Raw genomic sequence first — 115343 nt, forward strand, 5'->3', positions numbered from 1 at the left:
TACTGCGGCAAAAGCGAAAAGGACAGTCCAAATTAAGGCTGTCCTTATTAGAAAAAGAAAGATTATTAACAATAAAAACAAAACATACAAGTAATAACATAAAAAAAACAATTTCCTTCATACTTTAATAATTCTCATGCTATCTGGATGTAGTAATGAATATATCAGGTTATCTGGGGAAAGCAAGAACTGGGGGGAATATATAGAAAATAAAGATGCTACAAGTAAAGACGGAACTTATATTTTTCATTATAAAGAAGGAGATAGCAATACGGTTTTAGAAAATCTTTAAATCGAGATAAATGATGGAGAAATTAATAGGAAAGACGAAAGTCATAAAGGAGCAACTATTCAATTTAGTTCGTCTTGTCAAGGCTGTGCAGTATCGAATAGTGAACCTGAACCATAAAAGTTAAAATTAGCTGGGGTGAAAATGAAGAAACCATTATTAAGTTAGTTATGATAAAAAATTAACTTAAAAATGTAAAGAATTCTTTACATTTCGTTCCTAATATAGTATATTATATATACATAAATTTTTTTCATTTTATTCCATAGTTAATAAATAAAGGGGCAGGAGGTATAAGATGGTCATTAATAATATCCGAGATCTTAGGCGTAGTAAGAAATGGTCACAGGCAGATTTAGCCGAAAGATTAGATGTAACAAGACAAACCATCATTGCAATCGAAAATCACAAATATTGTCCCAGCTTGGAGTTAGCTTTGAAAATAGCAATGGTATTCGAAACACCTGTGGAGACTATTTTTCATTTAGAGGAAAGGAGAAACGAGAAATGATCAAAAGGTATGTAGGATATGTAGTTGGTTTAGTAATTGCTAGTATAATTATCTATTTTGATGCGGGAATAAAACAAGCAGTTATGAGCGGAGGAATTCTATTAGTTTCCTTAATATTTTGGTGGCTCTTGTCCATAATGAGAAAGCAAAAAGAAAATAATAAAGTAGATGAGTACATTAAGTTGAAAATAGATCGTTTTGTTTCTAGGACATTCATGTTTTCTATTATATTATTATTGGTTATTTTACTAATATCGAACTTTTTTCACCTATATGCCATTCGTATGGATATATTAGTTTTTTATGTTGTGGCGACTATTTTTATTGCCTTTACTGGTGCAGGAAATATTATAAAGAAAAGTCAATGAAGAGGACTGGGGGTGTAAAAAACTTCGGTCTTCTTTGTTCCTTTTAAACGTTCCTTTTAAACTAAAGCACAAACTAATAAAATTAAAGAAAGGGAAGTTAAGTAGCCAATAACTGCTTTATATTTTTTAAATTTTAGTTGACATAATATAAATTATAGGCAGTTATAAAATGATTTGTTTCAAATCCAAGTAAACTAGTTATATTGAGACGAAACGAAAAATAATGGTTCGGCCTAAACATTTTACGTCATACACATTCATTACCATAACCATATAAAAACCATATAAAAAAACATATATAAAAATTGTCAAACAAACAAAGGAGTGTAATTCATTTGAAGATACGCCCGTATTTAATTACGAGAAGTCTGGTACCGGAAAATTAAGAAATACCGATTCACTTTTTACGTCATGTGTTATTTGAAGATCGGTATTTTTTTCGCCGCAACCATTTTCCATATCCATCTTCAGCCCATCAGCCCCTAATGATCGGTCGTTTGGTATAATCTTCCTTTTTTCTTTCTCTTGATCAGCTAAAAAGAATGCCTTCAACAACGTTGATCGTCCCTTTGGAATGTGCTGGAAATCAACGGGCGAAGTTCACCCCTCCTACCTTCGGCGAACAGTGGAAATCGGGGGCGATAAGTCAAGGAAAATGGACTGGAATTCCGCTAAAAGACATATTAACATTAGCGAAAATCCACAGGAAGGCAAAGGAAGTAATATTTATCGGGGCAGATGCCGGAACAAGGGATGATATGAACGGTCTTTTTTACTATGCAAGAAGCTTGCCGCTTCATAAAGCAATGCACCCAGATACGATCATCGCTTATGAGTATAATGGCTCCCCCTTCCTTTAAAACGCGGATTCCCGTTTCGCCTCGTTGTTCCGCAATGGTATGCGATGGCATCGGTAAAATGGCTAAAATTACATCATCGTAACGGATCAACCTTTTACAGGGCCATTTCAATCCATTGATTATGTTTATTATCCCCATCCAAACAATGATGAAGGAAAAATGCCTATAACAACAATGAACGTAAACTCATTAGCGGCCGTACACAGCCTTTCACACCGATGTGGAACCGCAAAGGATATGGGTATAATGCGATCCAAAAGGTGCACATAAAAATCGAATAAATAAAACATGCAGCGGTTACTTTTTGATTGATTAATGACCGCTGCATGTTACCCCTTACCATATTTGGAGAAAGACATGGTACCATCCTTCCATGTTAGTTACGTCAGTTATGCGATATCGATGTGGCGATAGCGTACGCCTTTGTATTGAACACGGATCGGTACTCCTTTTTCTCTCTTATATTTCTCCATTAACATTTTCACTTTTGAAAAGGCTTCCATCATCCCGGACGCCAAAATCGTTTCTTCCCACAGCACTGGTTTTGCCTGTTCCGTATGATCTGTATAAAAAGAAAAGATGTACTGTTTCATACTTTTCACCTCCCTGATTATAAATTATAATCAAAATCTGTCCTAGTTAAACATTTAAACTGTTACAATTATGTTAACATTTTATAAAGATTACGAAAGCATTTTTCCCAAAGGTGATTGCGGATCAACGAGTTTTTCTACATCGTATACGGAAATCGGAAAATATGGAAACCCGAATGCGTAAGCCGTTAATTCATACAATTGATAAAATAGCACAAGCGCTTTATCAGCAATGTAGAAATCTTGTTCCGGTGAGATGCTTTTGAAAGAAGGATTTAAAAGAAGAATGCCTCTCTCTTTAATTTGAGTCGACACCATCGTAGACAGTACTTTCACGTAATCGCTGTTGTCTAAAAATAATTCAGAAAGCGAATATTTTTTTCCTGTCATAATATTAAATGTTAATCCTTTCATAAGTTCATAAGTGTAAGTCCATGGGCACCGCCGGAATAAGCGTAATTGATAATGGTTAAGCTTAAAACGCCTTTTTCATTTGTTTTCAGCTTAAAGTGTCCCGTAATTTCAGTCAGCGGATTTTCGTAAAACCCTTGTGTCATAAGAAGCTGTTGAACAGCCGATCGTATCTCATAGTTTATTTTTCTCTCTGCTTCTTTATTTGACAATCCGTATATAACCGGATAATAAAGTTTAAGTCGTTTTTGCTTTATATATTCCGTATGAATGTTAACCGGAAGTTTGATCATATTTTTCTTCCTCCCTTCCCCTTTACGATATTCGCTCATGGTTAAAACGTGCATTTTGGTTAAGGGAGGAAACAAATAAGTAGCATAAAAAACCGATACCGTTATTTGGTACCGGCTTTTTGTTTGTATTGTTGCAGGGCATTGATATACTCATCTTTGATCTTTTCTTTTTCTATACATAGCTGTTGCTGCAAAAAGTCAATCACCGCTTGATCGTCCGCCAGTCCCGCTGCGAATTGACGTTTTATAAACCGTTCCGCCTCTTCTTGGCTCGAAAACGATTGTACTTCCTGTTCTTGATGATAAACGCCCCATTTGTCATCGCTTGGATGAAAGAAAAACCATTGTCCTTGATGATTGGTAAAAAAGAACCCTTCTGTTTGATCTTTTGTATTGAGCTGGTTTTGTTCCACATCATGATATACCGGCGGAAGCGAGAACACATCGACGACAAAAAGCGGGAATGTTGTTTCATTAACAAAGCATCCGGATGCTTTCGGATGGCCTCCTCCTCCAAACTGTTTCGCAAACTCCGCAACATTCACGTTGTCGTGAATCGTTCGAAACCCAATATGTTTCGTGCCGAGATTAACCATGGCGATTAAATCTAAATGTGGACAACGTTTGGATAATGCATTACCTAGTTCAGACATATGTTGTTCGGCAAAAACAATACCGACACAATAATCATCAAACCAGCGCTGGACAAGTTGTTTTTGTTTCATTCGGATGTAGCGCTGAATTTTCTTTTCTTCCATATCCAAAATAAGTTCTTCCGTTTCGGTTAAAGCAAATGGACCTCCTTCCGTTAACCGTTCACTCATGCGATCCCAAAATTCGTCCAGGCCTAAAATCGTCAGCAAATCATTTAGCCGCTTTGCCCGCGTGTTGTCTGTTTCTTCCCATTCCCATGTATCGTATTGGCGGACAAGCTCTACAAATTCATCGAGCGTTTCGTTTCGTTCCAGTTTTTGTTCACGGATTAAATATTCATAAAATAGCGAGGTTGCGCACGTTTTTTTGCCTTGTTCATCCGTTGGCTGCACCCACCCCCACGGATACTTATTAAAATGGAGGGCAGTGACATGGTGGTCGACAACTTGAACGTGTTTTCCTGCTTCAAATCGTTCCTCCAGTTTTTTCTCCACCTCTTCACTGACCGCCAGATCGGTAATAAATACACTTGCTTCGTTATGCTGTTCATTTTCAATAAATTGTTTCACTCGTTCATCTAAGTTACGGTAGGAACAAAATGATATGTTTACTTCTTTAAACGCAATTTTCGCCAACAGTCCGCACCCAATTCCGTCTAAATCGCTGTCCGTAAACAATTTGATCATCGCCAATCCATCCTTTTCTTTATAAACTTTTATACAATAGTTTCTTCAATAGCGGGAATAAGAAATCTGGAAGTTGCTCCACGTTTGGAACAACAATGCTATGTTTTCCATAAATATTTCGAATCGTCTCTCTTTGTCCTTCGTCAATTTCACCATTGGCCAAAAAGACGTTAATCACTTCGATATGATGTTTGCGCGCTTCTAATACCGCTTCATGCGTATCGATAATACCGTTTTGTTCATAACCAAACGCCGCTGGTTCTCCGTCGGAAAACACCAATAGAAATTTTTGTTTTTCCGGCCGCTTTAAAAGTTGTTCCGTTATGATGCGAATCGCAAATCCGTCGCGATTATCTTCCTGGGCCTCCAGCTGCATAATCGCAGGGCCGCTTTCTTTTTTGTGTGATTGTGCAAATGAAATTACCGTTTGAAAATAGTTTGGCTGCTTCGTTTCCGTCGCCTCATTTGGATCTTCCCAAAATCCAACGATCTGATGGGGCACAAGCAACGATTTTAATGCTTCATGGAACAAAATAATACCGCGTTTCGTTTCTTCCATTTTGTCATACATCGACGCTGAACAATCGACTAGCAGCGTAAAAACGGCATCAATACGAGAAGATGGCTGATGTTTTTTATAAAACAAGCGCGGCTGTTCGTCTGTCCATAGACGAAGCAGTTTTTTATGCAGCCGGCCAAAATGTAAATCGGTGCGTGGAAGTGTCTTTTTATGTTCTAATGTTTTTTTCATCATTTGTTTTAATTTTTTTTGATATGGTAAAATATCGATTTTCTTTTGTTCATATTGTGCTATTTGTTCAGACGAAGGAGAAGTTGGAAAAAGAAAAATTGCTTCAGCATACCGGTTATCTTTCCCGTAGCGATCCCCTTTACCTGCTTGTTTGCTTTCCCGTTTCTGTTCATAGGCATTTAGCTTCCTATAATCGTTTCGATTCGATTTTCGCGCAGATCCTTGCACCATCGCAAGTGCTTGATCCCCGTCTTCGCCTTCACGCGCTCCATCTCCCAATAAATCGGTTCGCGAGCCTTGTTCAAGTTCAAAACGCAAGAAACTTTTCGTCATGTCACTCGTTTCACGATGCCACGTTGGCAGTTCTTGATCATGGACATCTTCGTCCCCGCATTTTTCTTTATCCAAGATGTCACAGTTATTGAGCGGGTCGATCCGTTTTAAGTCTTCTAGCGTCAGTCCCATCTCTTCATTATAACTTTGTTCTGGTAAATAAAAATACGTGTTTAACATATCATTTTCCAATACGTCATCGAATGCTTCTGTAATCATCCACGTGATACGGGCCACTTCTTTCGTTGAAGCAGCGTCAAAAAATTGGGGAAGCGTCTGGCGAAGCCAAGGCATCATTCGGTCAATTGGCTCATGAATAACCGGAACGTCCTCTAGCGGCGAGTCGGATGTTAATAACAAATAGATAACAGAAAATAATGCATCCGTATATACGCTTCTTGTCAAATTGGCGTTCGTTTGACTGTAAAAATAACGGCGGTACACATCGCGGCGGATGCGAAACCATTTTTTCGTGCCAGGACGCTCTTTTTTACAAATTTCTTCAAGACGCAAATCTTCTGCTAGTGTAAATAGTTGTTTTGCAAAACTAGGGATCGATATGTTTTTCGTTTTGTTAAGAAATGCGGTGACTTCAGAAAAATCAGTATGAAAAAGCGTTCCAACGGCTCGTAAACAGACATCGCTTTTTAATCCGTTTTCTTTTTCTTCTTTCGGCCGATTGTCCCAAAAATGACTGACATATAATTTTCGGTTTGGAGAGTCAACATAAGACTGAAAGCCGAACTCTACTTCCCAATCGCTATGTTTCGCTAACGTTTTCGCTAAATCGGACAGCTGCATAAACAAAAAGGAATCAATCTTTTTATCGTTAAATTGGATAAATCGCTCCATATTGGATCCCTCATTCTTCGAACAACGTTTCCGCGATGTTGCGCACCGCTGCTTTTTCACGGTCATCTTCGAGTTTTTCCACAATGCCGCGTTCAATGGCCCGAAGCGGCGGCAAATATACAGCTAAATCACAAGTATCGATCAGCGCCCGAATCGAAGCAGCTTCTTCGGAAATTTGCCCATTTTTTACTTGTGCAATTAAATCAGCGGATAACGTGACGAAGCGGTCGATGAGTGTTTCGTCTGTTAATGTAGTTTGTGCCAACAATACGGATTTTAATGTATCTCCTTGAATATACGGAACATCGATGACAACAAAACGGTTTTTTAACGCTTCGTTGAGCGGGACGGTGCCAACATATCCCTCGTTAATCGCAGCGATCACGCCAAATGTTTCTTTCGCTTTAACGACTTCTCCGGTAAACGGATTAGTAATCATTTTTCGATAGTCTAAGACACCGTTTAAAATCGGCAGTGTTTCTGGTTTAGCCATATTAATTTCGTCAATATATAATAAATGTCCTTTTGTCATCGCCTGAATGACAGGACCTGGGATAAACTCGATTTCTGCTTTTCCATCGCGATTTTGAATCGTTTTAAAGCCAAGCAGCGCTTCGGCATCTAAGTCAACAGAACAGTTCACACTATGCATCGGCTGTCCGAATATGGATGATAACGTTTCCGCCAGCTTCGTTTTTCCGGATCCCGTCGGTCCTTTCAATAAGACGTTTTTCCCAAGCGCAAGTGCAATGATAGCATCATATAGAATCGACTCATCGGAAGCGGTGTAACCGCCTTTTCCAATGAGATAGGCGTCTTCATCATTCGAAAATAGTTGGTTGCGATATTGAATAATTTCTTCAACTTTCTCTGGAAGTTTCACTATTTGTCGTCCTTTCTTTCTTTATTTTGCATTACGATTACTATTCTACTGAATGTCCTGTTTTCACGCAAAAAAGAGGCATTTGTAACTATAAAAATATTATGTAAATTAAAAAATGCAAAGAAAAATGGAGAGCCACCATCCTTTTATAATTATGATGCTCCCCGTCAGCTAAAATTATCTTCAATCGCCTTGCGAATGAGCGCTTGGCAGCGATCTAATTCCGCTTTTAATTGCCGTTTGTACAGCTTTGCTTTTTCATATCCGCCATCCGCAAACCGATAATAGACAACTTCTTGATATTTCATTCCTTCTTTTTTCTGTTTCACTTGTTTTAGAATTCCGTCTTCAATAAGGTCATGTAACGCTTTATATACTTCTGAGTGATTCGGTCTGTAGCCATATGGCTTAAACTCCTGGCGTAGCAAGTCTAATATTTTTAATCCGTATAAACGTTCTTGTTCAGTTAATGTGATTAAATATAGTTTTAAAAACGCACGCTGTTTTAACAGAAAACCGCTTGGCGTTCTTTTTTCCCCCATGTTTCTCCCTTCTTTCTTCTTTTTCATTATTATAACAATTCCACTTATTGTATGGAAATCCTTTTTATTTTCGATTTTTTATTTAGAACATAGATTTATTAGTTTATTTAATGGAAAAGGAGGCGTTCCTGCCTCCTCTTTTTTTGATCATACCTACTTAATAAAAGACAATCGTTTTGTTTCCATGAATGATGACACGATCTTCCAAATGCCATTTTAAGGCTCTGGCAAGCACGGTTTTTTCAATAATTCTTCCCATTCGTTTTAAATCATCGGGATGGTGGCGATGGTCAACACGGGCAACGTCTTGTTCGATGATCGGACCTTCATCTAAATCATCGGTTACGTAATGCGAAGTTGCGCCAATTAGTTTCACGCCTCGCTCATACGCCCGTTCGTACGGTCTTGCTCCGATGAACGCTGGTAAAAAGGAATGATGAATGTTAATAATTCTTCCCGGAAATTCAGCGACAAATGCTGGGGATAAAATTTGCATATAACGGGCGAGCACAATCGTATCCACTTCATATTTTTTTAGCAGCTCGATTTGCTTTTGCTCGGCTTCCGCTTTCGTTTCTTTCGTAACAGGAATATGGAAATATGGAATGCCAACCGATTCTACTGTGCTTCTGAGATGTTCATGATTGCTTATCACAAGCGCAATATCGGCAATTAATTCACCAGCTTGCCACTGCCATAATAACTCTAGTAAACAATGTTCTGCCTTGGAAACAAATATAGCAATTCGTTTGACATCATTATGTAAGCGAAGGCGCCAATCCATATGAAACGACTCGGCGATCGGCTGAAAAGCGGATTCAATTTCTTGCTTTCGCAACGCGATATTCGGACAATCAAATTCGATTCTTAAGAAAAAGGTGCCGCCTTCCGGATCGGTGGAATATTGACTAGATTCGACAATATTTGCGCCTTGTTCGTACAAAAACGATGTTACAGACGCGACGATACCTGGTTTATCCGGACATGAAATTAACAAACGAGCACGATTTTCATAGTTTTGTAGAAATGATTGCCATCGATGTTCGCGAAATGTATGCATGTGACTATCTTCCCCCCTATAATATTCATTTAACCTTCATCATATAAAAAAACGGTCGGAATGCCAACCGTTTTTTTATTTATTTTCCTTATCGTCCGCTTCAAATAAGGATAAATATTCCCCATATCCTTCTTTTTCTAAATCTTCTTTTGGAATAAAGCGTAATGCAGCAGAATTAATACAATAACGAAGACCGGTTGGCTCCGGACCGTCGTTAAAGACATGGCCCAGGTGAGAATCGGCTTTACGGCTTCGCACTTCCGTTCGAATCATCCCATGACTTAAATCGAGCTCCGTTTTAATATTTTCTGGATGAAGTGGCTTTGTAAAGCTTGGCCAGCCACATCCTGCGTCAAATTGATCTTTCGTGCTAAAAAGCGGTTCCCCCGAAACAATATCTACATATATTCCTTCCCGTTTGTTATTCCAATATGGATTGTCAAACGGCGGTTCCGTCCCGTTTCGCTGCGTCACTTCAAATTGAAGAGGAGTCAGCTTTTTTCGCAACATTTCCTCTCGTTCTTTATCCCGCCAGTGTTCTTTCAAAAACGCATCGCGTCCTGAAGCGATATAATACATTTTATAGTGAAGAGGTCTTTTCTTATGATAGTTTTGATGATATTCTTCAGCCGGGTAAAATGTCGATGCAGGCAATATTTTTGTGACAATCGGTTTGGAGAAACGTCCGCTTTCTTCTAATTCCCGTTTTGATTTTTCAGCGAGTAGGCGCTGTTTTTCGTTATGATAAAAAATCGCTGTCCGATACGATTCGCCACGGTCATGAAACTGTCCGCCGTCATCGGTCGGATCGATTTGGCGCCAGTAAATATCTAAAAGTTTTTCATATGGAAATACGTCAGGGTCAAACGTAATTTGTACTGCTTCGTAATGCCCTGTTGTTTGTGAACATACTTCCTCATACGTTGGGTTTTCTTTATGGCCGCCTGTGTACCCGGATATGATGCTGATAATTCCAGGCTGTTCTTCAAATGGCGAAACCATGCACCAAAAACAGCCGCCCGCGAATGTTGCTAATTCATATCCCATCCGTTACTTTCCCTCCTTTTTATTTATCATATCAAAAAAGACACCTTCCTCCAAACGGAAAGGTGTCTACTGCGTATTCAATCATTATTTCGTTAAATCGCCGGCTGGGCCAAAAAATTCATAATGAATATTTTCGTCGGAAACGCCCCATTCTTTTAACGCATGATAGACCGTTTTCATAAATGGAATCGGCCCACAGAAATAAAAATCTGCTTCTTTATTCGAGACAACGGATTGTATCCAAGATAAATCAATGAATCCTTCTTTTCCGAAATAAGGATGTTTTCGGTCTTCTTCTGAAGGAGACTGATAGCAAACATGATACGAAAATGCTGGATGTTCCGCTAAGCGGCGCAAATCTTGATCGAACGCATGGACGTTTCCATTGATCGCCGCGTGAATAAACGTTACTTGGCGATTAGGTTGACGCGAAACTGCCGTACTTGCCATGCTCATCAGTGGCGTAATTCCGACACCGCCGCTAATGAGTACAATCGGTGTTTCTTTGGCCATATCGAGCGTGAAAACACCAAATGGAGCGCTTAACTCAAGCACATCGCCTTCTTGAATATGATCATGCAAGTAATTCGAAACGATGCCGGCTGGTTTGTCTGCTGTTGCCGCTTCTCTTTTCACACTAATGCGATAGTAGCCTTTTCCTGGCGTATCGGATAAGCTGTATTGGCGAATGTGGGTATATTGATCCCCTGGAATAGAGACTCTGACACTGACATATTGTCCTGGCAAATACTCGCTAATTTCTCCTCCATCTTCAGGGACGAAATAAAACGATGTAATGACATCGCTTTCTTTTACTTTTTTCTGTACGATAAAGCGGCGGAAATCTTTCCATCCTCCACGTTTGGATGCGGCTTCTTCATACAATTGCGCTTCTACTTTGATAAATACATCTGCGATTATCTCATATGCTTCGGCCCATGCATTGATAATTTCGTCTGTCGCCGCCTCTTTAAGCACCTCTTTAATCGCAAGCAGCAAATGTTTTCCAACAATCGGATAATGCTCTGGTTTGATCCCTAAGCTGCAATGTTTATGAGCGATTTGTTGGACAAGCGGCATAATCACTTCAAGCTGATCAATATATTTCGCTGCGTTGTAAACAGCTTGTGCAAGCGCCCGTTGTTGTCTTCCTTGTTTTTGGTTAGCATGGTTAAAAATATTGAGCAGCTCTGGATGATTTGAGAACATGGTTCGATAAAACCACTTCGTAATTTGCTCCCCATGTTGTTCAAGTACTGGAACCGTTGATTTGATAATTTCAATCGTTTTTTGGCTTAATGATTTCGTTGTCGCATTCATTTCTCATATCCCCCAAAAAAGATGTATTTTAAATACATGTTTATTGAATCATAGTTGTTTTTTTAAAGCAATATTTCAAATACATTTTTAACAAATTGTTCACAATTTTTTTTGAGGGATGGATTATGATAGAATAGTACTAAAGAAGCTAATTTTAAAGGTGTGAAACAAATGCAGCTGACAAACTATACCGAATATGCTTTGCGTGTTCTTCTCTTTTTAGGAACGCTCGATCCTGAAGAAAAAACCAATATTAAAGAAATTTCCAAGACATTTTCTATTTCAGAAAACCATTTAAGTAAGATCGTATATGAACTTGGAAAATTAGGCTATATTGAAACGATACGCGGACGAAACGGTGGAATTCGGCTAGCCAGAAAACCAGAAGAGATTCGAATTGGATCAGTCGTCCGCAACACGGAAGAAAATTTGTCGCTCGTCGAATGTTTTGCCGGACATGGCAATCATTGCGTCCTTACCCCTGTTTGCCAGTTAAAGCGTGTGCTTCACGAAGCACTAGGATCGTTTTTGCAAGTGCTAGATTCATACACATTAGCGGATTTGCTCAGCAATAAACAACACTTACAGATGATTTTCCGCAAAGAAAAACAATAAAGGAGCTCCCTCAAACAAAGAACAGCTCCATTCATATTTTTTTAAAACAAAGACATACGTTTGTCACATTTCGTAAAATATATTAATATTAGAAAGGCATGAGAAAAACAAACAAGAATTAAAAGGAGGCCAAAATGAAACACGCACAAAATGTATTACCACCTTATGTAAAAGTCCAAAACGGTGAACTCTGGTTAACAGAAGATGACCGCGAAAATTTAAAAATTAGCTATCGCATTAAAGACATTATTTTCTCCGAACGATCTGATTTCCAACATGTCATGATTTTAGATTCTTACGATTTCGGACGTATGCTTGTACTCGATGGAGTCGTGCAAACGACATCGATTGACGGCCACATTTATAACGAAATGATTTCTCACGTACCGCTTCAATTCCATCCATCGGCAAAAAAAGTGCTTATTATTGGCGGCGGAGACTGCGGTGCGGCTAGAGAAGTAGCGAAATATAAACATGTCGAAGAAATTCATATGGTTGAAATTGATGAAAAAGTAGTGCAATCTTGCAAAGCACATTTACAAGAAGTTTCCGGAAACTTATCCGATCCGCGAGTACAGTTTATTTATGATGATGGGGTTGCTTTTGTAAAAGAACGTGAAAGTGAATATGATGTGATTATTATCGACTCGTCTGACCCAGTCGGTCCGGCTGAAGCGCTCTTTTCACGCGATTTTTATGCCAATGTCCGCCGTGCTTTAAAAGATGATGGATTAATGGTTTGCCAAAGTCAATCGCCAATTTTCCATTTAGACATTTTACGCCAAACGTATGCAAATATTTGCGAATTATTCCCGCATGTCCAAGTATACACAGCGACTGTTCCTACATATCCAGGCGGATTGTGGAGCTTTACCATCGGTTCAACGAAACCTCTTTCACTTCCGGAAAATACAACCATTCCATCAGATACGAAATATGTTAACGAAGGAATATTAAAACAATGCTTCCAACTTCCTCAATTCTTGAAAAAGGCGCTTGAAAAGTAAGGAAAGAGCAGTCGCTAGACTGCTCTTTATTATAAAGCGCGCCCTGCCACGATCGAAACCGTAATATCATCGGCGGGCGGATTATGTAATCCGGCGCGGACATCCCGGTAATGCCGCTGCAATGGATTCTCAGCAAATAAACTTTTTCCTCCGACGATGCGCATGGCCAAATCAACGACATCGACAGCGGTATTGGTTGCAATATATTTTACGGCTGCTAATTCTTCTTTCATTTGTGCCCGCTTCTCTGGATAACGGTCCCATTGATCGGCAATGGAATACATAAAATGCCGTGCTGCCATCAAATGGATATCCATTTGCGCGATTTTTCTCCGCACTTCCGGTACTTCCGCAATCGGGTGAGAAAGACTATTTGGCTGATACGTTTTTGCGAATGCGATCGCCTCATTGCGCGCGGCGATGGCGATTCCTAAATAACACGCAGGAATGTGTAAAAGCCACCCTTGAGCATGACTTTTTGCTTTTGGCAAACTAAGCATTTCGACAAGTGCTTCTTCTTCTACTTCCACATTTTCTAAAATAACATCATCGCTTCGTGTCGCTCTCATGCCGAGCGTATCCCACGTTTTTTCAATTTTTAACCCCGCCGCTGTTTTCGGAATCAGAAAGTTTCCGACTTCTCCTGTTTCTTGAATAGTTGCGGATACGATAAAGTAATCAAGCGCCGGAGCTAGCGAAGTGAACGTTTTTCGGCCGGAAATCACCCAGCGGCCGCTGCGGTGTTCCGCGGTTGTTTCCGGTTTTCCGCCGCGCGCTGGACTTCCGGTCGCTTCTTCAGAATGAGCGCTATTTAGTAAAATTTGCTTTTCCACGACTTCTCGGCAAATTCGTTCAAAAACAGATAGCGGCCATTTTTTTGTCTCTGCAAGGTTCATGATAATGCCTAAATGCCAGCCGAGCGATAGCGCCGTCGCGCCGTCCCCTTGGGCGATCGTTTCCTGAATGAGCAAAAATTCGTAAAGGGAAATTTCTTCCCCGCCATATGATTTAGGAACAGTAAGAGAAAGAAAGCGCGCCTCTTTTAAGTCATCGAAATTTTCAAACGGAAATTCGGCATGTTCATCATGCCATCTAGCGCGCTTTTGGAATCGCTCAGCAAGATTCCGTGCCCGTTCGTACAAGTTTCGCTCCCGCTCTGTGCGAAGAAATAAATGATATAGTTCGTTCATAAGTCTCCCCTTCTTTTTCCATTATGGTTTTATTGTACACGTTATAAAGCGGGGATGGAAACAATATGCAATTAAAGAATGAATAAGTGACGAACATCACGGTCATCATGACGGTGGTAAAATTCATTTTTCGTATGGTCATATATATACTCTTGCTTCCACTTGTCTTCGTGACGCACAATATGGCGGATCGCCCGGATGATATGGTATATATCTTCATTTGTCATGATTGGATGAACTGAAATACGAACCCATCCTGGCTTGATTAGTAAGTTTCCCTGTTCGACTTGCATCAAAATGTTTTTCGACTGCTCTTTGTCAATTCCAAGCAAATAATGGCCGTATGGACCAGCGCATGAACAGCCGCCGCGCACTTGAATGCCAAAGCGGTCGTTCAAAAGCTTTACGACTAAATTATAATGCATTCCTTCAATAATAAATGATACGATGCCAAGCCGGTCTTCCCGGTGCCCTTCTAAAATATGAACGCGCGGTATTTGCTTTAAATGGGACAAAAGAAGTGTTGTTAATTCTTTTTCCCGCTTCAAGATGCGTTCAACACCCATTTTTTCTTTTAATTTAATGGCCAGCGCTGCTTTTATCGTTTGTAAAATCGGCGGTGTTCCCCCGTCTTCCCGAGTTTCAATGTCTTTAATATATTTATAGTTCCCCCACGGATCGGTCCATATGACTGTCCCTCCTCCAGGATGATCAGGGATGCGGTTTTGATACAACCGCGCATCAAAAATAAGTACACCAGCGCTTCCAGGTCCTCCTAAAAACTTATGCGGTGAAAAATAAATACCGTCTAATTTTTCTAGCGGGTCATCAGGATGCATGTTGATGGGGACGTATGGAGCGGAGGCAGCAAAATCAACAAAGCAAATTCCTTCATGTTCGTGTATCATTTTTGCTAACCGATGATACGGCGTTTGAATACCTGTTACATTGGAACATGCGGTAAAAGCGCCGATTTTCAGCTGGCGATGCGCGTATGCTTGCAATAATTGCTGGAAATGCTCCAAATCCACATCCCCATTTGCAGTCGGGCGAATCATAACCACTTCTCCAATGGTTTCTGCCCATGATAATAAATTAGAATGATGTTCCATATGTGTGACGAAAATAACCGGACGCTTCTCATCGGGAAGCTTAAGATGGGGCTTCCACTGTTCCGGCACCCTTAAGCCAAGCAGCCGCTGTAGTTTATTTACCGCGCTAGTCATCCCCGCTCCTTCCATAATAATGACATCATGTTCATCCGCATGGACATGGCGTTTAATCAATTCTTTTGCATATTGGTATGCCAACGTCATTTTTGTGCTCGTCACGTTTGATTCGGTATGCGTATTGGCAACAAATGGGCCAAGTTCTTCTGTTATTTTTCGTTCAATCGGCGCATACAAACGGCCGCTTGCTGTCCAATCAGCATAAATCATTTTCTGTTGTCCAAATGGAGTGGAAAATGTCACATTCGTCCCAATGGTTGCTTCACGAAACGGTTGAAAATACGTTTCCAACTCTCCGCGGCATGTAAATGTCATCTCACCGATGGTTGCTTTTATCTCCACGAACATCCTCCTTTCCTTTAGTATATTCATACAGTATGTAGCCGTGAAAAATTGGTCAATAAAAAAAGAAAAAAAGCTGCCTAGTCTTGCTAGACAGCCTCATTGGTTATTCCTTTTTCGCTGCTTGTTTCGATTCGGGAATTGTGTATTGTTCCAGCTGCTTTCTTAAATCATCTGGGATCGGCTCACTTTTTTGCGTTTCAAAGTTAAAGTAAACAACCGTTGATTCACCTAGCGCAATTAACGTTCCTGTTTTTTCGTCTAAAATACGATGAACAAGTTGGAAACTTTTATTTCCGATCTTTGAAACGTTTGTTTCGATTTTTAATCGTTGGCCGAAAAACGCTTGATTGATGAAATCACATTTTGTCGAGGCAAGAATAAACCGCCATTCTTTTATATCACTTCCATACCCTAACTCTTCAAACATGCGAATGCGTGCTTCTTCGAGATAAATAAAATAGCTTGTATTGCTGACGTGCCCAAGCGCATCCGTTTCACAAAAACGAATGTTTACGGTCGTTGTATGAGTTGCCATAAAACTCCCCCCTAATTTCTATTGACTAGTCAGTATGTTGTTTTTATCATAGCTATATTTTTTGGTCGATTCAACTATTTTTTTGTTTTGATTGATTATTTAGCACATAGTTTTATTTATTAATAATAGACAGCGATAGTCGAATATGCTGAAATGCTTTTAATAAAAAACGCAACGACATCGATGGAAACGTCGATCGATGTCGTTACGAGAAAAAGATCGGTGCAATTAGATAGGCAATCACCGATAATATTCCACACAATAGTGAAATACGTAATTTATATTTCGCATAACTCATTAAATCTAAATCCATAACCGACGCGGTTGTAATAGTTGTATCGCCTAACGGAGATGCGAAAGCACCAAACGTTCCGCTTGCAAATACCGCTCCGATCGTCATCGCTAGCGGCGCTCCTGTCGCTGCCGCTAACGTTACGCCAAGCGGCATAAAAATCCCCCACGTTCCCCATGATGTGCCGATAAAATAAGAAACAAACGAACCGATGACAAATACAGCAGCGGGAACGACTTCTTTCGGAAGCCATGTCCCAAATGTCGATGAAATGTAAGTGGCAAACCCTAATTCATCTGCGGTCAGCGACACTGCCCAAACGAGAAGAAGCATTCCAATCGGTGCCATTAATTGATTGCCGCCGTCAAAAAAATGATAAATCAGTTCATATAACGGCTGACGCCTGATAAGATAAAATACGGCCGTTGCAATGATCGTCACAAACAATGCCATTAACATCGCCAGCGTCGCATCGGCTCGTGAAAACGCATCAAAAAAAGTAGCAGCCCCATTTTTTGTCCCACTGTACCAAAAGAAAAAAAACGTCAGCACAAGCACAAGAAAAAGCGGAAAAAACAAATGAAGCGGTTCCCCTGTTACTAACGCCAACTCTTTCCGCAGCCCCAATTGGTGAAACTGATTTGTTTTTTCTTTTTCTCTCTTTTTCTCATTTCTTCCAATCCTCACATTCATAAATGTGGTCATCAATCCAACAAAAAGCGCGATAATGGCGAAAAAGTTGTACGGTAAGCTTGCTAAAAAAAGATGATAGGCTGATTTATGGATTCCATTTTGCTCGAGCGCCCCCGCTACTACCGACATCATAAACCCTACAAACGCCGTCGCGGCGGGAAGAAGAACGATAATTGGTTCTGTTGACACATCAATCATATACGCCATTCTCCGTCGGTCAATACGAAATTTCCCAAGGATGGATTTCATCACAGGACTGAGCAACATAATACGAAACATCGGCGTAAAAAAAGTAAACGGTACGGTAAGCCATATAAATAACAGTAGCCTTCGCTTCGAATGAAGCTTTTCGCTAATCCATTGCACAAATCCTTTAATTCCGCCTGTAATTTGAATCATGCCAATTAATGAACCAAATAAATATAAAAACGCAACTACTTTCATGTGCTCTAAATCACTGATCGCTTTTAAAAGCGTGGCTACCGCTCGCTCGATTGTGGGAAGCACACTTCTTTCCAAACAAAACGCACCAATGATTAATCCAATGACAAGCCCAGGAAGAATCTCTTTGAGCCAAATTGCAAGCGGAATGATAACTAGAAACGGCAATAAAGACAACCACGTTCCTTCCATCCAATTCACCACCTTCGTTGTTACAAGGATAGCCATAATGATGAAAAATTATTATCGTTTAATGTTGATTATTTAGCACATAGTTTTATTAGATATAAATATAAAAAAGAAACGAACACTTGCGAGATGGCAAGTGTTCGTTTACTTCCGCCTTGCAAAATCGACGAAACGGAATTTATCGAGACGGTGGCGCGACTCTGTATATTGAAATAACGTAGCGTCATCTAAATAGACGAAATTTTTTACAACCACAACATGGTCATAGCCATTTAAATCTAAATATTTTCGATCCTCTTCATTGACTTTATCGACAAACATTTCTTTTTTCGCAAAGCTGATTTTCAGTTTTAACTGTTTCTCCAAATATTCATAAATCGAATCTTCACATATTTCCCGCGTCAATGTCGGAACATATTTTTTATGAAAAAAATCTTTATCTAATATGATTCGTTCTCCCTCAATTTCACGGGAACGAATGACTTTCCATATTTCGTCTTTGCTTGTCGCGTGCAAATGCCGCTTTAAATATGGATCCGGTTTAATTACTTCCAACTCGTTTACGATCGTTTTTACAGGCTGTTTCATGTTTTGGGCCAATTCTTTAAAACTCACTAGCCCAGATACCGGAAAATCGTATTTGCCAACATCCAAAACGATGGAGCCTTTTCCTTTCATTTTTTGGATATAACCATGTTCGGATAGTAAATTGAGCGCTTTGCGAATCGTCTCTCTCGATGTGTTATATCGTTCGGAAAGTTCATTTTCCGACGGCAGTTTGTCATACGGTTTCCAATGTCCTTGACGAATTTTTTCCACAAGATCGTGATAAATGGATAAATATTTATTTTCATACATTTCGCTCACCGACATGTATTGTATCACGATTTGGTCAAGTAATAAACAATCGATTCGTACGGGCGAAGCGATATTGTCCGAAAATCGTTCGGTGAATCATCATAGTTAGAAAGCAATATTTCGCTCGAATAGCCGCTTACATCGACGTCATCCGGCAATACGAACGTCGTTTCTCTTCCGTAAAAATTATTCACAACAAGCAGTTTTTCATTTTCTCCATTTCGCAAATAAGCGAAAATATCTGGATGATCTTCAAGCAACAGCTGATAATCTCCAGTTGTAATAATGTCATATTGCTTGCGAAGTTGAATAAGCCGTTGATAATGATAGAAAACTGATGTCGGATCTTCCAGCGCTTTTTTCACGTTAATTTGTTTATAGTTCGGGGCAACGCGAATCCAAGGCGTGCCTGTCGTAAATCCGGCATGTTCGCTGTCGTCCCATTGCATCGGCGTCCGCGAATTGTCGCGCGATTTCCGTTTTAAAATTTCAAGCACTTCTTGTTCACTTTTTCCTCGTTCTTGCAAAATGCGGTACATATTGAGCGACTCAACATCGCGGTAATCATCAATCCGCTCGAATTTCGGGTCGGTCATGCCAATTTCTTCTCCTTGGTAAATATATGGCGTCCCTTGCATCATATGAATGACCGTTGCCAGCATTTTCGCTGACTCTTTATGATATTTTCCATCATCGCCGTACCGCGATACAATCCGCGGCTGGTCATGGTTGCACCAAAAGAGCGCATTCCAGCCGCCGCCTTTATGCATCTTGACTTGCCATTCCGATAAAATTCGCTTTAGTGCAAGAAAATCAAAATCGGCGACCGCCCATTTTTCCCCGTTCGGATAGTCGACCTTTAAATGATGGAAATTAAACGTCATATTTAACTCACGGCGATTAGGATTTGTATATTTGATGCAATGGTCAATCGTTGTGGATGACATTTCCCCGACCGTCATAATATCGTATTTCGAAAATACTTCCCGGTTCATCTCTTGCAAAAATTCATGAATGCGCGGTCCGTCGGTGTAAAACTTGCGGCCGTCGCCCGGCGGCACCGAACCGTCATCGTCAAGAAATCGTTGATCTTTCGATAGCAAGTTAATGACATCTAAACGGAACCCGTCCACTCCTTTTTGGAACCAAAAATGCATCATGTCATAAATACGGCGGCGCATCTCTTCGTTTTCCCAGTTTAAATCCGCTTGTGTCACGTCAAATAAATGCAAATAATATTGCCCTGTTTTCTCATCGTACTCCCATGCCGAACCGCCAAACTTCGACTGCCAGTTCGTTGGAGCACTTCCGTCCGGCTTTGGATCCCGCCAAATGTAAAAATCACGATACGGATTATCTTTCGATGTACGTGCCTGCTTAAACCATTCATGCTCCGTAGACGTATGATTGACAACCATATCCATGATCAACTTCATGCCGCGCCGATGTACTTCTTCTAACAATCGATCAAAATCTTCCATCGTGCCATATTCATCATGAATTTGAAAATAGTCACTAATATCATAGCCATTGTCACGCTGCGGTGACTTGTAAATCGGCGTCAGCCAAATCACATCCACACCAAGCAGTTTCAAATAATCGAGCTTTTCGATAATTCCTTGCAAATCACCGATTCCATCACCGTTTGTATCCTTAAAGCTTTTTGGATAAATTTGATATACGACTGCTTTTTTCCACCATGGCTGTTGTTTCATTGTCGCTATCACCTCGTTCTATTATAGATAAAAGATAAAAACGATACCATTGGCGAACGTTCACCAATGGCATGTTAAATTGATTATTTAGAACATAGTTTTATAATTACATATCCGTTATCGATTTTCTTTACGGAACTTGCTGAATACAAACGTTAAGGCAAACGGTACGATAATGGCGATTGCCATTCCGATAAAGAATGGTGCCCACTTTTGCGGTACGATCGATAAAAACCCTGGCAAACCGCCAACGCCAATCGATGGAGCGATGACTTTATTTAGTGTAATAAACATTCCGGCAATCGCCGCACCCGTCATCGCCGAAATGAACGGATAACGGAAACGCAAGTTTACCCCAAACATCGCCGGTTCGGTAATGCCAAGATAAGCAGATACTGCGGAGGTGAAAGAAAGACCTTTTAACTTTTCATCCTTTGCAGCAAACATCATTGCTAATGCCGCAGAACCTTGGGCAACGTTTGACATGACAAGGATCGGCCATAAGAACGTACCACCTGTGCTTGCAATCAACTGCAAATCGACCGGTAAAAACGTATGATGCATTCCCGTAACAACGAGCGGTGCGTATAATGCCCCATACAAAAAGCCGCCAATCGCTGGAACGTTATCAAAAATGCTGACAAATACATTTGTAATCGCATTTCCGATCGCAAACGTAATCGGTCCAATTGCAATAAATGCTAAAAAGCCCGTAATTAATAACGCAAGCGGTGCAACAAGCAACAATTGAAATGCATCCGGTATACGTTTACGTAAAAATTGCTCGATTTTCGCAAGTACATAAGACGCTACAAGCACCGGCAGCACTTGGCCTTGATATCCGACTTTTTGCACTTCAAATCCGAATAAATTCCAAATAGGAATTTCCCCTTTTTCTTTCGCTGCTCCCCATCCCCATGCATTTAACAAATCAGGATGGACAAGCATCAAACCGAGGACAATTCCCAAAAGCGGGCTTCCGCCAAACTTTGTCACTGCCGACCATCCGATTAAGCCAGGCAAGAAGACGAACGCCGTATTTGCAATAAGGTTAATCATGCTAGCAAGATCTGCCCATTCTTTGTGCACTTCGACAAACGATTTGCCTTCATAAAAAATACCCGGACCTGTTAAGATGTTGTTAATCCCCATCAACAAACCAGCTGTCACAATCGCCGGCAAAATCGGGATAAAAATATCTGCTAATGTTTTAATGGCGCGTTGCAGCGGATTTAACTTCGCTTCTGCCGCATCTTTAATCTCTTGTTTTGTCGCTCTTCCAATGCCGGTCATTTCCACCATTTCGTTATATACTTTATCGACAAGCCCTTGTCCGATAACTACTTGAAATTGACCGTTCGCGGAAAATGAACCTTTTACAATATCAATGCTTTCTAATTTCTCTTTATCGACTTTCCCCTCATCTTTCAACGCAAAACGCAAACGCGTGACACAATGGGTGGCGGCAACAATATTTTCTTTTCCACCAATTGCTTCGACAATTTTAGCAACTGATTGTTCATATGCCCCCATAAGGAAACCTCCCCGATCTTTTTCTAAAAAACGAAATTCATTTAACCGTTTTCAGGAATCGCTTTCAAAAAAACTTGTATATACAAGTCAATTTTATTCTAACCTGTATATACAAGTTCGTCAACATTTATTTTCGACATTTTTTGTTACTTTTTCTCTAACTATCACTTCTTTTGTAATATTTTGTAAATTAGCAGGAAAATAAATGATTGATTTGGAAATAAATATATAGCGATTTTGATAGAGAAAGGATGAACAAAACAAGATGAAATCATACACACTAAAGGAAGCGGCAAAAAAAGTGAAAGTCGCTCCGCGAATCTTAAAAGAATGGGAAAAAGAGTTTGCACAATACATTACAATTCCGCGGACAAAACAGGGGGCACGTATTTATAACGATGCATTACTGGAGCAATTTGCAAAAATTAAACAATGGTTTGCTGAGGAAAAAACGAAACAAGAGATCATTCAATATTTACAGGCAGAACAACAGAAACAAAACATTGGATTGGAAACAACGGTAATGGAAGGAGAGGTGATTGATATTCCGCGCCCTTTACGCCATGATACTTATTACATAGCCGAACAAGTGGCGAGGACAATGAAAGAGGAAATCGTTGGCGAGCTCAAAAAAGAAACGACGGAAGTGTTAGAGCAAGCAATGAAAGAAATGAAGTTATACGTGGACGAAATTCGTGAAAACTCCGTATCTACCAAACAAGAAATCCATGACTCACTAACGCAATATACAAAAACATTGCAGCAAGAAACGGAAGAAATTCATGAGCATCTTGAAAATGTCGTTACATTTTTACAGGAAGAAAAAGCGAAGCGGGAACAAGAACGAAAGCTCTATGAAGAACAAATCATGGAGCGCGAAAAAGCGTTTCGCGAGCTCGTTGTTTCCTTCCGCCAAGCAGCGGCTAACACTGACACGAAGCGTTCGAATAAGTGGTGGAAATTTTGGTAAAACAAAACTCGGCATATTTGCCGAGTTGTTTTTTGACTTATTCCATCTCCTCTTTTCCTAACATGTTAGATGGTTGTTTCCATATATCCATGATGGCCCCCGCTTCATCACTATCGATGATAAAGGAACCATTGCTGTAACGATCTGCAGTGCGCAGCGAAGCGGTGGAAATCGTCTCAGTTACGCCCGTCTCGGTGCGAATAAACAATACATCATCATCCCCTTCCGTTAAAATAGAAGCGACGATGCGGTGCGGATTTGTTTTTAACTCACGAAGCATGACAACTCCACGTTTAGCGCGCGATGTTTTTTCAAATTCACTTAACGGCATTTTTTTCATGGCTCCCCGTTGTGTCGCGATCACTAAATACATGTGTTCTTCTTTCCCGATTGGATGAGCGGAAACAACATAATCTCCTTCTTTTAAATTAATTCCTTTCACACCAGCAGCGCGCACGCCAACCGTGCTTATTTCCGCTTCATCAAACCATAATCCGTATCCTTGATTCGTTACAAGCAATAGGCTTTGTTGTCCATCCGTCACATAGACGTGCAGGACTTCATCATCTTCTTTTACATTCATCGCGACAAGCGGGCGCGTATACCGCTGGACTTTATATTGCGCCAGCTCCGTTCGTTTCACCATGCCTCGTTTGGTGACAAAAATAAGGCTTAATGAGTCATCAAACTGTTTGACAGGAACAGCGGCAATAATTTCATCATTCCGATCGAGCGGGATCAAATTGGAAATATGCTGACCGACATCTTTCCAACGAATATCTGGCAGTTCATAAACAGGACAGTACAAGTAATTTCCTTGGCGAGTAAACAACAACAACACATCGGTCGTGTTCATTTCCATTTGCAAAAGCAGCCGGTCAGATTCTTTCATGCCGAAGTCCTGACCGTTCGAAGCACTGTATGAACGGTAGCTCGTTCGTTTCACATATCCTTCTTTCGTCACCGTGACAATCACGTCTTCTGCTGGAATCATCACTTCCAAATTAATTTTAATTTCTTCAATTTCATCTTCAATTACCGTTCTTCGTTCATCGGCATATTGCTTCTTCATCGCTTTTAATTCTTTTTTAATCACCGCAAGCAATTTCTTTTCATCATTTAAAATAGCGGTCAGTTCTTGAATCGTTTTTTCCAACTGTTCCGCTTCTTGTTTTAATGCGGTAATATCTGTGTTCGTTAAACGATATAGTTGCAGCGATACAATCGCTTCCGCTTGTGCTTCGGTGAACTCATATTTCGCCATTAAGTTGTCTTTGGCGTCGCGCTTATCACGGGAAGCACGAATGGTCGCGATCACTTCATCTAAAATCGATAAAGCTTTCATTAAGCCTTCGACAATATGCTGGCGCTCATGCGCTTTTTTCAACTCATATTGCGAGCGGTTCGTCACGACCTCTTTTCGATGCTCAATGTATGCGTCCAACAGTTCTGGAAGGCTTAGCAGTTTCGGATGACGTTTATGAATGGCGACCATATTAAAATTGTACGGTACTTGCAAATCGGTATTTTTATATAAATAATTTAAAATTCCCTCCGCATCGGCATCTTTTTTTAGCTCAATCACAATGCGTAGTCCGGTGCGGTCCGTTTCATCGCGAACATCGGAAATGCCGTCTAGCTTTTTATCGAAACGAAGCTCATCTATTTTTTTGACGAGATTCGCTTTGTTTACTTCATACGGAAGCTCCGTGATGATAATTTGCTTTTTCCCGCCTTTTGCTTGTTCAATCACCGCTTTTCCGCGAATAATAATTTTTCCTTTTCCCGTTTCATACGCTTTTTTAATGCCGTCTTTCCCTTGAATAATGCCGCCGGTTGGGAAATCAGGGCCGTGCAGCACCGTCATCAGCTCATCAACGGTGCAGTTCGGCTTGTCGATGCGCATAATCACCGCATCAATCACTTCACCTAAATGGTGCGGCGGAATTTCGGTTGCATATCCCGCCGAAATGCCGGTAGAGCCGTTGACTAATAAATTCGGAAACATCGCCGGCAGCACGACCGGTTCTTTCGTCGTATCATCAAAGTTCGGGACAAAATCGACGGTCTGTTTTTCAATATCACGCAGCAATTCCGAGGCAATCGCCGACAAGCGCGCTTCGGTATACCGCATCGCTGCCGGCGGATCGCCGTCAATGCTTCCGTTATTTCCATGCATTTCAATTAATACATTGCGCAGCTTCCAATCTTGGCTCATCCGCACCATCGCATCATAGACGGACGAATCTCCGTGCGGATGAAAATTTCCGATGACGTTCCCGACCGTTTTTGCCGCTTTGCGAAACGGTTTGTCCGCCGTATTTCCATCGATGTACATCGCATATAAAATGCGGCGCTGCACCGGCTTTAACCCATCCCGAACATCGGGAAGCGCGCGCTCTTGAATAATATATTTACTATAGCGGCCAAAGCGGTCGCCAAGCACATCCTCAAGCGCCAAATCTAGCAACCTTTCTGCCATCAATAATCCCCTCCTGCAACAAATACATGCTCATTGTCTAAAATATTTGGGTCGTCTTCTAATCCGAATGCGACGTTTGCTTCAATCCATTTTCTGCGCGGTTCGACTTTATCGCCCATCAATGTTGTTACGCGGCGCTCCGCCCGGGCCGCATCTTCAATCCGCACGCGAATAAGCGTGCGTGTTTCTGGATTCATGGTCGTTTCCCATAATTGATCGGCGTTCATTTCGCCAAGCCCTTTATAGCGCTGTATGGTATAACCTTTGCCGAACTTTTTCACGATTTCTTTTAATTGTTCATCCGTCCACGCGTATTCGATGATTTCTTTTTTTCCTGTACCTTTGCTAATTTTATATAGCGGTGGCAGGGCAATATATACTTTTCCCGCTTCGATGAGCGGCCGCATGTACCGATAAAAAAACGTTAAAAGCAACACTTGAATGTGCGCGCCGTCCGTGTCCGCGTCCGTCATAATAATCACTTTGTCATAGTTAATGTCATCAAGCGAAAAATCCGGTCCGACTCCCCCGCCGATCGCGTGGATAATCGTATTGATTTCTTCGTTTTTCAAAATGTCGGCAAGCTTCGCTTTTTCTGTGTTAATCACTTTTCCGCGCAGCGGCAATACCGCCTGAAAACGGCGGTCGCGCCCTTGTTTCGCCGAACCGCCTGCCGAATCCCCTTCGACTAAATATAATTCGTTTTTCTTCGGATTGCGCGATTGCGCCGGCGTCAATTTTCCGCTTAATACCGTTTCCTTTCCTTTTCGCTTCTTCCCGCTTCTCGCTTCCTCGCGCGCTTTTCGAGCCGCTTCCCGCGCTTGATATGCCCGAATGGCTTTTTTGATCAGCATCGTGCTAATATCAGGGTTTTCTTGCAAAAAGTATGTTAAATGTTCCGATACGACCGCATCAACGGCTGAACGGGCTTCGCTTGTTCCTAGTTTTCCTTTCGTCTGCCCTTCAAACTGCAACAGGTGTTCCGGAATTCTTACCGATATGATGGCGGACAACCCTTCGCGAATATCCGATCCTTCCAAGTTTTTATCTTTTTCTTTTAACAGCCCCATCTTACGCGCATATTCATTAAACACGCGTGTCATCGCCGTTTTGGCGCCCGCTTCATGCGTGCCGCCGTCTTTGGTGCGCACGTTGTTCACGAACGAAAGCACGTTTTCCGAATAGCCGTCGTTAAATTGGAAAGCAAATTCGACTTCAATGCCGTTTTGCTCCCCTTCAAAATAAACGACAGGATGGAGAACATCTTTGTCTTCATTTAAATATTCAACAAACGCCTCAATCCCGTTTTCATAATAAAACACATCGCGCATGCCGGTCCGCTCATCGATGAGCTCGATCTTTAGCCCTTTTAACAAAAACGCAGATTCGCGCAAACGTTCGCTTAACGTTTCGTAGTTAAACGTTGTCGTGCTGAAAATGGTCGGATCTGGCTTAAATTGAATGATTGTGCCTGTTTTGTTGGTTGTCCCGATCTTTTCTAGTGTTGTAACCGGTTTTCCTCCGTGCTCGAAACGTTGTTGATAGATAAAACCGTCACGATGGATCGTCACCACAAGCCATTCCGACAAAGCGTTGACGACCGATGCACCGACTCCGTGCAAGCCGCCGCTCGTCTTATACCCGCCTTGCCCGAATTTGCCGCCGGCATGTAAAACCGTTAAAATCACTTCCGGCGTCGGCTTGCCAAGCTTATGCATTCCCGTCGGCATGCCTCGCCCTTCGTCAAGTACGGTAATGCTGTTATCTTTATGTATTTTTACGAGAATATAATTTCCGTACCCCGCTAACGCTTCATCGACGGAGTTGTCGACAATTTCATAGACAAGATGATGCAGACCGCGGCTGTCGGTGCTGCCGATATACATTCCCGGCCGCCTCCGCACCGCTTCGAGTCCTTCTAATACTTGAATCGCATCATCGTTATATTCATATACGGATTGTTTTGTCACATGCATTCCCCTTTCAACAAAAACAAGAACATTTGTTTCTGTTTTATTGTAACATAAAATTCGCCAGCGTCTACGCTTATTTTACCGTTTCCGACAAAATTCCCTCTAAAAATGGAAATGACCATCTAAAAAGATGGTCGATTCCGTTTAATGTTGTTTCGTTAGCGCGTGTTCTACTTTAATGCAGCGATCCATCACGACCGTATATCCTTTTTCTTTTAAAAATTCATAAGCTTCTTCATTGACGACGCCAAGCTGCGCCCAAAATACATCGGCATCAATTTGCACAAATTCGCGGGCGATTTCCGGTAAATGCTCGGAACGGCGAAATACATTGACAATATCGACATGCCCGTCAATATCGGTTAATTTCTTTACTGCTTTAATGCCTTCCCATTCCTCGATCATCGGGTTGACGGGAATAATTTCATAGCCGGCATCTTTCATCGCTTTCGCCACCATGTATGACTCCCGTTCCGGATTGTTTGATAATCCAACAACGGCGATGCGTTTTGCTTTTTGCAAAATTTCTCGGATTTCTTCTCGACTTGGATTTGTAATTGGCATAAGCCCTCTCTCCTTTGTTTAATCTTTGTCGTACTATTTCTTCATGAATAAACAGAATCCTGCTAGCGGTTACAAAAAGATCATTCAAACAACTGCTCGGCAACGGATTCCACATCCGTCGTCGGTTGTTGGCAGGCAAAATTTTCACACACGTACACGGTCGTTTCCTCCCCAAGCGGTTCATACTCTGCCGCAAACGGAGCGATGTCTGCCACATCGGCCGGGTGTTCCGCCGCCAACAGAAAAACGTCCGGCGCAAATGTGTGCTGCCATTGCTGAATCAAATACTCTCGTTTTTCGTCGCCTTGTTTTCCAAACAAAACAACTTCGACGGTTTGAGCCTCAAGAAGCGACAATCCTTGCAAGAAAAACGTATGACCGCTTTCGTACGTTTCGACTTGACGCTGGAAGACTTTATACATCGTTTCTGCTTTTTCCAATAGCGCAAAATCACCTGTCAGCTTTGCTAGACGAATCAGTTGCACCGCGGCAACACTATTTCCCGATGGCAACGCACCATCGTAAATTTCTTTTTCCCGAACGATAAGCGCCTCCGCGTCGCTTCCGGTCATAAAAAACGCGCCGTACTCTTTATCCCAAAACAAGTCGATCATTTGCTCCGTACATGCTTTCGCTTTTTGCAAATATGACAACTCCAGCGTCGCCTCATACATTTCGATATACGCCCAAATAAGATAGGCATAGTCGTCGATAATGCCAAGATGCTTCGCTTCCCCATCGCGATAGCGCACCATCAGCCGACCGTCTTGAAAAAGGTTGATTTCGATAAATGAAAGCGCCTGCTTTGCCATCTGTAAATAGTCGCGGCGTTCATATACTTTTGCTGCTTTCGCCAGCGCGGCAATCATTAACGCATTCCAAGCTGTTAATATTTTATCATCCACATGCGGATAAACACGCAGCGAACGATCGGCAAACAGCTTCTGTCTCGCTTCTTTGAGTTTTTCGCAGAGCTCTTCTTCCGTCAGACGATATCGTCTTGCGATGCGGTCCATTCTCGTATGAATGAGATTTGGCACGTTTTTTCCTTCAAAATTTCCTTCTTCAGTAATATCATACACATCACAATACAATTCGCCAAGTTCAGTGCCGAGCACGTTCATCACTTCATCGGGTGTCCATACGTAATATTTTCCTTCCACCCCTTCCGAATCGGCGTCAATCGCTGAATAGAAAGCACCGTCATCAGAAGTCATTTCCCGCTTGACAAATTCAATGATTTGTTCCGCAATTTCCTTATATCGTTCATTTTTCGTTAATTGATACGCTTCCGTATATGTGATGACTAAAAGCGCGTTATCATACAACATTTTCTCAAAGTGCGGCACAAGCCACATCGCATCGGTCGAATAGCGGGCAAACCCGTAGCCGATATGGTCATAAATGCCGCCGTTGGCCATGCCGTTTAACGTTTTTTCCACCATCATCAGCGCACGCTCATCCCGCTTCCATTGGTAATAACGCATTAAAAACATGAGCATGTGCGGAATTGGAAATTTTGGCGCACCGCCAAAACCTCCATATACTGCATCAAAACTATTCGAAAGCTGCCGATATGCCTTTTCGATCGCCTCGAGAGACAGCCGCTCCGTTCCCGAAGCGTGCGCGGACTGTTCGAGCTCTTTTGTTATTTGTTCGGCAACCCTCGTAATTTCACTTGGATTTTCCTTATATTTGTCATATAGCTGTGTCAATACGTCAATAAAACCAGGACGGCCGTACCGGCTGTGTTTTGGAAAATACGTTCCCGCGTAAAACGGCTTCCCCTCCGGCGTCAAAAACACGCTAAGCGGCCAGCCGCCATGCCCCGTTAGCATTTGGCAGACGCGCATATAAATGGAATCAATATCCGGACGTTCCTCGCGGTCCACTTTAATCGATATGTATTTTTCGTTTAAGATCGCGGCAACTTCTTCATCTTCAAAGCTCTCATGCGCCATTACATGGCACCAGTGGCAAGTAGATTAATACTCCAATTCTTCTGCGTATTTCTATTCCAAGCCCCCTATTAGAGGGCTAGGAATAACCGATGGACAGGAATACAGGCTTACCTTCCCTTTTTGCTTTTTGAAACGCTTCTGGCGACCATTCCAACCAATTCACAGGATTTGTTTCATGTTGCTTCAAGTAAGGACTTTTCGACATGACTAACCAATTGTATTTTTCGTTATAACGTTGGCGTTCAAGATATTCCTTCACTATGTAACACTCCCTTTTATCAAATGTTAGAACACTTCTTCCATCTTCGCTTGAACGGTTGTCCATAAGACGTATAAAAATATTTGCTAGGAATTTATGTTCTTTTTTATTTTACCATATTGTTCCTAATTCGATACTTAAAAATAAGGTACCAAAAAAGATGGTACCGTCAAGAATTTTGTGTAATGTAATGGGGTAGGGTTTCTCTGAAATGGATTTGAATTGATAGGGGACTGATTTTCTCCACACAGGAGACTGAATATTCAGTCTCCTGTGTGGACAGAGGAAACCCCCTTTCTTTGCTTATTTGTTTATTTACAATATTTGGTTAATTGTAGCATTCTTCAAACATTCGCTCGAGGGCTTCCTGTGCTTCGGCAAATCCTCTTAACTTTCGCCCTGCCCATTTCTCATTAAAATCTTGGATGGTCAAATACACGACTTTTTCCGCGGCTTCTAAACTATTCAAACTGTTCATCGGTTTTAGGCGTTTCCGAATCTCCTTGATCGTTCGTTCGATGGCATTGGTCGTGTAAATCACACTTCGAATACTGCTTGGATAATCCATAAATGTAAGGAGGACATCCAACTCATTGGCCCAAGATTGAACTTCTCTCGGGTATTTACCAGACCATTTCGACTCAAACTGTTGAAACATTTGTAACGCCATCTCCTTATTCGGCGCGCGATAAATCAGTTTGAGATTCTCTGCCACTTCAAATTGATCTTTTTTCCGAACACGGCTGAGGGTGTTGCGGACTTTGTGCACGACACAGCGCTGCACATCGGCTTTCGGATACACCGCCTTAAAGGCTTCCTCCAACCCCGGTAGTCCATCGAATACGCCCAGAAGCACTTCCTTTACGCCCCTGTTGTATAGTTGTTGAAGAATCTCCTGCCATACATAGGCGCTTTCCTGTCCTCCCACAAAGAAATCAAGAATTTCGCGATATCCTTCTTCATTCACCCCTAACGCCACATAAATGGCTTCTTTCTCCACGGTTTCGCGACGAAGTTTTACGTATAAACCATCCAAATATAAGACAGAATAACGCTTGTGCAGTGGACGAGTGTGCCATTTCTCGATGCCCTCTTTCACGACATCGGTAATACGGCTGATCGTTGCAGGAGAATAGGCATTTCCTAGAATTCGTTCGATAAACTTGCCAATTTCCCGTGTACTCATGCCACTTTGATACATCCTAATGATGGCTTCCTCCAGCCAGCCGGTGTGGCGTTGATAAGGGGCAAACAACTGTGTTTGAAATTCCCCGTTTCGGTCTCTTGGCACCAAAAGACCCTCAATCCGGCCATATTGTGTATCTAGATTTCGTTGATAGTAGCCGTTTCTCATATTGGATGTGTCCGCCTGTTCGATTTCGAGGAAATGTTTGATTTCTTCCCGCATAATCAGCTCTAATTTTTCCTTCACAAACTGACGAATGACACTTTCCAGTTGATTTGCCCAGTCGACATTCGGTATACTTCTTTTAGACATAGGTAGGGTACTCCTTTCTCTAAGATTTTTGGTCCAATCAGAGAATACCCTACCTTTTTTCTTTTGTTCTAGCAAAATGCTTTACACAAACTTTTATACATCATCTAATGTGCTAGTTTATATCATCATTTTTAACCTCAATTTTTGTAAGATATCTTTTTCAGCATGATATACCCCTTGACCATTAGTATAGTTTAATTCATGTTCTAATTTGTTTATCAAACTTTTTGCTCCTTTAACATCTCCCTTTAAATACTTAATTATGGCAAGGGAACGGTTATAGGCATATGAATCTAATTTTGATACTCCTTTAAATAATTTATCTATTTCTTCTAAGTTTTCCTCACTGTTTCCATATAAAAATTTATAGAGTATGTATAAACTGTTAAAATTCCCTTTGATAAATTTATTTTCCTTTGTAAGCGGTTCATTTATGATTGGTTGTATACTTAAAAAAATCTGTTCAACATTCCCAGCGTCAAAATAATAATAAAAAAGAAATGTATAGATCATATGATTTTCAATTGAATTTTTCCCTTTAATTATTTCTTTACACTTTTCAATCAACTCTTTATCCCATTCAATTGGTCTTTTTGAACTAAACATCTCACTAAGTATTTGAAATTTTAAAATATGTAAAAACGTTTGTTCCTTGTCTTTAAGTAATAAAAATATATTTCCTCCATCGTTTGCTTCCCCTTTTATAATTGGAAATGAGGTAGCTATAAATATAACAATGTTTAAAAGAGAACACCATAGCATAAAATCGTTTTTATAAATCTTCCCAATCATGAAAAATATAAGAAATGCTATAAAACTAAAAAAAGGGCCTCCAAACAAAAACAATCCCCATTTTGCTTTTATTTTAGAAAAAGTTTCAACAGTAGGGGTCACAAAAGAAACTCCACCGAAATAAATCCAATGTTTATTTTCACGTATTTTTAATTTTCCTTGCACTTTTTCAATTAAAAAGGGACCAAAAGTAAGAAAATGGAAATTAAACTTACATAATACCCCAAAGATCACATGCCCTAATTCGTGCAAAAAAATAGCAATAATCAAACAGATACCCAAAATCCATATATCGAAAATAGTCGATGCTAATGATGGAAATAATTTAGTAACTATTAAGGAAATAAAGAATATAATTAGAAGTAAAATACTAGGTCTATAAATTATATTTTGCATTGAAATCCTCCCTAACCATATTTCTTATAGATAAATCCAGATATTCTAGGAAGAGGCGGGATCCCAACCGAGTTCGGCGGGTATACGGGTTAAGATCGTTTGTTTTAGTTCTTGTTGTTGTTTTTTCATTAAGAACGGAACCCGTCCCAGTGGGCTTTTTCGGTCCAACAGAAGATTGAATAAGGAAACATAAAAAAACGACGGTTTGGCGGCACAGGTTGAGCATGGCAGCAACATCTTTGCCCAAATATCCTTCCATCACGAGACGAACCGCCATGACACGTTGACCAGCGAGGCCTTTTTGATTTTTCATTCTTCTTGGCAAAGTTTTCGTGATGTCCATCCACGGTCATTCGTAATAGTGAGTCGTCTCATCCTGGGTTTGTTCCTTTTCCGATCGAGTGCTTAGGAGCAGTATGATCAAGATGAGAGAAGTTTATCCAAGCGTTAACTTTGTAAGGTGCATCAGCCTTGTTGACCCCAGTTGCAAGGAGATACTTCGACAGAATTCGTTTTCATCCTTTCGATGGTGACGAATTTTTCGTTATGGGAGTATATGTTAATTTTGTAATTAAATATAAAAAATCGAGCGATGAACCAAAATATTTATCATTATAACTAATATACCCTAAAAAGAAGAAAGACACCAACTTCCTTCGTCAGTGTCTTCTAACGATATTCAATTCAAAAAAGTTATACGCTCCGAATTTGGGCTGCTCCATCACGCGGAGTATGAGAAAATGTAAGTGTCATTGGGACGGGGCGGTATAGCGGCTTCGATTACGACAGCCGCGTCTAGTATAATATTTCACAATCCTTAACCTTATATCATCGGAAAGTTCATTCCGGCACATTTAATCGTAACACCTTTACCATCTCGCCCGCATTCATCACGTTCCGGTCTCGGGGAATGACAATCAGGCAATCCGTATCACGGATAGAAGACAAAACGTTCGACTGGTCGATTCCAGCCGATCGGACGTAAATTTTTCCATCTTTTACTTCGCTTTTTCCGCGTACGATGCGATAAAACGAATCGTTTTTCTTGTAGTCCTCGGCGAGAAACGCTGAAAACGAAGGAAGATAAATATCAGGTTTTCCTTGCATCCCCCAAATAACTGGACGAACGAACAACTCAAACCCGACGAAACACGCTCCAGGGTTTCCGGAAAGTGCGAACAAAAATTTATCCCGCCAAACTCCGACAGTCGTTGGGCTGCCAGGACGCATGGCCACTTTGTTAAACAACATTTTACCGTCCCACTGTTCAAAAATGTCGACCAAAATGTCGTAATCCCCAACGGAAGCCCCACCGGTTGTAATGACGAGATCGACTTTTTCCATTGCATCGAGAATCATTGATTTAGCCAATCCAACATCATCTGGCACCTTCTCGAGGAGAACAGGAATTCCACCGGCATTTAACACCTGGGCGGCGACCATGTAGCTGTTGCTGTTGCGAATTTTACCAGGCTCGAGCGGATCGCTGACGTCAAGCAGTTCCGAACCTGTGGCAAAAATAGCAACTGTCGGCCGTCGTGAAACAGTGACTGTATCATAACCGAAGGCAGCAAGGAGGGCGGCTTCCCCAGGATTGATCTTGCGTCCTTTTTCGAGGATCAACGTACCTTTTGCCATTTCTAGCCCAATGGGAATGACGTTTTCATCCGGTTTCGTCTCCCTTAAGAATTTATTAGAGCATGATCTGAGGTCAACTACCCAACGGCTAAAGCCGTGGGCTTGCAACTAGCCTAATTGGCTGCCGCGTTCGGCTGGTTGACAGCAGCCCTGCGGATGTTTTCCGCAGCCACGTTGTCGGCAGGGGCAGCGTACCCACAAGCTCGACAACAAAACTGATCCCTTGACGGTCTGTTTTCTTTGGCCACATGTCCGCAAACCGGACAGGTGCGGGAAGTATTTTTTGGATGAACCAATACCACCGGCACGCCAGCGATCGCCGCTTTATACTCAATAAACTTTCTCAACTGATAAAAAGACCAAGAAGAGTGTTGACGACGCTGTTGCTTTTTAACCGTTTTCTCGGTGCGTTGGCGGATGCCCTTTAAATCTTCAAGGGCAATGCCGCATCCGAGTGCCTTTGCCTTTTCAACAATCTTCTTGCTAATGCAGTGGTTCACATCACGGGCAAATAGTTTTTCCTTCTTGGAACGCTTTTTAAGCAGGCGTTTCGCTGACTTGGTGCCTTTCTTTTGGAGTTTGGCGCGAAGTTTCGCATGGCGGCGGCGCAGCCCGTTGACCTTCGAGCCGGAAAATACCTCACCGGTGCTATCGACGGCGATATTAATGATGCCAAGGTCCACACCGATAAATCCGTTTTCGGAATTGGGCTGGCCTTCGGGAACGTCCACCACGAGCAGTAAATAAAAAATACCGTTTTGAAGGACTAAATCGGCTTGACCCCGAACACGGTTGCCGCACAGCAAACCTTGATGGTAGCGGCTAATGACCATAGGGATTTCCATTCTTCCTTGCAAGGTAAGGATGGAAGCATACTCTAACCCTTTAAAGGACAGGATTCTTTCATCATACACGATGGCACCGGTTTCTTTAAAGTTATGCAAGGTTTTTTTATCCAAACGATAGCTTTCCGACACTTTGCCGATGGCACGAACGGTCATTTGGGCAGAGAGGCCAAATTTTTCCCTGACGTCATAGTAGCAAAGCCGCTGGATTTTCGTTTTGGAAAAGGTTCTGGAGCGAAAAGCAATCTCGCTAATATAGTTGCATGCTTGGTTAAACCGTTTCATTGTTTCCAGCAGCGCATGAAACTGTTCAAGAGTTGGCATTAATTTAATCTTGAGAGTGCAGAGCATTCTTGATTCACCTACCTTTCTAAATCCAGTGTACTTATATTGAACGAAAAATTCAATATATACTGAAAATATAAACCCCGCCTTCCTCCCACAGCTAAAGCAGTGGGCTTCCGGCGGATGTTCTCGTGATATCATGTTCATGAATTCACAAAATTAAACATTATTAACATGAGTAACATAAAAACTGTACAAAAAACTAGCTACTTTCCGAAGTGACAAAAACAAATCTATTGAACGAGAAACTTACCAATACTATAACAAAAAAACGATCATAAATTCTTTGACAGTTTGACAAATGTGTTACAAAATTACGACGAAATTCGTAAAAGATCTTATACATATATTAAAAATCGCTATAAAAAGCAGAATTTGGCATCATTGATGGAACAGTTATCCATAAATAGATGATTGACAGGGGGGGAAGTACATAATCACATTTGAAAGCGAAACATATAGTACTGGTACCAAAAAAAAAGAAGGAAATATCCTTTTAAAATCTTCCCGATCTAAAAATCGAATATAAAAGCCAGCAAAACATTAAGGTAGCGACGCAAAAGCCAATCTCGATCGCCGGAATTTTCCACAATAATGTCGATTGTCTTCCCATCGACGAGCCGATAATAATGCCGACCATAATGATGCTGAAGGAAAGCAAAACAATGCTAAACGATAAACGATTACTGATTTGGTCTAATTTTCTCAATAGAAAATCCAGGTCAGGGATGCCGATCTCCAGGCGTACTTTCCCTTGATTCATCAGTCTCGTTAATTCTTTTATATTTTTCGGCAAATCCACAAGCAGTTCCCCATAATCGGAAAAGCGTTTCCATGCCATTTCCGCCACATTTTTCGGCCGCATCCGCTCCTTTAGCAGCTGGCGGCCAAACGGTTCGGCAAAGTCGATAATACTAAAGTCGGGATCCAATTTTTCCACGATCCCTTCCACCGTCAATAGCGCCTTCCCTAACAACGTTAAATCGCTTGGGATGCGGATCGAGTGGCGAAATGCAACATGAAGCAAATCCTGAACCGCCTCGCCGAGACTGACTTTGCTCAACGGAATATGATAATATTTTTCTCTCAATTGCTCGATATCTTCACGCAGCTGGCTTACATTTACCTCATCCGGCACCAAGCCCATATCTCCGATCGTTTTCATGACTCCATCGGTGCTTTGGCGCATCAAAGCGATAATTAAGGAAGATAAATGATATTTCATTTCTGGAGTGATTCTCCCTACCATGCCGAAATCAATGAACGCAATCACGTCTCCCGACAAAGCTAACACATTTCCCGGATGGGGATCTCCATGAAAAAAGCCTTCCATAAAAATTTGCTGGAACATTCCCTTCGCCAGCCGCTCCGCTAGAATTTTTAAGTTATAGCCGTGTTGTTTCAGCCGCTCAAGTTCCCCGAGTTTGATACCTTCTACATATTCCATCGTCAGTACTTTTTTTGTTGAATAGTCCCAAAACACTTTTGGCACATAAATAGTTGGATCGCTTTGAAACTGTTTGGAAAATTTCTCGGCATTGCGCGCCTCTACGGTGTAATCGAGCTCTAGACGAAGCGATTTCGATAGCTCGTCCAATATATCACGTATCTGATATTGCTCCGCCCACTCCAAGCGGCGTTCCGCAAGAGCGGTCAAATCTTGAAGAATTTCCAAATCTGTTTCTATGACCGATGCGATATGCGGCCGCTGAATTTTCACCGCTACCCTTTCACCGGAATGAAGGACTGCTCGATGAACTTGCCCGATCGAGGCAGCGGCAAGCGGAACTTCCTCAAAAGATCGAAAAATATGGTCCAGCTCTTCCCCCAACTCCTCCTCGATAATGCGGCGAACATCGGCAAACGAAAAAGGTGGGACTTGATCTTGCAATTTTTCCAGTTCACGAATAATGTGTTCTGGAATTAAATCGGGGCGCGTGCTAGCCAGCTGACCTAATTTCACGAAGGTCGGGCCTAGTTCCTCGAGCACAAGGCGGATGCGCTCGCCAATCGTTTTTTCATCCTTCTTTTTGCCTACACGCAGCCGTTGCGGAAGGGAAAGAAACTGGGAAAAGCCGATTTCCTCAACCACCATTTCAAAGCCATGGCGGAGCAATGCAACAGCGATATCGCGATAACGGCTTATATGGCGCATTCTTTTTCCAATCAATCCGTCCAGCCCCCCTTAATGGACATGGGCCCCCGTGGGACCCCTGTTCGATTACTAATCTTCTTTTTCTTCTAATTTTTCTTCTAAGCGGCGGATTCGTTGTTCTAATTGTTGCAGTTCGTCTTTCGTCACCAAATCGAATTTATCGATCACTTGTTTGATCTGTTCGCGCACGATGCGCTGCAATTCTGCTTTTCTTTCGTCTGTTTGCTGCTTCCACTGTTCAATAATATCCTTCGATTCTTCAAGCGACAATTCTCCTTTTTTCACCAACTCATCAATTAATTTTTCCACTTGCTCCTTGCTCGCTAACGCCAATCCGAGTCCAAACGCCAGTCCTTTTTTAAGAATGCTCATAAGCTTGCAGCCTCCTTTAAGTTTTTACATCATGATATCACTTTCACAACGTTGTGTCGAGCGCTCCTATTCTCCGTGAAAGCGCCCCTCCCATTGACCAATAAAACATTTCCCCGCTTTTTATAGATTTCCTCCCAAGATGTCTTTTTTGTTAATTTTCCTTTTAGACTGTCTTTTTATGAATCAATATTTGTCTTCTGTTTCAATAAGAAAAACGCACCTATTTATATAAAAAAGCACCGACTTTTTTGCAAAGTCAGTGCCTTCATCAACAAATCCATCATCTCCAAGCTTTCCACTCACCACTGTCCGGGTCGATAGAAACAAGGCGAAGCCAGCCGTTTTTCACTTTTCTGCGAAAATGAGGATCGTCTTCGAACAAACGCTCGATATTTTGCTGTGGTGCTTCGATGATGACGAGCAACCGAAGCGGGGAATGGAACATTTCGTCATCAGATGCCATGACCGACTGCCACGGAAGCCCGGCGAGCAAATCGCTGGCATTCCCTTGCATAACGCCGATTCCCGCGGTGACCGTTTGCGTCGTTTTGCTGCCGCTTCCGTAATAATGCGGAGCGACAGTTGATGCGTAATATTGCAAGTTAATCCATTGTGCAACGGTCACCGGACCGGTGATGATGTTGGCGAGCGCCTCGCCGGATGGATCTTTGCGCCAGTCATAGCTATGGAGAAATACTCTCCCTTCTAAATTACAATGCTTTGTTAACTCGCGGCGGCCAATGATCAACGCCGCGTTGCCGGCAAGCCCCCATTCCGGACGGATTTCGCTCCAGTCTTCGGCGCGGCGGCGTGCTTCAGCAAGCGGATCCTTTTGCTTTTTGTCGAGCCCCGGCAGCTTCGACAACCGCTCGTTATTCGTGTTGCGGCTTACTTCTTCGAGCTTTCCTTGCAGCATATCGAACGCTTTTTGTGCTGCTTCCGAAAGCGGTGGCACATAAAGCCAGCGAAGTTCATCGACCGTTGTCATATGCTCAGCAGCAACAAAAACAGTGTCTTCTGGAATAACGATTCCTTCCTTTGCAAGGCCTTCCCGCACCTCTTTCAGGTTACATAGCGCGGCAAACACACGAGCATTGAATCCTCCAGCCGCCCCGCCGCATGCCCCGCAATCAAGCGAAGAGGCATAAGGATTGTTCGTTGTTGTGCTTTCATGTCCGCAGACAACAACAAGCGGCGCAAATCGAGACGTCAATCCCATCCCTTTTAGTAGATTACTAACATATCTCACTTTTTCTTCCGCAGAAAACCCTACTGGCAGATCCGTTGTTTTCAAGGAATCATCACGGTGCAATGAAAGTTCCGTCATCGGCTTATGTTCTAATGTTTCTTGAACGTGGCGGAAGAAGCGGCCCGCTCCGCTTGGCGCTATACTTCGGGCGAGTGTATGCAAACCGAGCCACGGTCCGCTCACTTCTGGAAGCAACATGCTTGCAAGCAGATGTTGTTTCATTTTTTTAAACGTATGTCTGACCGAAAGCAGCACGTTTCGCCGTTTGCGGTATTCCTTTACGTTTGCTGCTGATGCATATTCGCGAACTTCATGCTGCGGCTTTACAATCACCGGGCAAGAAGCGTGTGCATGGTCGCTGTCCAGTTCGCGCGTTTGGATGGGAAGACCAAAGAAACCTGCACATCCGTATGTTTCAAATGGTCCTGCCTGCTCTAAATGACGGCGGAAAGGCTCAGAACGAACATCAATGCAAAAGATAAGCTGAGCGACTGCTTGTTTTGGCTCGTTGTTCGGAGAATGGGACGTAATCATTTTCTTTAGTTGCGCCTCTTGCGTATCTTCCCATGCTTCCAGCCAAAGTTTGCCGCGAACGATTTTGTCAAAGCGATAAGCAAGCGATAAACGCGCTTGCTGCTCCGCTTGCGGCAATTGCAGCCATTTTTCCGGCGTCCATCCCCCCCAATGCATCCAAGCCGCAAGAAGCGGAAGAAGAAACGCTTCATCGTCATCTTTTTGTTTCGCAAATGGTAAATGCGGCGCGATCAATGCCCATTCAAGCGAAAGGCGGATCGCTAAATAATCAACAAGCAACAAATGCGCTTGGCCCGATTGCTGCGAGCGCCACAACAATATCCCTGCCCAGCCAGGCAAAGAAAGAAGATGCGCTTCCAAGTAGCCTTTCATCTCTCCATGCGGTATTCCGAGCAACATCAACGCTTGTCGCAATGCTTCTTCAGGATCATGCGGCAAATCTTTCAATCGTTCGCGCTGCTGTTTGTTTAATGATGGATCGTTGATCACAAGCTTCCGCCATGCGTAGTAAAATCCTTTTTCTCGATATGGCATTGCCCATAAAGCTTGCGATTCATCTAAAAATAATTTGCACCATTTGATCATTTGGTGGTCAAGCACCCGCGCCCATTTCTCTTTGCCTTGCTCTTCAAGGAGAAGGCTTAGCGGCCGGGTCAGTAAATGGTTGGAATCGGATCGTAATCGCAGCACGTCTTTCACTTTCGCTGCCAAACTTTTTAATGGCAAAGACGTTAATACCTCGTTCGGAATTTCTTCGTGCCAAAGCGCAGCCCGGCAAAAACGTTCTGCTTCCTCACGCGGTATCGCCAGCGATTGCTCATCAAGCCAGCGTTGCAGCCGCATTTCCAAAAACTCCGGATTCAGTTCCCCTTTCCGTTGCGCCGCACGCAGCATGGACATGCTTGGATAAAGGTCAATATTTCGCAATAATTTGAAGCGGTGCGCAACTTGCTCAAACGAAAGATGTTCCAGTCCCATCCACGGATGACGCGCGACAAACGCGGCGATCGGCCAAAGCGGGGCGATTGCTTGGCTAGCGCTTTTGACGAGCGCGCTCACATTTATATCCACTGCGACATCTTCTCTCCGTTGTTTGCGCACATTAGGATGTTCGAGTGATACGGTTGTCGTATTCATTTGCCTGCGCCTCCTTCTTCAAATAAGCTGCAAGATAATGCGGATGGCTTTCTGCTGACTCTGAACGCGGTTCGCCAATATGGACGAGCCACATATATAAACGTGCAAATGAATCCGATGAACGATGGGCGGAAAACCATATGCTCGCTAATCCGCCAACTACTAACATAAAGACGGCTGTCATTTCAGTGATCATAGATGAACTCGAACTTAGCGGCACCGTTTTATGCAAAAGGATCATGAAACTGCCATGCACTGCTTCAGAAGCCAGCGCCACTCCTGCTAATACGGCCAATCCAATCCATCGTCCCTCTTCAAAAACAGCAAGCCGTCCCCACGCAAACGCCAGCGACCAGCCAAGGATCAGTGCGCTCAACAATCTCGCGTTTTCTTCCGGTGAGGTCATCCAAAACAGCAAGCCTATCGCAAAACCAAATATCGCTCCAGTAAGTAACCATGTCTTCGATAACGCTGGTGATAGACGAAATATTTTATTTGGACGTGGCACGACCGAACCAGATTGTAAAAATAATGTCGCTTTAAACAAACCGTGCAACACTAAATGAATGACTGCCGCAACATAAGCGCCTAACGCGCATTGAATGAGCATCAATCCCATTTGCGCCATCGTGGAGGCAACTAATTGCCGTTTATAGTCGACTTGAACAAAACTAATTCCTGTGCCGATGAGCACCGAAATGGAGGCGAGAACCAGCAGCAACATTTGCGATATATCACCGCTAAACAATGGAGAAAATCTTGTCAACAAAAGACCGCCCGCATTGATCAAACCAGCATGCATCACTGCTGAAATCGGGGTTGGTGTAACCGCCGACTCTAACAGCCAGCGCTGAAATGGCCATTGTCCGGCTGGAATGATCGCTGCCAATATAAGCAGCACATTCACCCCTGTTTTTTCCCACCATTCGAGATGGCGGATGCTTTCTGAGGACAAGGCAAGCGACAGCTGCCAATGTCCGGTTGCACTCCATAACCACAAACCAGCAGCAAACAAAGCAAGCCAGCTTAGTGAAAATACCATAGCCATACGCACCGCCGCTGTTCGTGCCGGACGCCATTCCCTTTTTAATCGTGTCAGCTGCACAAGCCCCAATAGCGGCAAGCCCCAAAAGAGAACAAGCAAACGAATATCATTGTTCATCCAGGTCAGCGCCGCGGCACTGACCGTAAAAGTAAGCAGGGAAAAATACTTACGATACGCACGGTCGCCATGCAAATAACGGAGGCAAAAACGCGCTATCATCCAGCCGAGCGTCAAAATAAACAGCGCCATAAACCAGGCGAGAATATCAGAACGCCATAATCCGGCCGCGGCATGATGATCAGCGAAAATCAGCCCCGCTAACGCCGCAGCAATCGGCAACACCATCACTCCCACATGCACCTGCACATAATATAGCGGCATGCGCCGATCTAGAAGCAATAAAGAACTGATGAGAGCCATTCCAACCGTTGCGAATAACAAGATGAACCAAACCAACCGAATCCCCCTCTCTCTTTTCCGCAACAAAAAAACCGGCTATGTCGTCCTCTATCCACCGTGTTTTCCCTTTTCCATCAAAAGGGTACACGAATGGCATCGAGTACACATAGCCGGTTTATCTTCAACGAGCCTATGAAGGCTTTTTGAAGATCTACCAAATGCACGTATTACTGTTCTTCGGTTTACTTTCAACCACTCCGCTCTAAACGGACTGTTTGAAAGTCTACCGAATGCGGAACATTCAGATTTTATTATTATGTTATTTAATCTATACAGAAACGTAAAGTTTGTCAATACCATATTTACTTTATATCACTATTGTCCCATGTTCGGTGAATCTTTTTTACATCAAAACAAAAGCGGAGGCCATTACCGCTAATTCATCGAAAAAGCTCTTCAGCAGCCGTTCGCTGAGCGCACCTGCCGCATAGTGAACGAAAAGAAGTGGAATAGTATCATTGACATTCGATGGAACGCCGCCCGCGAATCGGTAAGAAAACTGGAGGCATTACAGCCAGAAACGGCTATTACAGGACATGGAGCGCCAGTATCAGGTGAAAAACTGTGGGAAGGATTAGCGAAGTTAGCGCGCGAGTTTAACCAAATCGCCATGCCGGATTATGGAAAATATGTTCAATAACGAATTCGCCTCCTGTAAACAGCGGGAGGCGCCACTTTTACTGGTGATACGCGTAATTGAATAGCACATACGCCGCAACAAGCAATCGTTCCCATTCTTCATAGCCTTCGTTCACCCGAAACGTATAACGCCAGCGCAACAGCCGCGAACGTTTCCCTTCGGCGATCATTTTTCCATCTAACCAGACTTCCGTGCGGGAAACCATTTCCGGCGACTGAAAAAACAGCGTTTTTCCCTGTATCTCTACGATCATGCGCTCGCGCAGCTTCAACTTGTTTTTCCATGAATAATCCGTACGCGCCACTGCGACAACCGCTCCATTTTGCACAATATGCCACGTATCATTCACACGAAACAGTTTTTCCCGCTGCTCTATGATTTGTACCGAAGTTCCGTCCGCAAATGCAAAAGACAAATTTAAATACCACTGATTTTGATCGGACAAAATACTATTGACAATGCGCTGCCATGGAAGCGGAAAGAAGCGCCAAAACTCCCCCATCTTTTTCGTTCCCTTAAACAAGCGCTTTTTTCCAGTCCAAAATCGTTCCGCCATATGCGTATGCCAAACATCTTCGTCTTCCGCCCCTTCATAAGAGGCATCACGCCAAGCCTGCCAGCGTTCGATTCCCCAAATCAATAGCACCCCTGCTAGAAATCCCGAGACAATAAGCAGCTGTCCCCATTCAAATTTTCCTAAAACCAAAAAACGCAATGCCATCCCAATCGATGCAACAACGAAAAATAACCACAATCTCCCCAAAATTTCTCTCTCCTCTCCAAATAGCAGTAGACGAAAGAGGAGTGGAAAAAGTTACAATCGGATTTGCTTCGTTTTATCCTGTTTATGTTTTTGCGATCATAGCGTACCATCGTTGGAATGACATTGTAAAATTCGGACAACTTATCCCCGCTTTTTGCAGCACCGTTTGCACCACGGTTGCGTCATAAACAGCGATGCAACTCAAAAATTAATCAAACGTCTCTTTTTTCCGTACCGAGCCGCTTTCTTATCACCAGAAAAAAAACAATAATACAAAGATAATTTTCTTGTCATGTCATCCACTGTATGCGTATAATAAAGTTAAACAACATAAGATAAAAACAGGACATTGGCGGCAACCAATGTCCCATCGATACACAGCTTACTGCAAGAAGTGCAGTGGCCCGGAAAGCGGATAGTAACCTACCCTCACTTAGGCCGAGCAGGGTGGGTTACTTTTTGTCTTTGGATACAGCGATGACGGCTACGATCAGCGATGCAAACGTAATCATTAACGTCAGCGCATCGGCAACGGTCATCATCAGCGGCACCTCCCTTCTTTAAGGGAGTAGCCACTGCCCACCCTGCATGTAGCTGTGCATGTTTATTATACCATAAATCCCCAAAAATACGAATATATATTCGTATGTTAAAATAAAAATAGGAATCTTTCACTAAAAGCGAAAAAATGATTAGAACATTAGAATAAAGGAGATACTTTTTATACGGTAGATCCCGACCAACAGAAAAAGAAAAGAGAAACGGACGAAAAAATTCGCGAACTCGCCATATACTTATCTACATCATTTAATGATTTACCATAACTGTTTAAAAATCATAGGCGGCAAGAAGTTTCTTGCTGCTTATGCACATCTTATAACAAAAAAACACTGATCAAAACTTTTCGCTTTCGATAATCAACCGTAGCGTTTTTTCATTTAATCCGTTTTGGCAAAACTGAAATGAAGTTCCCGTCATTCTCTTCGCCCTATCGACAATTTGTCCTAAATGGTAGCTCGTATGTTCGACCAAGTCAACTACCCAACGGCTAAAGCCGTGGGCTTGCAACTAGCCTAATTGGCTGCCGCGTTCGGCTGGTTGACAGCAGCCCTGCGGATGTTTTCCGCAGCCACGTTGTCGGCAGGGGCAGCGTACCCACAAGCTCGACAACAAAACTGATCCCTTGACGGTCTGTTTTCTTTGGCCACATGTCCGCAAACCGGACAGGTGCGGGAAGTATTTTTTGGATGAACCAATACCACCGGCACGCCAGCGATCGCCGCTTTATACTCAATAAACTTTCTCAACTGATAAAAAGACCAAGAAGAGTGTTGACGACGCTGTTGCTTTTTAACCGTTTTCTCGGTGCGTTGGCGGATGCCCTTTAAATCTTCAAGGGCAATGCCGCATCCGAGTGCCTTTGCCTTTTCAACAATCTTCTTGCTAATGCAGTGGTTCACATCACGGGCAAATAGTTTTTCCTTCTTGGAACGCTTTTTAAGCAGGCGTTTCGCTGACTTGGTGCCTTTCTTTTGGAGTTTGGCGCGAAGTTTCGCATGGCGGCGGCGCAGCCCGTTGACCTTCGAGCCGGAAAATACCTCACCGGTGCTATCGACGGCGATATTAATGATGCCAAGGTCCACACCGATAAATCCGTTTTCGGAATTGGGCTGGCCTTCGGGAACGTCCACCACGAGCAGTAAATAAAAAATACCGTTTTGAAGGACTAAATCGGCTTGACCCCGAACACGGTTGCCACACAGCAAACCTTGATGGTAGCGGCTAATGACCATAGGGATTTCCATTCTTCCTTGCAAGGTAAGGATGGAAGCATACTCTAACCCTTTAAAGGACAGGATTCTTTCATCATACACGATGGCACCGGTTTCTTTAAAGTTATGCAAGGTTTTTTTATCCAAACGATAGCTTTCCGACACTTTGCCGATGGCACGAACGGTCATTTGGGCAGAGAGGCCAAATTTTTCCCTGACGTCATAGTAGCAAAGCCGCTGGATTTTCGTTTTGGAAAAGGTTCTGGAGCGAAAAGCAATCTCGCTAATATAGTTGCATGCTTGGTTAAACCGTTTCATTGTTTCCAGCAGTGCATGAAACTGTTCAAGAGTTGGCATTAATTTAATCTTGAGAGTGCAGAGCATTCTTGATTCACCTACCTTTCTAAATCCAGTGTACTTATACTGAACGAAAAATTCAATATATACTGAAAATATAAACCCCGCCTTCCTTCCACAGCTAAAGCAGTGGGCTTCCGGCGGATGTTCTCGTGACCATTAGGAAGGACCACTTTATTACTTCGCAAATTCCCAAATGGTGTTTGATAAATATATTCGCTTTTTATCACTTGCCACTTTTTCATCATAACATCTCCTTACAACCGCTGAAACTCCGGCGTTTCCATCAGGCGCGCGAAAAACCGTTGTTTCGCTTCCCGGTACGCTTCCATACTTTTTCCTTCGTATGCCTTTTTCAATTCGTCATATTCCGCTCTGTATGTGTCATTCGCCAACAACACTTCACGGAATTTCCAAAAGATGTCTAATTCAGAACCGATAACGGTTAGTTGGACACCTAATGGCGGATCGGTCGTATCATCTTGAAATGCGCGGAAATAGTCCGTTTGCACGCTTCCCTCATTGATTGCATATAAAGCGGACAGTTTCTCTACAGCAACAGTAAATATTTCCGCAGGAACCCGCACTTGAATATCAAGATCCCCTTTGGTGAGGCTATTGGGAATCGCCGTGCTTCCAACGTGCTGAATATCCGCTTCCGGCAACAGACGCAAAATTTTTTCCTTCTGTTCCAAAAATGTTTTTTCTGCTTGTTCGTGAAAATGGCTTTGCTCTAAAAAATGAACACGTTCCATTTTGTTTCCTCCGAATTACAACAATTTTGCCATGTAATATTCATCAACATATTTTCCATTTCTCTGCAAAGAATGCCGTTTGATCCCTTCTTGTTCAAACCCCATTTTGCGATATAACGATACCGCGCGTTGATTGTTGACGACTACCGTTAATTCCAACCGATGAATGCCTTTCGTGCGAGCCCAACGCTCCAATTCGGCAAATAGCATCGTACCGATTCCTTTTCCTCTATACGAAGCCAGCACGCCAATGACGATATATACCGTATGCTTATTTCGTCTCGCGCTCCCTCCTCTTGCCACTAGATACCCAACTAGCTTTCCGTCCGCCTCTGCCACCAGTATCGTGGAGTTTTCCTCATTCTGCATCGCTTCGATTTGGCTTCTCTGCAGATCTGGAGTGAGCGTTCGTTCCCCTGCCTCAAACAGCATAAATTCTGCTTCTTTTTCTACTTGCAAGATGAGGTGTGCCAACTCTTCTGCATCGTCTACCGTCGCATGCCTTACGTTCATCTTATCTATCCTCCTCCAAATATTCCCGCGCCAAATCAAAATTTCGATATCGCGCCATAGCGGTTTTCAGTTTTTTCAACCCTACTTTTTGATAAAACTTCTCTTTTCCGGTAGTGGCAATTAAATGCACGCAAGAAACGTGCTTAAGCTGCTCAAGCAAATCCTCGATAATTGCTTTTCCGATGCCATGACCTTGGAAATCACGATGAACGACGACATCATAAATCGCCGCATTAAATACTCCATCGGAAAGCGCACGGCCAAACCCAACGATGCGTCCGTTATAGACCGCAAGTGCAATCACGTCGCTTGCTTCAAATACCTGTTGGATGATTTCCTCGGAATGTTTCGTCCATCCGGCTGATTCGTATACATCTTTCATCTCTTGCCAATTCGCCTTGGATAAATCTCTATAGACGTGAATGTTCACCTCGATCCCCCTTACTGTCTCGAATTCGTTTCTTTTTCAAGCGCATTTGCGATTCAATCTAGCTTTCGATTGATACGTTGCAACGATCCGATTGCGGATAATACAAAATATGTCTAAAACATTGATATATCAGCATTTCTTTAAAAACTAAAAATAACATCATGGTATTGTCTTTCATTCGTATCCGAGAAAGCTTCCTCCCTATTAGAAGGGATATCCATATATTCAATAGCTTCCGGGAATTGGGATTCTGTTAAATCATAACGCTGACCATTTATTTTATTGTAAAAATGCCAACCTTCAGGAGTCGTTGTTTTTATTATTTCTCCACCAAATAGATCGTTTACCACTAACGCAGTTACTCCACATTGTCCTTTTGCTGGATTCTGACGAGTCCATTTCGAGCTTGATTCGATTGACCAGGCTTTCATTAAAACATTTTTGAGTTCAAATATTTTCTCTTCCAAGACTATGCATTGGTTAACCCCCTTCTTTCTGAACCAAAAATGACTCTAAATAAAAATTTAACCCATGCGCATATAAAGTACAAAAAATTTCTACAGATTTTAATTCTTTCAAAAATCATCCCCCTCATGATTTCGCTGATTATTGAACATCCATGGTTGGTTCAATAACCAAAATAAAAATCGACCATATGTGGTACAGTCAAGAAGTTTGTGCAATGCATGATAGAGTAGATCAACCTTTAAGAAAATGGACAAACATGTACGCATATCTTTTTATATATAACACTAAAAAAGGAGGTCATCAGGTAATGACACCAATTGAACTTTTCGCATGGACATTATCAGCTATTTTAGGGATTAGCTTTATTATTTCTTTAGCGGCAGTAGCAAGAAAACCGAGATACATTACTAAAACAGAACATAAAAGAACTGACCTTCCTGAATAAATAAATGATTTAAAAACCATGATAAAGGAAATACAATACGCTAGCTGTGTACGAATCACTTTTCTTTCTCTCCACTGAAACTTTAGTTATTCTTTTGTTTCTTCCTAATTGTTGTTATCCTTTCTGGCATTTTCTTAAGTTTTCGATTATATTTTTTATGAAAAAATGTAACAAAAGATGCCACGTGCGCCATTTTATATCCCCCTAGTATAAACTTATTCGTCTATTCTATCTCTATCCGATTATTTCCTGCCTATATAGTTGCGAACGCCGCTTTCTCAACGTATCATTTTATTTATATAAACAATACATAGAAAGGGTGCACGCCATTGACAAAACAGCTGCCGCCAGGCCAATTTGAAACGGAAAAATGGCCGATTCTCCATGAGGGGGATGTATACCAGTTCGATGAAGAAACATGGGATTTTCGTTTGTTTGGGGATGTAAAAGAGGAAGTTTCGCTATCTTACCGGCAGGTGATGGAGCTGCCGAAAACGATATCGACGATTGATATGCATTGTGTGACGACATGGTCAAAGTTTGATACGACATTTGAGGGGATTGCCTTTCGCGAGTTTTTGCGCTTTGTTGAACTGGCCCCAGATGTGAAATACGTGAAAATTTATGGCTACTTAAAAGGAGACCGCTTCGGCTATTCGGCGAACTTGCCGCTCGAGGCGCTTATGGGCGATGACGCGCTGTTTGTGTATCGCTGGAAAGACAAACATCATGACTGGCAAGATATTTCTCCAAAACACGGCTATCCGCTTCGCTTTATTCCACCCGCAACGTTTTATTTATGGAAAGGAGCGAAATGGGCATCCGGAATTCAGTTTATGAAAAAAGACGAACCGGGATATTGGGAGCTGCGCGGCTATTCGATGACGGCCAATCCGTTTAAAGAAGAGCGCTTTGCCGATCCAAACGATATGTAAAACTTTTTTGAAAAGTTCATTGTATTCACTCCTAAAAAACGAGAGTTTCTTTTTTAGAGTTCCTCTCAGCTTGCCGACAAAGTCGACAAGCTGAGAAAGAGTCTTTTCTAAGACAATCTCTTTTTATTTTTTGCACTCTTCATACACGGAAGAAACGAGCACACAATGATTTTCTTTTACTGCCATGTTGCCCATTCTCAACCTTTACATTGTCCTTTTTATACGCTCTATCCAGTTTTTCATTATTGTCTTGGCATCATTCGAGGTTTTTACTTTTTTGCATTTAGCATATATTTTCATTAGAAAACCTATTTTTAATGTATTGGCTGTTTAAAGGTGGTTCTTGCATTCCTTTGGTTGAAAATTCAGGTAATTGGGATAAGAAGTCGAAAAATTCTAATTTTCCCCTTTCTTGATATTTGCGAATATTAAGAAGCAGAAAAAATAACTTTAGCATGGTTATTTAATAAGAGGCTGCCTCAAGAGGTCGATTCAACGGCCTTTTGAGGCAGCCTCGCTGCATATATGCACTATGCATGATTCGTTGCCGCTTGTTTTTGCATCCACTGGTGCAAACGGACAAACAAGAGCATAAATACAATCGTGATCATCGCGCCTTTTACTGCGTTAAACGGCAAGATAGCCGAAACAACCAATGCCCTTGTTTCCGGCGCGCTCATCGCCGGGGCTCCTAGAAAGATCGTATACGCCGGCAGAAACACGTAGTAGTTCAATACGCTCATCATCAGCGCCATAACGGCGGTGCCAATGACTAAACCAGCCAGCATTCCTTTTTTTGATTTTGTTTTATGATATACGTAATATGTCGGCAAAATAAACGTAATCCCGGCCATAAAGTTGGCGATATGACCGACCGGAACGCCGGTAGGACTGCCGACCATGAAATAATTCAACACATTTTTCAGCAATTCAACGGACACTCCCGCCAGCGGTCCGTACAGAATCGCGGCGATCAATGCAGGAATATCGCTGAAATCCACCAATAGAAAGTTTGGAAATGGCGGAAGCGGAAAGTTTAACAGCATCAGTAAATACGAGATGGCGCTAAACACTCCAATTAAGACAAGCGCGCGAATATTCATTTTTCTCATGTCGATTCTCCTCTCCTTCTCGTGATCCATCCTCACAAGAAGAAGGCTGCCAACTTTGAGCGTCAAATAAAAAACCCTTAAGTGTTCACACTTAAGGGAGAAAAAGGGTATGCTCAAATAGACGTTCGATCGCGCAACATTCGAACGCCGGCAAACCTTCATCTTCTCCCATCCAGACTATACTGTCGGCTCCGGAATTGCACCGGATCGTGCCTATGCGGCTCGCGGGCTGAGAAGCAAATTGCTTCATCACCGCCGGTCGGGAATTTCACCCTGCCCCGAAGATGAATCGTATTATAATTTTTTTAATATTATTATATAATTTCTTTATGCGTTATGTCTATCATCAATGCAGTGCATATGAATGCTCTTTTTTCTCACACCAACATGATTTTTCATTTTTATGATAAAATAAAGAAGGAAAAAGATAGTAAATAATAAGGAGCTGACTATCATGAAAAACGAAATCATTGAACGTTTTACGAAGTATGTTCAAGTTGACACCCAGTCTGACCCGAACAGTGATACTTGTCCCTCCACTCCGGGTCAATGGACGCTAGCGAAAATGCTAGTAGAAGAATTAAAAGCAATCGGCATGGAAGAAGTAACAATAGACGAAAACGGCTATATCATGGCAACATTGCCCGCAAATACCGATAAAGATGTGCCAACCATTGGCTTTTTAGCCCATATGGATACGGCTCCCGAATTTACCGGCGCCAATGTAAAACCGCAAATTGTCGAAAACTACGATGGCAATGATATCATATTAAATGAGGCGCTACATATTGTGCTTTCGCCGAAAGATTTTCCGGAACTTGCAAACTACAAAGGCCATACATTAATCACCACTGACGGCACGACGCTGCTTGGCGCGGACAATAAAGCGGGAATCGCGGAAATTATGACGGCGATGGCCTACTTAATCCAACATCCGGAAATTAAACACGGAAAAGTGCGCGTCGCGTTTACACCGGATGAAGAAATCGGCAGAGGGCCGCATAAGTTTGACGTCGCTAAGTTCGGTGCTAAATATGCGTACACAGTCGATGGCGGTCCGCTTGGCGAACTAGAGTATGAAAGCTTTAACGCTGCGGAGGCAAAAATCAAATTTAAGGGAAAAAATGTTCATCCAGGCACCGCCAAAGGCAAAATGATTAACTCGATGAAAATCGCGATGGAATTTCACGCACAGCTTCCTGCCAACGAAGCGCCGGAACATACGGAAGGCTACGAAGGATTTTATCATTTGCTTTCCTTCCAAGGAAATGTCGAAGAAACAGCGCTTCATTACATTATCCGCGACTTTGACCGCGAACAATTTGAAGAGCGCAAAGCAAAAATGCGGGAAATCGCGGCAAAACTGCAAGAAAAATACGGAAAAGAGCGAATCGCGATCGAAATAAAAGACCAATATTATAACATGAGAGAAAAAATCGAACCGGTCCGCGAAGTTGTCGATATCGCCTATGAAGCGATGAAAAACTTAAATATTGAACCGAAAATTTCGCCGATCCGCGGCGGCACGGACGGGTCGCAGCTTTCGTACATGGGGCTGCCGACTCCAAATATTTTCACGGGCGGCGAAAACTTCCACGGCCGCTATGAATACATTTCCGTCGACAACATGATCAAAGCAACAAACGTCATTATTGAAATTATTAAGCTGTTCGAGCAAAAAGCGTAACAGAAAAGCTGGTTCCAACGGCGCTTTGGAACCAGCTTTTTCATATTTAGCGAAGCTGTTGAATGCGCCCTTCGATTCGGGCATCAAATGGCTGAGGAAGCTGTTGAATATAATGGATAAGCGCATCCAAATCGACCGGTCCTACTTCGCGGTTTTTCCCTTCCGTAATCTTTGGATCAGGTTTGATGCTATCTTGATAGGTAGTCACAATTTCTGCTTTTTTCGCAACAACGTCTTTTGTCCGCCGATCAATGGTTAAATCCACATCCGAAAAAGCAGTTCCATAAGAATATGATTGAACAAGCAGTTTGCCGTCCACTTCGGCGTTTAAATACGCATGATTATGACCAGCAAAAATAACGTCGACTTCATCATCCACTGTTTTCGCAATGTCTACAATTTCTCCACTCGCGTTGGAACCATCTTTATTAGAAACCCCTGGATTATGTGCAAGGACAACGATTGCACGCACTCCCCGCCGTTTTAGTTGTTTCACCGCCTCGTTAATCGCTTCCGCTTCATCCTTGAATGCAAACCCAGCCACACCGCTTGGAATGACGATGCTTGGTGTATCCGATAAAGTTACTCCGATAAAACCAATCGGTATTCCTTTCACTTTTTTAATAACATAAGGTGGAAGAATCGGTTTGCCTGTCTTTTTATCGATTACATTCGCGCTTACGTATGGAAAATCCGCGCCACGAAAATAGCCGGTTTTTTTTGATTGAACGCCAACGGCTTTAGCGTTTTACAAATTTTCTTTCCCTTCTACACCGTTAATGGAGTAGCTTGCCGTAATATTAGCATTTAACGAATGGGATACAGAACAGTACTTCTCTTTCGACAATTGAATAGCGCGGACGACTTTGTCTTCTGGCAAATCCCCTTCTAACACATAATGAATGTGAATATCCGTAAACCGTTTTGGATGATCGTCCGCACGGGTTCCTTCCACTTCTATATAAAACGATCGAACTTCAAGCCGCATTTTTGTCAAGATCGATATAATATCAATTCCCGTACATCCGGCAAGCCCGTGTAAAATTAATTCCATCGGTCTCGCCCCGGAATCTTGTCCCCCTGCTTCTTTGGAAGCATCAATCGGAATTTGCACTCCTGATGCGCTCATCCCTGTAAACGACATTTGCCCGTTCCACGTTACTTTCGTTTTCATTTCTTTTCTTCCTCCTCTTTCAGTTCCAGCGATAAAATAACCATGTTATCATCTAGTTTACTTTGCCAAAAAAATAAATGCAAAAAAAATACCTTCCGTTGATATGTTCTATTTTCCTTCTAGCGTTTTTTTTCATGCATGGTAAAATAAAAACATGCACAAATTTGATAAGTAAAGGGTGTAGAGAGGTTGATGGAAAAAGCACTCATTTTGATCACAGCTTACCTTCTCGGATCGATTCCGTTTGCGCTCCTTGTCGGAAAAATAGGATACGGAATCGATATTCGCGAGCATGGCAGCGGAAATCTAGGAGGGACAAATACATTTCGCGTCCTTGGCGTAAAAGCAGGAATGATCGTCACATGCGGAGATATGCTAAAAGGGACGCTGGCGGCAAGCCTGCCTGTATTGTTCTCCGTGCACATACATCCGCTGTTAGCAGGAGTGTGCGCTGTCATCGGACATACATATCCGATTTTTGCCAAATTCCGCGGCGGGAAAGCGGTCGCAACATCGGCAGGTGTGATGCTGTTTTATTCACCGTTTTTGTTCGTTTCGCTTCTTACTGTCTTTTTCATTGTTTTATATATTTCCAAGTATGTTTCGTTATCTTCGATGTTAGCCGGGGTATATGCCGTTATTTATACCATCTTTTTTACTGATGACATTCCACTAATGATCGCAGTATCGTTATTAACGGCGTTTATCTTTTACCGCCACCGCGCGAATATAAAACGCATTGTCAACAAAACGGAACCAAAAATCAAGTGGCTGGGCAGAAAATAAATGATCTTATTATTTTGAGCAGCAAGAAAGGAGTTGGATCATTGAAATTACCAAGCGAATTCATCGAAAAAATGGAGAGGCTTTTGGAAGATGAAGCTTCTCGTTTTTTTTCCACCTATCATGAAGAAAAAGCAAACGGGTTGCGGTTCAATCCATTGAAAATCGACCGCGAGACGTTTTTAACGCTCGTCCCGTTTGCACTTTCCCCCGTTCCGTTTTGCCCAACTGGTTTTTATTATGACGCACACGAACAACCTGGAAAGCATCCGTATCACGCGGCAGGGCTCTATTATATCCAAGAGCCGAGCGCGATGTTTGTAGCTGAAGTGTTAAAGCCTAATCCAGGGGAGTTTGTTCTTGACCTTTGCGCCGCACCTGGCGGAAAAACGACGCAGCTTGCGGCAATGATGAAAAATCAAGGACTGATTATCGCCAATGAAATTCATCCGAAGCGCGTCAAAGCACTATCGGAAAATATCGAGCGGTTTGGGATTACGAATGCGCTTGTTACGAATGAAACACCGGAAAAGCTCGCGAAATATTTCCCTGGTTTTTTTGACAAAATCTTAGTAGATGCTCCATGCTCGGGGGAAGGCATGTTTCGAAAAGACGAAGAAGCTGTACAATTTTGGAGCCAAGCGCACATCGAACAATGCGCCATCAAACAGCGGCATATTTTAGATTGTGCATACGAGATGTTAAAAGAAGGCGGCATTCTCGTCTATTCCACTTGCACGTTTTCTCCGGAAGAAAACGAACAGACCATAGAAGCTTTTTTACAAACCTATGATGATCTTGAATTGCTGTCGATTGAAAAAGTTCATGGCATTCAGCCGGGAAGACGGGAATGGACGAACACGAACTTCGAGGAAATGGAGAGAACGGCTCGGCTATGGCCGCATTCGTTAAAAGGGGAAGGCCATTTTGTCGCGAAAATAAAAAAAACAGGCCCGTCCCCTTCATGGAATGGACGCTATGCCAAGCCAAACGCCTCCAAACAAATGGTTCGCGAGTATCGGCAGTTTGAACAAGAAGTATTGCAAACAGAAATCGAAAAACCGATGTATGCCTTTCAACACCATCTATTCGCCCTACCTGACCACTGCCCGAATTTCGATGGCCTGAAAGTCGTGCGGGCAGGTCTTCACTTAGGAGAAGCGAAAAAGCAGCGGTTTGAGCCGAACCATGCACTTGCCTTATCGCTAAAGCCGCAAGACGTTCGTTACTCCCTTGACTTGTCAAGCGACAGCGTAGAATGTCTAAAATATTTGCGCGGAGAAACGATTCAGACGGGAGAAGACCGCGGCTGGCTGCTTGTGACCGTTGATGGTTATCCGCTCGGGTGGGGAAAAGAAGTAAAAGGTATGGTGAAAAACTTTTATCCGAAAGGACTGCGAATCAACTAATAAATAGGGGCGCGCTCACAAGCGGCCCTTATTGTTTTGCCGATGTCGGAATCGTCAGCGTAAATACAATTTCATCCTTTGCCAAATCAATTTTCCGAGCGGAAACTTGATAACCGTTGCCGAAACGAATATCAGTAAGCTCCACATACACGCGGTTAACCTTCGGATCAATGATCACTTCATCTGGCAATGGCGCGTGTTTTCGTAAATATCTTAACACGTACGTGACCGGAAGCTCCCAATCGCCCAGCGATATTTCCGGACTTTCTAGCACTACATTTCCGCCTTTAACCACTTTCGGAATAAAAGAAACGACGAGGTCCATCTCCCGGCCAAATACAGGGAGCTTGCTTGCCACATACACTCGATCATCAAGCCAAACTCGATATTGCACGGGATGGTCTTTTGCTTTTTTACGAATATAATCATTGATCACCGTATTCAAATGTTCTTTGTTCGAATATACCGTAAACGTGGCTCCTTTTACTTTTTTCGGAGACGGCACCGATATCGGTTTAGCCGGCTGAAACAACCAAACAGCAAAAAGCATCACAACAGCAATATCCAATACCACCAATGTCCAAAACCATTTTTTCCAATTCATTGTTCCAAACTCCCTAACCACATTTCTTCGTGTTGCTGCAATTGTTCATACACACGTCTTGCGATTAATTCATACCCTACTTCATTTGGATGAAACTGGTCGCTATATAACACATCATCCCGGCCATCAAACAAATCTTTCACATTGACAAAAATCGTCCGATCATAGCGCGCCAACACCGCTTTGCTCCCATTATTCCATAGCTCAATCACATCGTTGATTTCCGGAATATTTGGAAGCAAGTTAGAAAATGGATTGTATAAGCCGACAAGAACAATAGTAGCATGTTGGTTATATGTGCGAATCATTGCCAAAAGATGATCCAACCGCTTGGCAAATCGTTTTTGTTCCTTCTCAAACAAAGCATACGATAAATCAAAAAAATGGGAGCGAACAATTTTCATCATGTCATTGCCGCCGATGGTGATGAAAATAAGATCCGCCTGTCGGACTTCGTTTGCGTGCTCATGGACAACATCATCAAGCTTGGAAATCCGTAACCCTCGCTTTCCAAAATTGATGACCGAGAGCGTTCGCACCCCTTTATGCTGTAATAATTGTTGGCGCAACCGAGAAACATATCCGCCTTTTTGTTCATGATCCCCTACTCCCTCTGTTAGCGAATCGCCAAGAGCGAGCACGCGAATATCTTTTGGAAAAAAATCATTAGCAACCGTACGCGGTGTCAGCTTTATTTGCCGTTCAGGCAAGCTGGCAGCGTTGATTGCCTGCTCGGAAGAACAGCCCGCGCAATAGAGCAACAATAAAAAAATCAATCCCCATTTTTTCATTATTCTACACCTGCCTTACCTTGTAAACACACATGAAGAAAACACGAAAAGGCAAAAATGTATCTACATTTTTGCCTTTTATGACGATTGCAAAATCTCAATATGCTCTAAAATTTTTTCATATGGAACATCTTGCACCCCACTATAAGTTTGGACAATCGTACCGTTTTGGTCAACAAGATAAAACTCTGTTCCATGGATCACTTGATCCTCGTTTTTCGGTTTTTGTACAATCGTTTTAAAGTTTTTCTCGGCAAATTTCTCAATTTCTTGCTGGCTGTATCCTGTAAGCAAATGCCAATTTGATACATCACCGTTAAACTTTTTCACATACTCTTTTAACTTTTCCGGTGTATCTACTTCTGGATCAACACTAAATGAGACAAATTCAACATCAAGCCCTTTTTCTTTCGCCTTTTTTTGCAACTTAGCCATATGGGCTGTCATTGGCGGACAAACAGTCTCGCAATTGGTAAAAATAAAGTCGGCGACCCATACCTTTCCCTTTAAATCTTTTAAACCGAATGGCTTTCCATTTTGATCGGTAAATGTAAAATCATCAATCGGCCAATTTTTTGCATCAGGAATTGTTTTTCCACATGCAGCAAGAAGTACGATGACAAGAAGAACGACGATTCGCTTCATCTTTCTCTTCACCCGTTTTTCTTTTATTCTGCGTAATACATGAGACCAATAGCTCCCGGTCCGGTATGGATCGAAATCACCGGCGTTGTCTGAACAATATCAATTTGATGATATCCAGTCGCTTCGATAATCGATTGTTTCAGACGTTCTGCTAATGCAAGCGCATCGGCATGGGCGATCCCGACAGATCGAATCGTTTTATTGGATATATCTTGAATAAATTGATTGGTCAAATATTTGATCATTTGTGAATAACTGCGCGCTTTCGCAATCGGTGTATACATTCCATCGACAAGCGCTGCAATCGGTTTAATGTTTAAAAGCGAACCGATCAATGCTCTTCCACGGCCAATACGACCGCCTTTTACGAGGTTGTCTAATGTATCGACTGTGACGTACAATCGCGTACAGCGACGGACGTCGCGCAGACGGCTTACAATTTCCTCCACACTTTTCCCCAGTCTTGCCTGTTGCGCTGCTTCCAACACTTGAAATCCCAGGGCAAGCGAAATAAACTCCGAATCTACCACTGTCACATTTGCTTCCGCTAATGTCGCGGCATACTGCGCGGAGCGAACAGTGCCGCTTAGCTCACCAGCCATATGGATCGAGATAATATCGCTTCCATCTTCACCAAGGCGGTTATAGATTTCGAGAAACTCGCCGACAGAAGGTTGAGAGCTTTTTGGCAATTCCTCTGCTTCTTTCATTTTTTCCATAAACTCATCCGGGGTGATCGTTACGCGGTCGATAAACGCTTCCTCACCAATCGTAAAGCTGAGTGGGACTACCTCAATCCCATGCTCTTGCAACACCTCTTTCGGCAAATCGACCGTTGAATCTGTTACAACTTTCACGTTCTTCATGAATTCACTCCCAATATTTAAGCTATATGTACAATTATACAATGAAAAGAGGAAAATTCCTATAAAAATCTAGAATGTCCTGAAGAAAAGTGTGAACTGCATAAAAAGAGATAAAACCAAAAAAGCGATGGAATTTTCCACGTCTATTCATTTTATTATCATATCAACAATATGTGTGGAAAGTTTGAAAAAATATCGAAAGACATATGAACTTATGTGCGACAGTCACAAAATGGCAATGACTAAATAAAAAGTTGTTTTGCCGAAGCAAAACAACTTTTTTAGGTTTAAGCATTGTTTTTTAAAACATCGACCTTAAAAATTTGCTCATAAACAGGCCATTTTAATACTTTTTTCAAATATTCCCGAAACGAGTAAACAGAACAAGCATTACGGGATCGATATACTTTGGCAATAAACGTTTCTAAGCGCAATTGAATCATAAATCGGTACGTGTTATCTTCCTCCAATACAGGAATTTCGATAATCTTCACCTTCTGCCCATAAGCATTTTTGAACTCTAGGCTTTTGAATAGCAAAATATCAATCCTCTTTTTCACCGATTTACTTTTATTATACACCAAATCGGTAAAAAAGCATGTCAGAAATGTACGAAATATTTACGACTTTTTTCGTGTTTTTTCACTAAATGAGTAAATGGAATAAGTTTGGATTTTTATTCACTTCTTGAAACGGAAACCCTTTTTTCTTCATGCGCTCAATGAGCGGCTCGTAATCTTCACGGCGTTTTAATTCAATGCCGACCAACGCCGGACCGTTTTCTTTGTTATTTTTCTTTGTGTATTCAAAACGAGTAATATCATCGGTAGGCCCTAATACTTCATCTAAAAATTCGCGAAGCGCGCCGGCACGCTGTGGAAAATTGACGATAAAATAATGCTGCAGTCCTTCATAAATCATCGAACGCTCTTTAATTTCCTGCATTCGATCAATGTCATTGTTTCCTCCGCTGACAATACAGACAACCGTTTTCCCACGGATTTTGTCTTTGTAAAAATCAAGTGCTGCAATCGGAAGCGCCCCCGCCGGTTCAACGACAATTGCATTTTCGTTATATAGCTCTAAGATCGTTGTGCATACTTTTCCTTCCGGTACGACAACAATATCGTCAATGATTTCTTTACAAAGCGCATACGTTTTTTCGCCAACCGTTTTGACTGCCGCTCCATCCACAAATTTATCAATCTCTTCTAATGTCACAACATGCCCTTGCTCGAGGGCAGCTTTCATCGATGGTGCACCCTCTGGTTCCACGCCAATAATTTTTGTAGCTGGAGAAATGCTTTTCACATATGTACCAATCCCCGACATCAATCCGCCACCGCCGATGCTCGCAAACACAAAATCAATCGGCTCTTCACAGTCGTTCAACACTTCTACACCGATCGTTCCTTGTCCGGCAATGACATATTCATCATCAAACGGATGAATAAATGTGCGTCCTTCTTTTTTGGCACACTCTATTGCTTCGTTAAATGAATCATCAAACGTATCGCCTACTAAAACAATGTCGACCATATCTTTTCCGAACAGCTGTACTTGCGATACTTTTTGTCTCGGCGTTGTCGCCGGCATGTACACCTTTCCGTGCACGCCTAGCGCCCGACATGAATACGCTACTCCTTGCGCATGGTTGCCTGCACTAGCGCAGACAATGCCGTTTTTCCGTTCTTCTTCGCTTAAATGTTTCATCCGGTTGTATGCGCCACGAATTTTGAATGAGCGTACGACTTGTAAATCTTCGCGCTTCAAATACACGTTACATTCGTAACGTTCCGATAATAACGGATTTTTTTGCAGCGGAGTATGGTGTACAACATCTTTTAACGTATGATAAGCGATTAAAATATCTTCAACATAAACGGTCCCTTGTTTTCGTTTAAGTTGTTGTTCCATGTTTTCGTTCCCTTTCTTTCTAAGTTGTCTTTTTAATTTGTAAATTATAGCACAAATTTTTAAAAAGGAAAGGGAATTTTCAAAAAGTTTACAAAAAATATTTCTCCCCATTTTTTTCTTGTTTATGATTATGCCATTTGAGTAGAATAAAATTAATCTTTGGCGTGCTTTTTTACGTATAACAATAAAAGACGACCCTCTTACGTGCGGTCGTCTTTCTCCTGATCATATTCCTCAGCAAACTCCGTCGCCCACCTTCCTTCGTCATACCACCGATACGCTTGTTCTTTTCTTTCCTCATCAAGCACACGGTTTTCCATAAACAGATGAAAAAACGCTTCGATCGCACCGATTGCCAGCGCGCAATAAAACGAAGCGTACACCATATTGACAGTCGGTTCAATCAGTGCGTAGCTAGTGAGCCAAATAAGCAAAAACGCAAGCGGAACATCAGCAATTGCTGCTGCCAAATTGCCAAAGCGCGGCAGAATAAATAGATCACCGATGAGATAAGAAACTACAGCGGTTCCTGCCGCCATGAACAAAACCAGCAGCGGCGGGGCGTTAAAAATCGCAAAAATAGAAAGCAGCACTACACTCCACCCAATAAATTTAATCGCCAATGGAACGATATGCTTCATCGTATTCCTCCATTTCCATCATCTTTTACTGTTATCGTTCCTTTTTTATGCTGCTTCTATTCGATTGAAAAGAAAAACGTGTTCCGCCGAAAAGCGAAACACGTTAACGTTTGCGTTCATAAACGATAAACGCATAATCATATGGATTTTTTTCATCTTTTATTCCTTTCGTATAGGAAACGAGCCGCCACTCTGACTCTTCAAAATCCGGATAAAACGTATCACCCGGAAAATTCGCCTCAATTTTCGTTATGTAGAGACGGTCGGCAAACGGCAATGTCGCTTGAAACAATTCCGCACCGCCAATGACAAACACTTCATCATCGCGCTTAGCGGCAAACTGACGAATCGCTTCGATCGAATGGATCACCGTACATCCTTCTGCCTGAAACGACCGATTCCGCGTCACAATGACATTTTCTCTTCCCGGAAGCGGCCGCCCGATGGATTCAAACGTTTTGCGCCCCATAATAATGGCATGGCCCATCGTTACTTTTTTAAAATACGCTAAATCAGCAGGCAAATGCCATGGCAGGCGGTTGTCTTTGCCAATGACGCGGTTTTGATCCATGGCGACAATATGTGAAATCATTCTATCTCTCCTTTATACGGCAACCGGCGCTTTAATATGCGGATGAGGATCATAGTCGACAATTTCAAAATCCTCGAATTCATATTCAAAAATCGAAGCAGGCTTCCGCTTGATCACCAGCTTCGGAAGCGGCCGCGGCTCTCTCGTCAGCTGCAATTTCGCTTGTTCAATATGATTTTTATACAGATGGACATCACCGCCATTGAAAATCAATTCGCCGACATCTAAATCGCACTGCTGGGCGATCATATGCGTCAACAGCGCATAGCTGGCGATGTTAAACGGCAAACCTAAAAACGTATCAACGGAACGTTGCTGCCACATGCAAGAAAGCTTCCCGTCTGCCACATAAAATTGAAACGCATAATGGCAAGGCGGCAGTTTCATTTTATCTAGCTCTGCCACATTCCACGCGCTTACTAATAAGCGGCGGGAATTTGGGTTTCGTTTAATTTCTTCAATAACCCAGCTGATTTGATCCACCGTTTTGCCATCGGCCCCTTTCCATGAACGCCACTGCGCGCCGTATATCGGGCCTAACTCGCCGTTTTCATCCGCCCACTCATCCCAGATCGTCACGCCGTTTTCCTGCAAGTAGCGGACGTTCGTATCTCCTTTTAAAAACCATAATAATTCGTAAATGATCGAACGGATATGTAATTTTTTAGTTGTTAAGAGTGGGAATCCTTCCTGCAAATTAAAACGCAGCTGACGACCAAACACGGATAACGTCCCGACCCCAGTGCGGTCGTCTTTTTCTACTCCGTTTTCGAGAATATCTTCTAGTAATTGTAAGTATTGACGCAATGTTATCACCTCACGTTCTATCATAGCATAAAGGAATCTCATTCAGAAACAAAAAAAGAGCTCACAAACGAGCTCTTTCGGCCAAATGGCGAATAAACTGATACGTTTTTGGGGCAGCAATTTGCAAATGCCTGCGTGTCTCATCGCTATAGTAATAGTACGCAAACGATTCGGCAAAATACTCTTCCGGATACGTAAGGAAATAATAGTGATCTGGAAACAGTTTCGCTGCTTCTTCCTGCCAAATCGAACGGAAAGCCGCCGTCTCATGAATATGATCGAACACGATGTAATCGATGGAATGTGCAAACTCATGCAATTCCAAATTGACCGAACCGTGCCCTTTTCCCTTCTCGCTGTGGCCGATTTTAACGAGCACTAAATGTGAGCCGCCAAGCCCTGGAACATCATCCCATGTTGTAGAAGAGGACAAATATCCGCGCGGCGTTTTTCCGTGTAAGTGCCTCGCCGACGGTTCATCGGTAATCTTTCCAGTCAACAGCTGAATGTAAATATGATGATCCGCCGCTTTTTGCAATATGGATGGGTCGATATGGGCAAGCGTATCAATCATTTTTTTCGCCTCATGATGGGAAAAGTTCGTTTCCGGAACAATGATCATTTTTCTTAATATATCGTACGGCATTGTATGTTTAATGTCTATATTGCTATCAACAAGCAAAATGCCGTGCGCGGCAGGATACGGGGAAAACGAAAGAAGCGGAACGATCGCCAACATTATCATGATCCAAAAAAGAATCCGTTTCATGATCCTTTCCCCCGCTTCTTTTACTACAAATATGAAAATCTCTTTTTCTATTAAATTGTAACACACAAAAAAACGGGGACAAATGTGTAAAATAAGGAAGCGGGATCAGCGGGAAACGTTCATGGAAACGGAGCAAAAAAACCGTTCACGTCCGCCATTGCGGCGGCGTATTTTTATCCCAATAAATTTTTCCTAGCTCGTAATGGGTTTGGAAATTGTCGTGGCACGTATGGTAATGAAATTGAAACCAATACCCATCTTGCGGCGGATGTTCGCGCCTGACGTCAACTACCCAACGGCTAAAGCCGTGGGCTTGCAACTAGCCTAATTGGCTGCCGCGTTCGGCTGGTTGACAGCAGCCCTGCGGATGTTTTCCGCAGCCACGTTGTCGGCAGGGGCAGCGTACCCACAAGCTCGACAACAAAACTGATCCCTTGACGGTCTGTTTTCTTTGGCCACCTGTCCGCAAACCGGACAGGTGCGGGAAGTATTTTTTGGATGAACCAATACCACCGGCACGCCAGCGATCGCCGCTTTATACTCAATAAACTTTCTCAACTGATAAAAAGACCAAGAAGAGTGTTGACGACGCTGTTGCTTTTTAACCGTTTTCTCGGTGCGTTGGCGGATGCCCTTTAAATCTTCAAGGGCAATGCCGCATCCGAGTGCCTTTGCCTTTTCAACAATCTTCTTGCTAATGCAGTGGTTCACATCACGGGCAAATAGTTTTTCCTTCTTGGAACGCTTTTTAAGCAGGCGTTTCGCTGACTTGGTGCCTTTCTTTTGGAGTTTGGCGCGAAGTTTCGCATGGCGGCGGCGCAGCCCGTTGACCTTCGAGCCGGAAAATACCTCACCGGTGCTATCGACGGCGATATTAATGATGCCAAGGTCCACACCGATAAATCCGTTTTCGGAATTGGGCTGGCCTTCGGGAACGTCCACCACGAGCAGTAAATAAAAAATACCGTTTTGAAGGACTAAATCGGCTTGACCCCGAACACGGTTGCCGCACAGCAAACCTTGATGGTAGCGGCTAATGACCATAGGGATTTCCATTCTTCCTTGCAAGGTAAGGATGGAAGCATACTCTAACCCTTTAAAGGACAGGATTCTTTCATCATACACGATGGCACCGGTTTCTTTAAAGTTATGCAAGGTTTTTTTATCCAAACGATAGCTTTCCGACACTTTGCCGATGGCACGAACGGTCATTTGGGCAGAGAGGCCAAATTTTTCCCTGACGTCATAGTAGCAAAGCCGCTGGATTTTCGTTTTGGAAAAGGTTCTGGAGCGAAAAGCAATCTCGCTAATATAGTTGCATGCTTGGTTAAACCGTTTCATTGTTTCCAGCAGTGCATGAAACTGTTCAAGAGTTGGCATTAATTTAATCTTGAGAGTGCAGAGCATTCTTGATTCACCTACCTTTCTAAATCCAGTGTACTTATACTGAACGAAAAATTCAATATATACTGAAAATATAAACCCCGCCTTCCTTCCACAGCTAAAGCAGTGGGCTTCCGGCGGATGTTCTCGTGAACAAGGCCGTCTTGTGAACCGATGGCATACATGATTTCTGTTTCCGGATGAAGCGATACATGATGTGCTGTTTGATAATAAAACGCCACTGCTTCATGAAATTCGCGTCTACCTTTCAGCGTATATCCATATGCTTTTGGATCGCTCGCATAACGGCTAAGCGCTTCCATAACAAATGGCGGCGGCGGTAAATCTGGACTGCCGATGCTTAAATCAATCATATCATTTTTTTCGCTGCATTTTTGTTTTTTATAGATTGATAGTTCGCTAAAAATCGATGTGGAAAAAGCTTTCATACGCGCTGCCAACTTCATTGCTCCATCTCCCCCTGCTTACACATGGAAAAACGCTTTCTTTTTCCGCTTTAAATGATATATACTATGAATATATAAAGAATTATATAAATAGTGTATCATACTTTACCATAGAAAACATATAGAGAAAGGCGGGAAACAGCATGAACACGATTTTTTTTGCGGCAAGCATTATTACGATTCTTTATTTTATTTATAGCTGCATCGCAAATGCATAAGAAAAACTCGCAGGTTGACTGCGAGTTTTTCTGTTAATCGATTTTTGTTTTCTTGCGGGCGGAGTCAAGTTCATATGCGCCCGTTTCTGTTTGTGTTGTTCCTTGTCCTTTCACGTTTGGAGCGCCTAATCCCGCTTTGGACGGATCTTTTTTCCGTTTCGGCATCACATGTCACCTGGTTACTAAAATCTATAAAAATCGGCTCATCGCGATGGAACCAGGAAACACCGCTTACCGCTCAGGAAACACCCGAGTTCCATCAGGAAGGGAAGCCTAATGTCTCACCTATTGTGAAAGACACCCCGTGGATCGCTGTCAGCGACGGCACCTGTCGTGCACCATTCCTTCCATCGGTCAGTACACGACAACGATTTTAGCAACCAGGTTTACACCTCCTTTAGTTGAATTTGATACTGGTTCAGCCAACAACATTTGTGCAAGATGTTCCATAATGACCATTCATGCTCTTGTTTGAAATTCTCGATTTTGCGTAACATCATCGCGATATATTGGTGTTGTTTCTTGCCGCTTTTCGATTGCTTGTAGGATTCTTCCATCGACCCTAACACGGCAATCCAATGGCGTTTCACTTTCGTTTTTATGATATCGATGAGTTCTTTTGGCAATCGTTCCTGATACCCCAATCCCCGCCTGCCAATCACCAAAGCGGCACTTTCATGGACGGACAACCCATACTTTTTCATATATTTGAAACGTCCGATGATGCTGGTGTACGCGGGATTCACCTTTTTGATGCGAAACCCAAGCCGCATTCCCCGACGAAGAATCGTTTCCGTCAGCTTTTTCTTTTTGAAATGGTGGGTCAAGCGATTGAATCGTTTGTCCGTATCGTGCTGCTGTCTTAGTTGGATGTTTTCGATAACCATTGCCCCAACATTCTCTTGAAGCAGCCAGTCATATACATCGCGCACCGTTTCACCAATGATGTTGTTTCGTTTATTCGCCCGCACATATTCGAGTTCATGACAGTAAAACACCTTTGATTGAAGAAAGTTTCCCTGTTTCGAAACGATGCTTACGGCGATGCGATCAATATTGATATCCATTCCTGCGATTCGTTCCGCTTGAATCGGTTCATCGTAGGCAAGTTCTCTGCCATACACTTCTTCCTCATAAATGAGATGCACATAATACTCTTCGTTTTTTCGTTTGATTTCCACCGTGTATGGCTGGTAGTCCATGATCGGCTTGCCTTTTGCATTCACTCCCACTTGTTCTCCCATGACGACATCGATGATTTCCTCTTCATATTTTTCAGGAACCAACACAGGAAACCTCAAGCGGGGAGCGTGTTTCCCTTCTTGTTGTCCAAGTGGATTGGCGATTTCTACATAACATTGGTACGTCTTGTCGTCATAGGTGAGGCGAATATTTAAATTTCCTTTTTTGCTTTTATCTCCTCTGGCGTACAACTGATTCGAGCGCACATCTTTCCATTCTTCGTTCGTGATTTTTCCTTTCAAGCGCTTGTAAAAGTTTTGTTTTCCACCAAAAATCACACGTGGAATTGTCCCTTGTTCTAGATGATGCGTTAGCTCGGCTTCTTTCGCTTTGAGCTTTTCTAAACGTTGGTGCAATCCACCTAGACATGTTGGAAGATCGACTTTTTTCGGTGTTTTTCTTCCATGTTGGTAGTCATCGATTTTCTTTTCGGTTTTTTCGATTTTCGCCTGCACATCCTCTAAGCGCATTGGAAGCAACTCACGTTGGGAAGAAATCAGTGATTGAACAAGCAAGACCGCGTCTTCGGCAAACCGTTTGTTGAGCCGAAATTGGCGCGGAAGGCGCTTAATGATGTCTTTTGCGTTCCTTCCCTCCAGCAAACGGTTAAACGCGTATCGCTTCGCGGAACAAAAGACGCGCATCAACTCATCTAATGAGCGAAGTTGCAATTCATCATGAGAAACAATTTTCATCACCCGAACCGTTTTCATCCCCTTGCCTTCCCCCTATGTTTGGATCCTTTAGAACATATATTCGCCAAATCTTCGTCATTTCCTTTTTACATGAGGAAGGAGGAGATGATTTTTTTATCATCAGGCAGGAGACAATACAAAAGATGGAGAATATCCGCCTCTTTACTTACGTCCAATAACAGGAGATATTTACATGATTTCATACCTTTTTATAGATGTTTAACAAACTACTTATATCCCCACCTTTAACATTCCCTTGCAACTTTCTTTCTATTCCTTTTCGTTAACCGTTCGCCCTTCATTTGTCGATGCTCGGTTCCTTTAAGTGAGTGATTGACAACGACACATAAAAAAAGGATGCCCAACAGCATCCTTAATCACAATATTTTTCAAACGCATTCATAATGTTTTCCATTACTGCTTCCATCGATTGAAATTCAATTTCCTCGCGTGGAATAAAATGAACGACCTCTTTTCCCTTTAAGAGCGCCATCGATGGAGAAGATGGTGCAATCCCAACGAAATACTCGCGCATTTTTGCCGTCGCTTCTCTATCTTGACCGGCAAACACCGTCACTAAATGATCTGGTTTTTTCTCACTGTTTAAAACAGCCTGTGTTGCCGCTGGCCGCGCCAATCCTGCCGCACATCCGCAAACGGAGTTGACCACCACAAACGTTGTGCCTTCGACGTTTTCCATAAATTCCTCTACTTCTTCGCTTGTGCGAAGTTCGCGGAATCCCGCACGTACGAGTTCGTCGCGCATCGGCTGCACAAGCTGGCGCATATATTCCTCATAAGCCATCGACATAACAGCAATCCCTCCCAATGATATTCAATGCCATCAGCATACTATTTTATTCCTAAAAAATCAATCAAAATGACCAAAATAATTAGAGGTTGCCGTGCTGGCGGAGACCAAATTCCGGCAGGGACTCCAATTGTGCCAGAAATTGTTCCATTTTCTCCATCGTCTACGGCAACAATGACAACATAATAACAGGCAAAAAAATAAAAGGTGCGATCACATGCATCGCACCTTTTGAATCGCTTTTTAATAATGACTTTAGATTTGGGCAATTTCTCAAAAATACAAACAATATCTTTTCTCCTCATCGTTACTTTTCTTTTTTCCGGCTTTCCGTCATCTGTTTCCAAACAGACCCTTTCGCTTCTTCGCCGCCTTCAATGCGCTCAATGGCCATTTTGATTTGCATGCTCACTTCAAATTCCGGATCATTTTCCGCCGCTTTTAACGCCGGCAATGCCGATTCATCGCCGACTTCATATAAAAACATCGCGGCGCGCCAACGGACAAGCTTGCTTGGGTCTTTCAACGCTTCAATCATGACTGGAATCGCTTCCGGATCTCCAATGTCAGACAAGCAATCTCCCGCCGTCCGGCGCACGGAAACAGCCTTATCTTTCAATGCCTCGTATAAATACGGCAATACTTTTTTGCCGCCGATCATCCCTAAATACGCAGTAGCCAAGCGGCGAATCGCTACTTTTTCGTCTTTCAGCGCTTTTGCGAGCACCGGTATATCGTCTTCTGTCGGCTCCGCCATTTGTTCTAACGCCGCATATCGCTTTGTCCAATCCGGATCATCGAGCATTTCTTCTGTTACTTTGATGCTTTGCCGTTTTTGCGTTTTTGCCTGCTCGCCGCTGCGGAACATTTGTACCATGCGTTCTAATCGTTCCGGCGGGTACGCCGCTGACAGTTCTTCGACAATTTCATTGCCGATTTCTTCAAATGTGCCGTAACGAACCCCTTTTTCGACCCATTTCCGTTCTAACACGATATTGTCGGCATATTTCTGCGCTTCAATGACCGCATCGATAAACCGTTTTGGAAGGCCGACGCGATGCTCCCGTTCCCCATCCGTTAATTTCACTTGCATCGGCAAACCGTACAACATTTGTACATATACTTTTACTTCTCCAAAATGTTCATTCGTTTTTTTCGTTTCTCCTTGCTCGTTTTCCACTTCCTCTCCAAACACTTCACGCACTTTCGTTAAAATCTCTTTCCAATCATATTTCGGATTGCGTTCAACGGCCAAAAAGTCGGCGACATGATAAATTCCTTTTACTCCTTCAATTTTCATTAACTGCTGAATAAGAGGAGGCGCCGTATCGACATTGTCCGGTTTATAGTTATGGCTGGTGCCAAACGGCAGTTCTTCGTCTAACAATACTTTCATCGTGTTTGGGCTCGGGGTTGGTTCAATCGATTTAATTTTCAACACAGTTCCCTCCTTTTTTCATGACGATTCTACGAGTTCTGATAGCTCCGCCCACCGCTCTAAAAGCGAATCTAACTTCGCTGAAAGCTCTTCATATTCTTGCGCAAGCTGCTGGATCTTTTCATAATCGCTCGCATATGTTTCCATCTCTTCGGCAACTTCCTGCAATTTTGCTTCAAGTGCAGCGATATTGGCCTCGATTTCTTCCCATTCTTTTTGTTCTTTAAACGTTAAACGGCGCTTCGTTTGTTTCTTTGGCGCTTTCGTTTCTTTTGGCGTTTGTTTTTCTTGTTTTTGCGTTGATTTCTTCTGGAGCTGCTCTTCTAAGTAGGCGGAATATTCGCCAAAGTAAGTAGATATTCTTCCGTTCCCTTCCAAAATCAACAGCTGGTCAGCGACTTTATCTAAAAAGTAGCGGTCATGTGATACGGTAACGACAACGCCAGGAAACGACTGCAAATAATCTTCAAGGACAGTCAGCGTTTGCGTATCGAAATCGTTTGTTGGCTCGTCGAGCAATAAGACGTTTGGTTCCGTCATCAACAAGCGCAATAAATATAAACGGCGCTTTTCCCCTCCGGATAGTTTGCGAATCGGCGTTCCATGCATGTGCATCGGGAAAAGAAACTGCTCTAACAATTGTGCGGCGGAAATGACGTTTCCATCAACGGTGCGTACCGCATCGCTCACTTCGCGAATATACTCGATGACTCGTTTCTGTTCGTCCATTTCCACATGTTCTTGCGTATAATAGGCAATTTTTACAGTCGGACCGATTTCCACCTCTCCTTCTTCCGGCTGCAATCGTCCGGCGATGATATTAAGCAAAGTGGATTTGCCGCTGCCGTTCGGCCCGACAATGCCAATGCGGTCACCCGGTTTGACAAGCAGGTTAAAGGAATGAAAGAGCTGCTTGCCGCCAAACGAATGGCTGATTCGCTTCAGCTCGATCACCTTTTTGCCAAGCCGGCTGCCGCCCAGCTTCATCTCCAGCTGCCCGCTTTTTTCCGTCGGCAGTGACGCTTCGAGCTGGGCAAACCGCTTCAGACGCGCCTTTTGTTTCGTTGTCCGCGCTTTTGCTCCGCGTTTTACCCATTCGAGCTCACGGCGGTATAAATGATGCTGTTTTTCCGCAGCAGTACGTTCTTGTTCTTCACGCAGTGCTTTTGCCTCTAAAAATGCAGCATAATTCCCGACATACGTGTATAACTTGCCGCGATCAAACTCAAAAATGCGGTTGGTGACGCGGTCTAAAAAATAACGATCGTGCGTCACAAACAGTACCGCACCTTGATAACGTGATAAATATTCTTCTAACCAGCGTATCGCTTCATAATCAAGATGATTCGTCGGCTCATCAAGAATCAGTAAATCCGGTGCTTCAATAAGCGCCTGTGCCAACGCTACGCGCCGTTTTTGCCCTCCGGACAGCTCGCCGATTCGTTTCGTCATATCCGAAATGCCTAGCTTTGTCAAAATCGCTTTTGCATTCGCATTCGCTTCCCATGCATTTTGCGCATCCATTTGCTGCTGGCAGGCATACAAGCGCGCTTGCCGCTTTTCATCAAGGGGATGTTCCTCGAGCTCAGCAAGCGCCAGCTCATATTCCCGCAAAAGGCGGATAAGCGGCGTATCGCGATGGAATACTTGTTCTAACACGGTAAAATCATGACGAAACTCCGGTTGTTGCGGCAAATAACCAATCGTATAGTCTTTTGGATAAGTAATTTGCCCTTCATCTGGTACATCTGCCCCGGCAATAATGCGCAATAATGTTGATTTTCCGGCACCATTGACGCCGATAATGCCGATGCGCTCCCCTTCTTTAATCGTAAAAGACAGTTGTTGAAATAACACTTTTTCTCCGTAGCTTTTTGCGATATTTTCCACCGTTAACATTTTCATGGCAACCATCCCACTCTCGTTTGAGCTTCTCGCCGACGAAAGTCAGCAGTTAGGCACCCGCACCTGCGTGCATTTCGTTCCGTTAAGTATCAGCGGCAAATGACCTATTGTTTCTTAGAACTCCATCCGGCTAAGACATATTAGAATGTTGACAGAAATTTGCATGCTTTATAAACCTATAAAACAACTATATCTATCGGCAAAAAGCCGTCTTTCTCATCGGAAATACATTTTTTCCTTTATTACAACAGTTCTTCAATTTCGTTTTTTAACTCGCTCGGCTTTGTTTGTGAAGCAAAACGTGCGACCACATTTCCGTTTCGATCCACTAAAAACTTCGTAAAGTTCCATTTAATCACCTTCGTTCCAAGCACACCTGGGGCTTTTTCCTTTAAATACTGGAAAAGCGGATGGGCGTTTTCGCCGTTGACATCAACTTTAGCAAACATTGGGAAAGTTACGCCGTAATTGACTTGGCAAAACTGTTCAATTTCTTCTTCCGTTCCCGGTTCTTGATTTCCAAATTGATTGCACGGAAAACCAAGAACGACGAATCCACGGTCGCGATATTGTTCATACAGCTCCTGCAATTCTTTATATTGGGGGGTAAAACCGCATTTGCTTGCGGTGTTCACAATAAGAAGCACTTTTCCTTTGTAATCAGCTAACGACTGTTCTTCCCCACGAATCGTTTTTACTCGAAAATCATAAATACTCATCGTTTTTCACCTCTCTTTCATCATATTGAATTTTCCGGCGCTTTTCCACTTCCATGCCTTTACATTTTGTAAAATGGCTGCAGCTGTTCAAGCGAATCAAGCATATACGGGATCATCGCCTGCAAATCATCGACATTGTCTTCATAAATAAGGCGGCCGAATTCGATCGTTACTTCGTTATGATACACAGACTCTTCATTAGGAAAATCATGACTTAACGTTTGTCGAATGATTCGCTTGTCTCCCCAAATGCGAAGCAACGTGCCCTCAATAAGAGAGCACGTTGTATGCCGACGGATCGGCAAAGAGAACGCAATCATCAGCTTGCATCCTGGGCGAACTGCGCGCTGAAGCAGTTCTTGCGCAATTTGTTCTAAGTCCATTTCCAATCGAATCGTACATGATATATTTTGTGTATGATCAGACGATAAACAAAACGTGATCGTATATGTACGCGAAAAGTGCGCCAAATCGACCATATCGTGGCGATCGATTACAACGATCTCTCCCGCTAAATCAAGGTCATATACCGCACCTTCAAGCACTGTTTTCAAATTATCAAATACAGTTGGATCAAACATCCAATCTCCCCTTTAAAATAAACCGACAGCATTCCGTTTTCATCGACGTTCATGCGAAGCGCCGCTGGCTGTTTCGGCAAGCCTGGCATCGTCATCACATTTTCAACTCCACGCCAGTCGACGTCTTAAATCCACATACGTAATGAATGTAAACATATACATTTTACCACTTGTACAAATGGAAAAAAATTCGTTGAATAAAATTTGCAATGTTTTTATAATTAAGTTATTTAAAACATTGAAAGAATGGAGGGTGAGACTGTTGCCAATCAATATTCCAAAAGATTTACCGGCAAAAGAAATACTAGAACAAGAAAATATTTTTGTAATGGATGAAGAACGAGCGTATTCTCAAGACATTCGTCCGTTAAATATAGTCATTTTAAATTTAATGCCGGAAAAAGAAAAAGCGGAAACACAGTTATTGCGTCTTCTTGGCAATTCGCCGCTTCAAGTGAATGTGACATTTTTACGCCCGGCAACACACGAATCGAAGACGACAAGCAAGCATCATCTCGAGCAATTTTATACCATCTTTCCACATATCCGCCATCGTAAGTTTGATGGAATGATTATTACCGGTGCTCCGGTTGAACAAATGCCGTTTGAAAAAGTAACATATTGGAGCGAACTCACAGAAATTATGGAATGGACGAAAACAAATGTGACATCAACGCTACATATTTGCTGGGGAGCGCAGGCGGGGCTTTATTATCATTACGGGATTCCGAAATACCCACTTCCCCAAAAATGCTTCGGTATTTTCGAGCATTCGCTTGAAGTAAAAAATGTCAAACTATTGCGCGGGTTTGACGATGTGTTTCGCATGCCGCATTCACGTCATACCGACGTCAAACGCGAAGACATTGAGAGAGTCCCAGAACTGACGATTTTATCTGTTTCCGAAAAAGCCGGCGTATGTTTAGTCGCCTCCAACGATGGCAAGCAAATCTTTTTAACTGGCCATCCGGAATACGATGCTACGACATTAAAAGAGGAATATGAACGCGATTTAGCCAAGGGGCTTCCAATTCACATTCCAGAATCGTATTTTCCAAACGACGATCCAACGAAAGAGCCGCTTAACACTTGGCGCTCTCATGCGAATTTATTGTTTGTCAACTGGCTGAACTATTACGTTTATCAAGAAACGCCATATGAGTGGGAATAAGTATATTCTTTTGAATAAAATTCACGATTGTCCCATGCATTTTCATACAATACGGCAGCTTTTGATAGGAAATGTACGGAAAAAAGGTTGCAACGGCATTAGCAACGGCTTTGCGTGAATGGTTGTGTTGTTTATCTTTTTTTGCCGAGAAGACCCCCACCTCTAAGCGAAGCATAGGCGGGGGATGAATCGGCATTTTTTGTTTTTTTAGTTCTTACGCAACATAAATAACCACATAAACGTCAGTGCTTGCCTTAGTTCGATAGATAACGGCTGGACCAGCTTTTCGGGAACTCCCCGTTTATAAACACCTTGTCCATCGACAACATCCCAGCCGTTTTCCCTCGCTAATTGTTCAAACTCCCACGGCATCATCGTATTGCAAATGACCGGCTTTCCGTATAAACGAGGATAGCTGTTGACGCGCGGCGCAGCGGTCGGCCCAAGAATGCCGACACAAAAATAGCCGCCTCGCTTCAACACCCGTTTTGCTTCTTTTAGCGCTTCAAGCGGCCGCTCCGTCCACTCCAACGAATTGATTGCCATCGCTCCAGAAAACGTTTCATCAGCAAACGGCAATTTCATTAAGTCGCCTTGAATAAAGCGCAGCCTTTCGTTCTCTCTCCGCGCTTTCGCTTTTTCCACCATTTCGCTCGACAAATCGATGCCGATAACATCGTATCCTGTTTGATGCAGCTTCCACGCTCCATAACCATCCCCACACCCTAAATCAATGACATTGCTTCCTTTTGGAATATATGATGAAAGGAACGGAATAATCGTTTTCCGGCTTCCCCGCTCCCACATCTCTTCACTGCTTTGATGCCAAAAATCCGCTCTTTCGTCCCACTGTTTTTCCGCTTCTTTATGCCAGTCAAAAATGACCATCATAACACCTCGTTCGAATAAAAATTGTCCTTTTACAAAAAATAATGATGCTGAAAGAAGGAGTGATTGTTCATGAACGGACAAGAAACATTTGTCGCTGTCCAAAAAAATCATCAAGGAGACATCATTGGATTTAAAACATCCAAAGGGCGCGTATTATCGTATCGCAAAGCATTAATGGAAGTGGAAAACGGTGCGATTACCGGTGTCCATGTCGTTACCGAACACGATGGAGAACAATATATACGCTCCAATCCCGACGGAGATGCCTCCAACAATCTTGATCAACTTCCTACGTTTTCCTAATACTTATTTGTGGAAAGGACGTGCTAGCACATGACAAAAAGACCGAATAAAGGAAGCAAAAATCAGAACGCACCGACACAAGATGAAATGTCGCTCTTAAACAGTCCAATCTCAGGCGACAACAGCAAAGGAAATAAACGTAATAAATCGCAAAACGACAAAACAGATCTTTATGAATGAATTAGAGAAGGGATGAGCTAAAGCTCAATCCCTTTCATTGCCGTAACGCCTTTCTCATAATCGTGTTTGATCAGTTTCATCTCCGTAACAATGTCAGCTGCCTCGATTAATTTCCTATTCGCCGAACGGCCTGTAATTACTAAATGAAGATCAGGTGGACGCTTTTCCATCAATCGAAGTACGTCTTGAACGGAGACGATATCATCGACCGGAAACCGGTCAATCGCAAGCGCATTGTTCAGTTCATCTAAAACAATCAAGTCGTACATACCCGATAACACTTTTTCTTTCGTAAATTCCCATGCCGCTTTCAATGCCTGACGATGCACTTCGGGCGTTTTCGTCCACGTAAACCCGGCGCCCATTTGATACATTTCGATCCCGAGTTTTTGAAATATAAGATGCTCTCCATACGTTCGTTCCGGTGACTTAATAAACTGAATGACGGCGACTTTTTTCCCTCTTCCCACCGCTCGTATCGCCAATCCGAGAGCGGCGGTCGTTTTTCCTTTTCCATCCCCCGTGTAAACGATGATGCGCCCTTTCTTTTTATATGGTGGCAACCGTCTCACCCCGGTCCATCTCAGCGAACCATTGAATCGTTTCACGAAGCCGAACGACCTCTCCGACAAGAATAATCGCTGGGTGGGAAAGATTCGCTTTCTTGACGATATCGGCAATCGTCTGCAGCGTGCCGACAGCCGTTCGCTGTCTCCGTGTCGTTCCCCATTCGATCACCGCCACAGGAGTATTCGACGGCTTTCCATGTTCGATTAGTTTTTGGCAAATATACGGCAAATTGCCGACACCCATATAAAAGGCAATCGTATCGCTTCCTTTCGCCAACCCTTCCCAATGAAGACGGTCATCTCCCTTTTCTTGACGGCCATGGCCGGTAACAATGGTAAACGAAGCAGCATATTCCCGGTGTGTAACCGGTATGCCGGCATAAGCGGCAGCTGCGATTCCCGCCGTCACGCCAGGAACGATTTCAAACGGAATGCTGTGCTGCGCAAGCACCTCTGCTTCTTCCCCAGCCCGTCCAAAGACGCAAGGATCGCCTCCTTTTAGACGAGTGACGATTTTTCCTTGTTTTGCTTTTTCGACTAACAGCTCGTGAATCCGCTCTTGAATGAGCGCGTGCTTTCCCGGCTCTTTTCCGCAGTAAATTAACTCAGCGCCGATTTTGGCGTATTTCAGTAATTTTTTATTAATCAACCGGTCGTAAATAATGACGTCAGCTTGTTGAATACATTCCAATCCATAGACAGTGATTAGTTTTTCATCACCGGGACCGGCACCAACGATATATACTTTTCCATTTGTCATGATTGTTTTCCTGCTCCTTCTACAGAATTTGAAATATGGGCAGAAGCAAATGTCGCCATTTCTTTTATCATCGCTGCCGCAAATGCCAGCAGCGGAAATGCAACAGCCGCACCGCTGCCTTCACCAAGTCGCATGCTTAAATCGATAAGCGGCTCTTTCCCTAATAATTCAAGAGCAATTTGATGGCCAATTTCTTGAGAACGATGACCGGCAATCATATAATCGGCAACATTCGGATCAAAAAGCTTAGCTACAAGTGCAGCAACGGTACAAATAAATCCGTCCAATAAAATCGGAACGCGCCGCTCCGCTGCCGCTAGCATCGCCCCCACCATCGCGGCGATTTCCAAACCACCGATTTTGGATAATAAATCAATCGGTTTAGACGGATCAGGCTGATGAAGTGACAACGCGCGGCGAATGACATTGACTTTATGCGCAATCTTCTCTTCCGAAATGCCTGTTCCTCTTCCGACAAGTTGTTCAATTGGCTTGCCGCTCACCGCCGCTAAAATCGCACTCGCGGTAGTCGTATTGCCGATGCCCATTTCACCGACAATGAGAGTACGCGCTCCTTGGTCGATTATTTCCTTTGCTTGTTCGTAACCAACTATTAGCGCTTGTTCCGCTTCCGCATTGCTCATCGCTTCCATTACGCAAAAATTGTTTGTCCCGTACCGCACTTTCTTGGAAACTACTGCTTCATGTTCAATTGGTGAAGCGACCCCAACATCAATAACGGCAAATATTGCGCCAATTTGCCGGCTGAATACGTTAATCGCCGCACCGCCTTGAACAAAATTCCACACCATTTGTGCCGTCACTTCTGGCGGAAACGCTGACACCCCTTCTTTCGCAACACCATGATCAGCCGCAAACACAAGGATACCCGGCGGCGAAACATCAGGAAATTTGTTCCCTGTCATTTCCGCCAGCTCCACCGCTAACTGTTCCAAACGACCAAGGCTGCCAACCGGTTTTGTCAATTGGTCGACGTAAGCGCGTACCTCTTTTCCTATTTCTTTATTAAGCTTTGGAATCGAAAATAACATTACACATCACCCTTTCGAAACACATGCATTTTCTCTTCAATTTCTTCGATACGAACATGCCGCTTCACATGATCGGCAAGGCGGTCAAAAGCTTGTTCTCTTATAGTACGGAAAGACTGGCGCCCGTAAATAGGCGCTAATCCTTTCTCGCGGCGAATTTTGTTCAATAACGCCTCACGAAACGCATCATTATGAAAAAGATCGTGAAAATAGGTACCTATCACCCGTTCATCTTTGCTTTTAGCGCCTTCCGCTCGCCCTTGGACATGGATGAAAGGGATATTTCCATCAAGTGGCTGCGAACGCCCCATATGTATCTCGTATCCTTTCACGAAAAAACGCTCACCCGCAAATGTCAATATTCCTTCCGAAAGAACGGTTGTTTTTTTACGCTCAAGCGTCGTTTCAATCGGAAGGAGATTCAATCCAGAAATTTCTCTTAGCGGTGTTTCCACACCAAATGGATCACGGATACGAGCCCCTAACATTTGATAGCCGCCGCATATCCCTACGATCGTCACACGGTGATGTTTGTTGAGCTGTGCAATTTGCTCCGCAATCCCGTTTTTCTTCATATATAATAAGTCTTCAATGGTGTTTTTACTGCCCGGCAAAATCAACAAATCTGGCTGGCCAAGCTGGGCGGCTGTTGCCACAAAGCGGACGTGGCAGTCCGGTTCGGTCAAAAATGGATCCACATCTGTGAAATTAGATATTTTCGGATATCGAATAACAGCAATATCAATGTCTTTATCCGGATTTACGGCTGTGGACATTTGTTCTAAACTAACGGAGTCTTCCGCGTCAATATGTAAATCTTCTAAATATGGAACGACGCCTAACACCGGAACGCCGGTATATTGTTCGAACCAATCGAGCCCCGGCTTCAATAGTGCCAAGTCGCCACGAAACTTATTAATGATCACGCCGATGATCCGCTTGCGATCTTCTTTGTCAAGCAGCTGCAATGTTCCTACTAAACTGGCAAACACTCCACCGCGTTCAATATCGCCAATCAGCACGACCGGTGCGTTTGCCATCCGAGCGACGCGCATGTTGACAAGTTCGCGGTCGTTTAAATTAATTTCTGCCGGACTTCCTGCTCCTTCGATTACAAGCCGGTCGTATTCATTCATTAAAACATCGAGCGACTCGCGGATAATCGCCAGCCCCTTTTCAAAAAATTCGCTGCGGTACGCGAACGCCTGCATATTTTTATACGGCTTTCCATGCACAACGATTTGCGATTCATGCTCGCGGCTCGGTTTAATTAAAATCGGATTCATATCCGTCGTCGCGACAACTCCGGCCGCTTCCGCCTGTATCCCTTGCGCCCGCCCGATTTCTTTCCCATCGACCGTCACGTACGAATTAAGTGACATGTTTTGCGATTTAAACGGCGCCGTTTTCCAGCCGTTTTGCGCGAAAATGCTGCAAAACGCCGTGGCAATAATGCTTTTTCCCGCGTCGGAATGCGTTCCTTGAAACATAATCGGCAACGCTTTAGCCATGGTCTTTCACCTTCTTACATTGCTTCAGCCAATTTTCGACCATTTGCGAGCAAGAAGCAAAATGAAAATGGACATAGCCTGCGACTAAATTTTTCCGCTGGTAGCCGTCTTTTTTCACGCCGCGCAATCCCGTTGTTTCATACGCAAACGGAATTTCGCCGCGCGCTTCGTACGTGGAATAATGAAACTCATGCCCCCGCGCCCGCAATCCTTCCGGAAGCAAGAAATTCCCTGGCTCTCCCTTGACTTCGCGGTAGCCGAGCGCAACGAGCTTCGGATGCATGACGATCCGTCCCGGAATGACGCCAACCATGTCATAATGCGCACCGTCCGTCGTTTCAATGCCTTCGGTTAAAAACATAAATCCCCCGCATTCCGCCAATGTCGGAAGCCCGCTTTCGATCGCGGCTTTAATCGACTGTTTGACGCTTTGCTGTTCGGACAGCTGTTTTGCGAATTCTTCGGGAAATCCGCCGCCAATATACAACCCATCGACATCGTCCGGCAGCGGCTTGCCGGCAAGCGGGGAGAAAAAGACCAACTCGGCTCCATACGCTTGTAACATCTCTAAATTTTCCGGATAGTAGAAATGAAACGCCGCATCTTTGGCGACCGCAATCCGTACATCATACGATTTACTTATATCGAAATACGATTGTGGAACATTTAATGCTGGGGCTTCCGCCAGCTTTAGCAACGCGTTAAGATCCACCGTCTTGGCAATGCGCTCTCCTAATTCCGCAAAAAAGTGATCTAATTCCCCACGCTCAATCGATGGAATGAGTCCTAAATGACGCTCCGGAATGTGGAGCGCATCCTCTTTGGTTAAAAATCCGATCACTGGAATGCCGCATTCTTGTTCAATCGCCGTTTTTACAAGGCGAAAATGCCCTTCGCTGCCAACGCGGTTGGCAATCACTCCCGCGATGCGCACGCGTTTATCGAACGTTTGAAAGCCGCGGACAACCGCCGCCGCGCTCCGCGCCATGCCGGCGCAGTCGACGACCAATAACACCGGACTATTCGTTAATACGCTGATTTCCGCCGTCGTTCCTTCGTTTGTCGTTGGCCGCTTCCCATCAAACATCCCCATGACTCCTTCGATAATGGCGATGTCAGCCCCTTCACAGCCTTTTGCACAAATCGCTTGAACCGCTTCGTGTCCAACCATCCAGCTGTCCAAATTGCGCGACGGTCTGCCCGTGACAGCAGTATGATAGGTTGGGTCAATATAATCTGGGCCGCATTTAAACCCTTGTACAATGTAGCCTTTTTGTTTTAACGCCGCCATCAATCCAATCGTTATGGTCGTCTTGCCAACGCCGCTTCCCGTCCCGGCGATTACGATTCTTCTCATGTTGTTTTCCCCCTTAATGGTGTAAAAGTGCCACGGAAATCGTGACATTACCTGCTTTTTTCTTCACTAATTCCAATTTCTCTGCACCGCTATAAAGCTTCGCTGCTGGCTCGCTCACACCATAAGCTCCTGTATAGCGGTACACGGTTTCAGAAGGCTGTTCGATGTTTACTTGATTCAGTTGTTCAGGGGTATAATAGACGAATTCCCATCCGTATTTTCGCACCACTTCAAGCAACCCTGGCTCGTCTTTTTTTAATTCGATCGTACATACCGCTTTCACACTTTTCATTGAAAAGCGCAGCTCCTCTAATGTATCGCGAATGACGGCGTCAATTTCTTCCGCCGTTGTCCCGCGGTTGCAGCCGATACCGAGCACGATTACTTTTGGACGATACAAAACGCCGTTTTGCAAAATCGCTTCTTCCTCTTTCGTTAATAAACGATGGGTAACGACAAGCGCGGCGTCCGGTTTCGCCGCTAGCGCTTCATCAATCGAATCATAAATACGGATATTGTTTGGCAGCGGGGTATCATAGTTCCACCATTCTCGCTCCCCTGATTCCTGTACAATGGCAACATGTTGCTCATTGACGACGGCGGCGCTGACGGGAGTCAGCTTTTCGTCAGATTCCCACTCCCAGCCGAAGGAACGGCCAAATAAATCAACGGCAATCGTTTTTTGTACGTCAGACGCAGTCGTAATGACGGGATGGGCATGTAAAATCTCCGCGACTTGCCGCGTCAGTTCGTTCGCTCCGCCAAGATGTCCGGAAAGAACGCTAATGACATGTTCCCCTTTATCATCAATAACAACGATCGCCGGATCGGTTTTTTTATCTTTTAATAGCGGTGCAATCATCCGCACGACCGCGCCAAGCGAAATAATGAGAATAAGCCCGCGGTATGTTTGAAAAAGCGACGGCAATAATAACCGCACGTTCCCTTCAAACAAACGAATGCCTTTTTCGTCTTCGTCTCCTCTCGCAAACTTATTCGTATAATACACACGGGCGTTTGGAAGCTCCTCGCCGACGCGGCGGGCAATATCAACACCATGCTTCGTAATCGCAACAATCGCATACAACTCCTCACACCCCCTGTCGATATCCGTGTGTGAACGTTTTATCATACAGCTTCGAGCGATAGTCGCGCTCGATAATTGCAGGGTCTAACGCCCATCCTGCTAAAATGAGGGCGTGTTTTCGGATGCCGTTTGCGCGCATATCCTCGTCCAGCGTGCCGACCGTCGAACGGACAATTTTTTGATCTGGCCATGTCGCTTTATACACAATCACGACGGGGGTGTCATCGCTCCATCCCGCATCCCTTAGTGCCTTTGTTACTTTTTTTGTTAATGTAGCGCTTAAAAATAACGCTAATGTGCAACGATGTTTTGCTAAATCTTCCAGTTTTTCTCTATTTGGAACTGGTGTTCGTCCTTCCGCTCGCGTTAAAATAACCGTCTGCGTTAAATCCGGAACGGTTAGCTCCGCTTGAACAGCCGCTGCCGCCGCAAATACCGAACTGACGCCAGGGACGATTTCCACTTCCACCCCTTGCTTTTTGAATAGCGCGATTTGTTCAAGCGTCGCTCCGTAAACAGATGGATCTCCCGTATGAATGCGCACGACTTTTTTTCCTTGCTTAAGCTGTTCTAACATCGCTTCAACCATTTGCTCTAAATGCATTCCTGCCGTATGAAATACTTCCGCTTCCGGCTTTCGATAGCGCTCGATCAGTTCGCCATTGACGAGCGAATCGGTGTAAAAAATTACGTCCGCTTCCTGAAGCAGTTGCGCGCCTTTCACCGTAATCAAATCCGGAGCCCCCGGGCCCGCGCCAATAATATATAGTTTCACTTTCTCACCACCAATAACGTTAAATATTCCAACTCTACTCCTTCAAGCTGTTCGATATTCCAAATGATTTCTTCCTTTGACGTCACCTTTGTCACCACGGCAGCGTTTTGCAATAAATTTTGTTCTCGAAGAAGACGGATCATCATGCCCATCACTTTCGCCACTTTCAAAAAAACGACACAATCATGGTCTTCAAGCGCTTTTTTCATTGCTTCATAGTCGTCGCGCGCTGGAATAATCGCCACCTGTTCATCCCCGTCAGCAAGCGGGATCTGCAGTCTTGCTGCCGCTGCGTTGACGGAGGAAACTCCCGGAACAATTTCAATCGTGACATTTGGATACCGCTCTTTCATGATTTTCATCAGATGGATGAACGTGCTATATAAAAGTGGATCTCCTTCCGTCACAAACGCGACATCTCTTCCTGTGCTTAGCTGTTCCCAAATCGCTTCTGCCGTCTCATTCCATTTTTCTGTTAACACATCCATATTTTTCGTCATTGGAAAGACGAGACCAATCATCTCTTTTTCCGCTGGAGAAAAATATGCTTCAATAATTTGTTGGGCGTAGCTTTTGCTGCCGCGCTGTTTTTTCGGATAGGCAATGACATGCGCTTCTTTCAGGCGGCGAAACGCCTTCACCGTCAACAACTCCGGGTCGCCCGGACCAACGCCGATGCCATACAATGTTCCGCTCATTCGTCTTCCTCCCTCTTTGCCGTAATGATATAAATCGGATTAAGCGCCGAAAACCGCGTCAGCTCTAAAATCGGCTTACTTCTTGAGATTTGCGCGAGCGTAACGTCTACTTGAAAGCCGCGCTGTTTTAATCCTTCCACCGCCTGCGCCAGCGTTTCGATCGTAACCGCATTAATAACGATGCGTCCGTTCCGTTTCAAGCGCCGGCAGCAAACATCAAGAAGCGGTCCCATTTCTCCTGATGTTCCGCCAATAAAAATCGCATCCGGATCGGCAAATTTGTCTAAATGCTCAGGTGCTTTGCCGTGTACAAGCGTAATGTCAACGCGGAATTTTTTTAAGTTTTCTTTACAAATTTCGATATCATGGGCATTTTTTTCAATCGCAAACACGGAGCCTTCGCGTGCGATTTTCGCCGCTTCAATCGCGACGGAACCGGTGCATGTGCCGATGTCCCAAACGACGCTCTTAGCATGAAGACGGAGCGCGCTAATGCTTAACACCCGAACCTCCTTTTTCGTAATCAGTCCTTTATCTGGTTTACGCTGCAAAAATTCGTCATCGTCAATTCCTAATGGCCACATCGGACCTTCTTTTGTTTTTTGTAAAATAACCACATTTAATGGAAAAAACTCGGCATCTGCCATCTCTTCTAATTCGAAAAAGCGGCACCGTTCATCTTGACTGCCAAGATTTTCTCCGACAAACGCACGGTATTCGGTCATTCCGTACGAAAGCAAATATTTCGCAATGGCATTAGGAGAATTCGTTTCATCTGTTAATATCGCTACTTTGTCGCATCCGTCAATGCGCTGGGCAAGTCCTTTCATGCTGCGGCCGTGGACGCTGATAAATTTGGCGTCCTGCCATTTTTCTCCCATTTTCGCAAACGCCCATTGAATCGAACTGACTGCTGGATATACTTCGATTGGCAGTTTGCTAGATAAATAGCTGCCGATTCCATAAAACATCGGATCACCAGACGCGACAATGACGGTGCGTTTCGTTTCATGGCGAAGCCGCTCGACAAGCTGTGATAGCCCTCCTCGAATCGTGAGCGTTTCGCCTTGATAATCAGGGAAAAAGGCTAAATGACGCTCTCCTCCGACCAATAACTCACTTTCATAAATCCAACGTTCATAAAGGCGCGGGAGGCTCGCTTTCCCATCGGCGCCAATGCCAATTAGTTTAATCGCCTGCATCGTTTCGTACCGCCTTTCCTAATAATTGACCGCCCATTGTGTATAGCGACGTTTCCACGGTCATGCCGCCGCCCACTTCACGTAACGCGGATAAACAACAATGGTCACATAATATTTCAAAAAAGCGCTCATTCCCTGCTTCTTGCATCATCTCGCCAACTTGTGATGCCGTATTGGCTTCGCGAACAGCGGCAACGAGTTCCGGCGAAGCTCCGGCTTGTTCAGCAATGGCTGCTAAAAACGAAAAATCAATGGGGGCGCTTTTCGAATGCACCATCATAATGCCTTGCGCCACTTTAGAAAATTTCCCCATCATCCCAACCATGGAAACGGTTCGGATGCCGAGCCGTTTGCATTGTTTCAGCGTAAAGCCGACAAAATCCCCCATTTCAATAAACGCTTCCTCAGGAAGATGAGGATATTGTCGCATCGCAAATTTTTCGCTTCGTCCTCCCGTCGTGATCACAACATGGTCGCATCCGTTTGCCTTTGCCACTTGAATTGCCTGAATGATGCTTGCGCGGTAGGCGGACGTCGAAAAAGGAATGACAATGCCGCGCGTCCCTAAAATCGAAATGCCGCCGATAATGCCAAGGCGCGCGTTTAACGTTTTTTTGGCGATTTCTTCCCCGTTAGGAACGGAAATAATGACGTTCACTCCACGGGAAATGCCGTATTGTTCCAATACCTCGCGCACTGTTTCGTGAATCATTTTTCGCGGGATTGGATTAATTGCCGCTTCGCCAACCGGCACCGGCAAGCCCGGTTTTGTGACGCGCCCTACCCCTTTTCCGCCATCTAAGTGAATGCCGGGTTGCTCCGCCCATGAGACGGTTGATACAATCGCCGCTCCATGCGTCGCGTCAGGGTCATCCCCGCCATCTTTGATCACCGTTGCTTTCACCGACTCACCATAAATCTCGCACGCTTCGATCGCAAATGTCGCCCATCGTCCGACTGGCAAATAAATGGTTGCCTCCGTTTGTATGATGCCGGTAATAAGCGCCGTTAATGCCGCTTTCGTTGCCGCTGTGGCACACGCCCCTGTCGTATATCCCTCGCGTAACGTTTTTTTCGTTTCCATTCGTTTACCCTCGCTCTGCCAACAGTGAAAGCGCGTTTAGCGCCGCCACTGTAATGGTGCTTCCTCCTTTTCGGCCGATATTTGTAATAAATGGAACATCCAATTTCGCCAATTCCGCTTTTGATTCCGCCGCCGACACAAAACCGACCGGCAGGCCGATCACTAATCCCGGACGTGCTTCTCCTTCTTTAATTAAACGAATTAATTCTAGCAATGCCGTTGGCGCGTTGCCAATGGCAAAAATCCCGCCTTCTGCCTCTTTAGCCGCTTTTCGCATCGCGACAATCGCTCTTGTCGTGTTGAGCCTTTTCGCCTCCGCAATGACATCTTCGTCGGAAATATACACTTTCACTTTGCCGCCAAACTTTTCAATGCGCACTTTATTTACCCCGACTTGTACCATTTGCACATCAGCGACGACCGTTTTGCCACTGCGTATTGCTTCGATTCCCGCACGGACGGCATCAGGGTGAAACAACAAGCTTTTTCCAAGCTCAAAATCGGCAGAAGCATGAATGACGCGCTGTACAATCGGATATTGTTCTTTCGTAAAATGATGTTCACCAATTTCTTCATCAATGATTTGAAAACTTCTTTCTTCAATTTGTTGCGGTTGGACTGTAATCGGACGAAATTCCGTGCGAAAATCCATGGTAAAACCCCTTTCTTTCATGAATGAATGGATAACGGTACTATTTGTTGTAGTGCCTTAACGACATCGGAAAACTGGGAATACACCGTGCCATACTGAATTGATGGACGGCGGATGACAATCGTCTCAATCCCTAGCTCCTGTGCGGCAGCGATTTTTTCATCGACAAACCCAACTTTTCCGCTTTCTTTCGTAATGAGCAACGTAACGCCAAAATGTTGGAAAAGCGCCTTATCGAGTTCTTTCGTAAACGGACCTTGCATCGCAACGATATTTTCTTGCGGAAACTTGAGCTCCTCACATTTCTCCATATTGTCTTTGCGCGGCAGCATGCGCGCAATCACGCGCGTATTCGGAAGCCCTAACAGCTTTTTTGCGAAAATGGATAACGTTTTGCTTCCGGTCGTTAGCATAATGACGCCTTGTTTTTTCGCAGCGAGCTCAGCTGCTTCATCATAACTGTCAACAAACGTGACACGCTCATAAGCAACGTGAGCCGCTTGCCGCTCGTAACGGATATACGGAACCCCCGCCTCTGCGGTAGCTTGCATCGCGTTTTTCGACGCTTCTTCGGCAAACGGATGGCTCGCGTCCACCACTGCTTTCGCTTTCTTTACGCGGATCAACTCCGCCAATTGTTCCGACGTCAGCCGTCCAAGGTGCACCGCTAAGCCGGAAGCACGCAACTGATCCGCCGCATGTTCTGTAACAACCGTCGCTAACACATCATAGCCCGCTTGTTGGATACAAAGCGCCAGCTTTCGGGCATCGCTCGTTCCCGCTAATACAATAATCATGCATGTTCCTCCTTAATGATGATGGTGGTGATGATGGTGATGATGCTCCGCAGCATGAAGCCGGTATTGACACATATCACAGTTCATCATAACCGCCTTGCCAAGCGCTTCTTCTAATCTGTCAAGCACAATCGTTTTTAGCTTCGGATGAAATCCAAAGTAGCCTGCTAGCGCAAAATCGACTTGCGGATACTGAAAACGAAATTGTTTTACTTTTTCTCCAAGACGCTTGATAAGCACGCCGGTAAACAAAAAGTATGGCAAAACCACCACTTTCCGCGCCCCTAGCTTCACGCACCGTTCCACTCCATCTTCTAACGATGGCGTCGTTACTCCCATAAATGCTGGTTCTACAAGGAAATAGTTCGTTTGTTCCCAAAATAAACGGGAAATTTTATATAAATCGCTGTTCGCATCCGGATCGCTTCCCCCGCGACCAAGCAACACTACCGCTGTTTCCGGATCAGGGCTTTCTATATTTTCACCGATTTCTTGTAATCTCGTTTTTAAGATCGAAAACGTTTGCTCATGAATGCCAATTGGTCGGCCATAGATGAACGCCACATGCGGATAATGCTTCTTTGCTTCATCGATCTCCGCTGGAATATGCAGCTTCGAATGGCCCGCTGCCAGCAAAATAATCGGAATAACGATAATCTCGCGAGCCCCGGCATCGACACAACGGTCAATCCCTTCGCGAATCGTTGGCAGTCCAAATTCTAAAAAACTCGTTTCGACATGTAAGGATGCCGCAATGTGCGGTTTTAGCTGCTCAACAAACTGCCGGACTTGGTCGTTTCCTTCCGGGTCACGGCTACCGTGCCCGACAAATAATACTGCTTTCATTCATTTTCTTCCCCCTTATTCACCACAAGCAGGCACTTCGATTTTTGCCTCTTGCTTCGCTTCTTGATACACAAACCCGCCGACTTGTTTCACTCGCTTAAAAAACTTATGAAACCGTTCGTTCGGATGCGCGCGTTCCTTATATTCTTGAATAATGCGGGTGACAACGGACACAATCTCGCCAGGCGGAATTCCTTCAGCGACAAGTTGCCCAGGGTGTGCGTTTCTTCCGACCGTTTTTCCTCCTAAAAATAAGTCAAATGCTCCTTTCCGATAGACGATTCCGATATCTTCCCGCACCGCTCCGTAACATGCCATGCCGCATCCGTTTACACCAAGCTTCAATTCTTTCGGAAGCGCAATTCCGCCAAGCTGATCGTATAACTCTTCCGCGTATGGAATCGCGTCTTTTTTCTCCCCGTCGCAAAAATCGCAAGCTTTCACCGTCAGTACATCACCAACAGGGGCAACGTCAAGCCCCGCTTCTTTCAGTCTAGCGATGATACGGTCTGGATCAGAAGCAGGCACTTCCAGCTTCAAATAATGATCCGGGGTATACATCATCGTTCCGTCTTCACCGACGATGTCAGCTAGTACCATCATCTGTTTTGGCGTAAAATTTTTGTTCGCTACTCCCGGGCTAACCGCGATTTCGAAAATCGCCGGCGCAAACGTCGTGGTGTCTTGGTGGCCAATCGCCAATGTTTGCAACGCTTCTTCTGCCATTTCTCTTACCGGTTCTCGTTTCGTTTGATCAAGCGCCCACGGTTCCGCTTCTTTGCGAAGCCGTTCATGTGGTTTCAGCGGCTGTTCGGAGGCGCTTAATGTATATTTTCGTTGGTATCCGCGTGGTGTGATCATCAGCCCGTCGTATACAAACGTCGAAGAATTGCCGATAATGACAGTCGTTAACATTCCGATATCGTAATCGAGCATATGCGCTAAATCCGTCAATACGATATGTTGCCGCGCGCGATAAGCGCTTTTCACTAATCCGACCGGAGTATTTGGCGAGCGATAACGCAAAAGAATACGCTGCGCTTCGACAATTTGACGCGTGCGTCGTCCGCTTTTTGGATTATATAGAGCGATGACAAAATCGGCAGCGGCCGCCGCTTCAATGCGCTTTTCAATAAGCGCCCACGGCGTTAGGTGATCGCTTAAGCTAATGGTGCACGCATCATGCATAATCGGCGCACCTAAAAGAGCGGCACACGAGTTAATGGCAGAAATGCCTGGGATGACTTCCACCTCGATATCGCTTTCTCGCGTCCAGCCTTTTTCAATGAGCACCTCATACACAAGCCCTGCCATTCCGTACACGCCCGCGTCCCCGCTTGAAATGACGGCGACCGTTTTTCCGCGTTCCGCCCATTTCACCGCCTCTTGAGCGCGGCTTACTTCTTCCGTCATTCCAGTACTAATCACTTGTTTATTGCCAATTAAATCCGCAACTAGGTCAATGTATGTTTTATAACCGATAATAATATCGCTTTCTTCAATCGCTTCCCGCGCTCGCTTTGTCATATGTTCCTTGCTGCCTGGGCCAAATCCGACAATCAGCAATTTTCCTTTCATTGTCTCACCTCAATTTCCATCTTCCTTGTCCATGTTAACTGGGCTCATTTGTCGAAAAAACTTGAACACTATATCACTTTTTCACTAATATAGAGGCTTGTATGCTCATTCATTCTCATCCATTGTTTCATTTCTTCCACATTCCGCGGGATGCGTGTCTCGTGTGGAAACAACGTTTTCCATACAGAAGCAAGCAGCGGAACACCAAGACGCCATTTTTGCAATTGATGCTGCCTAGCAAATACGTCTTGCGGCGATCCTTGCATGACAATTTGTCCGTCATGCATGACAAACACGATATCTGCCCACTCTAAGACAAAATCAAAATCATGAGTAGCGATCAAAACCGTCGTGCCGGCTCGATGAATATCGTTGATCTTCTCGACAAACCTCTCGATTTGCAGGCGATCTAAATATGCCGTCGGCTCATCGAGCACTAATAATTTCGGGTTCATCACCATTACGGCGGCAAGCGTCAGCCATTTTTTTTGGCCAAGACTTAAATGATGAACAGGCTTGTCCAACCATGGACGCAATCTAAACTCGTCCAGCGCTTTTTCAATGAGCTCGTCCATCTCATGTTTTTTCATTCCTAAATGGTGCAGGCCAAACGCCAGCTCATCACGTACCAATGGCGCCACAAGCTGGTGTTCCGGATTTTGAAAAACGATGCCGACCTCTTTCCGCCATTTTTGCAATGTTTGACGCCGATAATCCATCTTCTCTCCATTCCAATAGATGTCGCCGGAGTCGGGCCGCAACAGCCCGTTCGCATGTAAAAATAACGTTGTCTTGCCGCATCCGTTATGACCGATGAGTGCGCATTTTTTTCCACTGGGGACATGAAGGCTTAATCCTTTTAGCACACATGGTCCGTTCGGATACGTATAATATACTTCATCCATTTTCAGCATCTTCTGCCGCCCTCCTATCATCCAAGCCATAGAAGCAAACTTATGCCGATGGCTGCTTCCCACAGATAACGTTTGTTTTTTTCGTTGTATGTTTCCATATGAACATAGACAATTTCATTGGAAACTCCGCGCGCCCCTAAAGCAAGGCGCAACGCTTCATAGGAATGCCATATTTTCTGAAAAAGCTGGAACACCAACATCCCGCCATGCCGCCAATGGCTTCCTCCATTTCTTGCTTTCATTGCTACGTATAGCTCTTCTGCTGCTTTCTCGAAAACAAATACAAACCGATACATAAAAAACAACAACTCAATGATAATGGATGGTACTTTCATTCGTTTGAGCACATACAATATCTCTGGAAACGGGGTAGTCACCAAGAGGAAAAATAAGCAAGACCATGCCGCGACCGAACGAGAGAGCAAAGACATTGCGATGAAAATTTGCGAACGGTCAATGGAAACATGAAAAGATTTGTCTATCGAAACAAGCAAAGCTGGAAAACTCATCATCAGAAACAATGCCACGACTCCGAGGGCTTTGGCGTACACCTTCCACGAAACACGCGCATAACCGATAATCCAAATGGCAAGCCAAATCGTCATCATTACTTGCGTTTTCCAGTTTTCTGTGATGGCCATCATTAATAACAGAAGCGCAAATATCACTTTTTGTTCGGGGCGTATTGTCCGCAGGCGGTTATCGTAAGCGATGGTGTCAAACTGCCGGATCATTTTGCTTCCTCTTTTCGGTTCGCCCGGCCTTTATAGACGCCGATAATATAGCCAATAATTCCAGCGCCGATTGCCGCCTGCACAGAAAACAGCAACGTTTCCACCTCTCCGCCTGGCGGCTCAAATATGGTTTCCATCCAAGGTTGATAATGAGGAGCGAGCTTCTGAATCATTTTTTCCGCCTGGCCATCCGTGCCGCCAAAATCAGAGTGATGAATGAACAATAACGGCGCTACTACCAGTAAAACAGCAATAGCTAGAAGAAAAAGACTTCGCTTCATATCATACTCCCCTCTCTAACTGATTTAGTTCGCGGCTGCTGTAAGTGGATAAGAAATTCCAAACGACGACCGTAAGCAGCCCTTCTGTAATCGCCAGTGGTATTTGCGTAACAGCAAAAATGCCGGCAAATTTGGCAAACGAAGCGAAAACCCCGCCTGTCGCATCCGGGAACGCCAGCGCTAATTGCAATGAGGTGACAACATATGTGGCCAAATCAGAGAAAAATGCAGCGAAAAAAATCGTCCAGCGCCTCGGTATATTCCACTTTTTCCCGAAACGATAAATACCGTACGCCACAATCGGGCCAATGACCGCCATGGACACGGCATTCGCCCCTAATGTCGTCAATCCACCATGTGCCAGCAATAACGCTTGAAACAGCAATACGATGCTGCCCATCACCACCATCGTCCATGGACCAAACAGCACCGCACCGAGCCCCACCCCCGTTGGATGTGAGCTGCTCCCAGTAACGGATGGAATTTTTAAGGCGGACAGCACAAACGTAAATGCCCCCGACAGCGCAATGAGCAGCTTTAGTTCCGGATGCTCGCGTGTAATCCGAATTAGTGAACGCATACCGATGATAAAAAACGGCAAAAACACTAGCCACCAAAAAATCACCCATCCAACTGGCAAAAATCCTTCCATAATATGCATCGCAAATGCCGATGTGCTGCCGGTAAACGTAAAATAGACGACTAAACCGCAAAGGAAAAGGGCGACTTTCCATTTTTTCATGCTTTCGTTCCTCCCGTTGCTTTACATAATTTCGAGATTCCTAGAGGGGCGTTTGATTGTTTTGACATCATCAATCCTTGCTTCTCTTCATAACGGTACGTTATCGTTTCTTCCAACCATTCCCCGTCCCGTAAATGCCTTCGCACAAGCTCCCTTGCTTTTTCCGGCGTCACACCGTTGTACCATACGCCTTCAGGGTAAACGATGACTACACACGCGTCTTGGCAACGGCCATTGCAGCGAGTCCGCGTCGTATGTACAATGCCATCTAACTCCAGCATCGCGATTTCTTCGCGGATGGCAAGCGTTACTTCTTCTCCCCCTTTACGCATGCAGCTGCCTCCATTGCAAATCAGCACATGATGTTTCATTCCGATTAAGTTCCATGTTGTCATGTTGAGTCTCTCCTTTTTTGCAAAATAAAAAGCACCTCTATACGCAGAGGTGCAGAAAAATGCATACAAATATAGCAAAAAAAGTATACCATTCTCCCGCACGTCTACCTATAATCCCGTAGGTATCCGTCCGAACAAATAAGGCAGGTCTCCTGACTTAGGATCATCGCTTTATTGCGCCTTCCCGAAGTTTCCTTCAGTGACATGATGCAACAAAGCTCCCCATCACAGTGGCGGGTACCGTGACGGATTTTCACCGTACTTCCCTTTTAAGCCTATTCTCTAATGAGAAAGGCACCTTATTTGTTTGGCATATAATGTCGATTTTTCAAAGAACACATTTCTGTTATTCATAGTAGTACAAATTTTCAAATATCGTCAACCACTTTTTTTCAATAAGTCCGTTTTCGCCAATACAATCCCGTCTTGATCAGCGTACACATAGGCGCCTGGCTCCCAACGAACGCCGCCAAATTCGAGCGCAACGTCCCGTTTTCCCTTTCCTTCTTTTTTGCTTTTCACCGGGCAAGTGCCAATCGCCATCACCCCAAGCGGCATATTGGCGATTTCTGCGGAATCGCGAATGCATCCGTGAATAATCACCCCGGCAAGCCCGCGCTCGCAAGCGATCTGGGCAAGACGGTCTCCGAGCAGCGCGCAATTTCGCGAACCTTTTCCGTCTACGACCAATACGGTGCCCGCTGGAACAGTTTCGAGCGCCTCACGAACGAGCACATTATCTTCAAATACATCGACCGTCGCGATTGGTCCGGAAAATTCCGCTTTGCCGCCGTAAGATTGCATCGGCAGCTGGCATACTTGCAATTCACTTAAAAATTCATCGCATAAATCAGCTGTTTTCATCACAATCTCCTCCTTGCCATGTCTTATATTTGACATCCTTTGTCAAAACTCCTTCTTTTTCAACAAAAAAACAGACAAGCGACATTGCTTGCCTGTTAGAGACTGGGCTAGCTGGATTCGAACCAGCGCATCACGGAGTCAAAGTCCGTTGCCTTACCGCTTGGCTATAGCCCAATATTATCATGTTCTTGCCAAACTGTTTATGAGATGATTTGTACATTTGTAGTATATCCAGAAGTTTTTGTCTCTATGTATAAAAACATCTAATTTTCATCCGCTTTTTCTTCTCCGTTTTTACTCATTTCAGTATGGGCAAAATCCTTTTTTCAAATAATATATTTATCTTGATGTCAACTACCCAACGGCTAAAGCCGTGGGCTTGCAACTAGCCTAATTGGCTGCCGCGTTCGGCTGGTTGACAGCAGCCCTGCGGATGTTTTCCGCAGCCACGTTGTCGGCAGGGGCAGCGTACCCACAAGCTCGACAACAAAACTGATCCCTTGACGGTCTGTTTTCTTTGGCCACATGTCCGCAAACCGGACAGGTGCGGGAAGTATTTTTTGGATGAACCAATACCACCGGCACGCCAGCGATCGCCGCTTTATACTCAATAAACTTTCTCAACTGATAAAAAGACCAAGAAGAGTGTTGACGACGCTGTTGCTTTTTAACCGTTTTCTCGGTGCGTTGGCGGATGCCCTTTAAATCTTCAAGGGCAATGCCGCATCCGAGTGCCTTTGCCTTTTCAACAATCTTCTTGCTAATGCAGTGGTTCACATCACGGGCAAATAGTTTTTCCTTCTTGGAACGCTTTTTAAGCAGGCGTTTCGCTGACTTGGTGCCTTTCTTTTGGAGTTTGGCGCGAAGTTTCGCATGGCGGCGGCGCAGCCCGTTGACCTTCGAGCCGGAAAATACCTCACCGGTGCTATCGACGGCGATATTAATGATGCCAAGGTCCACACCGATAAATCCGTTTTCGGAATTGGGCTGGCCTTCGGGAACGTCCACCACGAGCAGTAAATAAAAAATACCGTTTTGAAGGACTAAATCGGCTTGACCCCGAACACGGTTGCCGCACAGCAAATCTTGATGGTAGCGGCTAATGACCATAGGGATTTCCATTCTTCCTTGCAAGGTAAGGATGGAAGCATACTCTAACCCTTTAAAGGACAGGATTCTTTCATCATACACGATGGCACCGGTTTCTTTAAAGTTATGCAAGGTTTTTTTATCCAAACGATAGCTTTCCGACACTTTGCCGATGGCACGAACGGTCATTTGGGCAGAGAGGCCAAATTTTTCCCTGACGTCATAGTAGCAAAGCCGCTGGATTTTCGTTTTGGAAAAGGTTCTGGAGCGAAAAGCAATCTCGCTAATATAGTTGCATGCTTGGTTAAACCGTTTCATTGTTTCCAGCAGCGCATGAAACTGTTCAAGAGTTGGCATTAATTTAATCTTGAGAGTGCAGAGCATTCTTGATTCACCTACCTTTCTAAATCCAGTGTACTTATATTGAACAAAAAATTCAGTATATACTGAAAATATAAACCCCGCCTTCCTCCCACAGCTAAAGCAGTGGGCTTCCAGCGGATGTTCTCGTGAACTCTTCCAACGGAAAACGTGGCGGGACGCAGTCACACGCATACGTCCGCGCTCCCCCATACAGGCAAAAAAGGACAGCAATGCCAAGAACCCAACACCAGCATCGTTTCATTAAACCACCTTTTTTATATTAGTCGCATCAAAAGGGCAGGTGGTTACGCATTAGCCCCTTTCGCGAGTTCCTCGAGCCGCTTTAACGCTTCCTCCTTATCGAAAGAACTGTACCAGCGGTCATTGTGCACATCTAAAATGCGGTAATGCTTGCTGATAATATTTTGCTGAAGGCGAAACGGACCCATCCGCTTAATTTCTCTCCACCATACTTTTCCGCCGAGAGTCTTTCCTTTTGGCGCATCAATTTCTTCATGTGCGATCGTTTCAATCACTTCAAGCGGGCTATCGCCAAGCACCGATTCGATAATTTCGCTATCACGGAAAAGCGCGCATAACGCGACGACTTGCGTCCAGTTCGCCTGCGTCCGCCCTTTTTCAATTTGCACGAGCGTTTTTTTCGAAATCCCTAACACTTCCGCCATCTTATCTTGCGTATATCCTTTTTCAACACGAATTAACTTCATTTTGCTGGAGAGAAGATCGATTACTTCTTGTTTATCCATGGTTATCCCTTCTTTTGTTTACGTAATATAATTACTGTTACTCAAAAAAATTTCCCTTACAAGTGTAATCGTACAATTTTTAGATCTATTCGTAAATATGCTAATTGCCATTTTCTAGTGATGAAAAAAATAATCTCCCCCTCAACATGAGAAAGGAGATTATTTTTTCGGAAACGAAAACACTATTTTTTTCTCCTTTTCATCCCACATTAACGCTGCATCAAACGTTTTCTCTCCTTTTTTAAACCCTTTGATGACGTTCGTTTTCCCATGCTGCAAAAGCTTTTTTACATTGGCTTGCGAAATCGTTTTGCCAAGAATTCTTTTTGAAATCGTAAATGAGCATTTCGTCTTGGCATAATTGGCGCAGCCATAAAACTCGCCTTTGTCAATGACCATTCCGCCGCATAATTTGCATGTGCCGACTGGTTTTCCTAACGTCGCTTTCGATGTGGTGCGCTGAATTGATGCCGTATCGAATCCGGCAAAGTTCCAGTGCTGCGACGAGGCAAGCGCATCTTCGACGATTTTTTTCGATAATTTTTTTACTTGCTCCATAAAATGGGCCGCTGACGCCTTCCCTTCGCCGATTTCGCTTAGACGCTGCTCCCATTTCGCCGTCATTTCCGGAGAGGCTAAAATTTTTTCGCCAATCGCTTCGATGAGCACTTTCGCTTTATCGGTCGCATATACTTGATTTTTCTTTACTTCGATATAATTTCGCTCTTTCAGCGTCGTAATGATGGCGGCGCGCGTCGCTTCCGTGCCAAGACCTTCCGTTTTGGCAAGCACTTTTTCCAATTCTTCGTTATCTAAAAATTTCCCTGCCGTTTTCATCAGCGTAATCAGCTGACCTTCCGTATACCGCTTTGGCGGCTGGGTCTTTCCTTCTTTTATACGGACGTCCAGCACATCGCCTTGTTCGCCTTCACGGAGCGAGGGAAGAATCGCTTCCTCGCCCTCTTCCCGCTGGCTGATGACTTTCCGCCATCCTTCCTGGATTTGCTGCTTTCCTTTCGAAATAAACCGGGCGCGCCCATCAACAAGCGTGATAACGGTCGTATAGTCAAACACCGCCGCTTCGTAATGAGCGGCAATGAGACGCCGCACAACCAAATCGTAAATTTTCCGCTCATCCGCCGATAATTTCGCCGGATCGGCCACTTGCTCCGTCGGGATGATGGCATAGTGGTCGGTCACCTTTTTTTCGTTTACATATCGTTTGTTATGTAAAATAGACGCGTTGGGAAGCGGAAAAAACGGCTGGTACTCCGGAAACGCCCGCAATTTTTGCAAAATGTCCGGGAATGTTTCCGCCTCGCCTTTTGTCACATAATTCGAATCGGAACGTGGATATGACACAATTCCTTTTTGATACAATTTCTGCAAAATATCGAGCGTCTTTTTCGGTGAAAATTGATACACCTTATTCGCCGTTGCCTGCAAAGAGGACAAATTGAATAACAACGGCGGAAGAAACGTTTTTCGCTCCGTTTTTACTTCATTCACTTCTATCGGCTTGTTTCGGCAAAACTGAGCGATTTTTTGCGCCAGCTGCTCCTCCTTGATCCGCGTTTCTCCTTCTTCGTTTACCCATTTCCCTTCGTACTGCCTGCCATCAACGGCAAACGTTGCCACCACTTCCCAAAACGGTTCGGGACGAAACTGCGCGATTTCCTTTTCCCGTTTCACGATGAACGCGAGTGTCGGCGTTTGCACTCTTCCTACAGAAAAGACATCATTCATCCCTTTTTGCTTTAGCAAAATGCTGTAAACACGAGAAGCGTTCATCCCGACAAGCCAATCGGCACAGGCGCGCGCGTACGCTTCTTCATATAAATTTCTTGTTTCGGCTTCATCTAACAGCTGGCGGAATCCTTCGTAAATCGCTTTTGGAGTTAACGACGAAAGCCAAAGCCGCTTCATCGGCTTTTTCACACCGCTCATTTGAATAATATTGCGGACGATCAGTTCTCCTTCTCTTCCGGCGTCACCAGCATGGATAATTTCCGTCACTTCCGGTTTGCGAAGCAGTTCTTTCACAATCGCAAACTGTTTTGCTTTCGCTTTTTCTACCTCATATTGAAAACGCTCCGGAATGATCGGCAGCGCCTCGAGCTTCCATTGTTTCCATTCCGGACGATACCGTTCGGGCGGAACGAGCTGGAGAAGATGCCCGATCGCCCATGTCATATACGCTCCTTTCGGAAACAATTCATTTGGAAAAATTTCAATATATCCTTGATGTTTTTTCGTCTGAAAAATCGACGCCAATGTGACGCCTTGATCTGGTTTTTCGGCGATAATCACTTTCATGATGAATTACTCCTTGTTGTTCGTTGTGGATTACGGCACTTCATGTCCCATCGAGCTTTGCAAAATGTCAAACCACTGCTCGCGGCGAAGCGGCAGCATAAGCGCGCGCACCGTCAGCATGGTCAAACGTCGTAATTCCTTGTTCGAGGCAAAATTCAATAAGATCAAGTATCTGTTCTTTGGAATAATTCCACTCCGCTAGTCTCCATGATCCGTGAATAATGCGGGAGAAGGTTAAATCTTCTGCTAAACGTATTCTCTCCACAAAGTCCCCTCCTCTTCTTTATCGTACACATATACATTCCACATCGTTTCCGCCACTCCTTTCCTTGTATCGAGTAATCTTTTCGTTTTTGCGCATACTACGTAACAACGGAAAAAACAGGAAAGGAAGAGGCCGATGATGAAAAAACGATCGTATGTATGGTTGATTGTCATACTGCTGCTTATTCCGCTTCGAACGGATGCGGAAGAAACAAAAATCAATGCAAAATACCAATGGAATCTAGCCGACATTTACGTGTCGGAAGCCAATTTCAAACGCGACTATCAAGCAGTCGCCGATGCGTTGCCGAAACTGTCCTCCTATGAAGGCAAGCTTGCACGCGCTTCCAACGTCGCCAAACTATTTGCCCTTAATGAAAGGATAGCACGAAAGCTCGAAAAATTGTCCCTTTATGCTCACTTAAAACAAGATCTTAACATTGAAGACAAGACGGCCGCTCATCTAAAAGCGCAAGTGGAAACACTGATTTCCGACTATGCGGCAAAAACGGCGTTTATCGAGCCGGAACTGCTGTCGCTTTCCGAACGGACGCTTGCCAAGCTGCAAAAAAGCAAGCCGCTTAAGCCATACCGCTATTATTTTGAAGAATTGCGCGAACGGAAAAAGCATACTCTTTCCAAAAGAGAGGAACAGCTGCTCGCCAAGCTTTCTCCCATCATGAGTGATCCGGAAAACATTTATAACAATGCCGCGCGCGGCGATTATGACCCGCCTTCTGTGCGCACACCGGACGGAAAAACGGTTTCGTTGACGGATGAAAACTATACAAAAGCGCTTGAACATCCGGATCGCAACTATCGCAAGCGGGCGTTTCAAACGCGTTTTCAAAGCTATGAAACGATCGAAAACACATCCGCCGCCACGTTATACGCATCTGTGAAAGCGGACGAACTGTACGCGAAAGCGCGAAAATACAAATCTGGGCTCGATGCGGCACTATCGGCCGATGATGTGCCAAAACAAGTGTTTACCAATCTCATTTCTACCGTCAATACTCACTTGCCGTCACTGCATCGCTATGTCGAACTGCGCAAAAAGGCGCTCGGCGTCGACCGTGTCCACACTTACGATATGTCTGTGCCGCTCGTTGAAGAGACCATCGCGAAAAAAATGAAGTTTCCGTTCGAAACGGCGCAATCGCTCATCCTTGAAGGGCTGAAACCGCTCGGAGACGACTACATCCAAAACGTGCGGCGCGCTTTCGAACAGCGATGGATTGACGTCTATCCGCGCCCAAAAAAATATACGGGCGGCTATAATACGGGGGCGTACGACACCCATCCGTTTATTTTGCTCAACTACGACGGGTCGCTCGATGGCTTGCTGACGACCGCCCACGAAATCGGGCATGCGATGAATTCCGTCTATACAAACAAAACGCAGCCATACCATTATTCTAGACAATCGATTTTTACCGCGGAAGTCGCTTCCACCGCCAACGAATGGCTGATGATGGATTATTTCTTAAAGCAAGCAAAAACGGACGAAGAAAAGCTGTATTTGCTCAACCAGCAAATCGATCAAATTCGCGGCACATTATATACGCAAGTAATGTATTCCGAATTCGAACAAGCGATTCATGACAAAGTGCGGCAAGGCGGGAGCTTAACCGCAGCCGAACTGAACGAGCTTTGGCTTCGCCTGTTGAAAAAATATTACGGCCCTGCCTACGCCGCCGATCCGGAAACTGCGCGCGGCTGGCTGCGCATTCCGCATTTTTATGATGCGTTTTACGTATACAAATACGCAACCTCGCTCGCCGCTTCCTTTGAGCTTGTCAAGCAAATGAAAGCGGATGAAACCGGAGAGGCGACTAAACGCTATCTGCAGTTTTTGCGCTCTGGAACATCCGACGACCCGATCCGCCTTTTACAAAAAGCGGGAGTGGATATGACATCACCGAAGCCGCTCGAGAACCTGCTTTCTTATTTCGATTCGCTCGTCCGCGAAATGGAACAGCTGTTGAAAAAACAAGGAAGACTGTAACCGGAAATAAGTCTGGCTCCAAAAGGTTACTTTCCAAGCCTTTTCGAGCCAGCGCTTTTTGATCCAATCGACAAACAACATTTATTTTACTTTAATGCGGAAAACATAGCTGCCGTCTCCTTGTTTCCTTTGGCCATAGCTGCTCAAACTATTAAGATTACCAAAAAGACAAAAAATACCGATTCATCCCCTACCTACGCTTCGCTTAGAGGTGAGGGTCTTCTCGGCAAAAAAGATAAACCGAAAAAAGGCCACCGCGTATAGTCTTGCGGTGACCTTTCATCATGCCTATCGAAAATTAATGCTCCGTATCTCCCATCTTTTCAATCTTCTCTTTCACTTTCCGAATTTTCTCCATTTTGTTATCCCAACATGCTTGGCTTAAATCGACGGGATATTGCTCGGGATTCATCGTCCGCTTGTATTCGTCCCAAAGCAATTTTAAATTTTCTTTCGTGAATTGTTGAATTTCTTTTAGCGGAGGAGAAGTATATACGAGTTTTCCATCTTGGAAAATGGTATGATGCAAATCTTGCGCTTCAAAATTTGTGACAAATTTACTAATAAATGTATAAACAGGATGGAACATTTTCAGCCGTTCCTCTTTTTGCGGATTTTCGCTTTCAAGCGCAATATAGTCTCCTTCCGCTTTTTTGTTGATTTTATTAATAATGCGGTACACCCGTTTCAACCCAGGAGTTGTCACCTTTTCCGGGTTGCCGCTGATTTTAATTGTATCGACCATATTCCCGTTTTCATCCTCAATAGCGACTAATTTGTAGACAGCTCCTAAAGCTGGCTGATCGTAAGCGGTAATTAATTTCGTGCCGATTCCCCATGCATCGATTTTCGCCCCTTGGGATTTTAAATTAAGAATCGTTTCCTCATCTAAGTCGCTCGAAGCAAAAATTTTCGCATCTTTAAACCCGGCTTCATCTAACATTTTTCGTGCTTCTTTTGATAAATACGCTAAATCGCCGCTATCGATGCGTATGCCAATAAAATTAATTTGATCGCCTAGTTCTTTGGCCACTCTAATAGCATTTGGCACGCCTGATTTTAATGTGTCATACGTATCTACGAGAAACACGCAATCTTTATGGCGGCGCGCATATTTATGGAATGCGACATATTCGTCTTGATATGCCTGAACCAACGCATGAGCGTGCGTGCCAACAACCGGGATGCCGAAAAGTTTTCCTGCACGCACATTGGAAGTCGCTTCAAAACCGCCAATGTAAGCGGCGCGCGCTCCCCACAGTGCAGCGTCCATTTCGTGCGCCCGGCGGCTGCCGAACTCCATCGCCATTTGATCGCCAAGAATTTGTTTAATGCGGGAAGCTTTCGTCGCAATTAATGTTTGGAAGTTGATAATGTTTAAAATCGCTGTTTCGATTAATTGCGCTTCAATTAATGGAGCTTCGACGCGAAGAATCGGTTCATTGCCAAAGACTAGCTCCCCTTCTCTCATCGAGCGCAACGTGCCTGTAAAACGAACGGTTTTCAAATATTCCAAAAAATCGTCCCGATACCCTAATTCCGAGCGCAAATAGTCAATATCGCTTTCTGTAAACCGGAAATTTTGCAAATATTGAATAACCCTTTCTAAGCCCGCGAACACCGCGTATCCGTTTCCAAAAGGAAGTTTTCGAAAAAACACTTCAAATACGGCTTTGCGCTGATGAATACCGTCTTCCCAGTACGTTTCTGCCATGTTGATTTGATACAAATCCGTATGAAGAGTAAAACTATCATCTGTATATTTTTGATGCATTGCATTACCTCCAAAAACTAGTCAGTTTTAATCCGCTTGTCCAACACCAACACTTATTTTATTCCACTACTTCCGCGCCTAACGATTGTTTGAAGTGATCGAGCGCCCATTCGTGCCCGACAGGATTGAAGCTCGCAACCGCTTTTTTATGTACGACGATGCGAAATCCTTTGTTATACGCGTCGACCGCTGTATGAAGCACGCATATGTCGGTGCAGCAGCCTACCAAATGAACTTCTGTAATTCCTCGTTCCCTCAGTTTAATTTCTAAATCCGTGCCCGCAAATGCGCTATATCTCGTTTTATCCATCCAATATACGTTATCTTTATGCTTATTCGCCTGATAAACCGCTTCCAACTCTCCATATAACTTCCGGCCTTCTGTGCCTTCGATATTATGCGGCGGAAACAGTTTCGCTTCTGGATGATACGTGTCGCCGGCTTTGTGGAGATCAACCGCAAATACGACATAATCGCCATTTTCGATAAACTCTTTCGTAATCCGCACAAGCTCTGATTCGATTTGCTGCCCCGGCTTTCCGCAAGTAAGCGCGCCGTGATCGGCAATGAAATCAATCGTATAATCGATGTTTATCAATGCTTTTTTCATACGCAGCTCCCCCATTATCCGAATTTTCACGTGTGAATAATGCGCAAGATTATGCTCTGAGACGCGGCATATGTTGGCGCAGAGACACTTTCTTTAGCAGTATATCATTCTTAGTGTCGAATAAACGTGATTTAAATTTGCAACTAATACAAGTACAATTATATATCAATATTCTTAGAAAAATCGATATTTCTGACTTGAGTTCACGAGTTTAGGGATTTTTTTTCGAACAAATCGCTTTGTTATGATGAAGTTTGTTTATCTTTCACTAAGTTCAGACCATTTCCCCTCTCATTTCATAAAGGAGTGTCTGTGCAATGTCAATATGACGACGGATGCGTAGCGTTGTTTCAGAGAATGGACAGAAATAAAAGTAGGCCCGAAACAATATGCTAATTTACACCCTCTTATAAACACACTTTATTTTGCACAGCGATTAGTCTTAAAATAAAAAAACTTGAAAGGCTTGTAGCCAATCAAGGTAATTAAGGTTTATCACTCACTTTTTTTCGTATACGGTAATAAATAATTCTCCGTCATCTTCTTCAAACACTTCCACGACTATATTCCGTTCCGGGAATCGATCTTTCAAACTAAGTGTCCAAAATACTTTCAGAACATTGCCTAAAACCTTTATTTGTTCTTCTATATCCTCCTTTTCGTCAACATTATTATCTATTATTCTGCTACGGTAAACATGTCAAAGTTCCTTCGAAAATTGCCTTGTTTATGGAACAAGCTTTTTCATGCGGGGAACGATGGCGGTAAAGAGAATGATCAGAAAACCTAAACAAAAAATAGAAAAATACAGAAGAAAAGGTAATAATATATAGATAGCATCAATACGTGTAAGGCGATAGACCAAATAAAAACCCGCCGCCTTCCTTACATAGAAAGCGGCGGGGCTGTTTATCTTGTCTATCCATTTTCTGCGGCTTTGACCGCTTTTAGTTGTGTACGTAAAATCAATGATTGAATGATCGAGAAGCAGCCGCCGACAACCCAGTACAAAGATAGTGCGGACGGAACGGAATTTGCCCCGATAAAAATCATAATCGGCATGATATATGACATCATCGCCATTTGCGGCATTTGTTGTTCCGTCATTGATGGCGACAACCGCACCGAGATGAATGTCGCGAGGCTTGCCAAAATCGGCAAAATGAAGTAAGGATCGCGATGGCCGAGTTGCACCCATAAAAACGAATGGAGCTTAATTTCTTGGGTGCGTGAAATTGCGTAATAGAGTGCCATAAAAATCGGCATTTGAATAAACACCGGCAAGCAGCCGCTCGCAGGATGAATGCCATGTTTTTGATATAGCTGCATCATTTCCTGCTGGAGTTTTCGTTGTGTCTCGATATCATTGCCTTTATATTTCTCTTGGAGTTTTTGCAATTCCGGACGAAGCTTTTGCATCGCAATCGTTGTTTTATATTGCTTTAAGATCAGCGGCAACAAACAAAAACGAACGATTAACGTTAACACAATGATGGCAATCCCATAGTTATCTCCAAATAGATGCCCAAGCATTAAAAGCAATTTCGACATTGGGTAAACAAAATAATGATCCCAAATACCTTGGCTATGTTCGTCAATCGGCGCGTTGCGATTGCATCCGCTTAATAAAACAACCATTCCTAGTAATGTAAAAATCCATTTTTTCATAAGAGACCTCCTTATTGTTTCATCAATGTGCGAAGAATAAAAGAGGTCTCCTTCCTTCTTCATCGGATTGATAGGAATGTTCCCGTACAGGAATTTTCTGCTTTTGCGGCGTGAAAATTCGGCGGAGAGGGATCATAGCACGCGTAAAATATACGTGATCTTTTTCCCGCTCTGCACGTGCAAGTGTAACGTCATATAAAAAAGCTTTCGTTTGCCGGTATTCGGTGATATAACATCGCATCACAACAAGCAGTGCGCTGACAAGCGACACATACGTCAGCAAATCGAAGGGTGCTTCCACTCTCCCACCTCTTTTCTATCGGGAAAACTTTCTCGTACTAACCATAGCAAATTCCACCGAGAAAGAAAAGAAAAATATTTGTTCAAGTGATGCCAACTTTTCACAAGGCGTTTTCTCGATTTATGGCCGCATGAAGGATGCAAATAATTTCTCTTCTTTTGCCAATTTAGAAAAATAACCAGTTTCATCTTCGTCAAGGATATACGCTAGTTCGGCTTCCGCTTCTTGCATTCGTCCGAGCTTGGCCAAATAACACGCCCGTTGGTAATGTGCCGATAAATCCACTTCATCGAAACGAAGCCATTCTTCCACTACCGAAAGCGCCTTTTCTGTTTGTCCACGTTCATCATATGCCCGCGCCAACTCACTCATCAACTCTGGATCGTTCGGATGATGGCAAAGACCGTTCGCAAGCACATGAATCGCTTCGTCATAGCGCTGCTTGTCATTATACAGTGTTCCTAATGCCAAAATACTGCGATATAGCAGCGGATCGGTTTCGATTAATGAAAGAAAGATACGCTCCGCTTTCTCTTCCTGCCCATCATCGAGAAGCAATAACGCCTTTAACTCCAGCATCGACAAATCGTTTGGTTGCTCCTCCAAAAGCCGCTCGATCCACTCTTTTGCTTCTTTTCTTAACTTGCTGCTGTCCGCATTGACTAGCAGCATGACAAGCTTTCGCGCGACCTCCGCATTCCATTCGTATTTTAACGCTTTACGAAGCGTTTTCATCGGCATCATCGAACAACTCCCCCGCTTCGTAAAACTCAGCGAGGCGCTCATACGCTTCCATATTGCCGCGGTCTAGACGAATCGCTGTTTCATATAAATCGATGACGGAAGCAGCCGAGAAAAACTGTTTCGTCCATGCTTTTGCCCGCGTCCATATTCGTTTCGCGAGCGAACCTTCCTCTTCCTGACGCTGTGCGCTCATGACATACGAGGAAAGAGAAGAAGCGACATACATGTACACCAAACTTTTATCGTTGTTTTCCAGCTTCCATTTACGCAAGCGCTCGGCAATCTGTACGAATCCTTTGATAGTATGCAAAAATGCTTGAATATACGTGTCATATAGTTCTTCATTGCGGACATCTTGTTCGATGAGCCGTTCGATAATGGCTATGGCTTCATTTATCTTTCCTTCCTTTATTAATACTTTCGCATAATGGTGCAGCAACTCCGCATGATCGGAATCGATGCGAAGCGCTTGTTCAACTGCTTCTTTTTCTTTGTTGAGCTCACCGAGCATTCCGTATACATAGCCAAGGCTGTCATAATACCAAATATCGCCTGCTTGCGCACGTGCGGCTTCTATCGTCTCTATTAGCAAGGTTGGATCGTCAAACAGTCGTACGGCATTCTCTACATGGACGTCAACTACCCAACGGCTAAAGCCGTGGGCTTGCAACTAGCCTAATTGGCTGCCGCGTTCGGCTGGTTGACAGCAGCCCTGCGGATGTTTTCCGCAGCCACGTTGTCGGCAGGGGCAGCGTACCCACAAGCTCGACAACAAAACTGATCCCTTGACGGTCTGTTTTCTTTGGCCACATGTCCGCAAACCGGACAGGTGCGGGAAGTATTTTTGGGATGAACCAATACCACCGGCACGCCAGCGATCGCCGCTTTATACTCAATAAACTTTCTCAACTGATAAAAAGACCAAGAAGAGTGTTGACGACGCTGTTGCTTTTTAACCGTTTTCTCGGTGCGTTGGCGGATGCCCTTTAAATCTTCAAGGGCAATGCCGCATCCGAGTGCCTTTGCCTTTTCAACAATCTTCTTGCTAATGCAGTGGTTCACATCACGGGCAAATAGTTTTTCCTTCTTGGAACGCTTTTTAAGCAGGCGTTTCGCTGACTTGGTGCCTTTCTTTTGGAGTTTGGCGCGAAGTTTCGCATGGCGGCGGCGCAGCCCGTTGACCTTCGAGCCGGAAAATACCTCACCGGTGCTATCGACGGCGATATTAATGATGCCAAGGTCCACACCGATAAATCCGTTTTCGGAATTGGGCTGGCCTTCGGGAACGTCCACCACGAGCAGTAAATAAAAAATACCGTTTTGAAGGACTAAATCGGCTTGACCCCGAACACGGTTGCCGCACAGCGAACCTTGATGGTAGCGGCTAATGACCATAGGGATTTCCATTCTTCCTTGCAAGGTAAGGATGGAAGCATACTCTAACCCTTTAAAGGACAGGATTCTTTCATCATACACGATGGCACCGGTTTCTTTAAAGTTATGCAAGGTTTTTTTATCCAAACGATAGCTTTCCGACACTTTGCCGATGGCACGAACGGTCATTTGGGCAGAGAGGCCAAATTTTTCCCTGACGTCATAGTAGCAAAGCCGCTGGATTTTCGTTTTGGAAAAGGTTCTGGAGCGAAAAGCAATCTCGCTAATATAGTTGCATGCTTGGTTAAACCGTTTCATTGTTTCCAGCAGCGCATGAAACTGTTCAAGAGTTGGCATTAATTTAATCTTGAGAGTGCAGAGCATTCTTGATTCACCTACCTTTCTAAATCCAGTGTACTTATATTGAACGAAAAATTCAGTATATACTGAAAATATAAACCCCGCCTTCCTTCCACAGCTAAAGCAGTGGGCTTCCAGCGGATGTTCTCGTGATTTTATGAAGGTCGGCCCTCACCTTTTCCATGAGCATGACAATTTGTCGAATGGAGGCGACAGGGGTTTTCTCGTATGCTAATTCTTTCACGTCTGGATTTTTGATATCTGAGCCGATCGCATCCAGATACCTAGGCAAGTCTTCTAAATTTGTTGCGCTGGCCATCGTTGGAATGTCAATCGCCGCATTAATCGGGACAATTCCTTTTATTTCCGGATATGTTTCCGCCATATATAGGGTCAAGGTCCCGCCCATCGACAAACCTGTCACAAAAATGGTGTCGCAACGTTCTTTTAACCACTCATATCCGCTCTCGACCGATCGAATCCAATCTTCATATGTCGTTTGTTCCATGTCCTCATAATGCGTTCCGTGCCCTTTCAACCGCGGGCCGCAAACGGTATACCCCGCCTTTGCGTACGCCTCGCCTAACGGGCGCATGCTTTGCGTTGTACCAGTAAAACCATGGGAAACTAATATTCCTATATTGTTCCCTTCAAAATAAAACGGTTCTGCCCCTTTTAATACAGGATATTTTTCTTTCATCTCCTCTCCCCCCAAATGCGCAAAATGTATCCATTTCATCAATTCGCTGCTGACGTGTTTTTTCCTTTTTTATGAACAATTTTTATGAACGATCACATGAACGATCCGAATGATTTCCACCATTCATAAAACAAATTTTCTTTCGTCCCTATATAAACAAGCAAGGCAAACGCCGCGTAAAAAATCATCATTTCCACTATATTTCCTGTTCGATAGAGCGGAATTTTATAGCGCTTTGCCTGCAGCGGCCAAAATAGCGGCACACCTTGAACAGACAAAAAGTCTTCAATAATGTGAAACAAATATCCGAGTACAAAACCAGTCGCAAATAACGAAGAAGATTCCCACGTCACGACAAGGGCAATCATTCCCCATACAAGAAGCGAATGGGTCATGCCGCGATGGCCAAACGCTTCCTTCACTTTATTTGACATACCAAACGAGCGCCGGCCGACATACGATTTCGGCTCGTCAATGTCCGGAAGCAAGCTGCCGATCACGACACCTGCCGTATAACTTGCGGTAAACGAAAGCGGCGTCTGTGCCGCGACCGTTGCTCCTAATAGTAATGACGTAACAATGTGACTATGATACCGCAATGTAACCTCCTGTATGTAAAAAAATTTTTTCCTTAGCTCCTACATTATAACACATCAAAGGAATATTTGTTCGTTTTTTCATCACGATTTGACAGATTTGTGACAATCACGGCAAGTGTGACGAAGTTAACATCTCTTTATTTTCAATATGGCTATAGTAAGATTACAAACATTGTTGAAGGAGTGAAGCACAATGAAACGAAAACGATCTCCGTTATTGAATCGTTTCAAATATATGAAACCGATCGAACGATATGCTAATGACCATAGTGAGGTGACCTACGGCGACCGCGATTGGGAAAATGTTTACCGCCGCCGTTGGCAGCATGATAAAGTCGTCCGTTCCACCCATGGAGTCAACTGCACTGGCTCATGCAGCTGGAACATTTACGTAAAAGACGGAATCGTCACATGGGAAGGACAACAAATTGATTATCCGTCAACCGGACCGGATATGCCTGATTTTGAACCACGCGGTTGTCCTCGCGGCGCAAGTTTTTCTTGGTACATTTACAGCCCGCTCCGCGTGAAATATCCATACGTGCGCGGCGTGTTGATGGATATGTGGCGGGAAGCGCTACAAGAACATAAAAATCCGCTTGACGCTTGGAAAAGCATCGTCGAAAATCCGGAAAAAGCAAAACGGTATAAACAAGCGCGCGGAAAGGGCGGATTTGTCCGCGTCAGCTGGGATGAAGCGTTAACGCTTGTCGCTACATCACTATTATATACTGTCATCAAATACGGTCCGGACCGCAATGTTGGTTTTTCGCCAATTCCAGCGATGTCGATGGTCAGCCATGCGGCCGGTTCACGCTTTATGCAGCTGATAGGCGGACCGATGCTTAGCTTTTACGACTGGTATGCGGACCTGCCGCCTGCATCGCCGCAAATTTGGGGCGACCAAACCGACGTTCCGGAATCGAGTGACTGGTATAACTCCGGCTACATTATTACATGGGGGTCCAATGTACCGCTCACCCGGACGCCAGACGCCCACTTTTTAGCGGAAGTTCGCTACCGCGGTACAAAAGTCGTGTCAATCAGCCCAGACTATGCCGAATCGACAAAGTTTGCCGATGATTGGCTCAGCGTGAAACCAGGAACAGATGGCGCGCTCGCCATGGCCATGGGTCATGTTATTTTAAAAGAATTTTACGTTGAAAAGCAAATTCCTTATTTCCAACAATATGCAAAAACGTATACCGACTTTCCATTCGTCGTGACATTGCAAAAAGATGGAGACAGATGGGTAGCGGGTCGCTTTTTGCACGCAAAGGATATCGGCAGAAACGTTACAAATGCCGAGTGGAAACCGGCTGTCTTTGACGAAAACACAAAATCGTTTGCGATTCCAAATGGAACGATCGGCTCGCGGTGGGATGACAAAGGAAAATGGAATTTACACATGGTCGATGAAGGAACAGAAAAACCGATCGAGCCGCGCCTATCGTTTTTAGGCATCGAAGACGAACTGATCACGATTCATATTCCATACTTCTCTAATGAAGGAAGAGAAACGATCGAACGCGTTGTCCCGGCGAAAAAAATTCTTACCGAAGGCGGCGAAACATACGTAACGACCGTCTATGATCTTATCCTTGCTAATTACGGCGTCGACCGCGGGATTGGTGGAAACGTCGCCCGTACGTACAATGATCTTGTTCCATTCACGCCAGCATGGCAAGAAACGATTACCGGCGTCAAACGCGAGCTAGCGATTAAAATCGCGCGCGAGTTTGCGCAAAATGCAATTGATACCAATGGCCGCTCGATGATTATTGTCGGCGCTGGCATTAACCATTGGTTCAACTCAGATGCCATCTACCGCGCCGTATTAAACCTCGTCTTGTTTGTCGGCGCGCAAGGAGTCAACGGCGGCGGATGGGCGCACTACGTTGGACAAGAAAAACTGCGTCCGACGGAAGGATGGCAAACGATCGCGATGGCACGCGACTGGACGATGCCGCCAAAATTGCAAAATGGTACATCGTTCTTCTACTTTGCGACTGACCAATGGCGCTACGAAGAAATGCCAGTCGATGAACTTGTTTCTCCGCTTGTGAAAAAAGCACGTTATTCACATTATGCTGATTATAACGTTCTTGCAGTGCGTCTTGGCTGGCTTCCTTCCTATCCGACATTTAACAAAAACGGCATTGACTTGTATGAAGAAGCCGTTGCCTCTGGTGCATCGACACCGGAACAAATCGCACAATATGTCGCCAAGCAATTAAAAGAAAAAACATTGCGTTTTGCCATTGAAGACCCGGATCATGAAGCCAACTTCCCGAGAAATTTAATCGTTTGGCGCGCAAACTTAATTTCCAGCTCAGGTAAAGGCCATGAGTATTTCTTAAAACATTTGCTTGGCACGACACATGGCTTGTTGAACGACGATGAAGACAGCCTGCGTCCGCAAGAAATCACATGGCGCGACGAGGCACCGGAAGGAAAACTCGATTTATTAATCAACTTAGATTTTCGCATGGCGGGAACAGCGCTATATTCCGATGTCGTTCTTCCCGCTGCGACATGGTATGAAAAACATGATTTAAGCAGCACAGATATGCATCCATTTGTTCATCCGTTTAATCCGGCTATTTCTGCGCCATGGGAAGCGCGGTCAGACTGGGATATTTTCAAATCGCTAGCGAAAGCCGTTTCTGAAGTGGCCAAACAAATCGGCATGAAGCCGGTCAAAGAAGTGGTGGCGACTCCTCTTCTTCATGACACGGCGCAGGAATTGGCGCAGCCGTTCGGCAAAATACGCGACTGGAGCAAAGGCGAGTGCGAACCAATCCCAGGAAAAACGATGCCGAACATTCACGTTGTCGAGCGCGACTATACACAGCTGTTTGATAAAATGACTGCGCTTGGACCAAATGTAGCCAATCTTCCGTTTGGAACAAAAGGCATTACATGGTCGGCAAAAGAAGAATATGAAAAATTGAAAAAAACGTTAGGAACAGTTAAACATTCAACGATTGCCGGCGGGTGCCCAGACATTAGCGATGCGAAAAACGCGGCGGAAGCGATCCTCGCGCTATCATCGACAACAAACGGAAAAGTCGCCGTCAAAGCGTGGGAAGCGCTCGAGAAAAAGACAAATCTATCGCTTGTAGATTTAGCGAAAGAACGTGAAGAAGAATGCTTTACGTTCGAGCAAATTACCGCACAGCCAAAAACAGTCATCACTTCACCGGCGTTTAGCGGATCGGAAAAAGGCGGAAGACGTTATTCTCCGTTTACAACGAACGTAGAACGGCTCATTCCTTGGCGGACATTGACAGGACGGCAGTCGTATTACTTGGATCACGAATTAATGCATGAATTTGGCGAAGCAATGGCAACGTTTAAACCAACCTTGCAGCATCGCCCATTTTCGAAAAACCGTCCGGACATCAAAGGAAAAGAAATTATTTTAAACTATTTAACACCGCATAACAAATGGTCGATTCACAGCATGTACTTTGATGCGCTGCCAATGCTCACACTGTTCCGCGGCGGTCCGACCGTCTGGATCAACAAAGATGATGCCGAAGAAGCCGGCATTCGCGATAACGACTGGATTGAATGCTTCAACCGCAACGGCGTCGTTGTCGCACGCGCTGTTGTTTCTCACCGTTTGCCGCGCGGCATGGCATTTATGCACCACGCCCAGGACCGACACATTAACGTTCCTGGTACGAAACTGACAAACAACCGCGGAGGCACGCACAACAGCCCGACACGCATTCATATGAAGCCGACCCATATGATCGGCGGATATGCGCAATTAAGCTACGGATTTAACTATTACGGTCCAACTGGAAACCAACGCGACTTGTATGTCATTATTCGCAAATTAGAGGAGGTCGATTGGCTTGAAGATTAAAGCGCAAGTCGGCATGGTCATGAATTTAGATAAATGCATCGGCTGCCATACGTGCAGCGTCACTTGCAAAAATACGTGGACAAACCGTCCCGGTGCAGAATATATGTATTTCAACAACGTCGAAACAAAACCAGGGATCGGTTATCCGAAACAGTGGGAAGATCAAGACAAATATAAAGGCGGCTGGGAGCTCAAAAACGGGGAGCTCCAGCTGAAATCCGGCTCAAAAACAACGCGCCTTCTCAACTTGTTTTATAATCCGTATCAACCAACGATTGATGACTATTATGAACCATGGAATTATGATTACGAAACATTGACCACTAGCCCCGAAAAACGCCATCAGCCGGTCGCTCGCCCGAAATCGGCGATCACCGGCGAGTTCATGGAACTATCTTGGGGGCCAAACTGGGAAGACGATCTTGCCGGTGCTCACATTACCGGACTAAAAGATCCGAACGTTGTCAAAATGGAACAAGCGATCCAAGCGGAATTTGAACATGTATTTATGATGTATTTACCGCGCATTTGCGAACATTGCATCAATCCGCCTTGCGTATCAAGCTGCCCATCGGGAGCAATGTACAAACGCGATGAAGACGGCATCGTTCTCGTCGACCAAAACGCATGCCGCGCATGGCGTTACTGCGTAACAAGCTGCCCGTATAAAAAAGTATATTTTAACTGGCAAACGAATAAAGCGGAAAAATGTACGCTTTGCTTCCCGCGGATTGAAGCGGGCATGCCGACGATTTGCGCGGAAACGTGCGTCGGCCGTATTCGTTATATCGGCGTGATGCTTTATGATGCAGACAAAGTAAAAGAAGCTGCAAGCGTGGAAGACGAAAAAGCATTATATCATTCACAGCTTGAAATTTTCTTAGATCCACACGATCCAGAAGTCATCGCGAAAGCGAGAGAAGAAGGGATCCCAGAAGAATGGATTGAAGCAGCGCAACGTTCGCCGATTTATAAAATGATTGTTGACTGGAAAATCGCTCTTCCGCTTCATCCAGAATATCGCACATTGCCAATGGTATGGTATATCCCGCCGCTTAGCCCGATTATGAACATGTTTGAAGGAAAAGGAAGCAAAGCAAACGCGGAAGACATTTTCCCAGCGATTGATGAAATGCGCATCCCAATTCAATATTTAGCAAATTTATTAACAGCTGGAGATGAAACACACATCCGTATTACGTTGAAAAAAATGGCGGCGATGCGTTCCTATATGCGCGCGCGTCAAACAAACAAACAACCCGATATCAGCATGATAGAAGAGCTCGATTTAAGCGAACAAGATATCGAAGACATGTACCGTTTATTAGCGATCGCCAAATATAAAGACCGCTTCGTGATTCCGGCATCCCATCGCGAAGAAGTCGCCGAATTATACGCGGAACAAGGAAGCTGCGGTTTATCATTTGCCGGCGGTCCAGGTGCTTGCGGCACGCTCTCTTAATACGAGGTGATAAATGATGGATCAAGAACAAATGCAAACCGTGTTTTTATGCATATCCCATTTATTGTCATATCCTGATGAAGAATGGGCAAACTTGCTAGACGACTGCCTAGAAGCAATCCATACTGTACAAAATGATGCAATCGTCAATAATATCACGACTTTTATTCATCACATACAAACAATCCCTGCTCAGCAGCGAATGGAACAATATGTCGAAACGTTCGATTTCGGCAAAAAAACAAATTTGTATGTTACCTATATGAATACAGGCGAGCAGCGCGAGCGCGGTTTGGAGCTTTTGCAACTAAAACAGCGTTATAAAGCGGCCGGTTTTGATACGACCGACCAAGAACTCCCTGATTATTTGCCGCTAATGCTTGAGTTTGCCGCCTACGCGGAACAACAATATGTTGTTCCGCTCTTTGAAACATATGCAAACAATATCGATGAAATCCGAAAACAGCTCGCAGCCATTGAAAGTCCTTATACCGCTATTTTTGACGCTATTTTCCTGGCGTTCGAAGAACTTGGTGTGAAGCCAATCCCGAAAGGAAGTGTGTGATATGTTGAAACAATTTCTTTGGGTCATTTTGCCTTACGTTGTCCTAACGATTTTTATCGGCGGCCATATTTGGCGTTATCAATACGATCAGTTTGGCTGGACGTCCAAATCAAGCGAAGTATTGGAAAAAAAGCAGTTGCGTCTCGGCAGCCTTCTTTTCCATTGGGGAATTTTATTCGTTTTTATCGGACATGTCATGGGAATTCTGATTCCTGAAGCCGTTTACGAAACGATGGGCATTTCGGAAGAAGCATACCACCTCATTGCCCTTGCTGGTGGTATTCCGGCAGGATTGGCTGCTCTGATCGGACTAATCATTCTGACCCGCCGCCGCATAGCGGTAAAGCGCGTTAGAGTAACAAGCAGCCGTGGGGATTGGATCGCTCTCTTTTTCCTCGCGATTGTCATCTTAACCGGACTTTTTTCTACGCTGCTTAATATCGATTCCAACGGCTTTGACTATCGAACAACAATCGGTCCATGGTTCCGCGGCGTCCTAATGTTCCGGCCAAACCCAGCTTATATGGAACAGGTGCCAATCTGGTTTCAAATTCATATTATCGCAGCATTAGGCATTTTTGCCGTTTGGCCATTTACAAGATTGGTGCACGTGTTTAGCTTGCCGCTCCGTTATTTAAGACGAAGTTATGTCGTTTATCGTAAACGCATGCCTAAGCAAGCCGAGCAACCAAACAGCATTCATTAATAGGCGTCCTTTTTGCATATATGGAAAAACGGGATACCCCCTATCTCTATTAAGAGGTATCCCGTTATTCTTATATCTGGCTTATTTTTTCGGCTAACTCTTCTTTTTCTTCGTCCGATAAAAGCCGCTCGGCCATCGGGAATAACACGTTTTCTTCTTTCATAAAGTGTTCCGTCAAAATATGATATGCCTGAATAATTTTATCAGCTAGCGCCATGGCACTGTCCCGATCGACTGTTTCCGGAAGCTC

General features: G+C 44.0%; 112 protein-coding genes, 1 tRNA gene, 6 pseudogenes and 2 riboswitches (1 of these 121 running past the window's edge). Of the genes and pseudogenes, 19 read left to right on the top strand and 100 right to left on the bottom strand.

Annotated elements, in window-relative coordinates; all coding sequences use genetic code 11:
* Positions 1 to 587 precede the first annotated feature (587 nt).
* The 3 genes and pseudogenes from FNL97_RS09075 (at position 588) to FNL97_RS18430 (ending at position 2147) form a co-directional block, all read left to right on the top strand.
* Positions 588 to 800 (top strand): helix-turn-helix transcriptional regulator, encoded by a 213-nt coding sequence (locus FNL97_RS09075; protein ID WP_042412484.1) that lies wholly within the window; start codon positions 588 to 590, stop codon positions 798 to 800.
* On the top strand, positions 797 to 1168 hold the full coding sequence (locus FNL97_RS09080; protein ID WP_143415574.1) for a hypothetical protein: 372 nt from the start codon (positions 797 to 799) through the stop codon (positions 1166 to 1168). Before FNL97_RS09075 ends, FNL97_RS09080 begins: the two co-directional genes overlap by 4 nt.
* A gap of 542 nt (positions 1169 to 1710) precedes the next feature.
* Positions 1711 to 2147 (top strand): annotated as a pseudogene (locus FNL97_RS18430) (molybdopterin-dependent oxidoreductase).
* A 270-nt stretch (positions 2148 to 2417) separates the two neighbouring features.
* Here the strand turns inward: FNL97_RS18430 and FNL97_RS09090 are convergent.
* The 10 genes from FNL97_RS09090 to hmpA form a co-directional block, all read right to left on the bottom strand.
* Entirely contained in the window at positions 2418 to 2621 is a 204-nt protein-coding gene (locus tag FNL97_RS09090) for a hypothetical protein (protein ID WP_062677916.1), read from the bottom strand.
* Positions 2622 to 2711: 90 nt separating this feature from the next.
* Positions 2712 to 3011 (bottom strand): RsiV family protein, encoded by a 300-nt coding sequence (locus FNL97_RS18435; RefSeq protein WP_286173547.1) that lies wholly within the window; start codon positions 3009 to 3011, stop codon positions 2712 to 2714.
* Between the two features lie 20 nt (positions 3012 to 3031).
* Positions 3032 to 3325 (bottom strand): DUF4163 domain-containing protein, encoded by a 294-nt coding sequence (locus tag FNL97_RS18440; protein ID WP_286173548.1) that lies wholly within the window; start codon positions 3323 to 3325, stop codon positions 3032 to 3034.
* A 101-nt stretch (positions 3326 to 3426) separates the two neighbouring features.
* The gene (locus FNL97_RS09100; RefSeq protein WP_143415576.1) at positions 3427 to 4665 is read right to left on the bottom strand and encodes a DHH family phosphoesterase; all 1239 of its coding nucleotides are present in this window, start codon (positions 4663 to 4665) and stop codon (positions 3427 to 3429) included.
* Positions 4666 to 4684: 19 nt separating this feature from the next.
* Positions 4685 to 6601 carry a vWA domain-containing protein gene (locus FNL97_RS09105; protein ID WP_062677919.1) on the bottom strand — a complete coding sequence of 639 codons (1917 nt, stop codon included), beginning with the start codon at positions 6599 to 6601 and terminating at the stop codon, positions 4685 to 4687.
* A gap of 10 nt (positions 6602 to 6611) precedes the next feature.
* Positions 6612 to 7484 (bottom strand): ATP-binding protein, encoded by an 873-nt coding sequence (locus FNL97_RS09110; protein ID WP_062754031.1) that lies wholly within the window; start codon positions 7482 to 7484, stop codon positions 6612 to 6614.
* Between the two features lie 167 nt (positions 7485 to 7651).
* A complete protein-coding gene (locus FNL97_RS09115; RefSeq protein ID WP_015863876.1) occupies positions 7652 to 8026 on the bottom strand; it encodes a replication termination protein in 375 nt (124 codons plus the stop codon).
* 157 nt (positions 8027 to 8183) lie between these two features.
* Positions 8184 to 9086 (bottom strand): formyltetrahydrofolate deformylase, encoded by a 903-nt coding sequence (gene purU / locus FNL97_RS09120; RefSeq protein ID WP_062677921.1) that lies wholly within the window; start codon positions 9084 to 9086, stop codon positions 8184 to 8186.
* A 75-nt stretch (positions 9087 to 9161) separates the two neighbouring features.
* On the bottom strand, positions 9162 to 10133 hold the full coding sequence (gene msrB, locus FNL97_RS09125; protein ID WP_015863874.1) for a peptide-methionine (R)-S-oxide reductase MsrB: 972 nt from the start codon (positions 10131 to 10133) through the stop codon (positions 9162 to 9164).
* A gap of 84 nt (positions 10134 to 10217) precedes the next feature.
* Entirely contained in the window at positions 10218 to 11453 is a 1236-nt protein-coding gene (gene hmpA, locus FNL97_RS09130) for an NO-inducible flavohemoprotein (protein ID WP_143415578.1), read from the bottom strand.
* 171 nt (positions 11454 to 11624) lie between these two features.
* Here hmpA and FNL97_RS09135 point away from each other — a divergent pair, with 171 nt between their 5' ends.
* A complete protein-coding gene (locus tag FNL97_RS09135) occupies positions 11625 to 12068 on the top strand; it encodes an Rrf2 family transcriptional regulator (RefSeq protein ID WP_062677923.1) in 444 nt (147 codons plus the stop codon).
* A gap of 134 nt (positions 12069 to 12202) precedes the next feature.
* Positions 12203 to 13075, top strand: coding sequence for a polyamine aminopropyltransferase (gene speE, locus FNL97_RS09140; RefSeq protein WP_062677924.1), 873 nt, complete (start codon positions 12203 to 12205; stop codon positions 13073 to 13075).
* 29 nt (positions 13076 to 13104) lie between these two features.
* Here the strand turns inward: speE and FNL97_RS09145 are convergent, their stop codons facing one another.
* The 7 genes from FNL97_RS09145 to treP form a co-directional block, all read right to left on the bottom strand.
* Entirely contained in the window at positions 13105 to 14265 is a 1161-nt protein-coding gene (locus FNL97_RS09145; protein ID WP_143415580.1) for an acyl-CoA dehydrogenase family protein, read from the bottom strand.
* Between the two features lie 71 nt (positions 14266 to 14336).
* A complete protein-coding gene (locus FNL97_RS09150; protein WP_143415582.1) occupies positions 14337 to 15836 on the bottom strand; it encodes an aminotransferase class V-fold PLP-dependent enzyme in 1500 nt (499 codons plus the stop codon).
* Between the two features lie 106 nt (positions 15837 to 15942).
* Positions 15943 to 16374 carry an acyl-CoA thioesterase gene (locus FNL97_RS09155; protein ID WP_062754040.1) on the bottom strand — a complete coding sequence of 144 codons (432 nt, stop codon included), beginning with the start codon at positions 16372 to 16374 and terminating at the stop codon, positions 15943 to 15945.
* Positions 16375 to 16579: 205 nt separating this feature from the next.
* Positions 16580 to 17992 (bottom strand): Na+/H+ antiporter NhaC family protein, encoded by a 1413-nt coding sequence (locus tag FNL97_RS09160; protein WP_015863868.1) that lies wholly within the window; start codon positions 17990 to 17992, stop codon positions 16580 to 16582.
* 141 nt (positions 17993 to 18133) lie between these two features.
* The gene (gene treR / locus FNL97_RS09165) at positions 18134 to 18847 is read right to left on the bottom strand and encodes a trehalose operon repressor (protein ID WP_081189515.1); all 714 of its coding nucleotides are present in this window, start codon (positions 18845 to 18847) and stop codon (positions 18134 to 18136) included.
* A 23-nt stretch (positions 18848 to 18870) separates the two neighbouring features.
* On the bottom strand, positions 18871 to 20562 hold the full coding sequence (treC, locus tag FNL97_RS09170) for an alpha,alpha-phosphotrehalase (RefSeq protein ID WP_143415584.1): 1692 nt from the start codon (positions 20560 to 20562) through the stop codon (positions 18871 to 18873).
* A gap of 117 nt (positions 20563 to 20679) precedes the next feature.
* A complete protein-coding gene (gene treP, locus FNL97_RS09175) occupies positions 20680 to 22095 on the bottom strand; it encodes a PTS system trehalose-specific EIIBC component (RefSeq protein ID WP_015863865.1) in 1416 nt (471 codons plus the stop codon).
* A gap of 265 nt (positions 22096 to 22360) precedes the next feature.
* Here treP and FNL97_RS09180 point away from each other — a divergent pair, with 265 nt between their 5' ends.
* A complete protein-coding gene (locus FNL97_RS09180; protein WP_143415586.1) occupies positions 22361 to 23065 on the top strand; it encodes a MerR family transcriptional regulator in 705 nt (234 codons plus the stop codon).
* A gap of 37 nt (positions 23066 to 23102) precedes the next feature.
* Here FNL97_RS09180 and parC read toward each other — a convergent pair whose 3' ends face one another.
* From parC to FNL97_RS09245, 14 genes are all read right to left on the bottom strand, one after another.
* Positions 23103 to 25547: a DNA topoisomerase IV subunit A gene (gene parC, locus FNL97_RS09185; RefSeq protein ID WP_143415588.1), complete on the bottom strand. Its 2445-nt coding sequence runs from the start codon at positions 25545 to 25547 to the stop codon at positions 23103 to 23105.
* Complete coding sequence (gene parE, locus FNL97_RS09190; RefSeq protein WP_015863862.1) at positions 25547 to 27517, bottom strand: DNA topoisomerase IV subunit B; 1971 nt, start codon at positions 27515 to 27517, stop codon at positions 25547 to 25549. Before parE ends, parC begins: the two co-directional genes overlap by 1 nt.
* A gap of 147 nt (positions 27518 to 27664) precedes the next feature.
* The gene (locus tag FNL97_RS09195; RefSeq protein ID WP_015863861.1) at positions 27665 to 28084 is read right to left on the bottom strand and encodes a CoA-binding protein; all 420 of its coding nucleotides are present in this window, start codon (positions 28082 to 28084) and stop codon (positions 27665 to 27667) included.
* Between the two features lie 80 nt (positions 28085 to 28164).
* The gene (locus FNL97_RS09200) at positions 28165 to 30045 is read right to left on the bottom strand and encodes a thioredoxin domain-containing protein (RefSeq protein WP_172713573.1); all 1881 of its coding nucleotides are present in this window, start codon (positions 30043 to 30045) and stop codon (positions 28165 to 28167) included.
* A 76-nt stretch (positions 30046 to 30121) separates the two neighbouring features.
* Complete coding sequence (locus FNL97_RS18000) at positions 30122 to 30304, bottom strand: DUF255 domain-containing protein (protein ID WP_172713574.1); 183 nt, start codon at positions 30302 to 30304, stop codon at positions 30122 to 30124.
* 328 nt (positions 30305 to 30632) lie between these two features.
* Complete coding sequence (locus FNL97_RS09205) at positions 30633 to 31802, bottom strand: IS256 family transposase (protein ID WP_143415590.1); 1170 nt, start codon at positions 31800 to 31802, stop codon at positions 30633 to 30635.
* Positions 31803 to 31919: 117 nt separating this feature from the next.
* Complete coding sequence (locus FNL97_RS09210; protein ID WP_143415592.1) at positions 31920 to 32990, bottom strand: M50 family metallopeptidase; 1071 nt, start codon at positions 32988 to 32990, stop codon at positions 31920 to 31922.
* Positions 32971 to 33333: a hypothetical protein gene (locus FNL97_RS09215; protein WP_429907985.1), complete on the bottom strand. Its 363-nt coding sequence runs from the start codon at positions 33331 to 33333 to the stop codon at positions 32971 to 32973. Before FNL97_RS09215 ends, FNL97_RS09210 begins: the two co-directional genes overlap by 20 nt.
* Positions 33334 to 33830: 497 nt before the next feature.
* Complete coding sequence (locus FNL97_RS09220) at positions 33831 to 34628, bottom strand: molybdopterin molybdotransferase MoeA (protein ID WP_286173347.1); 798 nt, start codon at positions 34626 to 34628, stop codon at positions 33831 to 33833.
* Between the two features lie 113 nt (positions 34629 to 34741).
* Complete coding sequence (locus FNL97_RS09225; protein WP_015863580.1) at positions 34742 to 35824, bottom strand: RNA-guided endonuclease InsQ/TnpB family protein; 1083 nt, start codon at positions 35822 to 35824, stop codon at positions 34742 to 34744.
* 490 nt (positions 35825 to 36314) lie between these two features.
* Entirely contained in the window at positions 36315 to 37988 is a 1674-nt protein-coding gene (locus FNL97_RS09230) for an ABC1 kinase family protein (protein ID WP_062677806.1), read from the bottom strand.
* Positions 37989 to 38042: 54 nt separating this feature from the next.
* Positions 38043 to 38345 (bottom strand): phasin family protein, encoded by a 303-nt coding sequence (locus tag FNL97_RS09235; protein ID WP_015863859.1) that lies wholly within the window; start codon positions 38343 to 38345, stop codon positions 38043 to 38045.
* A 280-nt stretch (positions 38346 to 38625) separates the two neighbouring features.
* Complete coding sequence (locus tag FNL97_RS09240; protein WP_143415594.1) at positions 38626 to 41265, bottom strand: DUF2309 domain-containing protein; 2640 nt, start codon at positions 41263 to 41265, stop codon at positions 38626 to 38628.
* Complete coding sequence (locus FNL97_RS09245; protein WP_143415596.1) at positions 41231 to 42766, bottom strand: NADH dehydrogenase subunit 5; 1536 nt, start codon at positions 42764 to 42766, stop codon at positions 41231 to 41233. Before FNL97_RS09245 ends, FNL97_RS09240 begins: the two co-directional genes overlap by 35 nt.
* A 466-nt stretch (positions 42767 to 43232) precedes the next feature.
* Here FNL97_RS09245 and FNL97_RS09250 point away from each other — a divergent pair.
* Positions 43233 to 43409: pseudogene (locus FNL97_RS09250) on the top strand (MBL fold metallo-hydrolase); the annotation flags it as partial.
* 37 nt (positions 43410 to 43446) lie between these two features.
* Here FNL97_RS09250 and FNL97_RS09255 read toward each other — a convergent pair.
* The 8 genes from FNL97_RS09255 to FNL97_RS09280 form a co-directional block, all read right to left on the bottom strand.
* The gene (locus tag FNL97_RS09255; protein WP_015863856.1) at positions 43447 to 44172 is read right to left on the bottom strand and encodes a tubby C-terminal domain-like protein; all 726 of its coding nucleotides are present in this window, start codon (positions 44170 to 44172) and stop codon (positions 43447 to 43449) included.
* A gap of 452 nt (positions 44173 to 44624) precedes the next feature.
* Positions 44625 to 44714: a putative holin-like toxin gene (locus FNL97_RS18445; RefSeq protein WP_233252961.1), complete on the bottom strand. Its 90-nt coding sequence runs from the start codon at positions 44712 to 44714 to the stop codon at positions 44625 to 44627.
* A gap of 531 nt (positions 44715 to 45245) precedes the next feature.
* Entirely contained in the window at positions 45246 to 46328 is a 1083-nt protein-coding gene (locus FNL97_RS09260; protein WP_015863580.1) for an RNA-guided endonuclease InsQ/TnpB family protein, read from the bottom strand.
* 11 nt (positions 46329 to 46339) lie between these two features.
* Positions 46340 to 46549, bottom strand: a complete 210-nt coding sequence (locus tag FNL97_RS18880; RefSeq protein ID WP_502707715.1) for a hypothetical protein — start codon at positions 46547 to 46549, stop codon at positions 46340 to 46342.
* A gap of 9 nt (positions 46550 to 46558) precedes the next feature.
* Positions 46559 to 47056 (bottom strand): GrpB family protein, encoded by a 498-nt coding sequence (locus FNL97_RS09265; protein ID WP_143415598.1) that lies wholly within the window; start codon positions 47054 to 47056, stop codon positions 46559 to 46561.
* Positions 47057 to 47071: 15 nt separating this feature from the next.
* Positions 47072 to 47569: a GNAT family N-acetyltransferase gene (locus FNL97_RS09270; RefSeq protein ID WP_143415600.1), complete on the bottom strand. Its 498-nt coding sequence runs from the start codon at positions 47567 to 47569 to the stop codon at positions 47072 to 47074.
* A gap of 1 nt (position 47570) precedes the next feature.
* Positions 47571 to 47951: a GNAT family N-acetyltransferase gene (locus FNL97_RS09275; RefSeq protein WP_502707811.1), complete on the bottom strand. Its 381-nt coding sequence runs from the start codon at positions 47949 to 47951 to the stop codon at positions 47571 to 47573.
* A gap of 188 nt (positions 47952 to 48139) precedes the next feature.
* Complete coding sequence (locus tag FNL97_RS09280; protein ID WP_015863849.1) at positions 48140 to 48466, bottom strand: YunG family protein; 327 nt, start codon at positions 48464 to 48466, stop codon at positions 48140 to 48142.
* Positions 48467 to 48774: 308 nt separating this feature from the next.
* On the opposite strand from FNL97_RS09280, the gene FNL97_RS18005 reads away from it, so the two are divergent.
* Positions 48775 to 48912: a hypothetical protein gene (locus FNL97_RS18005; RefSeq protein ID WP_015863848.1), complete on the top strand. Its 138-nt coding sequence runs from the start codon at positions 48775 to 48777 to the stop codon at positions 48910 to 48912.
* Positions 48913 to 49241: 329 nt separating this feature from the next.
* Positions 49242 to 49847, top strand: a complete 606-nt coding sequence (locus FNL97_RS09285) for a sulfite oxidase-like oxidoreductase (protein ID WP_143415604.1) — start codon at positions 49242 to 49244, stop codon at positions 49845 to 49847.
* Positions 49848 to 50377: 530 nt separating this feature from the next.
* Here FNL97_RS09285 and FNL97_RS09290 read toward each other — a convergent pair.
* The gene (locus FNL97_RS09290; RefSeq protein WP_015863846.1) at positions 50378 to 50959 is read right to left on the bottom strand and encodes an ECF transporter S component; all 582 of its coding nucleotides are present in this window, start codon (positions 50957 to 50959) and stop codon (positions 50378 to 50380) included.
* 156 nt (positions 50960 to 51115) lie between these two features.
* A riboswitch (FMN riboswitch) is annotated at positions 51116 to 51249 on the bottom strand.
* A gap of 164 nt (positions 51250 to 51413) precedes the next feature.
* Between FNL97_RS09290 and pepT the strand changes: the two genes are divergently transcribed.
* Positions 51414 to 52646, top strand: coding sequence for a peptidase T (pepT, locus tag FNL97_RS09295; RefSeq protein ID WP_143415606.1), 1233 nt, complete (start codon positions 51414 to 51416; stop codon positions 52644 to 52646).
* Between the two features lie 166 nt (positions 52647 to 52812).
* Here the strand turns inward: pepT and FNL97_RS09300 are convergent.
* Both FNL97_RS09300 and FNL97_RS09305 read right to left on the bottom strand, forming a co-directional pair.
* A pseudogene (locus FNL97_RS09300) lies at positions 52813 to 53364 on the bottom strand (metallophosphoesterase family protein); the annotation flags it as partial.
* A 30-nt stretch (positions 53365 to 53394) separates the two neighbouring features.
* A complete protein-coding gene (locus FNL97_RS09305) occupies positions 53395 to 53820 on the bottom strand; it encodes an OsmC family protein (protein ID WP_081188687.1) in 426 nt (141 codons plus the stop codon).
* A 192-nt stretch (positions 53821 to 54012) separates the two neighbouring features.
* On the opposite strand from FNL97_RS09305, the gene plsY reads away from it, so the two are divergent.
* Both plsY and FNL97_RS09315 read left to right on the top strand, forming a co-directional pair.
* Positions 54013 to 54606 carry a glycerol-3-phosphate 1-O-acyltransferase PlsY gene (gene plsY, locus FNL97_RS09310; protein ID WP_015863843.1) on the top strand — a complete coding sequence of 198 codons (594 nt, stop codon included), beginning with the start codon at positions 54013 to 54015 and terminating at the stop codon, positions 54604 to 54606.
* Positions 54607 to 54647: 41 nt separating this feature from the next.
* Positions 54648 to 56012, top strand: a complete 1365-nt coding sequence (locus FNL97_RS09315; RefSeq protein ID WP_143415608.1) for an RsmF rRNA methyltransferase first C-terminal domain-containing protein — start codon at positions 54648 to 54650, stop codon at positions 56010 to 56012.
* A gap of 28 nt (positions 56013 to 56040) precedes the next feature.
* Here FNL97_RS09315 and FNL97_RS09320 read toward each other — a convergent pair whose 3' ends face one another.
* The 22 genes and pseudogenes from FNL97_RS09320 to FNL97_RS18450 form a co-directional block, all read right to left on the bottom strand.
* On the bottom strand, positions 56041 to 56616 hold the full coding sequence (locus FNL97_RS09320; protein ID WP_062678648.1) for a YpmS family protein: 576 nt from the start codon (positions 56614 to 56616) through the stop codon (positions 56041 to 56043).
* The gene (locus FNL97_RS09325) at positions 56613 to 57407 is read right to left on the bottom strand and encodes an SGNH/GDSL hydrolase family protein (RefSeq protein WP_143415610.1); all 795 of its coding nucleotides are present in this window, start codon (positions 57405 to 57407) and stop codon (positions 56613 to 56615) included. Before FNL97_RS09325 ends, FNL97_RS09320 begins: the two co-directional genes overlap by 4 nt.
* A gap of 78 nt (positions 57408 to 57485) precedes the next feature.
* A complete protein-coding gene (locus FNL97_RS09330) occupies positions 57486 to 58052 on the bottom strand; it encodes an SCO family protein (RefSeq protein ID WP_062678650.1) in 567 nt (188 codons plus the stop codon).
* A 23-nt stretch (positions 58053 to 58075) separates the two neighbouring features.
* On the bottom strand, positions 58076 to 58918 hold the full coding sequence (locus tag FNL97_RS09335; RefSeq protein ID WP_062678651.1) for a DegV family protein: 843 nt from the start codon (positions 58916 to 58918) through the stop codon (positions 58076 to 58078).
* 287 nt (positions 58919 to 59205) lie between these two features.
* The gene (locus tag FNL97_RS09340) at positions 59206 to 59457 is read right to left on the bottom strand and encodes a YpmP family protein (RefSeq protein ID WP_015863837.1); all 252 of its coding nucleotides are present in this window, start codon (positions 59455 to 59457) and stop codon (positions 59206 to 59208) included.
* Between the two features lie 106 nt (positions 59458 to 59563).
* The gene (ilvA, locus tag FNL97_RS09345; RefSeq protein WP_015863836.1) at positions 59564 to 60835 is read right to left on the bottom strand and encodes a threonine ammonia-lyase IlvA; all 1272 of its coding nucleotides are present in this window, start codon (positions 60833 to 60835) and stop codon (positions 59564 to 59566) included.
* Between the two features lie 200 nt (positions 60836 to 61035).
* A complete protein-coding gene (locus FNL97_RS09350) occupies positions 61036 to 61476 on the bottom strand; it encodes a YndM family protein (RefSeq protein WP_062678653.1) in 441 nt (146 codons plus the stop codon).
* 103 nt (positions 61477 to 61579) lie between these two features.
* Entirely contained in the window at positions 61580 to 62068 is a 489-nt protein-coding gene (locus tag FNL97_RS09355) for a dihydrofolate reductase (RefSeq protein ID WP_015863834.1), read from the bottom strand.
* Positions 62069 to 62080: 12 nt separating this feature from the next.
* Positions 62081 to 62875: a thymidylate synthase gene (thyA, locus tag FNL97_RS09360; protein WP_143415612.1), complete on the bottom strand. Its 795-nt coding sequence runs from the start codon at positions 62873 to 62875 to the stop codon at positions 62081 to 62083.
* A 61-nt stretch (positions 62876 to 62936) separates the two neighbouring features.
* Positions 62937 to 63644, bottom strand: a complete 708-nt coding sequence (locus FNL97_RS09365; RefSeq protein WP_143415614.1) for an anthrax toxin lethal factor-related metalloendopeptidase — start codon at positions 63642 to 63644, stop codon at positions 62937 to 62939.
* Between the two features lie 145 nt (positions 63645 to 63789).
* Positions 63790 to 63927 (bottom strand): annotated as a pseudogene (locus FNL97_RS09370) (YpjP family protein); the annotation flags it as partial.
* A 41-nt stretch (positions 63928 to 63968) separates the two neighbouring features.
* Positions 63969 to 65051 (bottom strand): RNA-guided endonuclease InsQ/TnpB family protein, encoded by a 1083-nt coding sequence (locus FNL97_RS09375; RefSeq protein ID WP_143415616.1) that lies wholly within the window; start codon positions 65049 to 65051, stop codon positions 63969 to 63971.
* Positions 65052 to 65062: 11 nt separating this feature from the next.
* Complete coding sequence (locus FNL97_RS09380) at positions 65063 to 65494, bottom strand: aminotransferase class I/II-fold pyridoxal phosphate-dependent enzyme (RefSeq protein ID WP_205729464.1); 432 nt, start codon at positions 65492 to 65494, stop codon at positions 65063 to 65065.
* A gap of 251 nt (positions 65495 to 65745) precedes the next feature.
* Positions 65746 to 65877: a YuzL family protein gene (locus FNL97_RS09385; RefSeq protein ID WP_073967943.1), complete on the bottom strand. Its 132-nt coding sequence runs from the start codon at positions 65875 to 65877 to the stop codon at positions 65746 to 65748.
* A gap of 221 nt (positions 65878 to 66098) precedes the next feature.
* Positions 66099 to 67667 (bottom strand): SSO2105 N-terminal domain-containing protein, encoded by a 1569-nt coding sequence (locus FNL97_RS09390; protein ID WP_143415618.1) that lies wholly within the window; start codon positions 67665 to 67667, stop codon positions 66099 to 66101.
* A 355-nt stretch (positions 67668 to 68022) separates the two neighbouring features.
* Positions 68023 to 68460: a BrxA/BrxB family bacilliredoxin gene (locus tag FNL97_RS09395; protein WP_062678657.1), complete on the bottom strand. Its 438-nt coding sequence runs from the start codon at positions 68458 to 68460 to the stop codon at positions 68023 to 68025.
* A gap of 41 nt (positions 68461 to 68501) precedes the next feature.
* On the bottom strand, positions 68502 to 68807 hold the full coding sequence (locus FNL97_RS18140) for a hypothetical protein (RefSeq protein WP_205729465.1): 306 nt from the start codon (positions 68805 to 68807) through the stop codon (positions 68502 to 68504).
* Positions 68768 to 69898, bottom strand: coding sequence for a conserved virulence factor C family protein (locus tag FNL97_RS09405; protein ID WP_143415620.1), 1131 nt, complete (start codon positions 69896 to 69898; stop codon positions 68768 to 68770). The genes FNL97_RS18140 and FNL97_RS09405 overlap by 40 nt, the downstream gene beginning before the upstream one ends.
* An 18-nt stretch (positions 69899 to 69916) precedes the next feature.
* A complete protein-coding gene (locus FNL97_RS09410) occupies positions 69917 to 71803 on the bottom strand; it encodes an ABC-F family ATP-binding cassette domain-containing protein (RefSeq protein ID WP_143415622.1) in 1887 nt (628 codons plus the stop codon).
* A gap of 242 nt (positions 71804 to 72045) precedes the next feature.
* Positions 72046 to 72522 carry a glutathione peroxidase gene (locus FNL97_RS09415; protein ID WP_143415624.1) on the bottom strand — a complete coding sequence of 159 codons (477 nt, stop codon included), beginning with the start codon at positions 72520 to 72522 and terminating at the stop codon, positions 72046 to 72048.
* Between the two features lie 59 nt (positions 72523 to 72581).
* Entirely contained in the window at positions 72582 to 73103 is a 522-nt protein-coding gene (locus tag FNL97_RS09420) for a hypothetical protein (protein ID WP_143415626.1), read from the bottom strand.
* Complete coding sequence (locus FNL97_RS18450) at positions 73073 to 73201, bottom strand: hypothetical protein (protein ID WP_143415628.1); 129 nt, start codon at positions 73199 to 73201, stop codon at positions 73073 to 73075. The genes FNL97_RS09420 and FNL97_RS18450 overlap by 31 nt, the downstream gene beginning before the upstream one ends.
* A 164-nt stretch (positions 73202 to 73365) precedes the next feature.
* Here FNL97_RS18450 and metA point away from each other — a divergent pair, with 164 nt between their 5' ends.
* Positions 73366 to 74274: a homoserine O-acetyltransferase MetA gene (gene metA, locus FNL97_RS09430; protein ID WP_143415630.1), complete on the top strand. Its 909-nt coding sequence runs from the start codon at positions 73366 to 73368 to the stop codon at positions 74272 to 74274.
* A 207-nt stretch (positions 74275 to 74481) separates the two neighbouring features.
* On the opposite strand, the gene FNL97_RS09435 is transcribed toward metA, so the two are convergent.
* Positions 74482 to 75162: a class I SAM-dependent methyltransferase gene (locus FNL97_RS09435; RefSeq protein ID WP_015863822.1), complete on the bottom strand. Its 681-nt coding sequence runs from the start codon at positions 75160 to 75162 to the stop codon at positions 74482 to 74484.
* A gap of 72 nt (positions 75163 to 75234) precedes the next feature.
* Between FNL97_RS09435 and FNL97_RS09440 the strand changes: the two genes are divergently transcribed.
* Complete coding sequence (locus FNL97_RS09440; RefSeq protein WP_143415632.1) at positions 75235 to 75468, top strand: DUF3892 domain-containing protein; 234 nt, start codon at positions 75235 to 75237, stop codon at positions 75466 to 75468.
* Between the two features lie 197 nt (positions 75469 to 75665).
* Here the strand turns inward: FNL97_RS09440 and cobO are convergent, their stop codons facing one another.
* From cobO to FNL97_RS09565, 25 genes and pseudogenes are all read right to left on the bottom strand, one after another.
* Entirely contained in the window at positions 75666 to 76211 is a 546-nt protein-coding gene (gene cobO, locus FNL97_RS09445) for a cob(I)yrinic acid a,c-diamide adenosyltransferase (protein ID WP_041269653.1), read from the bottom strand.
* The gene (gene cobA / locus FNL97_RS09450; protein WP_015863818.1) at positions 76198 to 76977 is read right to left on the bottom strand and encodes a uroporphyrinogen-III C-methyltransferase; all 780 of its coding nucleotides are present in this window, start codon (positions 76975 to 76977) and stop codon (positions 76198 to 76200) included. Before cobA ends, cobO begins: the two co-directional genes overlap by 14 nt.
* A complete protein-coding gene (gene cobT, locus FNL97_RS09455; RefSeq protein ID WP_143415634.1) occupies positions 76974 to 78029 on the bottom strand; it encodes a nicotinate-nucleotide--dimethylbenzimidazole phosphoribosyltransferase in 1056 nt (351 codons plus the stop codon). The genes cobA and cobT overlap by 4 nt, the downstream gene beginning before the upstream one ends.
* On the bottom strand, positions 78029 to 79540 hold the full coding sequence (locus FNL97_RS09460; RefSeq protein ID WP_143415636.1) for a cobyric acid synthase: 1512 nt from the start codon (positions 79538 to 79540) through the stop codon (positions 78029 to 78031). The genes cobT and FNL97_RS09460 overlap by 1 nt, the downstream gene beginning before the upstream one ends.
* Positions 79533 to 80897 carry a cobyrinic acid a,c-diamide synthase CobB gene (locus tag FNL97_RS09465; RefSeq protein ID WP_143415638.1) on the bottom strand — a complete coding sequence of 455 codons (1365 nt, stop codon included), beginning with the start codon at positions 80895 to 80897 and terminating at the stop codon, positions 79533 to 79535. The genes FNL97_RS09460 and FNL97_RS09465 overlap by 8 nt, the downstream gene beginning before the upstream one ends.
* 13 nt (positions 80898 to 80910) lie before the next feature.
* Complete coding sequence (locus tag FNL97_RS09470; RefSeq protein WP_062754157.1) at positions 80911 to 81984, bottom strand: cobalt-precorrin 5A hydrolase; 1074 nt, start codon at positions 81982 to 81984, stop codon at positions 80911 to 80913.
* 4 nt (positions 81985 to 81988) lie between these two features.
* Complete coding sequence (gene cobM, locus FNL97_RS09475; RefSeq protein WP_143415640.1) at positions 81989 to 82759, bottom strand: precorrin-4 C(11)-methyltransferase; 771 nt, start codon at positions 82757 to 82759, stop codon at positions 81989 to 81991.
* Positions 82756 to 83457 (bottom strand): precorrin-2 C(20)-methyltransferase, encoded by a 702-nt coding sequence (gene cobI / locus FNL97_RS09480; protein ID WP_143415642.1) that lies wholly within the window; start codon positions 83455 to 83457, stop codon positions 82756 to 82758. The genes cobM and cobI overlap by 4 nt, the downstream gene beginning before the upstream one ends.
* A complete protein-coding gene (gene cbiE, locus FNL97_RS09485) occupies positions 83454 to 84659 on the bottom strand; it encodes a precorrin-6y C5,15-methyltransferase (decarboxylating) subunit CbiE (RefSeq protein WP_143415644.1) in 1206 nt (401 codons plus the stop codon). Before cbiE ends, cobI begins: the two co-directional genes overlap by 4 nt.
* Complete coding sequence (locus FNL97_RS09490) at positions 84646 to 85743, bottom strand: cobalt-precorrin-5B (C(1))-methyltransferase (protein ID WP_062678672.1); 1098 nt, start codon at positions 85741 to 85743, stop codon at positions 84646 to 84648. The genes cbiE and FNL97_RS09490 overlap by 14 nt, the downstream gene beginning before the upstream one ends.
* A gap of 4 nt (positions 85744 to 85747) precedes the next feature.
* Positions 85748 to 86395 (bottom strand): precorrin-8X methylmutase, encoded by a 648-nt coding sequence (locus FNL97_RS09495; RefSeq protein WP_015863809.1) that lies wholly within the window; start codon positions 86393 to 86395, stop codon positions 85748 to 85750.
* Between the two features lie 17 nt (positions 86396 to 86412).
* Positions 86413 to 87192 carry a precorrin-6A reductase gene (cobK, locus tag FNL97_RS09500; RefSeq protein WP_143415646.1) on the bottom strand — a complete coding sequence of 260 codons (780 nt, stop codon included), beginning with the start codon at positions 87190 to 87192 and terminating at the stop codon, positions 86413 to 86415.
* Between the two features lie 12 nt (positions 87193 to 87204).
* The gene (locus FNL97_RS09505) at positions 87205 to 88038 is read right to left on the bottom strand and encodes a sirohydrochlorin chelatase (RefSeq protein ID WP_143415648.1); all 834 of its coding nucleotides are present in this window, start codon (positions 88036 to 88038) and stop codon (positions 87205 to 87207) included.
* 15 nt (positions 88039 to 88053) lie between these two features.
* Entirely contained in the window at positions 88054 to 89616 is a 1563-nt protein-coding gene (cobJ, locus tag FNL97_RS09510) for a precorrin-3B C(17)-methyltransferase (RefSeq protein WP_097354466.1), read from the bottom strand.
* Between the two features lie 68 nt (positions 89617 to 89684).
* Positions 89685 to 90530, bottom strand: a complete 846-nt coding sequence (locus tag FNL97_RS09515) for an energy-coupling factor ABC transporter ATP-binding protein (protein ID WP_143415650.1) — start codon at positions 90528 to 90530, stop codon at positions 89685 to 89687.
* Between the two features lie 17 nt (positions 90531 to 90547).
* Positions 90548 to 91264, bottom strand: coding sequence for a cobalt ECF transporter T component CbiQ (cbiQ, locus tag FNL97_RS09520; protein ID WP_143415652.1), 717 nt, complete (start codon positions 91262 to 91264; stop codon positions 90548 to 90550).
* The gene (locus FNL97_RS09525) at positions 91261 to 91545 is read right to left on the bottom strand and encodes an energy-coupling factor ABC transporter substrate-binding protein (RefSeq protein WP_015863803.1); all 285 of its coding nucleotides are present in this window, start codon (positions 91543 to 91545) and stop codon (positions 91261 to 91263) included. The genes cbiQ and FNL97_RS09525 overlap by 4 nt, the downstream gene beginning before the upstream one ends.
* Before the next feature lies 1 nt (position 91546).
* A complete protein-coding gene (locus tag FNL97_RS09530; protein ID WP_081188708.1) occupies positions 91547 to 92287 on the bottom strand; it encodes an energy-coupling factor ABC transporter permease in 741 nt (246 codons plus the stop codon).
* Complete coding sequence (locus tag FNL97_RS09535) at positions 92284 to 92682, bottom strand: (2Fe-2S) ferredoxin domain-containing protein (RefSeq protein WP_015863801.1); 399 nt, start codon at positions 92680 to 92682, stop codon at positions 92284 to 92286. The genes FNL97_RS09530 and FNL97_RS09535 overlap by 4 nt, the downstream gene beginning before the upstream one ends.
* Positions 92683 to 92807: 125 nt before the next feature.
* A riboswitch (cobalamin riboswitch) is annotated at positions 92808 to 92999 on the bottom strand.
* A 61-nt stretch (positions 93000 to 93060) separates the two neighbouring features.
* A complete protein-coding gene (rraA, locus tag FNL97_RS09540; RefSeq protein WP_015863800.1) occupies positions 93061 to 93546 on the bottom strand; it encodes a ribonuclease E activity regulator RraA in 486 nt (161 codons plus the stop codon).
* A gap of 102 nt (positions 93547 to 93648) precedes the next feature.
* Positions 93649 to 93720, bottom strand: a tRNA-Gln gene (locus FNL97_RS09545).
* Positions 93721 to 93936: 216 nt separating this feature from the next.
* The gene (locus tag FNL97_RS09550) at positions 93937 to 95019 is read right to left on the bottom strand and encodes an RNA-guided endonuclease InsQ/TnpB family protein (RefSeq protein ID WP_012748984.1); all 1083 of its coding nucleotides are present in this window, start codon (positions 95017 to 95019) and stop codon (positions 93937 to 93939) included.
* 284 nt (positions 95020 to 95303) lie between these two features.
* The gene (locus FNL97_RS09555) at positions 95304 to 95765 is read right to left on the bottom strand and encodes a helix-turn-helix transcriptional regulator (protein ID WP_062678420.1); all 462 of its coding nucleotides are present in this window, start codon (positions 95763 to 95765) and stop codon (positions 95304 to 95306) included.
* Positions 95766 to 95924: 159 nt separating this feature from the next.
* Positions 95925 to 98081 carry a DNA topoisomerase III gene (locus FNL97_RS09560; RefSeq protein WP_143415654.1) on the bottom strand — a complete coding sequence of 719 codons (2157 nt, stop codon included), beginning with the start codon at positions 98079 to 98081 and terminating at the stop codon, positions 95925 to 95927.
* Positions 98082 to 98193: 112 nt separating this feature from the next.
* Positions 98194 to 98346 (bottom strand): annotated as a pseudogene (locus FNL97_RS09565) (aldo/keto reductase); the annotation flags it as partial.
* 135 nt (positions 98347 to 98481) lie between these two features.
* On the opposite strand from FNL97_RS09565, the gene pepF reads away from it, so the two are divergent.
* Positions 98482 to 100353 carry an oligoendopeptidase F gene (gene pepF, locus FNL97_RS09570; protein ID WP_143415656.1) on the top strand — a complete coding sequence of 624 codons (1872 nt, stop codon included), beginning with the start codon at positions 98482 to 98484 and terminating at the stop codon, positions 100351 to 100353.
* A 298-nt stretch (positions 100354 to 100651) separates the two neighbouring features.
* Here pepF and FNL97_RS09575 read toward each other — a convergent pair whose 3' ends face one another.
* From FNL97_RS09575 to FNL97_RS09610, 9 genes and pseudogenes are all read right to left on the bottom strand, one after another.
* The gene (locus FNL97_RS09575) at positions 100652 to 102127 is read right to left on the bottom strand and encodes a nicotinate phosphoribosyltransferase (protein WP_143415658.1); all 1476 of its coding nucleotides are present in this window, start codon (positions 102125 to 102127) and stop codon (positions 100652 to 100654) included.
* 58 nt (positions 102128 to 102185) lie between these two features.
* Complete coding sequence (locus FNL97_RS09580) at positions 102186 to 102737, bottom strand: cysteine hydrolase family protein (RefSeq protein ID WP_062678424.1); 552 nt, start codon at positions 102735 to 102737, stop codon at positions 102186 to 102188.
* A 918-nt stretch (positions 102738 to 103655) separates the two neighbouring features.
* Positions 103656 to 104405: a membrane protein insertase YidC gene (gene yidC / locus FNL97_RS09585; RefSeq protein WP_081188717.1), complete on the bottom strand. Its 750-nt coding sequence runs from the start codon at positions 104403 to 104405 to the stop codon at positions 103656 to 103658.
* Positions 104406 to 104427: 22 nt separating this feature from the next.
* Positions 104428 to 104706 carry a hypothetical protein gene (locus FNL97_RS09590; RefSeq protein ID WP_062678042.1) on the bottom strand — a complete coding sequence of 93 codons (279 nt, stop codon included), beginning with the start codon at positions 104704 to 104706 and terminating at the stop codon, positions 104428 to 104430.
* A gap of 120 nt (positions 104707 to 104826) precedes the next feature.
* The gene (locus FNL97_RS18455; RefSeq protein ID WP_286173349.1) at positions 104827 to 105450 is read right to left on the bottom strand and encodes a tetratricopeptide repeat protein; all 624 of its coding nucleotides are present in this window, start codon (positions 105448 to 105450) and stop codon (positions 104827 to 104829) included.
* Positions 105425 to 106120, bottom strand: coding sequence for a tetratricopeptide repeat protein (locus FNL97_RS18460; RefSeq protein WP_286173350.1), 696 nt, complete (start codon positions 106118 to 106120; stop codon positions 105425 to 105427). The genes FNL97_RS18455 and FNL97_RS18460 overlap by 26 nt, the downstream gene beginning before the upstream one ends.
* Before the next feature lie 5 nt (positions 106121 to 106125).
* On the bottom strand, positions 106126 to 107208 hold the full coding sequence (locus FNL97_RS09600) for an RNA-guided endonuclease InsQ/TnpB family protein (protein WP_143415660.1): 1083 nt from the start codon (positions 107206 to 107208) through the stop codon (positions 106126 to 106128).
* Positions 107209 to 107335: 127 nt separating this feature from the next.
* Positions 107336 to 107884 (bottom strand): annotated as a pseudogene (locus tag FNL97_RS09605) (alpha/beta hydrolase); the annotation flags it as partial.
* A 92-nt stretch (positions 107885 to 107976) separates the two neighbouring features.
* A complete protein-coding gene (locus tag FNL97_RS09610; protein WP_143415664.1) occupies positions 107977 to 108483 on the bottom strand; it encodes a metal-dependent hydrolase in 507 nt (168 codons plus the stop codon).
* Between the two features lie 193 nt (positions 108484 to 108676).
* Between FNL97_RS09610 and FNL97_RS09615 the strand changes: the two genes are divergently transcribed.
* The 4 genes from FNL97_RS09615 to narI are packed head-to-tail and all read left to right on the top strand — an operon-like array spanning position 108677 to position 115093.
* Entirely contained in the window at positions 108677 to 112360 is a 3684-nt protein-coding gene (locus FNL97_RS09615) for a nitrate reductase subunit alpha (RefSeq protein WP_143415666.1), read from the top strand.
* Positions 112350 to 113822, top strand: a complete 1473-nt coding sequence (gene narH, locus FNL97_RS09620) for a nitrate reductase subunit beta (protein WP_143415668.1) — start codon at positions 112350 to 112352, stop codon at positions 113820 to 113822. Before FNL97_RS09615 ends, narH begins: the two co-directional genes overlap by 11 nt.
* 16 nt (positions 113823 to 113838) lie before the next feature.
* Positions 113839 to 114387 carry a nitrate reductase molybdenum cofactor assembly chaperone gene (gene narJ / locus FNL97_RS09625; RefSeq protein ID WP_062754228.1) on the top strand — a complete coding sequence of 183 codons (549 nt, stop codon included), beginning with the start codon at positions 113839 to 113841 and terminating at the stop codon, positions 114385 to 114387.
* A 1-nt stretch (position 114388) separates the two neighbouring features.
* On the top strand, positions 114389 to 115093 hold the full coding sequence (narI, locus tag FNL97_RS09630) for a respiratory nitrate reductase subunit gamma (protein WP_143415670.1): 705 nt from the start codon (positions 114389 to 114391) through the stop codon (positions 115091 to 115093).
* A gap of 70 nt (positions 115094 to 115163) precedes the next feature.
* On the opposite strand, the gene FNL97_RS09635 is transcribed toward narI, so the two are convergent.
* A protein-coding gene (locus FNL97_RS09635) for a hemerythrin domain-containing protein (protein ID WP_143416310.1) crosses the window boundary here: on the bottom strand, positions 115164 to 115343 show its 3' portion. 354 nt of this gene lie beyond the right edge of the window; the window shows 180 of its 534 coding nt (coding positions 355-534); its start codon lies beyond the right edge, outside the window; the stop codon is at positions 115164 to 115166.

Origin of the sequence: Geobacillus sp. E263, assembly GCF_007197795.1 — a bacterium.
GTDB classification, from domain to species: Bacteria; Bacillota; Bacilli; order Bacillales; family Anoxybacillaceae; genus Parageobacillus_B; species Parageobacillus_B toebii.

Coding starts and splice junctions, on each gene's coding strand:
- FNL97_RS09075 (WP_042412484.1), top strand. CDS start 588: ATGGTCATTAATAATATCCGAGATCTTAGGCGTAGTAAGAAATGGTCA.
- FNL97_RS09080 (WP_143415574.1), top strand. CDS start 797: ATGATCAAAAGGTATGTAGGATATGTAGTTGGTTTAGTAATTGCTAGT.
- FNL97_RS09090 (WP_062677916.1), bottom strand. CDS start 2,621: ATGAAACAGTACATCTTTTCTTTTTATACAGATCATACGGAACAGGCA.
- FNL97_RS18435 (WP_286173547.1), bottom strand. CDS start 3,011: ATGACAGGAAAAAAATATTCGCTTTCTGAATTATTTTTAGACAACAGC.
- FNL97_RS18440 (WP_286173548.1), bottom strand. CDS start 3,325: ATGATCAAACTTCCGGTTAACATTCATACGGAATATATAAAGCAAAAA.
- FNL97_RS09100 (WP_143415576.1), bottom strand. CDS start 4,665: ATGATCAAATTGTTTACGGACAGCGATTTAGACGGAATTGGGTGCGGA.
- FNL97_RS09105 (WP_062677919.1), bottom strand. CDS start 6,601: ATGGAGCGATTTATCCAATTTAACGATAAAAAGATTGATTCCTTTTTG.
- FNL97_RS09115 (WP_015863876.1), bottom strand. CDS start 8,026: ATGGGGGAAAAAAGAACGCCAAGCGGTTTTCTGTTAAAACAGCGTGCG.
- purU (WP_062677921.1), bottom strand. CDS start 9,086: ATGCATACATTTCGCGAACATCGATGGCAATCATTTCTACAAAACTAT.
- msrB (WP_015863874.1), bottom strand. CDS start 10,133: ATGGGATATGAATTAGCAACATTCGCGGGCGGCTGTTTTTGGTGCATG.
- hmpA (WP_143415578.1), bottom strand. CDS start 11,453: ATGAATGCGACAACGAAATCATTAAGCCAAAAAACGATTGAAATTATC.
- FNL97_RS09135 (WP_062677923.1), top strand. CDS start 11,625: ATGCAGCTGACAAACTATACCGAATATGCTTTGCGTGTTCTTCTCTTT.
- speE (WP_062677924.1), top strand. CDS start 12,203: ATGAAACACGCACAAAATGTATTACCACCTTATGTAAAAGTCCAAAAC.
- FNL97_RS09145 (WP_143415580.1), bottom strand. CDS start 14,265: ATGAACGAACTATATCATTTATTTCTTCGCACAGAGCGGGAGCGAAAC.
- FNL97_RS09155 (WP_062754040.1), bottom strand. CDS start 16,374: ATGGCAACTCATACAACGACCGTAAACATTCGTTTTTGTGAAACGGAT.
- FNL97_RS09160 (WP_015863868.1), bottom strand. CDS start 17,992: ATGGAAGGAACGTGGTTGTCTTTATTGCCGTTTCTAGTTATCATTCCG.
- treR (WP_081189515.1), bottom strand. CDS start 18,847: ATGTATGAAAATAAATATTTATCCATTTATCACGATCTTGTGGAAAAA.
- treC (WP_143415584.1), bottom strand. CDS start 20,562: ATGAAACAACAGCCATGGTGGAAAAAAGCAGTCGTATATCAAATTTAT.
- treP (WP_015863865.1), bottom strand. CDS start 22,095: ATGGGGGCATATGAACAATCAGTTGCTAAAATTGTCGAAGCAATTGGT.
- FNL97_RS09180 (WP_143415586.1), top strand. CDS start 22,361: ATGAAATCATACACACTAAAGGAAGCGGCAAAAAAAGTGAAAGTCGCT.
- parC (WP_143415588.1), bottom strand. CDS start 25,547: ATGGCAGAAAGGTTGCTAGATTTGGCGCTTGAGGATGTGCTTGGCGAC.
- FNL97_RS09195 (WP_015863861.1), bottom strand. CDS start 28,084: ATGCCAATTACAAATCCAAGTCGAGAAGAAATCCGAGAAATTTTGCAA.
- FNL97_RS09200 (WP_172713573.1), bottom strand. CDS start 30,045: ATGGCGCATGAGAGCTTTGAAGATGAAGAAGTTGCCGCGATCTTAAAC.
- FNL97_RS09205 (WP_143415590.1), bottom strand. CDS start 31,802: ATGTCTAAAAGAAGTATACCGAATGTCGACTGGGCAAATCAACTGGAA.
- FNL97_RS09210 (WP_143415592.1), bottom strand. CDS start 32,990: ATGCAAAATATAATTTATAGACCTAGTATTTTACTTCTAATTATATTC.
- FNL97_RS09215 (WP_429907985.1), bottom strand. CDS start 33,333: ATGGACATCACGAAAACTTTGCCAAGAAGAATGAAAAATCAAAAAGGC.
- FNL97_RS09220 (WP_286173347.1), bottom strand. CDS start 34,628: ATGGCAAAAGGTACGTTGATCCTCGAAAAAGGACGCAAGATCAATCCT.
- FNL97_RS09225 (WP_015863580.1), bottom strand. CDS start 35,824: ATGCTCTGCACTCTCAAGATTAAATTAATGCCAACTCTTGAACAGTTT.
- FNL97_RS09235 (WP_015863859.1), bottom strand. CDS start 38,345: ATGAGCATTCTTAAAAAAGGACTGGCGTTTGGACTCGGATTGGCGTTA.
- FNL97_RS09240 (WP_143415594.1), bottom strand. CDS start 41,265: ATGAATACGACAACCGTATCACTCGAACATCCTAATGTGCGCAAACAA.
- FNL97_RS18445 (WP_233252961.1), bottom strand. CDS start 44,714: ATGATGACCGTTGCCGATGCGCTGACGTTAATGATTACGTTTGCATCG.
- FNL97_RS09260 (WP_015863580.1), bottom strand. CDS start 46,328: ATGCTCTGCACTCTCAAGATTAAATTAATGCCAACTCTTGAACAGTTT.
- FNL97_RS18880 (WP_502707715.1), bottom strand. CDS start 46,549: ATGATGAAAAAGTGGCAAGTGATAAAAAGCGAATATATTTATCAAACA.
- FNL97_RS09265 (WP_143415598.1), bottom strand. CDS start 47,056: ATGGAACGTGTTCATTTTTTAGAGCAAAGCCATTTTCACGAACAAGCA.
- FNL97_RS09270 (WP_143415600.1), bottom strand. CDS start 47,569: ATGAACGTAAGGCATGCGACGGTAGACGATGCAGAAGAGTTGGCACAC.
- FNL97_RS09275 (WP_502707811.1), bottom strand. CDS start 47,951: ATGAAAGATGTATACGAATCAGCCGGATGGACGAAACATTCCGAGGAA.
- FNL97_RS18005 (WP_015863848.1), top strand. CDS start 48,775: ATGACACCAATTGAACTTTTCGCATGGACATTATCAGCTATTTTAGGG.
- FNL97_RS09290 (WP_015863846.1), bottom strand. CDS start 50,959: ATGAGAAAAATGAATATTCGCGCGCTTGTCTTAATTGGAGTGTTTAGC.
- pepT (WP_143415606.1), top strand. CDS start 51,414: ATGAAAAACGAAATCATTGAACGTTTTACGAAGTATGTTCAAGTTGAC.
- FNL97_RS09305 (WP_081188687.1), bottom strand. CDS start 53,820: ATGAAAACGAAAGTAACGTGGAACGGGCAAATGTCGTTTACAGGGATG.
- plsY (WP_015863843.1), top strand. CDS start 54,013: ATGGAAAAAGCACTCATTTTGATCACAGCTTACCTTCTCGGATCGATT.
- FNL97_RS09320 (WP_062678648.1), bottom strand. CDS start 56,616: ATGAATTGGAAAAAATGGTTTTGGACATTGGTGGTATTGGATATTGCT.
- FNL97_RS09325 (WP_143415610.1), bottom strand. CDS start 57,407: ATGAAAAAATGGGGATTGATTTTTTTATTGTTGCTCTATTGCGCGGGC.
- FNL97_RS09330 (WP_062678650.1), bottom strand. CDS start 58,052: ATGAAGCGAATCGTCGTTCTTCTTGTCATCGTACTTCTTGCTGCATGT.
- FNL97_RS09335 (WP_062678651.1), bottom strand. CDS start 58,918: ATGAAGAACGTGAAAGTTGTAACAGATTCAACGGTCGATTTGCCGAAA.
- ilvA (WP_015863836.1), bottom strand. CDS start 60,835: ATGGAACAACAACTTAAACGAAAACAAGGGACCGTTTATGTTGAAGAT.
- FNL97_RS09350 (WP_062678653.1), bottom strand. CDS start 61,476: ATGAAGCATATCGTTCCATTGGCGATTAAATTTATTGGGTGGAGTGTA.
- FNL97_RS09355 (WP_015863834.1), bottom strand. CDS start 62,068: ATGATTTCACATATTGTCGCCATGGATCAAAACCGCGTCATTGGCAAA.
- FNL97_RS09365 (WP_143415614.1), bottom strand. CDS start 63,644: ATGAAACGGATTCTTTTTTGGATCATGATAATGTTGGCGATCGTTCCG.
- FNL97_RS09375 (WP_143415616.1), bottom strand. CDS start 65,051: ATGCTCTGCACTCTCAAGATTAAATTAATGCCAACTCTTGAACAGTTT.
- FNL97_RS09380 (WP_205729464.1), bottom strand. CDS start 65,494: ATGAAGTTGGCAGCGCGTATGAAAGCTTTTTCCACATCGATTTTTAGC.
- FNL97_RS09385 (WP_073967943.1), bottom strand. CDS start 65,877: ATGCCGAAACGGAAAAAAGATCCGTCCAAAGCGGGATTAGGCGCTCCA.
- FNL97_RS09390 (WP_143415618.1), bottom strand. CDS start 67,667: ATGAAAACGGTTCGGGTGATGAAAATTGTTTCTCATGATGAATTGCAA.
- FNL97_RS09395 (WP_062678657.1), bottom strand. CDS start 68,460: ATGTCGATGGCTTATGAGGAATATATGCGCCAGCTTGTGCAGCCGATG.
- FNL97_RS09410 (WP_143415622.1), bottom strand. CDS start 71,803: ATGAAAATGTTAACGGTGGAAAATATCGCAAAAAGCTACGGAGAAAAA.
- FNL97_RS09415 (WP_143415624.1), bottom strand. CDS start 72,522: ATGAGTATTTATGATTTTCGAGTAAAAACGATTCGTGGGGAAGAACAG.
- FNL97_RS09420 (WP_143415626.1), bottom strand. CDS start 73,103: ATGTTTGATCCAACTGTATTTGATAATTTGAAAACAGTGCTTGAAGGT.
- FNL97_RS09435 (WP_015863822.1), bottom strand. CDS start 75,162: ATGGTCATTTTTGACTGGCATAAAGAAGCGGAAAAACAGTGGGACGAA.
- FNL97_RS09440 (WP_143415632.1), top strand. CDS start 75,235: ATGAACGGACAAGAAACATTTGTCGCTGTCCAAAAAAATCATCAAGGA.
- cobA (WP_015863818.1), bottom strand. CDS start 76,977: ATGACAAATGGAAAAGTATATATCGTTGGTGCCGGTCCCGGTGATGAA.
- cobT (WP_143415634.1), bottom strand. CDS start 78,029: ATGTTATTTTCGATTCCAAAGCTTAATAAAGAAATAGGAAAAGAGGTA.
- FNL97_RS09460 (WP_143415636.1), bottom strand. CDS start 79,540: ATGGCTAAAGCGTTGCCGATTATGTTTCAAGGAACGCATTCCGACGCG.
- FNL97_RS09465 (WP_143415638.1), bottom strand. CDS start 80,897: ATGAGAAGAATCGTAATCGCCGGGACGGGAAGCGGCGTTGGCAAGACG.
- cobI (WP_143415642.1), bottom strand. CDS start 83,457: ATGAGCGGAACATTGTATGGCATCGGCGTTGGTCCGGGCGACCCGGAG.
- cbiE (WP_143415644.1), bottom strand. CDS start 84,659: ATGCAGGCGATTAAACTAATTGGCATTGGCGCCGATGGGAAAGCGAGC.
- FNL97_RS09490 (WP_062678672.1), bottom strand. CDS start 85,743: ATGGAAACGAAAAAAACGTTACGCGAGGGATATACGACAGGGGCGTGT.
- FNL97_RS09495 (WP_015863809.1), bottom strand. CDS start 86,395: ATGGATTTTCGCACGGAATTTCGTCCGATTACAGTCCAACCGCAACAA.
- cobK (WP_143415646.1), bottom strand. CDS start 87,192: ATGATTATTGTATTAGCGGGAACGAGCGATGCCCGAAAGCTGGCGCTT.
- FNL97_RS09505 (WP_143415648.1), bottom strand. CDS start 88,038: ATGAAAGCAGTATTATTTGTCGGGCACGGTAGCCGTGACCCGGAAGGA.
- cobJ (WP_097354466.1), bottom strand. CDS start 89,616: ATGAAAGGAAAATTGCTGATTGTCGGATTTGGCCCAGGCAGCAAGGAA.
- FNL97_RS09515 (WP_143415650.1), bottom strand. CDS start 90,530: ATGCTGAAAATGGATGAAGTATATTATACGTATCCGAACGGACCATGT.
- cbiQ (WP_143415652.1), bottom strand. CDS start 91,264: ATGATCCGGCAGTTTGACACCATCGCTTACGATAACCGCCTGCGGACA.
- FNL97_RS09525 (WP_015863803.1), bottom strand. CDS start 91,545: ATGAAGCGAAGTCTTTTTCTTCTAGCTATTGCTGTTTTACTGGTAGTA.
- FNL97_RS09530 (WP_081188708.1), bottom strand. CDS start 92,287: ATGAAAAAATGGAAAGTCGCCCTTTTCCTTTGCGGTTTAGTCGTCTAT.
- FNL97_RS09535 (WP_015863801.1), bottom strand. CDS start 92,682: ATGACAACATGGAACTTAATCGGAATGAAACATCATGTGCTGATTTGC.
- rraA (WP_015863800.1), bottom strand. CDS start 93,546: ATGAAAACAGCTGATTTATGCGATGAATTTTTAAGTGAATTGCAAGTA.
- FNL97_RS09550 (WP_012748984.1), bottom strand. CDS start 95,019: ATGCTCTGCACTCTCAAGATTAAATTAATGCCAACTCTTGAACAGTTT.
- FNL97_RS09555 (WP_062678420.1), bottom strand. CDS start 95,765: ATGGATAAACAAGAAGTAATCGATCTTCTCTCCAGCAAAATGAAGTTA.
- FNL97_RS09560 (WP_143415654.1), bottom strand. CDS start 98,081: ATGAAAGTGATTATCGCCGAAAAACCAGATCAAGGCGTCACATTGGCG.
- pepF (WP_143415656.1), top strand. CDS start 98,482: ATGATGAAAAAACGATCGTATGTATGGTTGATTGTCATACTGCTGCTT.
- FNL97_RS09575 (WP_143415658.1), bottom strand. CDS start 102,127: ATGCATCAAAAATATACAGATGATAGTTTTACTCTTCATACGGATTTG.
- FNL97_RS09580 (WP_062678424.1), bottom strand. CDS start 102,737: ATGAAAAAAGCATTGATAAACATCGATTATACGATTGATTTCATTGCC.
- yidC (WP_081188717.1), bottom strand. CDS start 104,405: ATGAAAAAATGGATTTTTACATTACTAGGAATGGTTGTTTTATTAAGC.
- FNL97_RS18455 (WP_286173349.1), bottom strand. CDS start 105,450: ATGATGCCGATGAAAACGCTTCGTAAAGCGTTAAAATACGAATGGAAT.
- FNL97_RS09600 (WP_143415660.1), bottom strand. CDS start 107,208: ATGCTCTGCACTCTCAAGATTAAATTAATGCCAACTCTTGAACAGTTT.
- FNL97_RS09615 (WP_143415666.1), top strand. CDS start 108,677: ATGAAACGAAAACGATCTCCGTTATTGAATCGTTTCAAATATATGAAA.
- narJ (WP_062754228.1), top strand. CDS start 113,839: ATGGATCAAGAACAAATGCAAACCGTGTTTTTATGCATATCCCATTTA.
- narI (WP_143415670.1), top strand. CDS start 114,389: ATGTTGAAACAATTTCTTTGGGTCATTTTGCCTTACGTTGTCCTAACG.